This window comes from Streptomyces sp. A1277, from assembly GCF_004795015.1.
Lineage (GTDB): Bacteria > Actinomycetota > Actinomycetes > Streptomycetales > Streptomycetaceae > Streptomyces.
On the sequence record NZ_SSBI01000009.1, the window covers coordinates 1 to 114,767 of the forward strand.

The 114,767-nt window shown below is 71.1% G+C and carries 89 protein-coding genes and 8 pseudogenes (1 of these 97 running past the window's edge); 40 read left to right on the plus strand and 57 right to left on the minus strand.

The features are described from left to right. The first annotated feature begins 171 nt into the window (after positions 1–171). Complete coding sequence (locus E6R18_RS08320) at positions 172–1,158, plus strand: hypothetical protein (RefSeq protein WP_136316210.1); 987 nt, start codon at positions 172–174, stop codon at positions 1,156–1,158. Positions 1,159–1,280: 122 nt separating this feature from the next. On the opposite strand, the gene E6R18_RS08325 is transcribed toward E6R18_RS08320, so the two are convergent. Beyond that, complete coding sequence (locus tag E6R18_RS08325) at positions 1,281–2,504, minus strand: transposase (protein ID WP_240799643.1); 1,224 nt, start codon at positions 2,502–2,504, stop codon at positions 1,281–1,283. A gap of 696 nt (positions 2,505–3,200) precedes the next feature. Here E6R18_RS08325 and E6R18_RS08330 point away from each other — a divergent pair. Further along, positions 3,201–3,797 (plus strand): TetR/AcrR family transcriptional regulator, encoded by a 597-nt coding sequence (locus tag E6R18_RS08330; protein WP_136316211.1) that lies wholly within the window; start codon positions 3,201–3,203, stop codon positions 3,795–3,797. A gap of 194 nt (positions 3,798–3,991) precedes the next feature. On the opposite strand, the gene E6R18_RS08335 is transcribed toward E6R18_RS08330, so the two are convergent. Beyond that, positions 3,992–5,401, minus strand: coding sequence for an FAD-dependent monooxygenase (locus E6R18_RS08335; RefSeq protein ID WP_240799644.1), 1,410 nt, complete (start codon positions 5,399–5,401; stop codon positions 3,992–3,994). A 347-nt stretch (positions 5,402–5,748) separates the two neighbouring features. Here E6R18_RS08335 and E6R18_RS08340 point away from each other — a divergent pair, with 347 nt between their 5' ends. Both E6R18_RS08340 and E6R18_RS08345 read left to right on the plus strand, forming a co-directional pair. Next, complete coding sequence (locus E6R18_RS08340) at positions 5,749–6,930, plus strand: acyl-CoA dehydrogenase family protein (protein WP_136316213.1); 1,182 nt, start codon at positions 5,749–5,751, stop codon at positions 6,928–6,930. Positions 6,931–6,943: 13 nt separating this feature from the next. Next, positions 6,944–7,399 (plus strand): SgcJ/EcaC family oxidoreductase, encoded by a 456-nt coding sequence (locus E6R18_RS08345; protein WP_136316214.1) that lies wholly within the window; start codon positions 6,944–6,946, stop codon positions 7,397–7,399. A gap of 175 nt (positions 7,400–7,574) precedes the next feature. On the opposite strand, the gene E6R18_RS08350 is transcribed toward E6R18_RS08345, so the two are convergent. The 6 genes from E6R18_RS08350 to E6R18_RS08375 all read right to left on the minus strand — a co-directional run bounded on the left by E6R18_RS08350 (position 7,575) and on the right by E6R18_RS08375 (position 14,451). Further along, positions 7,575–8,429: an alpha/beta hydrolase gene (locus E6R18_RS08350; protein ID WP_136316215.1), complete on the minus strand. Its 855-nt coding sequence runs from the start codon at positions 8,427–8,429 to the stop codon at positions 7,575–7,577. 119 nt (positions 8,430–8,548) lie between these two features. Further along, positions 8,549–9,994, minus strand: coding sequence for an MFS transporter (locus E6R18_RS08355; RefSeq protein WP_206308239.1), 1,446 nt, complete (start codon positions 9,992–9,994; stop codon positions 8,549–8,551). A gap of 120 nt (positions 9,995–10,114) precedes the next feature. Continuing rightward, the gene (locus E6R18_RS08360) at positions 10,115–10,939 is read right to left on the minus strand and encodes a hypothetical protein (RefSeq protein ID WP_136316216.1); all 825 of its coding nucleotides are present in this window, start codon (positions 10,937–10,939) and stop codon (positions 10,115–10,117) included. An 18-nt stretch (positions 10,940–10,957) separates the two neighbouring features. After that, on the minus strand, positions 10,958–12,358 hold the full coding sequence (locus E6R18_RS08365) for a condensation domain-containing protein (protein WP_206308240.1): 1,401 nt from the start codon (positions 12,356–12,358) through the stop codon (positions 10,958–10,960). A 115-nt stretch (positions 12,359–12,473) separates the two neighbouring features. Further along, on the minus strand, positions 12,474–13,829 hold the full coding sequence (locus tag E6R18_RS08370; protein WP_136316303.1) for a condensation domain-containing protein: 1,356 nt from the start codon (positions 13,827–13,829) through the stop codon (positions 12,474–12,476). 82 nt (positions 13,830–13,911) lie between these two features. Continuing rightward, the gene (locus tag E6R18_RS08375; protein ID WP_168712298.1) at positions 13,912–14,451 is read right to left on the minus strand and encodes a phosphopantetheine-binding protein; all 540 of its coding nucleotides are present in this window, start codon (positions 14,449–14,451) and stop codon (positions 13,912–13,914) included. Positions 14,452–14,639: 188 nt separating this feature from the next. On the opposite strand from E6R18_RS08375, the gene E6R18_RS08380 reads away from it, so the two are divergent. Beyond that, the gene (locus E6R18_RS08380; protein ID WP_136316218.1) at positions 14,640–15,299 is read left to right on the plus strand and encodes a DUF899 domain-containing protein; all 660 of its coding nucleotides are present in this window, start codon (positions 14,640–14,642) and stop codon (positions 15,297–15,299) included. Positions 15,300–15,402: 103 nt separating this feature from the next. Here the strand turns inward: E6R18_RS08380 and E6R18_RS08385 are convergent, their stop codons facing one another. Beyond that, the gene (locus E6R18_RS08385) at positions 15,403–16,443 is read right to left on the minus strand and encodes an alpha/beta fold hydrolase (RefSeq protein WP_136316219.1); all 1,041 of its coding nucleotides are present in this window, start codon (positions 16,441–16,443) and stop codon (positions 15,403–15,405) included. Between the two features lie 204 nt (positions 16,444–16,647). Between E6R18_RS08385 and E6R18_RS08390 the strand changes: the two genes are divergently transcribed. Both E6R18_RS08390 and E6R18_RS08395 read left to right on the plus strand, forming a co-directional pair. Next, complete coding sequence (locus tag E6R18_RS08390) at positions 16,648–18,252, plus strand: NAD(P)/FAD-dependent oxidoreductase (protein WP_136316220.1); 1,605 nt, start codon at positions 16,648–16,650, stop codon at positions 18,250–18,252. 130 nt (positions 18,253–18,382) lie between these two features. Then, complete coding sequence (locus tag E6R18_RS08395; protein ID WP_136316221.1) at positions 18,383–19,624, plus strand: cytochrome P450; 1,242 nt, start codon at positions 18,383–18,385, stop codon at positions 19,622–19,624. A 229-nt stretch (positions 19,625–19,853) separates the two neighbouring features. On the opposite strand, the gene E6R18_RS08400 is transcribed toward E6R18_RS08395, so the two are convergent. The 9 genes from E6R18_RS08400 to E6R18_RS08440 all read right to left on the minus strand — a co-directional run bounded on the left by E6R18_RS08400 (position 19,854) and on the right by E6R18_RS08440 (position 34,689). Beyond that, positions 19,854–21,287, minus strand: coding sequence for a tryptophan 7-halogenase (locus E6R18_RS08400; RefSeq protein WP_136316222.1), 1,434 nt, complete (start codon positions 21,285–21,287; stop codon positions 19,854–19,856). An 84-nt stretch (positions 21,288–21,371) separates the two neighbouring features. Then, positions 21,372–22,394, minus strand: a complete 1,023-nt coding sequence (locus E6R18_RS08405; RefSeq protein WP_136316223.1) for an LLM class flavin-dependent oxidoreductase — start codon at positions 22,392–22,394, stop codon at positions 21,372–21,374. Between the two features lie 36 nt (positions 22,395–22,430). Continuing rightward, positions 22,431–27,347, minus strand: a complete 4,917-nt coding sequence (locus tag E6R18_RS08410) for a non-ribosomal peptide synthetase (RefSeq protein ID WP_168712299.1) — start codon at positions 27,345–27,347, stop codon at positions 22,431–22,433. Positions 27,348–27,412: 65 nt separating this feature from the next. Continuing rightward, complete coding sequence (locus E6R18_RS08415; protein WP_136316225.1) at positions 27,413–27,622, minus strand: MbtH family protein; 210 nt, start codon at positions 27,620–27,622, stop codon at positions 27,413–27,415. Positions 27,623–27,675: 53 nt separating this feature from the next. After that, on the minus strand, positions 27,676–28,719 hold the full coding sequence (hppD, locus tag E6R18_RS08420) for a 4-hydroxyphenylpyruvate dioxygenase (RefSeq protein ID WP_136316226.1): 1,044 nt from the start codon (positions 28,717–28,719) through the stop codon (positions 27,676–27,678). Between the two features lie 148 nt (positions 28,720–28,867). Beyond that, a complete protein-coding gene (locus tag E6R18_RS08425; protein WP_136316227.1) occupies positions 28,868–30,157 on the minus strand; it encodes a PLP-dependent aminotransferase family protein in 1,290 nt (429 codons plus the stop codon). After that, positions 30,150–30,824 (minus strand): aspartate/glutamate racemase family protein, encoded by a 675-nt coding sequence (locus E6R18_RS08430; RefSeq protein ID WP_136316228.1) that lies wholly within the window; start codon positions 30,822–30,824, stop codon positions 30,150–30,152. Before E6R18_RS08430 ends, E6R18_RS08425 begins: the two co-directional genes overlap by 8 nt. After that, entirely contained in the window at positions 30,821–32,305 is a 1,485-nt protein-coding gene (locus E6R18_RS08435) for an FAD-linked oxidase C-terminal domain-containing protein (RefSeq protein ID WP_136316229.1), read from the minus strand. Before E6R18_RS08435 ends, E6R18_RS08430 begins: the two co-directional genes overlap by 4 nt. A gap of 197 nt (positions 32,306–32,502) precedes the next feature. Continuing rightward, positions 32,503–34,689 (minus strand): molybdopterin-dependent oxidoreductase, encoded by a 2,187-nt coding sequence (locus tag E6R18_RS08440; RefSeq protein ID WP_136316230.1) that lies wholly within the window; start codon positions 34,687–34,689, stop codon positions 32,503–32,505. A 274-nt stretch (positions 34,690–34,963) separates the two neighbouring features. On the opposite strand from E6R18_RS08440, the gene E6R18_RS08445 reads away from it, so the two are divergent. Genes E6R18_RS08445 through E6R18_RS08455 form a run of 3 tightly spaced genes read left to right on the plus strand, consistent with a single transcriptional unit; the run spans position 34,964 to position 37,440 of the window. Beyond that, positions 34,964–35,509, plus strand: coding sequence for a phosphopantetheine-binding protein (locus E6R18_RS08445; protein ID WP_168712300.1), 546 nt, complete (start codon positions 34,964–34,966; stop codon positions 35,507–35,509). Beyond that, a complete protein-coding gene (locus E6R18_RS08450) occupies positions 35,506–36,657 on the plus strand; it encodes a pyridoxal phosphate-dependent aminotransferase (protein WP_136316232.1) in 1,152 nt (383 codons plus the stop codon). The genes E6R18_RS08445 and E6R18_RS08450 overlap by 4 nt, the downstream gene beginning before the upstream one ends. Before the next feature lie 3 nt (positions 36,658–36,660). Further along, positions 36,661–37,440 (plus strand): SDR family oxidoreductase, encoded by a 780-nt coding sequence (locus E6R18_RS08455; RefSeq protein WP_136316233.1) that lies wholly within the window; start codon positions 36,661–36,663, stop codon positions 37,438–37,440. Here the strand turns inward: E6R18_RS08455 and E6R18_RS08460 are convergent. From E6R18_RS08460 to E6R18_RS08480, 5 genes are read right to left on the minus strand one after another with little or no spacing between them, the layout of a single operon-like run. After that, positions 37,425–37,721, minus strand: a complete 297-nt coding sequence (locus E6R18_RS08460) for an acyl carrier protein (protein ID WP_136316234.1) — start codon at positions 37,719–37,721, stop codon at positions 37,425–37,427. The two genes, E6R18_RS08455 and E6R18_RS08460, sit on opposite strands and share 16 nt — an antisense overlap. Before the next feature lie 34 nt (positions 37,722–37,755). Then, positions 37,756–38,784, minus strand: a complete 1,029-nt coding sequence (locus E6R18_RS08465) for a beta-ketoacyl-ACP synthase III (protein WP_136316235.1) — start codon at positions 38,782–38,784, stop codon at positions 37,756–37,758. Further along, a complete protein-coding gene (gene dmpG, locus E6R18_RS08470; RefSeq protein WP_136316236.1) occupies positions 38,781–39,827 on the minus strand; it encodes a 4-hydroxy-2-oxovalerate aldolase in 1,047 nt (348 codons plus the stop codon). The genes E6R18_RS08465 and dmpG overlap by 4 nt, the downstream gene beginning before the upstream one ends. After that, positions 39,824–40,735 (minus strand): acetaldehyde dehydrogenase (acetylating), encoded by a 912-nt coding sequence (locus E6R18_RS08475; RefSeq protein ID WP_136316237.1) that lies wholly within the window; start codon positions 40,733–40,735, stop codon positions 39,824–39,826. Before E6R18_RS08475 ends, dmpG begins: the two co-directional genes overlap by 4 nt. A 27-nt stretch (positions 40,736–40,762) precedes the next feature. Beyond that, positions 40,763–41,434, minus strand: coding sequence for a class I SAM-dependent methyltransferase (locus E6R18_RS08480; protein WP_136316238.1), 672 nt, complete (start codon positions 41,432–41,434; stop codon positions 40,763–40,765). A gap of 243 nt (positions 41,435–41,677) precedes the next feature. Between E6R18_RS08480 and E6R18_RS08485 the strand changes: the two genes are divergently transcribed. Together E6R18_RS08485 and E6R18_RS08490 are read left to right on the plus strand one after the other, a co-directional pair. Further along, positions 41,678–43,453 (plus strand): non-ribosomal peptide synthetase, encoded by a 1,776-nt coding sequence (locus E6R18_RS08485; RefSeq protein ID WP_136316239.1) that lies wholly within the window; start codon positions 41,678–41,680, stop codon positions 43,451–43,453. Continuing rightward, the gene (locus E6R18_RS08490) at positions 43,453–44,961 is read left to right on the plus strand and encodes a 4-hydroxyphenylacetate 3-hydroxylase N-terminal domain-containing protein (protein WP_136316240.1); all 1,509 of its coding nucleotides are present in this window, start codon (positions 43,453–43,455) and stop codon (positions 44,959–44,961) included. The genes E6R18_RS08485 and E6R18_RS08490 overlap by 1 nt, the downstream gene beginning before the upstream one ends. A gap of 139 nt (positions 44,962–45,100) precedes the next feature. On the opposite strand, the gene E6R18_RS08495 is transcribed toward E6R18_RS08490, so the two are convergent. The 11 genes from E6R18_RS08495 to E6R18_RS08545 form a co-directional block, all read right to left on the minus strand. Further along, positions 45,101–45,949 carry a DUF6008 family protein gene (locus E6R18_RS08495; protein WP_240799647.1) on the minus strand — a complete coding sequence of 283 codons (849 nt, stop codon included), beginning with the start codon at positions 45,947–45,949 and terminating at the stop codon, positions 45,101–45,103. 247 nt (positions 45,950–46,196) lie between these two features. Then, complete coding sequence (locus tag E6R18_RS08500) at positions 46,197–47,471, minus strand: cation:proton antiporter (RefSeq protein WP_136316241.1); 1,275 nt, start codon at positions 47,469–47,471, stop codon at positions 46,197–46,199. A gap of 269 nt (positions 47,472–47,740) precedes the next feature. Then, positions 47,741–49,114, minus strand: coding sequence for a cytochrome P450 (locus E6R18_RS08505; protein ID WP_136316242.1), 1,374 nt, complete (start codon positions 49,112–49,114; stop codon positions 47,741–47,743). Next, the gene (locus tag E6R18_RS08510; RefSeq protein WP_136316243.1) at positions 49,111–50,094 is read right to left on the minus strand and encodes a DUF1702 family protein; all 984 of its coding nucleotides are present in this window, start codon (positions 50,092–50,094) and stop codon (positions 49,111–49,113) included. The genes E6R18_RS08505 and E6R18_RS08510 overlap by 4 nt, the downstream gene beginning before the upstream one ends. Positions 50,095–50,096: 2 nt before the next feature. Then, on the minus strand, positions 50,097–51,095 hold the full coding sequence (locus tag E6R18_RS08515; protein ID WP_136316244.1) for a DUF1702 family protein: 999 nt from the start codon (positions 51,093–51,095) through the stop codon (positions 50,097–50,099). Positions 51,096–51,302: 207 nt separating this feature from the next. Then, positions 51,303–51,854 (minus strand): flavin reductase family protein, encoded by a 552-nt coding sequence (locus E6R18_RS08520; protein ID WP_136316245.1) that lies wholly within the window; start codon positions 51,852–51,854, stop codon positions 51,303–51,305. Further along, positions 51,851–52,324, minus strand: coding sequence for an acyl-CoA thioesterase (locus tag E6R18_RS08525; RefSeq protein WP_136316304.1), 474 nt, complete (start codon positions 52,322–52,324; stop codon positions 51,851–51,853). The genes E6R18_RS08520 and E6R18_RS08525 overlap by 4 nt, the downstream gene beginning before the upstream one ends. Before the next feature lie 2 nt (positions 52,325–52,326). Then, positions 52,327–58,218, minus strand: coding sequence for a type I polyketide synthase (locus tag E6R18_RS08530; RefSeq protein ID WP_136316246.1), 5,892 nt, complete (start codon positions 58,216–58,218; stop codon positions 52,327–52,329). Beyond that, positions 58,215–59,213, minus strand: coding sequence for an enediyne biosynthesis protein (locus E6R18_RS08535; RefSeq protein WP_136316247.1), 999 nt, complete (start codon positions 59,211–59,213; stop codon positions 58,215–58,217). The genes E6R18_RS08530 and E6R18_RS08535 overlap by 4 nt, the downstream gene beginning before the upstream one ends. After that, on the minus strand, positions 59,210–60,967 hold the full coding sequence (locus tag E6R18_RS08540; protein WP_240799648.1) for a CRTAC1 family protein: 1,758 nt from the start codon (positions 60,965–60,967) through the stop codon (positions 59,210–59,212). The genes E6R18_RS08535 and E6R18_RS08540 overlap by 4 nt, the downstream gene beginning before the upstream one ends. 441 nt (positions 60,968–61,408) lie before the next feature. Beyond that, positions 61,409–62,053: a TetR/AcrR family transcriptional regulator gene (locus E6R18_RS08545; RefSeq protein WP_168712301.1), complete on the minus strand. Its 645-nt coding sequence runs from the start codon at positions 62,051–62,053 to the stop codon at positions 61,409–61,411. Positions 62,054–62,130: 77 nt separating this feature from the next. Between E6R18_RS08545 and E6R18_RS08550 the strand changes: the two genes are divergently transcribed. After that, entirely contained in the window at positions 62,131–63,489 is a 1,359-nt protein-coding gene (locus E6R18_RS08550; RefSeq protein ID WP_136316249.1) for a carotenoid oxygenase family protein, read from the plus strand. A 163-nt stretch (positions 63,490–63,652) separates the two neighbouring features. Here E6R18_RS08550 and E6R18_RS08555 read toward each other — a convergent pair whose 3' ends face one another. The 6 genes from E6R18_RS08555 to E6R18_RS08580 all read right to left on the minus strand — a co-directional run bounded on the left by E6R18_RS08555 (position 63,653) and on the right by E6R18_RS08580 (position 70,587). Further along, positions 63,653–64,402, minus strand: coding sequence for an AraC family transcriptional regulator (locus E6R18_RS08555; protein WP_206308243.1), 750 nt, complete (start codon positions 64,400–64,402; stop codon positions 63,653–63,655). Positions 64,403–64,677: 275 nt separating this feature from the next. Then, entirely contained in the window at positions 64,678–65,523 is an 846-nt protein-coding gene (locus tag E6R18_RS08560; RefSeq protein WP_136316250.1) for an AraC family transcriptional regulator, read from the minus strand. 20 nt (positions 65,524–65,543) lie between these two features. Then, entirely contained in the window at positions 65,544–66,371 is an 828-nt protein-coding gene (locus E6R18_RS08565; RefSeq protein WP_240799649.1) for a hypothetical protein, read from the minus strand. Between the two features lie 906 nt (positions 66,372–67,277). After that, entirely contained in the window at positions 67,278–68,372 is a 1,095-nt protein-coding gene (locus tag E6R18_RS08570; RefSeq protein ID WP_240799650.1) for a carboxymuconolactone decarboxylase family protein, read from the minus strand. Positions 68,373–68,377: 5 nt separating this feature from the next. Then, positions 68,378–70,030 carry a GMC family oxidoreductase gene (locus tag E6R18_RS08575; protein WP_136316252.1) on the minus strand — a complete coding sequence of 551 codons (1,653 nt, stop codon included), beginning with the start codon at positions 70,028–70,030 and terminating at the stop codon, positions 68,378–68,380. Then, positions 70,027–70,587: a DUF5987 family protein gene (locus E6R18_RS08580; protein ID WP_240799651.1), complete on the minus strand. Its 561-nt coding sequence runs from the start codon at positions 70,585–70,587 to the stop codon at positions 70,027–70,029. Before E6R18_RS08580 ends, E6R18_RS08575 begins: the two co-directional genes overlap by 4 nt. A gap of 253 nt (positions 70,588–70,840) precedes the next feature. On the opposite strand from E6R18_RS08580, the gene E6R18_RS08585 reads away from it, so the two are divergent. Both E6R18_RS08585 and E6R18_RS08590 read left to right on the plus strand, forming a co-directional pair. Beyond that, a complete protein-coding gene (locus E6R18_RS08585) occupies positions 70,841–71,638 on the plus strand; it encodes a TIGR03084 family metal-binding protein (RefSeq protein WP_168712302.1) in 798 nt (265 codons plus the stop codon). A 153-nt stretch (positions 71,639–71,791) separates the two neighbouring features. Next, a complete protein-coding gene (locus E6R18_RS08590; protein WP_136316253.1) occupies positions 71,792–72,451 on the plus strand; it encodes a MerR family transcriptional regulator in 660 nt (219 codons plus the stop codon). 52 nt (positions 72,452–72,503) lie between these two features. Here E6R18_RS08590 and E6R18_RS08595 read toward each other — a convergent pair whose 3' ends face one another. After that, positions 72,504–72,953: a hypothetical protein gene (locus E6R18_RS08595; RefSeq protein WP_240799652.1), complete on the minus strand. Its 450-nt coding sequence runs from the start codon at positions 72,951–72,953 to the stop codon at positions 72,504–72,506. Positions 72,954–73,601: 648 nt separating this feature from the next. On the opposite strand from E6R18_RS08595, the gene E6R18_RS08605 reads away from it, so the two are divergent. Further along, a complete protein-coding gene (locus E6R18_RS08605) occupies positions 73,602–74,999 on the plus strand; it encodes an MFS transporter (protein WP_136316310.1) in 1,398 nt (465 codons plus the stop codon). Then, positions 74,996–76,219 (plus strand): FAD-dependent monooxygenase, encoded by a 1,224-nt coding sequence (locus E6R18_RS08610; protein WP_136316255.1) that lies wholly within the window; start codon positions 74,996–74,998, stop codon positions 76,217–76,219. Before E6R18_RS08605 ends, E6R18_RS08610 begins: the two co-directional genes overlap by 4 nt. Positions 76,220–76,266: 47 nt before the next feature. Here the strand turns inward: E6R18_RS08610 and E6R18_RS08615 are convergent, their stop codons facing one another. After that, complete coding sequence (locus E6R18_RS08615; RefSeq protein ID WP_136316256.1) at positions 76,267–76,959, minus strand: response regulator transcription factor; 693 nt, start codon at positions 76,957–76,959, stop codon at positions 76,267–76,269. Continuing rightward, positions 76,956–78,299, minus strand: coding sequence for a histidine kinase (locus E6R18_RS08620; protein WP_136316311.1), 1,344 nt, complete (start codon positions 78,297–78,299; stop codon positions 76,956–76,958). Before E6R18_RS08620 ends, E6R18_RS08615 begins: the two co-directional genes overlap by 4 nt. 331 nt (positions 78,300–78,630) lie before the next feature. Between E6R18_RS08620 and E6R18_RS34745 the strand changes: the two are divergent. Both E6R18_RS34745 and E6R18_RS08630 read left to right on the plus strand, forming a co-directional pair. Next, positions 78,631–78,805 (plus strand): annotated as a pseudogene (locus tag E6R18_RS34745) (LLM class F420-dependent oxidoreductase); the annotation flags it as partial. 251 nt (positions 78,806–79,056) lie between these two features. After that, on the plus strand, positions 79,057–80,205 hold the full coding sequence (locus tag E6R18_RS08630) for a serine/threonine-protein kinase (RefSeq protein ID WP_240799662.1): 1,149 nt from the start codon (positions 79,057–79,059) through the stop codon (positions 80,203–80,205). Positions 80,206–80,415: 210 nt separating this feature from the next. Here E6R18_RS08630 and E6R18_RS08635 read toward each other — a convergent pair whose 3' ends face one another. Together E6R18_RS08635 and E6R18_RS08640 are read right to left on the minus strand one after the other, a co-directional pair. Beyond that, positions 80,416–81,018, minus strand: coding sequence for a dihydrofolate reductase family protein (locus E6R18_RS08635; protein ID WP_136316258.1), 603 nt, complete (start codon positions 81,016–81,018; stop codon positions 80,416–80,418). Then, positions 81,015–81,953 carry a metalloregulator ArsR/SmtB family transcription factor gene (locus E6R18_RS08640; RefSeq protein WP_136316259.1) on the minus strand — a complete coding sequence of 313 codons (939 nt, stop codon included), beginning with the start codon at positions 81,951–81,953 and terminating at the stop codon, positions 81,015–81,017. The genes E6R18_RS08635 and E6R18_RS08640 overlap by 4 nt, the downstream gene beginning before the upstream one ends. Positions 81,954–82,078: 125 nt before the next feature. Between E6R18_RS08640 and E6R18_RS34750 the strand changes: the two are divergent. Next, a pseudogene (locus E6R18_RS34750) lies at positions 82,079–82,372 on the plus strand (FAD-dependent oxidoreductase); the annotation flags it as partial. On the opposite strand, the gene E6R18_RS34755 reads toward E6R18_RS34750, so the two are convergent. Further along, positions 82,358–82,498 carry a hypothetical protein gene (locus tag E6R18_RS34755; protein WP_240799653.1) on the minus strand — a complete coding sequence of 47 codons (141 nt, stop codon included), beginning with the start codon at positions 82,496–82,498 and terminating at the stop codon, positions 82,358–82,360. The pseudogene E6R18_RS34750 and the gene E6R18_RS34755 overlap by 15 nt on opposite strands. 703 nt (positions 82,499–83,201) lie before the next feature. On the opposite strand from E6R18_RS34755, the pseudogene E6R18_RS08655 reads away from it, so the two are divergent. The 7 genes and pseudogenes from E6R18_RS08655 to E6R18_RS08685 all read left to right on the plus strand — a co-directional run. Then, positions 83,202–83,672 (plus strand): annotated as a pseudogene (locus tag E6R18_RS08655) (DUF305 domain-containing protein); the annotation flags it as partial. A 376-nt stretch (positions 83,673–84,048) separates the two neighbouring features. Continuing rightward, positions 84,049–88,545, plus strand: a complete 4,497-nt coding sequence (locus E6R18_RS08660; protein ID WP_168712303.1) for an AMP-binding protein — start codon at positions 84,049–84,051, stop codon at positions 88,543–88,545. A gap of 71 nt (positions 88,546–88,616) precedes the next feature. Next, complete coding sequence (locus E6R18_RS08665) at positions 88,617–88,847, plus strand: hypothetical protein (protein WP_136316262.1); 231 nt, start codon at positions 88,617–88,619, stop codon at positions 88,845–88,847. Positions 88,848–88,869: 22 nt separating this feature from the next. Beyond that, a complete protein-coding gene (locus tag E6R18_RS08670; protein ID WP_136316263.1) occupies positions 88,870–89,538 on the plus strand; it encodes an RNA polymerase sigma factor in 669 nt (222 codons plus the stop codon). Further along, complete coding sequence (locus tag E6R18_RS08675) at positions 89,535–90,641, plus strand: CU044_5270 family protein (protein WP_136316264.1); 1,107 nt, start codon at positions 89,535–89,537, stop codon at positions 90,639–90,641. Before E6R18_RS08670 ends, E6R18_RS08675 begins: the two co-directional genes overlap by 4 nt. A gap of 100 nt (positions 90,642–90,741) precedes the next feature. Beyond that, the gene (locus tag E6R18_RS08680) at positions 90,742–91,611 is read left to right on the plus strand and encodes an MBL fold metallo-hydrolase (RefSeq protein WP_136316265.1); all 870 of its coding nucleotides are present in this window, start codon (positions 90,742–90,744) and stop codon (positions 91,609–91,611) included. A gap of 125 nt (positions 91,612–91,736) precedes the next feature. Further along, a complete protein-coding gene (locus tag E6R18_RS08685) occupies positions 91,737–92,204 on the plus strand; it encodes a DUF2871 domain-containing protein (protein ID WP_136316266.1) in 468 nt (155 codons plus the stop codon). A 32-nt stretch (positions 92,205–92,236) separates the two neighbouring features. Here E6R18_RS08685 and E6R18_RS08690 read toward each other — a convergent pair. Then, positions 92,237–92,370, minus strand: a pseudogene (locus tag E6R18_RS08690) (pyridine nucleotide-disulfide oxidoreductase); the annotation flags it as partial. A gap of 35 nt (positions 92,371–92,405) precedes the next feature. Here E6R18_RS08690 and E6R18_RS34760 point away from each other — a divergent pair. Continuing rightward, positions 92,406–92,513, plus strand: a pseudogene (locus E6R18_RS34760) (tRNA (adenosine(37)-N6)-threonylcarbamoyltransferase complex transferase subunit TsaD); the annotation flags it as partial. 238 nt (positions 92,514–92,751) lie between these two features. Here E6R18_RS34760 and E6R18_RS08700 read toward each other — a convergent pair. After that, entirely contained in the window at positions 92,752–93,204 is a 453-nt protein-coding gene (locus E6R18_RS08700) for a MarR family transcriptional regulator (RefSeq protein WP_136316268.1), read from the minus strand. Positions 93,205–93,286: 82 nt separating this feature from the next. Here E6R18_RS08700 and E6R18_RS08705 point away from each other — a divergent pair, with 82 nt between their 5' ends. Together E6R18_RS08705 and E6R18_RS08710 are read left to right on the plus strand one after the other, a co-directional pair. Further along, entirely contained in the window at positions 93,287–94,216 is a 930-nt protein-coding gene (locus tag E6R18_RS08705; protein ID WP_136316269.1) for a zinc-binding alcohol dehydrogenase family protein, read from the plus strand. Between the two features lie 39 nt (positions 94,217–94,255). Next, complete coding sequence (locus E6R18_RS08710; protein WP_136316270.1) at positions 94,256–95,467, plus strand: FAD-dependent monooxygenase; 1,212 nt, start codon at positions 94,256–94,258, stop codon at positions 95,465–95,467. Positions 95,468–95,497: 30 nt separating this feature from the next. On the opposite strand, the gene E6R18_RS08715 is transcribed toward E6R18_RS08710, so the two are convergent. Continuing rightward, positions 95,498–96,433, minus strand: coding sequence for a LysR family transcriptional regulator (locus tag E6R18_RS08715; RefSeq protein ID WP_136316271.1), 936 nt, complete (start codon positions 96,431–96,433; stop codon positions 95,498–95,500). Positions 96,434–96,570: 137 nt separating this feature from the next. Between E6R18_RS08715 and E6R18_RS08720 the strand changes: the two genes are divergently transcribed. Continuing rightward, positions 96,571–97,815 (plus strand): MFS transporter, encoded by a 1,245-nt coding sequence (locus E6R18_RS08720; RefSeq protein WP_136316272.1) that lies wholly within the window; start codon positions 96,571–96,573, stop codon positions 97,813–97,815. A gap of 27 nt (positions 97,816–97,842) precedes the next feature. On the opposite strand, the gene E6R18_RS08725 is transcribed toward E6R18_RS08720, so the two are convergent. After that, positions 97,843–98,409: a TetR/AcrR family transcriptional regulator gene (locus E6R18_RS08725; protein ID WP_136316273.1), complete on the minus strand. Its 567-nt coding sequence runs from the start codon at positions 98,407–98,409 to the stop codon at positions 97,843–97,845. 131 nt (positions 98,410–98,540) lie between these two features. On the opposite strand from E6R18_RS08725, the gene E6R18_RS08730 reads away from it, so the two are divergent. Beyond that, positions 98,541–100,013, plus strand: coding sequence for an MFS transporter (locus tag E6R18_RS08730; RefSeq protein WP_136316274.1), 1,473 nt, complete (start codon positions 98,541–98,543; stop codon positions 100,011–100,013). Positions 100,014–100,298: 285 nt separating this feature from the next. Here the strand turns inward: E6R18_RS08730 and E6R18_RS08740 are convergent, their stop codons facing one another. Beyond that, on the minus strand, positions 100,299–100,952 hold the full coding sequence (locus E6R18_RS08740) for a helix-turn-helix domain-containing protein (protein WP_136316275.1): 654 nt from the start codon (positions 100,950–100,952) through the stop codon (positions 100,299–100,301). A gap of 178 nt (positions 100,953–101,130) precedes the next feature. On the opposite strand from E6R18_RS08740, the gene E6R18_RS08745 reads away from it, so the two are divergent. Next, positions 101,131–102,099, plus strand: a complete 969-nt coding sequence (locus E6R18_RS08745; RefSeq protein WP_136316276.1) for an alpha/beta hydrolase — start codon at positions 101,131–101,133, stop codon at positions 102,097–102,099. Positions 102,100–102,220: 121 nt separating this feature from the next. Further along, positions 102,221–102,631: a hypothetical protein gene (locus E6R18_RS34395; RefSeq protein ID WP_206308244.1), complete on the plus strand. Its 411-nt coding sequence runs from the start codon at positions 102,221–102,223 to the stop codon at positions 102,629–102,631. A gap of 88 nt (positions 102,632–102,719) precedes the next feature. Here the strand turns inward: E6R18_RS34395 and E6R18_RS34765 are convergent. The 3 genes and pseudogenes from E6R18_RS34765 to E6R18_RS08765 form a co-directional block, all read right to left on the minus strand. Next, a pseudogene (locus tag E6R18_RS34765) lies at positions 102,720–102,872 on the minus strand (response regulator); the annotation flags it as partial. A 91-nt stretch (positions 102,873–102,963) separates the two neighbouring features. Beyond that, on the minus strand, positions 102,964–104,022 hold the full coding sequence (locus E6R18_RS08760; protein WP_136316277.1) for a phosphotransferase: 1,059 nt from the start codon (positions 104,020–104,022) through the stop codon (positions 102,964–102,966). Between the two features lie 94 nt (positions 104,023–104,116). Further along, complete coding sequence (locus E6R18_RS08765) at positions 104,117–104,734, minus strand: CGNR zinc finger domain-containing protein (RefSeq protein ID WP_136316278.1); 618 nt, start codon at positions 104,732–104,734, stop codon at positions 104,117–104,119. Between the two features lie 171 nt (positions 104,735–104,905). Here E6R18_RS08765 and E6R18_RS08770 point away from each other — a divergent pair, with 171 nt between their 5' ends. From E6R18_RS08770 to trpS, 4 genes and pseudogenes are all read left to right on the plus strand, one after another. Beyond that, complete coding sequence (locus E6R18_RS08770) at positions 104,906–105,649, plus strand: metallophosphoesterase (RefSeq protein ID WP_136316279.1); 744 nt, start codon at positions 104,906–104,908, stop codon at positions 105,647–105,649. A 30-nt stretch (positions 105,650–105,679) separates the two neighbouring features. Then, positions 105,680–106,309 carry a LysE family translocator gene (locus tag E6R18_RS08775; protein ID WP_136316280.1) on the plus strand — a complete coding sequence of 210 codons (630 nt, stop codon included), beginning with the start codon at positions 105,680–105,682 and terminating at the stop codon, positions 106,307–106,309. 55 nt (positions 106,310–106,364) lie between these two features. Next, a pseudogene (locus E6R18_RS34770) lies at positions 106,365–106,706 on the plus strand (hypothetical protein); the annotation flags it as partial. Between the two features lie 16 nt (positions 106,707–106,722). Then, positions 106,723–107,718, plus strand: a pseudogene (trpS, locus tag E6R18_RS08785) (tryptophan--tRNA ligase); the annotation flags it as partial. 28 nt (positions 107,719–107,746) lie between these two features. On the opposite strand, the gene E6R18_RS08790 reads toward trpS, so the two are convergent. From E6R18_RS08790 to E6R18_RS08800, 3 genes are all read right to left on the minus strand, one after another. Beyond that, on the minus strand, positions 107,747–109,315 hold the full coding sequence (locus E6R18_RS08790; RefSeq protein ID WP_136316281.1) for a bifunctional 3-(3-hydroxy-phenyl)propionate/3-hydroxycinnamic acid hydroxylase: 1,569 nt from the start codon (positions 109,313–109,315) through the stop codon (positions 107,747–107,749). 123 nt (positions 109,316–109,438) lie between these two features. Continuing rightward, complete coding sequence (locus E6R18_RS08795; RefSeq protein WP_136316282.1) at positions 109,439–110,380, minus strand: hypothetical protein; 942 nt, start codon at positions 110,378–110,380, stop codon at positions 109,439–109,441. Between the two features lie 69 nt (positions 110,381–110,449). Next, a complete protein-coding gene (locus tag E6R18_RS08800) occupies positions 110,450–112,003 on the minus strand; it encodes an FAD-dependent monooxygenase (RefSeq protein WP_240799654.1) in 1,554 nt (517 codons plus the stop codon). Between the two features lie 148 nt (positions 112,004–112,151). Here E6R18_RS08800 and E6R18_RS08805 point away from each other — a divergent pair, with 148 nt between their 5' ends. Further along, positions 112,152–113,225, plus strand: coding sequence for an arylcarboxylate reductase (locus E6R18_RS08805; RefSeq protein ID WP_136316284.1), 1,074 nt, complete (start codon positions 112,152–112,154; stop codon positions 113,223–113,225). 17 nt (positions 113,226–113,242) lie between these two features. Continuing rightward, a protein-coding gene (locus E6R18_RS08810; RefSeq protein WP_240799655.1) for a type I polyketide synthase crosses the window boundary here: on the plus strand, positions 113,243–114,767 show its beginning. 6,503 nt of this gene lie beyond the right edge of the window; 1,525 of the gene's 8,028 nt are visible here — the first part of the coding sequence; the start codon lies at positions 113,243–113,245; its stop codon lies off the right edge, out of view.

Consider the following 114,767-nt stretch of genomic DNA (forward strand, 5'->3'; position numbering starts at 1 on the left):
CCCGGAGCAGTGGAACCCGGCGCCTCCCCGAGACGACACTCGGGCCCTCAACCTGCCCACTCTCAGCCCACGGCAGGAAAACGGTCCACCGACTCCGTCGGCGGACCGTCATGAAACTTCGAGGTTAGCGTATCGCCGCGTATCCCCACCTCTCAGGGAAGGCGGCACGTCATGGCGCAGATACCCGCCACAGCCGATTCCGAACGGAATAGGTCCGCGTCCACCGAACGCCCCGCCCCGTCCTTCTTCTTCAACGGACACGCGCCCCGCCGACGGGTGCTGGTTATCGCGGCCAGCGCCGTTCTCGGTTTCGCCCTGACAGTGGTGTGGTCGGCGAAGTTCGTCGACCAGACCATCGGCGACACGATCGCGGACACACTGCTGGGCCACACCGCCAAGGGCACCCCGATCGCGGGCGCCCTGGCCGGTGTCTTCTTCGCTCTGGTCACGGGCGTCGCCGGAACATTCACCGCGTGCAACATCGCCGTGTTCAGCGCGCTGGCGCCGCTGACCGGCGGACGGGCCGGCTCCCGTCGCAGCAGGATGGCCGCCGGACTTCGCCCGCTGGGACATCTCGCCGCCGGAGCGGTCGTGGTGTCGGCCTTGTACGGCGTGGTGGTCGCGATCACCGGAACGGACATGTCCCAGTTCGACGAGAGCCAGAGCAGCGGGCTCTCGGGCCGGCTGATTCAGGCCATGGTGGTCTTCGGCATCATCGGTCTGGTGATGACGTACCTCGGCCTGGCGACGCTGGGCTTCGTACGCGACCCCCTGGCAAAGGTGTCGCAGAAGTACCCCAGCGCACCGATGCTGTTCATGGGCGGACTGATCGGGGCCTTTCTCGTCGGACGGCCCTTTCCGCTCTTCCGCCAGTTGTTCCGGGACACCGCCGAGAACCACAACGTGCTCTACGGTGCGGTGGCCTTCGGTTTTCAGAGTCTGGGCAACATCCTGGTCATGGCGGTGCTGTTCCTCCTTGTGACCGGATTCCTCGGGGACCGGCTGCACCGGTGGATGACGGATGCGCCGAGCCGTACCGCCGCGCTCATGGCGGCAGGGTTCATCGTGGCGGGCGTCTTCCTGCTGCTGTACTGGGACGTTCGGATCTTGGCCGGCCGCGACCTGATCTGGTACCCGATCGCGCCCTGGGCAGCCTGAGCGGCCCTCGGACGTGTCTGTGGCCTGGTCGGGGAGTTCCCCGGCCAGGCCACAGAGCCGATGCGGGCAGCCGGCGCGCCTTCGCCGGCGCGCAGAACCACTCCCCGCGTGCGCTCACGGAATCACGGACCGACTGCCGCGTGCGCGAAGGGCTTTCGCTCACGCGGCAGCGGGTGAACGCCCGTCCGACGGGGGGCGGAGCTGAGCAGGCGGTGTGCGTAGGCCGCGGACACCAGGGTCATGTGGTGGTGCCACCCCGGGTAGGACCGCCCTTCGAAGTCGAGCAGGCCGACATGCTCCTCCATGTCCCGTACCGCCCTCGCCGTGCGGGAGAGCGTTCCGGCCAGAGCGAGTACCTCATCGGTGGAGGTTTCCAGCATGTTGGTGAGCCACAGCTGAGCCGAGCGGCCCTTCCCTCCGTTGCGCACCGCGAGCAGCCGGTAGGTGCGCAGGGCTGCTCCGGGCCCCGGTTCGGGCACGTGCACCAAGCAGGACGTCACGGTCTCGGCGCCGAGGTGGCCGGCCTCGGCCACTTCCTCGGTGCGGATCGGAAAGCCGGGGTCGCGCTCATGGAGGCTGTATGCCGGCAGGAGCGGTCCGCGGAAGGAGGCGTTGACATGGCAGTGGGCCAGTCGGCCGCCGCCGGGAACGATCCTGAGCTTTCCCGGAACGGAGACGACGAACTCGCGCTCGTTCACGTCGAGTCGGCCGATCACCGCGCTCGCACCGGATGACCCTTCCAGGTCGGCCACCACGGGCAGCGGCCTCGACCGGGCACCCATGGTGTCCTGGCAGGCCAGCTCCAGCACATGCGTCGCGAAAGGCCAGGCCCGCGCCGTGTCCGGGATGCGGGCGCGCGCTTGCCGCAGCGGATCCTCGGTCCACGCCCGGGGAAGCAGCAGGCTCCAGTTCACCGGAAGAGCGGCGTCGTCGGACGCCAGGAAGGCTCCGACCCCCACCTGACAGGTCACCGAGCGCCCTGTGGAAGCCAGGTAGCGGCGGTGCACTCCGCAGGAGTGCTGCCCCCGCTTGCGCAGGATGACCTGGTCGATCACCATCGCCCGCAGGGGCAGTCGCCGCTCGACCCAACGGGCCAGTTTCTCCCGGACGGGCATCCAGTCCCACGGGCTCGCGTTGACGAACTGCTGGAGCGACTGGGAGGCCGTGGGAGATCCGGAGACCGCTGCGGCAATGCGCCGCACCGACTTCTTTCCCGGCGTATTGAGCAGGCCCTCCAGATAGATGTGCGCCCAGCGGCGTTGGTCGGCCCTCGGCAGGTGCTCGAACAGCCTCCTGGCGAACGCGGGCAGTGAGGCTTGCGCGAGAGTCGTGGCAGGCGTCTCCATGGCATCTCCCCCATCCTTGCAAGAGCAAGCATTACTAGTGCCGGGTCAGATCGGCTGCGGTGGTCATGTCCTGCAGGTGCGGTGCCACGTGGGATGTGCGTGGCACCGGGTCCGTACGAGTCCGTGCCCGGAGTGCGTCGGGGGCCTCGCGGGCGGACGCCGGCTACGGCGATGCGGCGGCCTTCCGGTCCGCGAGCCCGGGGGAAGGTTCCGCCGTACGCCCGAAGGGGGCGCCCGCGGCGTCCGGTGCTTCCCCACGTTCTCGGCTCCCTTCGGACAGAGGAGACCCCACTTCTCGACGTGCCGGCCGATATTCCTCGTACTGGGCGTACTGGGGATTTCGGCCGGTGCGCTCCTACTACTCGCGGACCGGGCCGGAATCAGTCCCATCCGTTACCACGACACACCGAACGTCATGCCACCCTGATCGAGCCCTGCTACCGAGATGTAAAAATAAGAAGGGCACCCGCATTTTTTCCACAGGGACAACTGTTCCCACTTCACCACCCCGGTACACACCAAGCACTGCACAGAAGTACGCGACTCGCAAAAGCGTGCGAGCCGGAAAAGATCCGGTAATGGCGTCGCGACTTCTGCGAACCGATGCGAAATCGGGCAACTACGCCTGCTCGCAGACCTGTTGACGTGGACCTGGATCTCTCCGCGTCCACCGACGAGTACCCACCTGGAGAAACTATGGTGAAACAGGACAGAGCTATACGGACGCGCACCGCCATCATCCGGGCCGCGGCCGTCGAGTTCGGCCAGGGCGGCTATGAAGGTACATCGCTCTCTCGAATCAGCAAGACCGCAGGCGTATCCATGGGCTCATTGGGCTTTCATTTCGTGACAAAGGCAGAGATGGCGGATGCCGTACAGGAGGAGGGCGGCAACCTCATCAAGGCGGTCGTACAGCAGGTGATCGTGCAGACGGCGCCACCGCTCACCCGGGTCGCCGACCTCACGCTCGATCTCGTCCGGCTCCTGGAAGCAGAGCCCTCGGTCCGTGCCACCGCCCGTCTCGCCCGGGAACGGACCGCCCCGTCGTCATGGCCGAGCAGTTGGCTCCCGGCTGTGCAGAACCTCCTCGCCGAGGCCCACACAGCCGACCAGCTCCGCAGCAGTGCTCCGCCCGAGGACGTCACCTCCCTGGTGGAGTACCTGATCAATGGCGCCGAGGCGCACCTGCGCACGGCACCGAGGACCGAGCACGGGTGCGAAGGGACCGTGAAGCAGCTCGAACGTCTGTGGAACCTGGCCCTGACGGGCGTGTCGGCGGAGCAATCGGCCTGAGACGCCACCGCCGTCCGGCAGCCTCCGACCGGTAACCGTCGTACGTGCGGGCGGCCTTCGGCTGAGCATGTGATCCGGCCGAGGAACACACAGCGATCAGCGCGAAGGCCGCGGGCGCGCGTCTGTACGCGGAGGGGGCCGGTCCCGGCCGCCCACCTCCCCGCCGGCTGAGCTTGCGCGACGCTCGCCGTGGGCTATGCCGCCGTCTTCTGCGCGGACCAGGTCTCCACCGGGCGGATCGGCACCAGCGGGGGCGGCGTCGGGCTCGGGGCCGGTCCGCGCAGCGCGTTCCACAGTACGCGCGCCATGAACGCGGGTTTCTGCAGCGACTCGGGCCGGTCGATCAGGCCGGCCGTACGCATGTACGCGGCGGCGACCTTCTTGTCGCGGGTCGCGGCGATCTGAACGAGCCTCAGGAACTTCTGCGCCGCCTTGACCTGCAGCGTGCGCTTGCCCTCGACCCCGGGGAAGCTCAGGTCCATGATGTTGGTCATCTCCCAGGCCGGGGCGACGACGTTCTTCGCCAGGTCCTCGAAGTACAGCAGTGGCTGCGGGGCCGCCCCGGTGTGCAGGTGTCCGCGCATAGTCAGGGCCGACAGCGCAGCCACCGTCATGCCCTGCGCGTAGACCGGGTTGAAGCAGGTCACCGCGTCTCCGACGACGACCAGGCCGTTGGGGAAGCGGGTCAGCTTCTCGTAGCGGCGGCGCAGTGTGGTGGGGAAGCGGAAGGCGACCGGCTCGTCCAGCGGCTCGGCGTGCTGCAGTGTCTCCCAGATCTCCGGCGCGGCGAGTGTCTTGACGAAGTCGTAGAAGCCTTGCTGGTCGGTCGGCGGGTGGTCGCCGAGGATGCCGTAGGCGGTCAGCTCGACGCGGCCGCCATCGGTCTTGGTGAAGATCGCGCCGCGCGGCAGCTTGGCGTTGGCGACCGGGTTGATCGACAGATCGGGGCCGTACGGGTTGACCTTGAGCTTGTAGTGCTGGGTGACGTAGCCGAGGCCGACCTTCTTGCTCTCCTCCTCGACCGTTCCGTAGCCCAGCTCCTGCAGCCACACCGGGGTGCGCGACCCGCGGCCGGTGGCGTCGACGACCAGGTCGGCCTCGATGGTGTGCTCGTTCTCGTGACCGTGTGCCAGTACGCGTGCCCCGACGACGGTGCCCCGGTCCGGGGTGGTCGCCAGGCCGAGGATGTCGTGCTCCTCCACGAACACCACGTTCGGCAGCGCCGCGGTGCGCCGGCGGATGTGCTTCTCCAGCATCGGGCGGCTGGCCGCCACGCAGGTCAGGCCCGCCACCTCCTGCTCGATGCGCACGCCGTTGAAGTACCAGCGCACATTGCCGCACAGGTCGCCGGTGGGCACCCCGTCGGCGAAGATCTCCTGCGTGACCCCGGGGTAGAACTCCTCCATGACCAGCTGGCCCCGGGCCAGCAGGCCGTTGATGTGCTTGCCCTGCGGGCAGCTGCGCCGCGCCTCCTCGGCGTCGAGCAGCCTGTCGCGGTCGACGATCTGCACCTCGTCGTAGGCGTCGGCGAGCACCCTGGCCGCGAACAGGCCCGCGATGCTGCCACCCAGTACCACCGCGCGGGATTTTGTAGCGTCACTCACGGATTCTCCAAGTGGGTATGTCAGGTTGCCAGCCGTCGCGAACATCGTTGCGCCGTGCCGGGTGCGCCTGCATCTCCGGGATTGCCAGGAGGCAACGGGGGGACCGGACGCATGCGCCGCATCGCGCGCCTGCTCGATACGGGCCGTCTCCGGGAACTGAGGCGGCCAGGCGTGCCCCGGCCGGCACCGGCAATCTCGGAGACGACACCGCGGGCACGGGGCTCTTAGCATCGGGGACGATTCCGGCCCGTCGTGAGGGGCGTGTGGCTCATCGTGCGGGGCCTGGACACCGTGCCGGTGGCGGCTGCTCCCAGACGGCAGATCCCCCCTTCTCCAGGAGGTGTTCCGTGTCCGACATAGAAGTACCGACCCGGCAGGAAATGGTTCGCCGGGTGGCTGAGCTGGCGCCGCTGCTGCGCGGGCACGCCGCCTGGAACGAGGAAAACCGGCGCGTCCACGACGAGTCGATCGAGGCGCTGACCGACGCCGGCGTCTTCAAGCTGCGCGTCCCGGCCCGCTACGGCGGTTTCGAGGCGGACAGCGCGACCATGGTCGACGTCGCCACGGAACTGGGCCGCGCGGACGGTTCCACGGCGTGGGTGGCCTCGGTCTACTGGATTCCCGGCTGGATGGCCTGCCTGTTCCCCGACGAGGTCCAGGACGAGGTCTTCGCTCGCCCGGACGCCCGGGTGTGCGGAACCCTGAGCCCGTCGGCGACCGCCACCCCCGCCAAGGGCGGTGTCGTCGTGAACGGGAAGTGGGGCTTCCAGAGCGGTTCGCAGCACGCGCACTGGCAGGAGATCATCGCGATCCTGGTGCCGCCGGAGGGCCAGCCCTATCCGATCGTCGCGCTGGTGCCGATGAGCGACCTGCTGATCGTGGACGACTGGCACACCTCCGGGCTGAAGGGCACCGGCAGCGTCAGCACGGTGGCGCAGGACGTGTTCATCCCGGCCGAGCGCGTACTGCCGCTGCCGGCGATCCTGGAGGCCCAGTCCGCCTCCAAGCTGAACGCCGACTCGCCGATCTACCGCGCACCGCTGCTCCCGGTGGCCTCGGCCTCCGCCGTGGGACCGCTGGTCGGCATGGCCCGCGGCGCGATGGATGCCTTCGTCAAGCGGCTGCCCGACCGCAAGATCACCTACACCGCCTACGAGAAGCAGTCCGAGGCGCCGCTCACCCACCTGCAGATCGCCGAGGCCGCGATGAAGATCGACGAGGCGGCGTTCCACGCGCACCGGCTGTCGGCCACCCTCGACGCGAAATGCGCCGACGGCTCGGCATGGGACATCAACGAGCGCGCGCTGGCCCGTGCCGACCTGGGCGCGACCGGCCGGCTGGCCAAGGAGGCGGCGGACATCCTCGGCACCGCCAGCGGTGGTTCCTCGATCTACACGAGTGTGCCGATCCAGCGCTATGTGAGGGACCTGAACGCGGTCACGCTCCACGCGCTGATGCACCCGAACACGAATGCGGAGCTCTATGGACGCGTGCTGTGCGGCCTTGACCCGAACACCGCCTACATCTGACAGGAGTGAGCACATGAGCACGGACACCAACACCGAGCCGAGCACCACCGCGCCCGAGGCGGACATGGCGGCGATCGCCGCACTGACCCAGAAGGTGATCGCGGCCTGGGCCTACAACGACGCCGATGCTTTCGCGGGCCTCTTCGTCGAGGAGGGCACGATGATCCTGCCCGGCATGTACGCCAAGGGCCGTGCCGCGATCCACGCCTTCCTGGCCGAGTCCTTCGCCGGGCAGTACAAGGGCACCCAGGTCACCGGGCGCCCGCTGGACCTGCGCCTGCTCGGGGCGGACTGCGGCATCCTCCTCACCGAGGGCGGGGTGCTGCCGGCCGGCCACACCGAGGTGCCGGACGAGCAGTCGATCCGGGCGTCCTGGGTGGTCGTCAAGCGGGACGGGGAATGGCGGCTGGCCGCCTACCAGAACAGCCACGCGCGGCTGCAGCTGCCCGCCCCGGGCGGAGCCGCCTAGAGTCTGTTCGCACATCGGGCGGGCGGTGGAGATCGCCCCTTCGGTTCGGCACGGGCCGCTGACCAGCGGCCCGTGCCGCTCGTGCTTCGCCGGCCGGCGGCAGTCCGTTGCCGCAGCGGTCTGGGGCGGGAGCCGGGCGACCCGGCTCCCGCCCCAGATGTCGGAGCGGCTGAGGTCAGAGCTTGAGCATCTCCCCGGCGACCTCGTCGGCGGACGCGGCGGGGATCGCGGTCGCGGCCTCCTCCAGCACGAGCAGCCGCGCGCCGGGGATGTCGCGCGCGAGCGCCTCGCCGCAGCCGACCGGGAAGAACCGGTTGCGACGGCCGTGCACCACGAGCGCCGGCACCGTGAGTTCGCTCAGGCGCTCGCGCCAGCGGGGCCGGCAGTCCAGGTGGGCGAAGACGGTGCCGAGCTGGTTGGCCATCTGGACGGGGCGCGATGTGTCCGGTGTGCGGTCGAAGATCCTTCCGGCGGTGGTCCGTGCCTCGTCGGGGTCGTCACCGAAGACCTCGGCCGCGGCGGTCGCCCACTCCACCACCGAGGCGCGGTCGGACCAGTCGGGCTTCGGGAGCTTGAAGCGCTCCTTCATCGCGGTCTGGTCGTGGTCGGGCAGGTCGTCGTCGACCGGACCGGGTGCGACGGCCCGCGTCCCGGCGAGCGTCAGCGCGGAGAACGCCTCCGGGTGGTCGAGGGCGGCCACCTGCGCGACCATCCCGCCGACGCCGATGCCCGCCAGGTGCGCGGGACGGTCGTCGAGCCCGCGGGCGAGCGCGGCCGCGTCGGCGGCGAGGTCCCGGAGCGTGTACGCGGGTGCGTCGGGGGCGGCCGTGGTGGACGCGCCCGCGTCGCGCAGGTCGTAGCGCACGACGTGGCGTCCGCCGCGCGCGAGCGCCTCGCAGAGGGCGTCGGGCCAGGACAACATGGTCGTACCGCCCGCGAGCAGTACCAAGGGGTCCGCCTCGTCACCGAAGTGCTCGACCCCGAGTGTGACGCCTTGGGGCGTGCGGAACGTGTCAACTGTCGAATGCATCGTCAACCTCCAAGACAGCCGGTGCCGACGGCATCAGCGGTCCCAATGTAATGGTTTCAACCACAGAAGAACGGTTTGCCGGCGAGGTGGAGGACACCGGCCGGCAGACCGTCGACGGACTATGCGGCTGCGGGCTCCGGGGCCGGTCCGCCTTCCGGTCCGCCTTCCGGGGGCCCTGCCGGCGCCTGGCGGGGCATCAGGGTGACGAACGGGATGCTGAGGGCCGTGGCGGCCAGGACGACGACGAGCGTGACCTGCATCGCGTGGCCGTACCCGGAGGCCGCGTATCCGTAGAAGACCGACGAGACCGCTGCCGAGCCGATCGCCGTGGAGAGCTGCTGCATCGAGGTGAGCGAACCACTGGCGCTGCCCGCCTCTTCGGGCTTCGCGTCGCCGAGGGCGATGGTCGGGATCGTGGTGTAGCACAGGCCGGTACCGATGCCGATGACCAGGAACGCCGGGGCCAGTGCCCACAGACTGACGTCCGTACCGGAGTGGTTGACGAGGGCCAGTAGCCAGCCGCTGCCGACGATGCTGATGCCCAGGCCGACGAAGACGAGTGTGCGGCCGAGCTTGGTCACCAGGCCGCCCATGGCGGCGAACGTGGCGATGATGAGCCCCGCGGTGAGCGGAACCATGTTGAACGATGCCGTCCGCGGGCTGGCGTGCAGCCCTTCCTGCATGAACAGCGACAGCACGAAGAAGAGGCCGGTGCCCGCGATGAACGAGACGAGTCCTACGACCATGCCGGAGGTGAACCCCCGGCTCTTCAGGAGCGAGGGCACGATGAGCGGGCTGGCCGCGGTGCGCTGACGGTAGGCGAAGGCGGCGAAGAGCAGGACGCCGACGGCGACCGAGGTCACGGCGGCGGCCTTCCAGCCATTGGTCGAGCCCTCGATCAGGCCGTACATCATCCCGAGCATGGCCAGCCCGAGGAGGCCGGAGGCCCACCCGTCGATGACGGTGGCCCGGTCGCCGTCGTCGCGTGGCAGGAGCTTGACGGCCGCCAGCAGCCCGGCGAGGCCGAGGACGATCGTGAGGAGGAAGATCGGGCGCCAGCTCAGACCGAACATGTCCGCGTCGATGATGAGGCCGGCGAGGACCGGGCCGACCACGGCGGAGACGCCGAGAACCGGGCCGAACAGGCCGAATGCCTTGGCGAGCATGTCGGGGCTGAACACCTTCGTCATGATCGCCATGCCCTGCGGGATGAGCAGGGCCCCGAACGCGCCCTGGGCGACTCGGGCGATGATGATCAGGACCGGGTCGGGGGCGAAGCCGGCCAGTGCCGAGGCCAGGGTGAACCCGCCGATGCCGATCAGGAAGAGCCTGCGCTGGCCGAACTTGTCGCCCAGCCGCCCGCCGACCAGGAGCAGGATGCCCATGGCGAGCATGTACGCAGGCCCCAGCCACTTGATCAGGCTCACTCCGCCGTCGAGGTCGGCGGCGATGGTGGGGGCCGCGATGTTCGTGACCGTTCCATCGATCACGTCGAGAGCGTCGACGACGATCACCAGCCCCAGGATCGCCCACATCCGACGGCGGGAGACGGGTGCGGTGTCCATGTCAGGCTTATCTAAACTAGTCAAGACAACGTCCTTCTCGGTTGCTTCGGGGGCGCCCGTCCTGGGCGCACTCAGCCTTCACGAACGCTACCGGCGCGCTCGACACCGCCTGATGAAGTTTTACAACTCGTGCTGTTTCGATGGCTGGTTGCCGACTTCCCCGAGCACGCACGCGGCCAGCTCCGGGGTCACGGCGTCGGGCCGGTCCGCGGGCGGCGGCAGTACGGTGCGGCACCGTTGCGGAACGCTCCCGGGCAGCACGAAGCCGGGCTCGTCGGTCAGCACCGTGATCCCGACCGCGCCGGAGGGCACCTCTACGGGCCGGTCGTTGCGGCAGGCCAGCAGGAACGCGAGCCAGGTCCGGTAGGACACCAGGAGTTCGGAGAAGGCCAGAGGTGCCTTGCCGAGGCCGAGCCGCGTCGCCATCGCCGCCAGGTCCTCGCCCATGAGCTGCTCCATCCCCGCGACGCAGGACAGCGGATCGCCGTCCAGGTCGGGAGGGGGCCGCCCCGCCGCGCCCAGCTTTCCCTGGAACTCGGCGAAGATCTCGGTGACGTGGGCCGTGTCGGGCCAGGTCGGCTGCACCAGGAGGGCGGTGACATCCCGCTCCCCGGCCAGCCGGTCGGCGATCCGCAGGGACAGGGCGGCGGAGCTGCAATGGGCCACGACGAACACCGGCCGGCCGGGCGCGGCGGAGGCTTCGCCGGCGCGGAAGGCGGCAGCGGCTTCGTCGGCCAGGTCCGGCAGGGTGGCATAGAGCCGGTCGCCCGACAGCGCACCGCGCGGGTCCACCTGATGGACCGAGTGGCCGACCGCCGCGTCAGCGATCAGGCTGCTGAGCCGCGGCGCCGCGGTGAGCGGCTGGAAGTCGGAGACCAGGATGGCCGCTCCGTCCCCGGAACTGAGCCGACTGCACAGGGGTTTGGTACCGACGACGGCACGCATCGCTGTTCCCTTCCCGGTTCACGCGCTGGATTCCTGTTTCGGCAGGGCCGAGTCGGGGGACTTCAGCGACGCGAGCAGCAGCTCTCGGTACTCGTCGACCATCGCGACGATGGTCGGCAGGTCGAAGTCGAGGCTGTTGTACTTCACGACGCCCACCACGTCCCCGTCCGGGTGCAGGTCCAGTTCCCACAGGTTGCCGTCCGGGATCTCCGACACGTCGACCAGCGATGTCAGGCGGCGGCGGAGCGCGGAGAGGCGGAGGCCGCCGATGTCGTCGGCGCCTTCCGAGGGGAACTGGGAGATCTGGAAGGCGGAGACGACGCTGCTCACGTTCATGATCGGGCCGGACATCAGTTCCGGTTCGGACTTGGCGATGATCTCGCCGAACGGGAGTTCGTAGGAGTATGCCTCAAGCAACGAGGCCCGGGTCCGGCGGACCAGGTCGGCGAAGCTCGCGCAGCCGGACACATCGGTCCGGATCGGCAGGAAGTTGAACAGCGTCCCCACCGTGTCCTCGAAGCCGGGCTCGGTACGGCCGGACGTGATGACGGGCGAGACGATGTCGGTCCTGCCTGTCCTGCGGTGCAGGAACAGATTGAAACAGGCGAACAGGACCATGAACGGCGAGCTGTGCAGTGACTTGGCCAGTGACGTGGTGGCGCCGGCAAGCTCCTGGTCGAGCACGAACCGGTAGACCGAGTAGACGGGTGGGACGTCCAAGCGCCTCGGCCGGTCAGTGGGGAGGATGAGCATTTCCCCGCCCGACAGGGTGTCCTTCCAGTACTCGCGCGCGATGGTGGCGGACTCGCTGTCGCGGGCTTCCTGCTGCCAGAGGGCGTACTCGCCGAGCTGGCGGGTCTCCGGCAGGTCGGGAGCGGGCAGCCCCCGGCGGGTCGCGTAGCAGATGGTGAAGTCACGCATGAGCACCTGCATGGACCAGCCGTCACTGGCCAGATGGTTGGTGACGATGACGAAGACCGCGTCGCCGTCGTCAAACCGTGCCAGGGTCGCCCGTAGCAACGGCAGCTCCGTGGCGCCGAGCCTGCCGTCCCGGTCGACCCCGTCGAGGAACTCGTGCGCCAGGCGCTCGCGGTCGGCCTCACTCGCCGCCGGCGGAAGGTCCACGACGGTGAGGGCCGCCGGGCACGGCGGGGAGACGCGGGCGTAGGGGGCGTCCTTGTCCCTGATGATGGTCGTGCGGAGCGCCTCGTGGCGCGCGACGACATCGTCCAGCGCGAGCTGCACGGTCGCCACGTCCAGCGGCCCGCGTATGCGCCAGCCGGCCAGGACGATCCCTCGCGGGCCGAACACACCGAGGTCGTCACCCCGGTCGAAGGCGCACATGAATTCCTCATTGGCCGACAGCGGGCGCCGCGCGGACGCGTCGTCGGCCGTCCGGTCCTCGTACGGATCAGACACGGCAACCTCGTTCCCATTCGCTCGATCCAGCCGGTCATCGCCACCGCGGCCGCCCGGCGTCACGGCGGCCGGTTCGCGTGGTGGGTCCTCTTCGCGTCGATGGTTCCGTCGCGGTCTACTGCTGATCCCGTGCGGCGAGTACAGCCGCCCTTTCGGACCGGCCGCGGGTCCATGCCCGCTCCGGCCGGTCGGTCATCGCCTGGACCAGCTCTGTGAAGTCGGAGCCCCAGCTGTCCACCGTGGCGGCGTCCACCGAGCCGGGTTCGTACTCGATGACACAGCGGAAGTCGCCCCCCGGGACGACGAGGAAGGTCCAGATGATCACGCCTCGGCGGAACGAGGCGGCCTCCTCCTCGGGCAGGCTCACCGGTTCGACGCTGGTGGTGAAATCGGTGTCCTGGTTGTCCGCCGGCGCACTGACGTAGTTGAAGCCGGACGGCAGCACCATCGGATCGCCGGGCGGGTTCATCAGGGTGGGGTACATGCCGAGGAGCGACTCGGTGGGCAGTTGGTGCTGCTGGGCCTCGACGCTCGCCCGGCGCGCACGGAGCATGAGGTCGAGGAAGGTCTCGCAGTCGTCGTACTCCAGCCGGACGGGGACGAGGTTGGCGAAGAACCCGATGGTGTTGAAGTACTCCTCGGCGGGCCGGCCGCTGTTCACGGTCATCAGCGTGATGTCGGTCCGGCCGGAGATCTTCTCCATCAGCACCATGTACGCCGCCAGGCAGACGTGCCAGATGCTGCACCGGTTCCGGGCCGCGCCCGCGGTGACCTTCGCGAGGGTGTCGGGATCGAGCGAGAAGTTCCGCACGGCGGTGCGCGCCGACTGGTTCTCGGGGTCGTAGGGCCGGTCCGTCGGCATCGTGGACATCGTGGCGCCGGCCAGCTTGTCCTTCCAGTAGCGGCGTGCCTCCGCCGCCTTCTCGCTCCGCAGGAACTCCTGCTCCCAGGTGGCGAATCCGCTGAACGGGACCGGGGCCGGCAGCGTGTGCGGCACCCCGGTCACCCTGGCCCGGTAGCAGGCCGCGATTTCGCTGCGCAGGACGCCGACCGACCAGCCGTCGCTGTAGAGGTGGTGGCTCAGGAGGGTGAGCACGGCGTCCTGGGCGTCGAACCGGTGCAGGACGGCGCGCAACGACGGCGCGTCCAGGAAGTCCATCGACTCTTCGTTCACCGCGTGCAGCAGCTCGGCGGCGATCTCGTCGCGGGAGCGGCCGGGGGTCTCGGGAACGTCGCGCACGGCGAGCGGGACCGGCATCGGCGGCAGCACCTCCAGAGACCCGCCCATGCCGCTCTCGTCGTAGTGGACCCGGCTGCGCAGGGACTCCTGCCGTGCCACCACGTCGTCGAGCGCGCCCTTGAGCGCGTCGACGTCCAGTTCTCCCTTGATGCGAAGCACGTGGGCGCAGACGTGCTTCGGTGAGCGCTGCAGGCCCATCGGGTCCCTCTGCCGGGAACTCAGCGGATACATGTCCACGGTGGCACTCCAGAATCTGTCGGGGTGGGATCGAGTGACGGCCGGCCGTCAGGTCGTGCTTCGCAGCGGTCCGTCGTCAGACGTCGGTGGTCAGCGTGTCCAGGAGCCGGTCGAGCTCCGCGACGGTGGGCGCGTCGAAGATTTCGTTGATCGATATCTCCACACCGGCCGCCGGGCCGACGCGGCTGGCGATCAGCATGGCGTCGATGGACTCGCCACCCATCACGAAGAAGTCGTCGTCCAGCCCCCACCGGGGCCTGGCGAGCACCTCCGCGAAGACCGTGCACAGCGCTTCCTGACGGGCCGATCCCGGCGACCGGTAAGGCACCAGCCCCCGCAGATCCGGCACCGGCAGCGCCTGCGGCCGCGGTGCCCCGCCGGCGTCCACCGGAATCGCATCGACAACCACCACAGCCGCCGGCACCGCCGTACCGGGCAACGCCCCCCTCAGGAGCCGATGCAGCACGGCCAGATCGAAACCGGGACCACCCGGCACCACATAGGCCACATGCACCTGGCCCACGGAATCCCGCACATGCGCCAGGACCGCGGCATCCGCGAGATCGGGGCAGGCGGCCAGCACGTCTCGCACATCCTGGAGCGCGGCAACAGCCATCAGTCGCTCACCTTCCACGCAGGCTCCGAGCATTCCCCCACAGCCTTCGCAAGCCCGGCCCCGCCGACAAGCTCCCAGATTGCTCTGCTCGGGCCGCGCTGAGGCAACTGAAGAGATGCGTCTTGAGCGGCCCGCGGAAAGAGTGGTGACCACCTCTGTGGACGAGTCCGGAACTGGGAGATGTCGCGATGGCTTTGCCCGAAGTTGTGTCACGAGACGAATGGTTCGCGGCGCGTCTGCCCCTTCTCGCCAAGGAGAAGGAGCACAGTCGTGCCCGGGACGCGCTGCACGCCGAACGGCAGAGTCTGCCGATGTTCCCCGTCGACCAGGATTACGGTTTCGACACGCCCGACGGCAAGCGAAGCCTGCTCGAACTGTTCGACGGCCGGCGGCAGCTGATCATCTACCACTTCATGCTGCCGTCCGTCACCGGCGGCAGCTTCTGCCTGGGCTGCTCGTTCTGGGTCGACAACATGCCCGCCCATCTTGAGCACCTGCACGCCCGCGACACGTCGCTGGCGGTGGACTGCCCGGTGCCCCTGGCCGACTTCGTCGAGCACAAGGAGCGAATGGGCTGGACGGTCCCCGTGGTCTCCTCGTTCGGCAACAGCTTCTACGACGACTTCAACTTCGAGCTCGTCCCGGGGGCGACGAAGATACCGGGGATCAGCGTCTTCCTGCGCGGCGACGACGACCAGGTCTACTGCACCTACTCGACCGCCTTCCGCGGAACGGATCTGGTCAACAACACCTACAACTACCTCGACCTGACGTTCCTCGGGCGGCAGGAAGACGACCTGCCGTTCAAGTGGGCCTGGCTGCGGTATCACGACGAGTACGAGAACTGAGCCGGTCCCGGAGGCCGCCGGTTCGCCTGGCACAGGTCCCTCATCGCGGCCGATACCCCCCTCGGGGTATCGGCCGCGATGTCGTGCACGGGCCTCGGCGCGATCAGGACTTCAGCACCTCGGCCAGTGCCTCGTCGATGGCTGCCGCGTCCTCGGGGGTCAGGCCGTACATGGTGAAGTGCCCCAGCGGGCCGTCGATCACCCGCAGCCGGGCATCGCGGATCATGGCCGCGTCGCGCTCGTGGTCCTCGGCCGGGAACAGGAGGTCGTCACCGAACGCGAAGACGAAGAACTCGGCGGTGATCCGGCCGAGCGCCGCCTCCATGTCTCCGCCGGTGCACAGGCTGACGTCCGCGGCGCGCCACTTCGCCGCCTGGCGGAGCAGGTTGTTCGGGTCCATGGGCCGGAAATGGCTGCGGGTGAATCCCAGGGTGAACTCCTCGGCGCCGGCGAATCCGATCCGGCGCCACACCTCGTCGCGGAAGAACCGGTAGCTGGTGCTGGTCGCGGCCCAGGCCATCGCATGCCTGCTGAGGCCGAGATCCACGTCGTCGGAGTCCGTGTAGAAACCGTCCGCGAACGCGGGATCCGAGCGCAGGAGCTCGCACTGCACATCGAGTTGCAGCTGGTTTTGGACCGGCGTCCTCGCGGTGGCCGCGAACACGCCCGCGCGCAGCACCATCTCCGGGTGGCGTACCGCCCATTCGTAGGTCTGCTGACCGCCCATCGACCAGCCGAGCACCGCGTGCAGGGCCGTGATCCCGAACCGCTCGGTCACCAGCCGGTGCTGGGCCCGTACGTCGTCGGCAATGGTCACCGCGGGGAAGTGACCGCGGTCGAACGGCGCCGGCGTATTGCTCGGTGACGAGGACAGGCCACTGCCGAACTGGTCGGGCAGGATGAGGAAGTACCGAGAGGGGTCGAGCGCCCGGCCCTCACCGATGAGCATCTGCATCGAGGCCGACGTGCCCGAGTACATGTGCGGCACGAGCACGGCGTTGTCCTTGGCCGCGTTCAGGCGGCCAAGCGTGCGGTACGCCAGCCGTGCGGCGGGCAGTGTGTCCCCGCTGTCCAGTGTGTACGGACCGAGTTCGAAGTACTCGTGCGGACCCTGCACCGCGGCGGAATAGTATTCGGCGCCCATGGCGACCTCCCGAGGAATGGTTTCGCACACGACTGTTCCGCCGAAGGCGGTAGCCGTCTTCTTCACCCGTGCGCGCCTTCCCCGGCACCGCAATTGAGGAGAACCCGAACCGGCCGGCCTCGCCAATAATCGAAAATCGCCGTTGTCGTCAGCGGTCGAGGCGTATGGGGTGCCACCATCCACGGTTGCGGAGGATTGATACACATGGCCAGCGCGGCAGAGGAAATCGACGCGGTTGTCGTGGGGGCCGGATTCTCCGGTCTCTACATGCTTCACAAGCTCCGGCAGAAGGGCCTGTCGGTAAAGGTTTTCGAAGCGGGCGCCGATATCGGCGGCACGTGGTATTGGAACAAGTACCCCGGCGCCCGGTGCGACGTGGAAAGCATGGACTATTCGTACTCGTTCGATCCCGAGCTGGAGCAGGAATGGGAGTGGACGGAGAAGTACCCGAGCCAGCCCGAGATCCTTTCCTATCTCCAGCACGTCGCCGACCGGCACGACTGGCGGAAGGACGTGGTCCTGGGGACCCGGGTCACACACGCGGCGTACGACGAGAGCACGTCCCGGTGGACCGTCCGGACCGATCAGGGCCAGGAGGTGTCCGCGCAGTACTGCGTCATGGCGACCGGCTGCCTGTCCACGCCCAAGTTCCCGGAGGTGCCCGGCCTGGACACGTTCTCCGGCTCGTGGTACCACACGGGGCTGTGGCCGGACAGCGACGTCGACTTCAGCGGCCGGCGCGTCGGCGTGATCGGCACCGGCTCTTCGGGCGTCCAGGTCATCCCGTTCGTCGCCGACCAAGCCTCTGACCTGACGGTCTTCCAGCGCACGCCCAACTACGTTCTGTCGTCGTTCAACGGACCCATCGACCAGGACCGGGTCTCCGCCACCAAGGCGAACTACCAGCAGGCCCGCGAGGCGGCGCGCCAGTCCATCTTCGGCATCTCGGTGGACATGCCGACGAAGTCGGCGCTGGAGGTGAGCGACGAGGAGCGCCGGGAGGTCTACCAGAAGGGCTGGGAGCGCGGACACCTGAACGCGATCCTCCAGGCATACACCGACCTGATCTTCAACGAGGAGTCCAACGAGACCGCCGCGGAGTTCATCCGGGAGCAGGTCCGCGCCAAGGTCGCCGACCCGGCGACGGCGGCGAAGCTCGAACCGCGCGGCTACCCGTACGGCACGAAGCGGCCCTGCCTCGACACCCGGTACTACGAGACGTTCAACCGCGACAACGTCCACCTCGTCGATCTGCGGGAAGAGGCCCTCGTCGAGATCACGGAGACGGGCGTCCGGACCACTGCGGGCGATTACGCGTTCGACACCTTGGTGATCGCCACGGGTTTCGACGCCATGACGGGCGCGCTCCTGAACATCGACATCACCGGCAAGGGCGGTGTGTCGGTGCGCGACAAGTGGCAGGACGGCCCGGACACCTACCTCGGTCTGGCGCTCTCGGGTTTCCCGAACCTGTTCGTGATCACCGGTCCCGGCAGTCCGTCCGTGCTCAGCAACATGCTCGTCTCGATCGAGCAGCACGTCGAGTGGATCAGTGACCTGATCGACTACATGGCCGCCAACGGCCACTCCGTGATCGAGGCGGCGGCCACCGCGGAGAAGGAGTGGACCGAACACGTCCGCGCGGTCGGCGACATGACGCTGTTCCCCAAGGCGGATTCGTACTACATCGGTGCCAACGTCCCCGGCAAGGCCCGCGTCCTCATGCCGTACGTCGGCGGCGTCGCCGGCTACCGGCAGAAGTGCGACGAGGTCGCGAGCGCCGGCTACGCCGGGTTCGAGCTGCGCTGAGGCGAGCCCGCGCCGCCGCTCCGGCGGCGCGGGCTCGTCACCCGGCAAACGTGAAGAACATGACCGGCCTGATCGGGCCACAGCCAGGTCGTACCCCCCTTGTGGAACGGCTACGAAGGAGCGGATCCTGATGGAAGAGCGTTGTCCCGTGATGGATACGACGGGCCGGGACATCCACGCCGAGGCAGCCACGCTGCGGGCGCTCGGGCCGGCCGCGCAGGTCGAACTGCCCGGCGGCATCGTGGTCTGGTCGGTGACCTCGCACAGCGTCATCAAGGACTTGCTGTCCAACCCGAAGGTCACCAAGAGCGCCCGCAACCACTGGCCGGCCTTCTACAACGGCGAGCTGGCGCCGGACTGGGAGATGATCAGCTGGGTGGCCATGGACAACGTGTCCACGTCCTACGGCAAGGATCACGTGCGGCTGCGCAAGCTCATCGGCAAGGCGTTCACCCCGCGCCGCACCGAGGCCATCCGCCCCCTGATCACCGGCCTGACCACGATGCTGCTCGACGCGCTCGAGGCGACGCCCGCCGCAGAGGTCGTCGACCTCAAGGAGCGATTCTGCTACCCGCTGCCGGGCATGCTGGTCGCCGAGCTGATCGGCATGGGCGAGGAGCAGCGTGCCGCCACCGCCAAGGTCATCGACATGATGATCGACACCACGGTGTCCCCGGAGACCGCGCAGGGCATCCTTCAGGGCTGGCGCGGCGCAATGGCGGACCTGATCGCCGAGAAGCGCGCCCATCCGGGCGAGGACATCACCAGCGACCTGATCGCCGCCCGCGACGAGGACGGCTCACGGCTGACCGAGCAGGAGCTGGCCGACACCATCTTCGCCATTCTCGGCGCCGGCTCGGAGACCACGATCAACTTCTTCGACAACGCCGTCACCGAGCTGCTGACCCACCCCGGGCAGCTCGCGAAGGTCCTGTCGGGCGAGAACAGCTGGGACGACGTCATCGACGAGATTCTGCGCATGCAGTCCCCGCTGGCGAGCCTGCCGCTGCGCTACGCGGCCGAGGACATCGAGCTGGACGGCGTGACCATACCCAAGGGCGATCCCATACTGATCAACTACGCCGCGGTGGGCCGTGACCCCGGCCTGCACCCGGACAACCCGGAGTGCTTCGACATCGCCCGTGGCAACAAGGACCACCTGTCCTTCGGCTACGGCCCGCACTACTGCCTGGGCGCCGGCATCGCCCGCCTGGCCGCCACGATCGGCCTGTCGGCCCTGTTCGAGCGCTTCCCTGACCTGTCCCTGGCCGCGGCGCGCGACGAGTTGGTGCCGATGCCGACGTTCATCATGAACGGCCATCGCTCCTTGCCCGTGCGGCTGCGTGCGGAAGCGAGCAGCGCGGCCGCCTGACCGCGTCACCGCAGCGCCGTACCCGTTCGCTACGGCGCTGCGCGCACGGCCCGGCTCCCGGCGGCACCGCCCGTCGTGGCGCCGGGCCGTCCGCGCTCGGGCACGGTGGCGCGCTTCGTTCCCCGGCTCGTGGGCCCCGAGGCACCGGTCACCGGCTGTCGGCGTACGCGTGACGGACCGCCCCCCGCACAGAGGTCAGCCCCACCCGAGGGTGGGGCTGACCCCTGTCTCACGCTGCCGCGGTCGCGGGCAGGGCCCAGTGCAGCCCGTCGGCCGACGGCACCAGCCCGTCGGCGCGGACCGGTACCTGCTCGTCCACGGTGCTTCCGGTGGCGGCCTGGACCTGGATGTTGGCTCCGGCCTGCGCGACCGACCAGATCGCCTCCTCGACGTCCCGCCGTTTGCCGTAGGAGCCGGCGTCGACCAGTGCGCGCTCGTCCGAGGAGCCGCCGCCGACAAGGGACACGAAGGACTGCAGCTCCGAGGCCGTGCCGCCGGAGACCCTCTTGGCCTTCCAGAAGTAGGACTCCTCGTCGGAGTGCATGTCGTAGAAGGAGACGAGGAACTCGTGGAAGCGCATGTACTCCTGCCGGTAGCGGACTTCGTACTCCTCGAACAGCGTCTTCTCGTCGATCCCGGCCTCGGTCGTCGCGCGCAGGGCGGTGTTGAGCGAGCGCGCGACGAGCAGTCCGCCGTAGGTCGCCAGGTGCACGCCGGAGGAGAACACGGGGTCGATGAAGCCCGCCGCGTCGCCCACGAGCACCATTCCCGGCCGCGAGAACCTCTCCTGGATGTAGGAGTAGTCCTTGCGGACCCGGATCTCGCCGTACGGGCCGCTGGTGACCCGCTGGGCGTCGGACAGGAAGTCGGCGATCATCGGGCACTCCGCGATCAGCGCGTTCAGTGCCTGCTCGCGGTCCCCCTGGACGCGGTCCAGCGCGTCGCGGTGCACCACCGCGCCCACGCTGGTGAGTTCGTCGGACAGCGGTATGTACCAGAACCAGCCGGCGCTGAAGGCGACGGCCAGGATGTTGCCGCTGGTCGGGGCGGGCATCCGCTTGCCGCCGGTGAAGTAGCCGAACAGGGCGAGGTTGCGGAAGAACTCCGAGTACTGCCGCTTGCCGCCCACGCGGGAGTGGATGCGGCTCAGGTTGCCCGAGGCGTCCACCACGTACCGGCCGCGGAACTCTCGCCGCACGCCCGCGGCGTCGGTGCAGCTGACCCCGCAGACCCGGCCGTTCTCCTCGACGACGTCGGTGACGGTGTGCTCCTCGTGCACGTCGACGCCGTTCCTTCTGGCGTTGTCGAGCAGGATCTGGTCGAACTTCATCCGCTCCACCTGGTAGGCGGGTGCCGCCGCGTCGGCGAACTCGGGCGCGATGCCGAAGTCGAACGTCCACGGCTCGGGGTTGGCGCCCCAGCGGAAGGTGCCGCCCCGCTTGACCGGGAACCCGGCCTGCTCCAGTTCCTCGGACACCCCGAGCAGCCGGCAGATGCCCTGGACGGTGGACGGCAGCAGCGACTCGCCGATCTGGTAGCGGGGGAACCGCTCCTTCTCCAGGAGCACGACCCGGTGGCCTTGCCGGGCCACCAACGTCGCCACCGTCGAACCGCCGGGGCCGCCGCCGACGACGATTACGTCGGTCTCAGTAATGTCTGCCATTGCTTTCCTTCGCTCCGTGCAGGCGGACGCCTGCGACCTTCGACCGCGCCGACGGACCCGGCGCGGGACGGCTGATGGCTGCTGCTATCTGTCCATGGCCGCGGCGGCTCGCTCGATCGCGATCCGCGCGTGCCACAGGTCGTCGGGCTCGCGAGGGATGTCGAGCACGAACGTGCGGATGCCTCCGTTCAGGTACGTGGTCACTGCCCGTGCCACCTCGTCGTGGCTGCCCACCAGGTAGGGGCAGAAGGTGTGGTGGTAGCGGAAGGGAACCAGCCAGTACGGCTGCCCCCGCGCCTCGTCGGGGATGGGAACGGAAGCCAGCTGCGGCTGCCAGGACGAGCCGCCGGCGGACAGGAGCAGCTTCATTCGCTCGGCTCCCTCCGGGTCGGCCGGGAACCGCTTGTGGGCGATCCGCCACGCCTCGGCCGAGTCGTCCCGCGCGATGATGCCGATGCTGATGCCTGAGCCGAACCTGTTCTTGCGTATGCCGGGGCTCGCGAAGTCCTCGGGCAGCACCGGGAACGAGAGCTGGCCGAGGCCCAGCGACTCGCCGGCTTGCAGGCTGGCCGCCGACGAGCCGGACACGTACGCCGTGGGCAGCAGATCGTCGGGCACCGCCGTGGTGAGCCGGGCCCGCCGGACCGTGTAGTACTCGCCCGCGAAATTGGCCATGCCGCCACCGAGCAGCGTCTTGACGATCCCCACGTACTCGGTGAGCCGGTCGTAGCGGGCGTCGTGCGACAGGGTGTCCCCCTGGACGGCGAGATCGCGGATGAATCCGCCGCTGACGAAGTTGATGTCGACTCGCCTGCCGTACAGGTGCGCAAGCGACGACACCGCCCTGGCCACCGCGAACGGAGTCTTGTCCAGTGGCTGTACCGCGACGAGCGGTACGAAGGAGGCGGTGTTCGCGATGGCCGCCTGAGCCGCCAGCCACACGTCCATCGACGTGTTGTCGCTGTAGACCAGGGCGCCGCGGTAGCCCGCGTCGTCCACCCACCCGGCAAGCTCCAGGAGCGTGCGCAGGTGGGAAGTCCGGCCGTGTCCGATGCTGGACCGGACTGTTGAGTAGAGGGTGACACCGCTGGCGGCCAGGTCGTTCATTTCGTCCCTCCCGCCCTACGGGCGTGGCTTCGAGGATCAGGGCTGTTCGGTCGCGGACGCCGGGACCCGGCCGGCGACGCCCCGGACGGACGGGTCGGCCAGGAACTCTCGCAGGCTGATCACGAGTCCGAACTGCTCCTCCAGCCGGGCGACGAGCACGGCGGAGAGCAGCGAGTGCCCGCCCAGGTCGAAGAAGCTGTCATCGACCCCGACCCGCTCCACCCCCAGGACCTGCGCGAACAGCTCGCACAAGATCCCTTCGACGGGGGTGGACGGTTCCCGGCCGGCCCCGCCGGCGAGGGCCGGTGCGGGCAGGGCCTTGCGGTCCAGCTTCCCGTTCACCGTCAACGGCAGCGCGTCCAGGACGATCACGGCGGAGGGCACCATGTGGCTGGGCAGGACCTGTCCGGCCGCGGCCCGCAACTGCGCCGGGTCCAGCACGGTTCCGGCAGCCGCTTGCACGTAGCCCACCAGCCGCTGGTCCCCCGGCCGGTCCTCCCGGACCACGACGACGGCTTGGTCCACTCCGGGCTGCCGGGCGAGCACCGCCTCCGCCTCGCCCGGTTCGACCCGGAATCCGCGGACCTTGACCTGCTCGTCGGCCCGGCCCAGGTACTCCAGCTCACCGTCCTGCCGCCGGCGCACCAGGTCGCCCGTGCGGTACATACGCTCCCCGGACGCGAAGGGGCACGCCACGAACCGCTGCGCGGTCAGCCCCGGCTGGTTCAGGTATCCCCGGGCCAGACACGGTCCGGCCAGATAGAGCTCTCCCGCCACGCCCGTAGGCACCGGCTCCAGCCGGCCGTCCAGCACATACGCCCGCACGTTCCAGGCCGGTTTCCCGATCGGCGCGTCCCCGCCCGACAGCGGCGCGCTGATCGTCGTGCACACGGTGGTCTCGGTCGGGCCGTAGGCGTTGAACATCCGCCGGCCCGCCGACCACTCGACGGTCAGCTCGCTGGGGAGGGCTTCACCACCGACGACCAGGCATTCCAATCCCCGCACGCCTTCGGCTGCCGCCCCGGCCAGAGCAGCCGGTGCCACCACCGCGTGGGTGGCCCGCAGTTCGCGCAGCGTCCGGACCAGCTCTTGCCCGGCCAGCGGACCCGGCTCGGGGATGACGAGTGCCGCACCGGCGGGCAGGGACGAAAGCAGTTCCAGCAGCGACATGTCGAAGCTCAGCGAAAGGAGCTGGGCCACCCGTGACGCGGGGCCGGTGCCCAGTGTGCTGATCATGAAAGCGGACAGGTTCGCCAGGCCCAGATGGCTCACCACCACGCCCTTGGGACGCCCGGTGGACCCCGACGTGTAGATCACGTACGCGGGGTGCGCGGGCAGCAGCGGCGCCGGCCGGTCTTCATCGGTGACGGTGCCGCCGGACTGCCCCGCCACCGCCGCGGCGACCTCGGGATCGTCCAGGACGACCAGCGGGCTCCGGGTGGCCAGGTCCCCGACGGCCTGCCGGCTCGTGACCACCGCGACGGGCGCGGCGTCGGTGAGCATGTAGTCGATCCGGTCCGCCGGATACCCCGGGTCGACCGGCAGATACGCCGCACCCGTCTTGGACACCGCCAACACCGCCGCCACCAGCTCCAGCGACCGCGGCAACGCCACCGCCACCACCCGCTCCGGCCCAGCACCCAACCCCAGCAGATACCGCGCCAGCCGACTCGACCACGCGTCCAACTCCGCGTACGACCACGACACACCCGCACACTCCAGCGCCACCGCATCCGGCGCCCGCACCACCTGCCCCGCGAACAACTCCGGCAACACCCGCACAGGCACATCCCGCGCCGCGCCGTTCCACCCCGAGACGACCGACTCGCGCTCAGCCGCGGTCAGCAGCCGCACGCCGCTGACGCGCAGCGCCGGGTCGGCCGCGACCTGGCCCAGCAGCCGCACCAGCCGTTCGGCCAGCGCCCGCACCGTGCCCTCGTCGAACAGGTCCGCCGCGTACTCCAGCACGCCGCTGATCCCGTCCGGGGTGCCGTCCGGTCCGTGCCGCGGCCGGAACGTCAGCGTCAGGTCGAACTTGGCCGAGCCCGCGTCCAGGTGCATGTCCTCGGCCCGCAGACCGCGGATCCTCCACTGCCTGGACGTGTCGTCGTCTGCGGCCAGCATCACCTGGAACAGGGGGTGGTGAGCGCTCGAACGTATCGGGTTCAGCACCTCCACCAACCGCTCGAACGGGACGTCCTGGTGCGCGTAGGCGGCCAGGTCCCGGTCGCGGACCCGGCCCAGCAGCTCCGCGAAGCTCGGGTCGCCGGACAAGTCCGTCCGCAGCACCAGTGTGTTGACCAGGAATCCGACGAGCTGGTGCAGCTTTTCGTCGCCTCCGCGACCGGCCACCGGGACACCGATGGGGATGTCGGTGCCGGCCCCGGACCGGGACAGCACCACCGCCAGTCCGGCCTGGAGCACCATGAACAACGTCACCTGATGGGTCCGCGCCAGTTCCACCAGTGCGAGGTGCAGCTCTGCGTCCAGATCCGTCGTGATCTGCGCACCGCGATAGGAGGGATGCGCCGGACGGGGCCGGTCGAAGGGCAGCTCCAGGTGCTCGGGCAGGTCGGCGAGTGCCGACTGCCAGTACGCCACCTGCCGAGCCAGTACGCTGTCGGGCTCTTGGTCCCCGCCGAGCAGTTCGCGTTGCCACAGCGTGTAGTCCGCATACTGCACGGGCAGGTCCGGCCACTGCGGTGCGTGGCCCGCCAGCCGTGCCTGATACGCCTCTTCCAGGTCCCGCAGCAGGACGCCGAGCGACCAGCCGTCACTGGCGATGTGATGCATCAGCAGCACCAGCACGCACTCGTCGGGGCCGAGCCTGAACAGCCATGCCCGCACGGGCGGTTCGGCAGCCAGGTCGAACACGTACCGTGCCGCCCGGTCGGTCAGCGCGGGAAGCTCGGACTCCTCGGCCCGCACCACCGTGACCTCGGGCACCACCAGTGCGGCCGGCGTCACGTGCTGGTACGGCTGCCCGTCCACCACCGGGAACGTCGTCCGCAGCACCTCGTGGCGCCCGACCACGTCACGGAACGCCGCGGTCAGCGCGTCCGCGTCCACCCGGCCCCGCAGCCGCCACGCGACCGGCACGTTGTAGGTCGCGCTCGGGCCCTCCGACTGCGCCAGGAACCACAGCCGCTGCTGCGAGAACGACAACGGCAGGCGCTCCGGGCGGTCCGCCCGCACCAGCGCGGGCCACGCTTCCCCGGTCTCGTCGAGCGACCGCGCCAACGACTGGGCCGTCGGGTGGTCGAAGACCGTCCGGATCTCCAGCTCGACGCCGAGCGCCGACCGCACCCTGCTGATCAGCCGGGCCACCAGCAGCGAGTGTCCGCCGAGATCGAAGAAGCTGTCATCGGCCCCGACCCGCTCCACCCCCAGGACCTGCGCGAACAGCTCGCACAAGATCCCTTCAGCTGGGGTGGTCGGCTCCCGGCCGGCCCCGCCGGCGAAGACCGGTGCGGGCAGGGCCTTGCGGTCCAGCTTCCCGTTCACCGTCAACGGCAGCGTGTCCAGGGCCACCACCGCGACCGGCACCATGTGGACGGGCAGCGCCTGTGCCGCGGCGGCCCGTATCGCGCCCGGGTCCACCCGGCTCCCCGCCGCGGGCACGACATAGCCCACCAGCCGCCGGTCCCCCGGCCGGTCCTCGCGGACCACCACCACGGCCCGGGCCACTCCGGGCTGCCGGGCGAGCACCGCCTCGATCTCGCCCGGCTCGATCCGGAACCCGTGGACCTGGACCTGCTCGTCGGCCCGGCCCAGGTACTCCAGCTCGCCGTCCTCCCGCCGGCGCACCAGGTCGCCCGTGCGGTACATCCGCTCCCCGGACGCGAAGGGGCACGCCACGAACCGCTGCGCGGTCAGCCCCGGCTGGTTCAGGTATCCCCGGGCCAGAGACGGCCCGGCCAGATAGAGTTCCCCCGCCACACCCGCGGGCACCTGCTCCAGCCGGCCGTCCAGCACATACGCCCGCACGTTCCAGACCGGTTTCCCGATCGGCGGCGCGTCCCCTCCCGACAGCGGCCCGCTCATCGTCGTGCAGACCGTCGCCTCGGTCGGGCCGTACGCGTTGAACATCCGCCGGCCCGCCGACCACTCGGCGGCGACCTCGCCCGGGCATGCCTCACCGCCGACCAACAGGGCTTCCAGGTCGGGCAGTTGTTCCGGATTCGCTCCGGACAGGGCAGCAGGTCCGACCAGGGCGTGGGTGACCCGCAGCCCTCGCAGCGCGTCAGCCAGTACCTCCCCGGCCAGCTGCCGCTGCTCCGGCAGGACCAGCGCCGCACCGGCGGGCAGCGACATGACCAGCTCCATGACGGCCGCGTCGAAACTCAGCGAGGCCACCTGACCGACCCGCGACTGCGGCCCGATTCCCAAGGTGCTGATCAGGAACGCGGACAGGCTCGCCAGGCCCAGATGGCTCACCACCACGCCCTTGGGACGCCCGGTGGACCCCGACGTGTAGATCACGTACGCGGGGTGCGCGGGCAGCAGCGGCGCCGGCCGGTCCTGATCGGTGACGGTGCCGCCGGACTGCCCCGCCACCGCCGCGGCGACCTCGGGGGCGTCCACATGGATCGCGGTCGTGTCCGCCAGGTCCGGCAGGCGCGCGGAGGTTGCCCGGTCAGTGACCACCGCGACCGGTGCGGCGTCGGTGAGCATGTAGTCGATCCGGTCCGCCGGATACCCCGGATCGACCGGCAGATACGCCGCACCCGTCTTGGACACCGCCAACACCGCCGCCACCAACTCCAGCGACCGCGGCAACGCCACCGCCACCACCCGCTCCGGCCCAGCACCCAACCCCAGCAGATACCGCGCCAGCCGACTCGACCACGCATCCAACTCCGCGTACGACCACGACACACCCGCACACTCCAGCGCCACCGCATCCGGCGCCCGCACCACCTGCCCCGCGAACAACTCCGGCAACACCCTCACAGGCGCATCCCGCGCCGCGCCGTTCCACCCCGGGACGACCGACTCCGGCTGGAGGTCCATCCCGGTCATGCCCGTCCGGCTCGGACAAGGCTGTTGGGGCGCATGTCAGTCCACTGCTCTTCGACGTATTCGAGGCAATTCGAGCGGGAATCCACGTCGTGTGCCGTTTCCCAGCCGGCCGGAACAGCGGCGTCGGCGGGCCACAGGCTGTACTGGCCTTCGGAATTCACCAGGACCAGGTACAGGGCGTCAGGGTCCTCGAATGGATTAGACATGGAAACCTCATTCCTCATTCCCATTGACGAGCGGATTCCTTGAGGGCTGTCCCTCAGGACTTGGGACCGGCTTCTTGCTGCGCCTTGACGCTGTCGTAAAGGTGCCTGATGTTGGAGCTGCCGAACGAGGTCGCACCGACCCGCTCGATGATCTCCAGGAAGACGGTGTTCCTCGGGTGCACGGACTTGGCGAAGATCTGGTAGAGCTGGCCGTCGTGGTCCTCGTCCACGAGTATGTCCAGATCCCGCAGCTCATCGACGGGGTGCCGGTGCTGCTGGACCCGGTCGGCGAGCACGGAGTAGTACGCGGACGGCGTGGTCAGCAGCGCGACGCCGCGATCGGCGAGGCCCCGCACGGTGGTGAGGATGTCCCCGGTGCTGAAGGCCAGGTGCTGCACGCCTGGGCCGTCGTGGTCCTTGAGGAACTTGTCGATCTGGCCGACTGCCATGTGGGTGTCCGCCTCGATGAGGGTGAACGTGACAGCACGGGACTTGCTCTGCACCACCTTGATGACCATTCCCTGGTCGCCGGTGACGATCCGCTCGGTGAGGGTGAGGTCGAAATCCAGCGTCCGCAGGTAGTAGTCGACGGTCTCGTCGAGCCGGCCCGGCTCGACGCAGGCCGCGAAGTGGTCCACCTCGAGCAGCCCGGTCCCCGGGGCGGGGTCGCGGCCCGGCACTGCGACGAGGCCACGCCCGTCGGCTGCCGTCGAGCCGTCCGGCCGCTGGATGAACGTGTGTGTCACGTCGCCGAATCCGGCGACCGTCGCAGTGGTCGCCGCGCCCCGGGTGACCGGCGCCGTGACCGGCCGTACGCCGCGCCGCACGGCCTCGGCGAACGCCCCGGCCGCGTCCGGCACCCGGATGCCGATGTCGCCGATACCGTCCCCGTGCTGCTCCGTGTAGGCGCGAGCGGGGTGGTCCTCGCTCGACTCGGTGAGCAGCAGATCGATGCCCCCCTGCCCTACGTTGACCGACCGCGTCGCACCGTCCCCCGGAGCCGAGTTCGCGCGCACGGCGAATCCGTAGCCTTCGACGAGCCAGGCGAGGCTTCGACCGATATCTTCCACATAGAACTCGACATAGTCGATCTTCATATCCTGTAAAGCGTTCGTCACGGTCTCTACCTCCACCGGCGAATATCTGGCCTCTGGCGTGCCGCCCCAGCGAGCTACTTCGAGAATCACAGTGCCGGACCGGCGCTGTCGTCTCTCACGTTGCCTGCGTCGGTAAAAGGACGGCGCGTCATGCGTTCTCCGCGACAAGGCGGGAAAGCCTTCGCACGCCTTCCGTGATCTGCTCCGGCATCAGATAGCTGCAGGACAGCCGGGCCGAGCGGTCGCCGCCGTCGGTGTAGAAGAACCTCATCGGCGTCCACAGAACGCCGTACTGCTCAGCGGAGAGTTCGAGAAGTGTCTCGTCGGCGCGCAACGGCAGGTCGACCACCGCGAAGAAGCCGCCGCTCGGCACGTTCCACCGCACCGCGCGTGCGCCGCGCCCGGATCGCGGGAAATGCTGCTCCAGCGCGGCGAGCATGGTGCGCAGGTTGCTCCGGTAGAACGCGATCTTGTCCCGGTTGGCGGCGCGCAGGGCACAGCCCGACTCGACGAGGACGCCGCCGATGACGGCCTGCGAGACCGCCGAGGTGTTGAGGGTCAGCATGCTCTTGACCGCCGACATCTCGTCGGCGAGCAGGGTGCGCCCGCCCTGCTCGCCGACCACGGTCTGGTCGGCGACGAGGAAACCCACGCGGGCGCCGGGGAAGCAGGATTTCGAGAACGACCCCAGGTAGATCACGCGTCCGTCGGTGTCCAACGCCTTCAGGGTCGGACGCGGCTCGTCGTCGAGTCCGAACAGGCCGTACGGGTCGTCCTCCAGCAGCAGCAGATCCTGCTCGCCGGCGAGGTCGAGCAGCCGGCGGCGGGTCGCCACGGGCAGTGAGACGCCCGAGGGGTTGGAGAAGTTCGGCACGAGGTAGAGCGCGCGGGGGCGCTTTCCGGCGGCGCGGACCGCACGGACCACCTCGGCCACGGTCTCCGGTGCGAGCCCCGCCGCGGACTCCGGTACGGGCACCACCTCGACGCCGAGGATCCGGGCCGCGCCGCTCAGCCCGACGTAACAGGGCTCGACTGCCAGGACGACGTCCTCGGGGCGCGTACACAGCGCCCGCAGGGCGATGACCATGGCCTCCTGGCAGCCCGATGTGACCATCACCGCTTCCGGCGGCACCACGATGCCCTCGTCGGTCTCGAGCATTCTGGCGATCAGGGTGTGGAGCTGGCCGTTGGTTCGCCCGTACTGGAGCAGCAGGCCGCGCACCTGTGCCTCGGAGAGTCCGTCGGCGCGGAGGTGGTTGAGATAGACATCGAGGTAACGCTGCACGTCTTCGGCCGAGTAGAACCCGTCGTAGGGACGGCCCGCGGCCAGCGAGATCGCGTTGGGGAACCGGCTCGCGACCTCGTTGAGGAAGTTCATCGAGGTCGCGGCCGGGTCGGAAACCGAGACGTGCAGGTCGGCACGGGACAGCTCAACCATGGTCCACCGATCCGGTCGCAGCCAGCGTCGTGAGCTCCACGAGCCGCGTGCCGACGTCGATGACCGGAAGGTCGCAGACGGCGGTGATCAGCGGCAGGAGCGCGGTGAAGTGCGTGCAGGCCAGGACGACGGCGTCGAGGCCGAGGTGCTGAGCCAGGCGCAGCGTGGTCGGCAGGTGCGAGGCGGTGAAGGCGGCCTCCACGTCACCGGCCTCGATCCCGCGCACCAGGGCGGGGTCCGACACCCCGAGCATCCGGTGCCGGGGGGCGATCCGCAGGGCGGTGCGCTCGAAGCCGAGGAGGGCCTGGGCGTTCCCGGTGACCACCAGGGACGACCCGAGTTCCGGCAGCAGTTCGCCGTAGACCGTGACCGGTGAGACGACCGGCAGCACCGCGTCGTCGTGGTCCACCACCGCGGCCATGGAGTTGCAGAACAGCATGACGTGTTCGGTCCCGTCCGCCCGTAATCCGGCGAGGCGCCGGTGGAACGAGGCCGCCAGCGCGCCGGGGTCGTGGTACTGCAGCCAGTCCTGCTCGTCGGGCGAGGCCGCCATGGCGTACGGGTGCGCGGGCAGGCCCTCGGCGCGCAGCAGTTCGACGCCGAGCCCCGTGTCGTACGGGGTGCCGGCGATGACCGCCACCGCGGGCCGTGCGCCGCTCGTCGTCATGGGTTCACCGTCCTCGTGGCGTCCGTTCTCTTCGATGCCCGCGGTCGGGACGGCGGCCGTCGTCTTCCGGGTTGCGGCCGGTCCGGCGCGATCACCTTGCCGGGGTTGAGGATCCCGGCCGGGTCGAGCGCGGCCTTCAGTGCCCGGGTGACCCGCATTGCGACGGGGCCGAGTTCGCGGGCGAGCCAGTCCCGCTTGAGCATGCCGATGCCGTGCTCGCCGGTGCAGGTTCCGCCCAGTGCGAGGCCCAGTTGCATGATGGCGTCGAACACCCGCCGCCCGCGGTCCATGCTGGACGGGTCCGCCCGGTCCACCACGATGACCGGATGCAGGTTTCCGTCTCCGGCGTGCCCGACCACCGCGACCAGGAGGCCGTGTCGTGCGGAGATCTCCTCGACCCCCTCGATGAACTCGGCGATCCGCGTTCGCGGCACTGCGACGTCGTCGACCACGAGGCCGCCTCGCCCGCCGGGGAACGCCTGCGCCGCGAGGCGTTCCATCGCCGGGTGGGCCAGTCGGCGGGCGGCGGTCAGCGCCTGGGCCTGCACCCCGTCCTCGGACACGTACAGGCTCTTTGCCCCGGCGGCTCGGCAGCGGTCCGCGATGGCGGCCAACTCGGCCCCGGCGCGGTCGCCCGTGTCGGTGGCTATCAGCAGCATCGCCCCGGCCGTCGCGGGGAGGCCCATCGGCCGGTACGCCTCGATGGCCTCCAGATGCGTGCGGTCGAGCAGTTCCAGCATGCTCGGGACGTGGCCGGCGGCGGTCACCGCCGCTACGGCGCCGCAGGCGGCCGCCACCGTGGGGTACAGCGCGACCAGGGTCCGGATTTCCCCGGCGGCGGGCCGGAGCCGGACAACGATCTCGGTGATGATGCCGAGCGTGCCTTCCGCGCCGACGAACAGCCGCGTCAGGTCGTACCCCGCGACGCCCTTCACCGTCCGGCGACCGCAGCGCAGGATCTCGCCGTCGGCGAGCACGACCTCCAGGCCGAGCACGTACTCGCCGGTGACGCCGTACTTCACACAACACATCCCGCCCGCGTCGGTGGAGACGTTGCCGCCCATGGTCGAGGACTCCCAGGAGCCCGGGTCGGGCGGGTAGGCGAGGCCGTGCGCGGCGGCGGCGCGGTGCAGGTCGGCGTTGACGACACCCGGCTGCACGACCGCGATGCGCTCCGCCGGGTCGATCTCGATGATCCGGTCCAGCCCGGTCAGCGACACCACCAGGGCACCGTCGACCGCGTTGGCCGCACCGGTCAGCCCTGTGCGCGCCCCCTGCGGGACGACGGGAACACCGTGTGCGGCGGCCACCCGGACGGTTGCGGCGACTTCGGCGGTGTCCCGCGGGCGCACCACGGCCAGCGGGGTGCCCGCGGTGCACAGGTCGGCCGCGTCGCGGCGGTGAAAGGCCAGCAGATCGGGGTCGGTGAGCACGCGGTCGGCGGGCAGCACCGCGAGCAGCTCTTCGACTGTGGCATCCATTCCCGCACCGTAACGAGGCGCACGGGCGGGACTCCATCCGGCGACGCGAACTCCGCACTCCGAGAGATGGGGCCGGTGCGCCGGCCGCCGCCGGGGGGCCGCACCTGGGATTACGGGGCAGCCCTCAGCTCGCGCGGGCCGGCTCGGGCCGGTCCGGCGGGTCTTCGCCGGTCCGGCCGGCCCCGGGCCGCGCGGCCCTACGTTCCCTGCCCCTGGGGCGCGGCCCGCACCGTCACCGGCACGCCGTTGAACACCGCGGTCCCCGAGACCCCGTCCAGCACCGCATCGTCGGTCAGGGTGTTCGCGTTCACCCCGGGGTCCCGGCGCGCCACCGTCTGCGGGAGGCCCTGGTGGCCCCAGCCGTGCGGCAGGCTCACCACGCCGGGCATGATCGTGTCGGTGATCTCGATCGGCACCGTCAGCTCGCCTACCGTCGAGCCGATGAGCACCGGCGTCGTGGCGTCCAGGCCGAGCCGGGTGGCGTCGCCCGGGTGAATCTGGAGCGTGCAGAGGTTGGTGCCGCCGCGCAGCTCCTTCACGTTGTGCAGCCAGCTGTTGTTCGACCGGAGTTGGCGGCGGCCGATGAGCACGAACTCCGGCGGCTCGGCGTCCAGGCAGGTGCGGAGCCGTTCGGCCTCCGCGACGAGTTGCGGCGGCGCCAGGTCCACGCGGCTGTCGGGGGTGCGGAGCAGGGCCGGCAGGCGTGGTCGCAGGGCGCCCAGGTCCAGGCCGTGCGGCGCGTCGAGCAGTGCCTTGAGCGACAGGCCGTAGCCGCCGGCGCGCAGCAGTGCGTCCAGGATCTTCTCGGTGCCGTCCTCCCCGTCGAGTGCGCCGGCCGCCTCCCCGGTGATGCCGAGCTGGTCGAGGAACATCTCCTCGGCGCGGGCGGGCTCGGCGCCGGCGCCGAGCCCGGCGGTGATCAGCGTCAGCCGGGCCAGGATCTCGGCCTCGGAACGCTGGTCGTCGTCCAGCGGCAGGATCGCACGGGAGTAGCGCGCGTAGTTGCGCACCATGATGATCTGCACCAGAAAGTCGAAGTGCGGGCTCTGGAGCGTCCGCGGCGGCGGCAGGATCACGTCGGCCAGGCGCGTCGTCTCGTTCAGGTACGGGTCGACGCAGACCACGAATTCCAGGCCCTCGACGGCCCGGGCCAGCCGGGGTGCGTTGGGGGCCGAGGACGCCGGGTTCCCGGCGACCACCACCAGCGCCCGGACCTGCCCCTCGCCCGGTGTCTCGATCTCGTCGGCCAGTGTCGCGACCGGGAGCTCTCCGAGCACCTCCGGCAGTCCCCGGACCCGGCTGTGCCACTTTCCGGTCGAGAACGCCGGGCCCGTCCGGAAGATCTCCAGCGCCGCCGTCTCGGCGAACATCACACCGCCCCTGCGGTCCAGGTTGCCCGTCAGGGTGTTGAGTACGTCGACCAGCCATTGCGCCACCGTGCCGAACCGTGTCGTGCACGTCCCGATCCGTGCGTAGACCGCGGCCGTGGGTGCCGCGGCCAGCTCGCGGGCCGTCCGCACGATGGTCTCCGGCGCGATCCCGCACACCGGCCCCACGGACTCCGGCGGGAAGCCGCGGGCCAGCTCGCGCAGTTGCTCCAGCCCGGAGACTTCCAGGCCCGTCCGCTCCAGGCCCTCGTCCAGCACGGTGTGCACCATGGCCATCAGCAGCAGCGGGTCGGTGCCGGGCCGGACGGACAGGTGCTCGTCGGCCAGCGCGGCGGTGCGGGTGCGCCGGGGGTCGACGACCACCAGCTTCCCACCCCTCCTCCGCAGGGCCTTGAGACGCCCGGCGAAGTCCGGGGCCGCGCACAGCGAGCCGTTGGACTCCACCGGGTTCGCGCCCAGTATCAGCAGGTGGTCGGTGTGGTCCAGGTCCGGCACCCCGATCGCCATCGCGTCGCCGAACATCAGGCCGCCGGCGACCTGCTTGGGCATCTGGTCCGCGGTACTGGCCGAGTACACGTTCCTCGAACCCAGGGCCTGGGTGATCGCCTGCCGGTAGAGGTATGCGCCGATGGTGTGGAACGTCGGGTTGCCGAAGTACAGCGCGACCGCGTCCCGGCCGTGCCTGCTGATCACCTCGGACAGGCCCGCGTCCACCGCGGCGAACGCCTCCTCCCAGCTGACCTCCCGTAACTCGCCGTCCCGGCGCAGCAAGGGTCTGCGCAGCCGGTCGGGGTCCTCGTCCAGCTTTCCCAGCACCGCGCCCTTGGGACAGATGTATCCCTTGGAGAAGGGGTCGCGCTCGTCCCCGGTGACCCGCAGGACGCGGCCGGCGTCGTCCAGGTCGAGCCGCAGGGCACAGCCTGCCTCACACAGCGGGCAGGTCCGGTGCGCGGTCCTGGTCCCGCTTTCCTGGCCCGTTACATCCTCGGTGGTCATCACTACTCCCTTGGGACGGCGCCTGTTTCCCGACGCCAGGGTATTTGCGAACCCGCCCGTGGGAAGCCCTGCTCCTTTGCGGCCGCATTCTGGGAGATGCGGCCGCATACCGAACCCGTCCTCAGCGATTCAGCATTCTGAAAGGTGCCCGGGAAGCGGCCACCGATCCGGTGCGAACGCTTTGTCGTTGAGCAATCTGGGAGCTTGTCGGCGGGGCCGGGCTTGCGAAGGCTGTGGGGGAATGCTCGGAGCCTGCGTGGAAGGTGAGCGACTGATGGCTGTTGCCGCGCTCCAGGATGTGCGAGACGTGCTGGCCGCCTGCCCCGATCTCGCGGATGCCGCGGTCCTGGCGCATGTGCGGGATTCCGTGGGCCAGGTGCATGTGGCCTATGTGGTGCCGGGTGGTCCCGGTTTCGATCTGGCCGTGCTGCATCGGCTCCTGAGGGGGGCGTTGCCCGGTACGGCGGTGCCGGCGGCTGTGGTGGTTGTCGATGCGATTCCGGTGGACGCCGGCGGGGCACCGCGGCCGCAGGCGCTGCCGGTGCCGGATCTGCGGGGGCTGGTGCCTTACCGGTCGCCGGGATCGGCCCGTCAGGAAGCGCTGTGCACGGTCTTCGCGGAGGTGCTCGCCAGGCCCCGGTGGGGACTGGACGACGACTTCTTCGTGATGGGCGGCGAGTCCATCGACGCCATGCTGATCGCCAGCCGCGTCGGCCCGGCGGCCGGCGTGGAGATATCGATCAACGAAATCTTCGACGCGCCCACCGTCGCGGAGCTCGACCGGCTCCTGGACACGCTGACCACCGAGGCCCGGCGATGATCGAGATCGCCGACCGGATGCGGAACCTGCAGGAGTCCTCGATCACCGCTATGACGGTGCGCTGTCAGGAGCTCGGTGCCATCAACATCGCACAGGGACTCTGCCGGGTTCCACCGCCTCCTTCGCTGCTGGCGGAAGGCGCGCGGGATTTCCGTGACATCGGCCATTCCTACAGCGCGCCCGAGGGAACCGCCGCCTTTCGCGAGGCTGTCGCCGGCAAACTGAAGAAGTACAGCGGGCTCAGCGTCGATCCGGTGACTCAGATCGTGGCCACGGTCGGCGCGACCGGCGCCCTCATGGCCACGCTCACGGCGCTGCTCAACCCGGGAGACGGCGTACTCCTGTTCGAACCCTTCTACGGCAACTATCCGACCGCTCTCGGGGTGCTCGGTCTGCGAGCGGAGCCGGTCCGGCTCTTCGGCCCGGGATTCGAGGTCACCGACGAGGCGCTGCGATCGGCCGTCACCGACCGCACCCGAGCGATGATCGTCTGCACGCCGAACAACCCGAGCGGGCGACGGCTCACCACGGCCGAACTCATGACGATATCGGCCGTCGCGCAGGAGCACGATCTGCTCGTCATCACCGACGAGGTCTACGAGGACATCTACTTCGGCTCGACCCCGCACATCGCCCCGGCGACCGTCGGCGATCTCGGCAGGCGCACGGTGACGGTGTCGTCGCTGGGGAAGTCGTTCAGCGTTCCCGGATGGCGGCTCGGTTACGCCTGCGGCCCGGAACGGCTGATGAACGCGGTCAGGGTCGCGGCCGAGTCGCTCGTCGTCTGCCCGCCGGCTCCGCTCCAGGAACTCGGCGCGCGGGCACTGAGGCTGGGCGACGACTACTATCGCGGGCTGCGCGAGATGTACGACCGCAAGCGCCGCGTCCTGACGGAAGGCTTCGCCGCCGCCGGGTTGTCGCCCAACGAACCGGACGGCTCCTACTTCCTGTTCGTGGACTGCTCCCGACTGGGAGTGGCTACGGGGACGGAGGCGACCGAGGTCCTGCTCCGGCGAAGCCTCGTGGGAACCGTGCCCGGAGAAGCGTTCTACCTGAACCCACCGGACCGTCCGTACATCCGCGTGTGCTTCTCCCTTCCCGACGATGTCATAGCCGATGCCGCCGACAGGCTGGCGAGAGGGGTCTGACTCATGGCCGAGAACGTGAGTGAGTCGAACGGAGGGCGCGCGGTTCTCGTGACCGGGGCGGCCCGGGGAATCGGGTGGGCCATCGCGCGTCGGTTCGCGAAGGCCGGTGACCGGGTGGCGATCCTGGACCGGGTGCCGGTTGAGGCCGCCGAGAAGCTGGTGGCCGGACTCGACGGCAACGGGCACGTCGCCGTCCAGGCCGACCTGACCGACGGCGACGCCGTACTCGCGGCAGTGGATTCGGCCGTCACCCGGCTGGGCGGCCTGGACGTCCTGGTGAACAACGCCGGCGTCTTCACCGCACACCCGATCACCGAGGTCGATTACGCGACCTGGCAGGAGCAGTGGCGCGCGACGCTGGCGGTCAACCTGGTCGGCGCGGCCAACGTGACCTGGTGCGCGGTCAGGCACATGAAGGAGCGGGACGGCGGTGGGCGGATCGTCAACGTCTCGTCGCGGGGCGCGTTCCGAGGCGAGCCGGACGTGCCCGCGTACGGGGCCGGCAAGGCGGGTCTGAACTCCTTGACCCAGTCGCTCGCGCTCGCGCTCGCGCCGTACCGGATCGCGGTCTCCGCGGTGGCGCCCGGGTTCGTGGCCACCGATATGACCACGGAGTGGCTCAAGCCGCCGGGCGGCGACGAGATCAGGGCGCAGAGCCCGTTCGGCCGTGTCGGGGAGCCGGACGAGATCGCCGCTGCCGTGTTCTACCTGGCGTCCGCTCAGGCCGAGTGGGCCAGCGGCGCCGTCCTCGACCTGAACGGCGCCTCCTACCTGCGGACCTGAGCCTGTGGCGGGGCGGCTGCCACCGCCCCGCCGCGGCCGTCGGCGGGAGACGCCGGAGGCGGGGTCCGCTGCTCCATGAGCGCGGCGATGTCCGCCACCGTGTCGAGCTCGATCAGCTCGTCGTCGGAGATCTCGATGCCGTGGTGCTGGCTGAGCACCAGAGACAGCTCGACAACGGTGAGTGAGTCCACGCCCGCCTGTTCGAGTGTGGCGTCCGGTCGTACTCTGCCGGATTCCAGCAGCAGGACATCGACCATGATTGCCTTCAGCCGCTCGTACATTGCGTCCTCCGGTGTCCGGTGGCTCTCCGATGCCCTACGCATCGTGGAGTTCGAGGTGTGGCCAGGTCAGCGTGGTGGCGCCCCAGGTGAGGCCGCCGCCGAAGGCGACGAGCAGCAGCCGGTGGCCCGGTTCGATGCTTCCGTCCGCCGTCGCCTGGGCGAGCAGGACCGGGATCGAGGCGGCGGCGGTGTTGCCGACGTCGCGGATGTTCTGTGCCATCAGGTCCCGGCGCAGGCCGAGCCGCTGGGCCAGCGCGGCGCTGACGCGCGCGTTCGCCTGGTGGGTGACGACGCGGTCGACGTCGCCCAGCTGCCAGCCGGCCAGGTCCAGCGCCTCGGTGCCGGCCGCGCTCATCCGCTCGACCGACTGCCGGAACACCTCGCGGCCCCGCATCCGGAAGTACTGCGAACCGTCGTCGGGGGCCGGCCCGGTCAACGGCCGACGCGCGCCGCCGGCCTCGACCGTGATCAGCTCGCCGCGCTCGCCGTCGCTGCCCAGGACCAGCGGGCCGACCGCTCCCGGCTCGTCGGCCCGGCCGCGCCGCAGCACCACCGCGCCGGCCCCGTCGCCGAAGATGGGCAGGGTCGTCCGGTCGTCCGGGTCGAGCAGGGTGGAGAACGCTTCCGCTGCGATCACCAGGACGCGTTCGGCCAGCCCCGCCGCGATGAAACCCGCCCCGGTCGCCAGGCCGTAGAGGAATCCGGTGCACACGGCGGAGACGTCGAAGGCCGCGACACCGCCGAGGCCGAGGCGCGCGGCAACCTCCGGCGCGGTCGCCGGGCAGCGCCGGTCCGGGGTGGTGGTGGCCAGCACGAGCGCGTCGATCTGCCCGCCGCCGGCCGATTCGAGGGCCGCCCGGCCCGCCCGGACCGCGAGGTCGGATGTCGTCTCGCCCGGTTCGACCCAGCGGCGCCGGGAGATCCCGGTCCGGTCCACGATCCATTCGTCCGGCGTGTTCAGACGCGCGCCCAGCTCGGCGTTGGTGACGATCCGGTCCGGCAGCCGGTATCCGATCCCGCAGATGACCGCCCGGTCCGCGGCGCCGTCCGGGCCACCGGTCACGGCTCGTCCCCGAGCCCCGCGCCCCGCAGGGCCAGCGCGACATCCACGATGAGGTCCTCCTGACCTGCGACCGCCTGGCGCCTGCCCAGTTCGAAGAAGACATCGCGCGGATCGACTCCTTCGCGCGCGGCGACGTCGAGTACGCGGGTCTTGAACCCGGAGAACACTCCGGCCAGGCCGCTGACGACGGAGAGGGAGTCGATCGTGGGCGGCGCGGGCATCAGTTCCCGTTCGGCGATGTCCGCCGCGTCCAGGAGCCCGTACAGGTCGATGCCGGTCCGGTACCCGAGCCGTTCCAGCACCGGCACCAGCACCTCCAGCTGGGTGTTGCCCGCGCCGGCCCCGAAACCCCTCGCGCACGCGTCCAGGATGTCCGCTCCCGCGTCGGCGGCCGCGACGGAGTTCGCCACGGCCATGCCCAGGTTGTTGTGGCCGTGGAATATCACCGGTACGTCGACGGCGGCGCGGATGGCCCGGATGCGCTCGGTGACGTCGGGCGGGAGGTAGTGGCCGGCGGAGTCGAGGATGCCCACACCGGTGGCACCGTACTCGACCAGCCGCGCGCACTCCTCGGCGAGCTGGTCCGGGGTCGCCATGTGGCTCATCAGGAGGACGCCGTGCGCCTGGACACCCTCGTCGCGCAGGAAGCCGAGGTGCCGTTCGGCCAGGGACGACTCGGTGCAGTGCGTGCCGATGCGGACCAGGTCGACCTCGTGCGCGATGGCGTTCTCGATGTCCTGGACCGTGCCCCAGCCCGGCAGCAGGAAGACGCCGAGCCGGCTGTTGGTCAGGGCTTGCCTGGTGATCGACAGCATCTCGTCGTCGTCGAGCCTGGCGAGGCCGACCTGAAGCGAGGACGCGCCCAGCCCATTGCCGTGGCCGACCTCGACCACCGGAACGCGCGCGGCGTCCGCCGCCCGGGCGTACGCGCGCAGCTGGTCCGCGCCGAGGCGGTGCCGGACGGCGTGGTGGCCGTCCCGCAGACTCGGGTCGTGGATCTGGATCGGCTTGCCCGGGGTCTCCGGTTCCGTCGCCTCGGTCATGAATCCCCCACGCCTGCCATCGAGAGCCGTTCCGCCGCGTAGTTCTCCGCGACGAGGATCGCGGCGGAGTTGATGATGTCGAGATTCCCGGCGTACCGCGGGATGCGGTCCCCGGACGACGCGACCTCGACGGAGATGAACGCTTTGCCGTCGTTCACGGTGCACGCCTTCACCGTGAAGCCTCCGGCGTAGGAGCGGACTTCGTCCGCGGCTCCCGCCACCAGCGAGGACACCGATTCGGTGGTGAGATCCGGGCCCAGCAGGGACATCGCGACCCGGAAGGTCGCCGGCGGCCGCGCGGGGCTGATGTTGAGCATCACTTTGACGTCCCCGACACCGGTGAAGCTGCGGATCGCCTCCTGCGTGGTCTCGACGTACTCGTCGAGGTTCATGCGTGTCCCGCGACCGATGCTCAGGGTGGCACAGGTCGTCACCACCTCGATGTAGTCGACCCGGTGCGCCCGCGTGATCGCGTGCAGGATCGGCACCGACGCCTGACCGCCGCAGCTCACCATGCTCAGGTCGCGGTGGGCGTGGATGTCCGCCCGGTTGACGGTCGGGATGATCATCTGCCCGTTCCGGCTCGGCGTCAGGTCGATCAGCGTCGTGCCCAGCGGCAGGAGTTTCTCCACGTGCTGAGCGTGGGAGGCCGCGCTGGTGGCGTCGAAGACCAGGTCGAAGGGGCGCTCGGCGTCCACCAGGGCCTCCACCCCCCGGGCCGAGACCGGCACGCCCAGCGCGGCCGTCCGCCGCAGTCCCGGCGCGGCTTCGTCGCGGCCCACGACCAGCCCCAGATCGAGACGGCCGGACCGGATGATCTTGGCCACCAGGTCGATGCCGATGAGGCCGGTGCCGAGCACCGCCACGGACAGCCTGCCGGCCGCTGCCCGGGAGCCGTTGTAGGTCATTCGTCGCTCCTGACGCGAGAGGACATCTCAGTCGCGGGCGCGCTTGTACGCCAGCGTGACGCCGTCGAAGATGGGAAGCATGCTCAGCTCGACTCGCTCGTCCTCGAGCAGCATGGAGTTCAGCGCACGCATGGAGTCGGCCTCCGGGTCGCTGAAGTCCGGTCGCGCGACGTCGCCGGCCAGAAGGACGTTGTCGATCACCATCAGGCCGCCCGGCCGCAGCAGTTCGAGGCAGCGCTCGTAGTAGAGCGGGTAGCCCTCCTTGTCGGCGTCGATGAAGGCGAAGTCCACGGTGCCGGCCGCGCCGTCGGCCAGCAGCATGTCCAGGGTCCGGACCGCCGGGCGCAGTTCGAGCTGGATACGGTCGGCGACGCCGGCCCGCTCCCAGAACGGGCGCCCGATGTCGGCCCACTCCTCGTTGAAGTCGAGCGCGATGAGGCGGCCGCCCGGAGGAAGCGCGCGGGCCATGCACAGCGTGCTGTAGCCGGTGAACACCCCGACCTCGACGACGGTCCTGGCCGACGTCAGCCCGACGAGGAAGCCGAGAAGCTGCCCCTGCTCCGGCGAGGCCGACATGTTGTGTTCGAACACCTGCGAGGTGGTCGCCGCCCGCAACTCGCGCGCGATGTCGTCCTCGCGGAGCGACACGTCCTGGACGTACCGCTGGATCTCGTCGTCGAGCACCAAATGAACGAGCACCGGTTCCTCCTCGTGGCACCGATGGGGGACGGCCGGCATTCATCGTGCCAGGAAAGAACACCGCCAACGTCTCCGAAGTTGCGCATCGGATCAAGCGGAATCTGTGTATAGCAAGCGCGGAGGCGATCCGGCCCCGCGCCTTGGGCATGGTGATGAAGAAATGCGAGGGACCGGTCTCATGAATACGACGCATGTTCCTTCATGACGACAGTCGAATACACAGAGCTATGCGGAGAGTGGCATATGACAGCCTTTTCTATTCCCGCCCGGTTCGCCGAGCAGGTTGCCAGGACTCCACATGCGACAGCCGTTTTTGAGGCTGTGACGGGGTCCGCTCTGAGTTATCAGGAACTGGACCGGCGAGCCGGCCGGCTCGCGCACCGGCTGATCGCGCTCGGTGTCGGCCGCGAGGACCGCGTCGGGGTTCTGATGACGCGGTCGGCCGATCTGGTGGTCGCGCTCCTTGCGATCCTCAAGGCCGGCGGGGTCTACGTACCGGTCCACGAAGCCGACCCCGCCGACCGGCGGCAGTGGATCGTGGACCGCGCCCGCCTCGAACTGCTGCTCGTGGACGACGCGATGCGCCTGGCCGGCGTTCCCGACCGGGTTCCGGTTCTCGCGGTGCGCGATCCGGAGATCGCCGGGGAGCCCTCCGACGGTCCGCGGGTGCCGATCCATCCCGATCAGCTGGCCTACGTGATCCACACGTCGGGCTCCACCGGCCGGCCCAAGGGCGTCGCGGTGACCCAGCGGGACGTGGTGCGGCTCCTGGTGGATCCGCAGTGGGACGTCGAACGGCATGCGCGGGTGCTGCAGTTGGCGCCGTACGCCTTCGACGTGTCCGCGTACGAGATCTGGATGCCGCTGCTGCACGGCGGCCAGGTGGTCGTCGCGCCCCCGGGCCGGCTGGAGCCCTCGGTCGTGCGTGAGCTGATCGTGAAGTACGAGATCACCGGGCTCCATATGACCGCCGGTCTGTTCCGGGTGTTCGCCGAAGAGGCCCCGGCGACGCTGGCCGGTGTGCGCGAGGTGCTCACCGGCGGCGACGTGATCTCGCCGGTGGCCGTCCGCCGGGTACTCGACGCCTGCCCCGACATCGTGATCCGCGCGATGTACGGCGCGACGGAGGGAAGCGTGTTCTCGGCGCACTGTGCGATGACCCGCGACACGGAGCTCGGCAAGGCCGTTCCGGTCGGCGATGTCTTCACCGGAGTCGGCATCCACGTCCTGGACGAGGGCCTCATGCCCGCGCCGGCCGGCGCCATCGGCGAGATCTACCTCGCGGGCGAGGGCGTCGCCCGCGGCTACCAGGGTCAGGCCGGCCTGACCGCCGAGCGGTTCGTGGCCGACCCGTTCGGCCCGCCGGGATCCCGGATGTACCGGACCGGCGACATGGCCCGCCGGACCGCCGACGACACGGTCGAGTTCGTCGGCCGGGAGGACAGCCAGGTGAAGATCCTCGGCTTCCTGGTCGATCCGGCCGAGGTGGAGGCGGCGCTGGCCGACCATCCGGGGCTGACGCAGGTCGTGGTCCTGCCACGCGCGAGTGAGGACGGGAACAAGCAGCTGGTCTGCTACGTCGTGGCTGGGTCGGGCACGCTCGACCTCGCGGCGCTGCGCGCACACGCCAGGACGAAGCTGCCCGGCTACATGACACCGAAGGCGTTCGTCCGGCTCGACGCACTGCCGCTGACCGCCAACGGCAAGCTGGACCGCGAGGCGATGCCGGAACCGGACTTCGACCAGGTCGTCGCCTCCCGGGCGCCGAGGACGCCGCTCCAGCAGGAGCTGTGCGCGATGTTCAGCTCCCTGCTGGAGGTGCCCGAGGTGGGGATCGACGACAGCTTCTTCGACCTCGGCGGCCAGTCGCTGCAGGCGATCCGGCTGTGCAACCGGATCGGTGCCGCGGTCGGCGTCGGGGTCTCGGTGAACAAGCTGTTCGATAACCCGACCGTGGCCGAACTGGCGGCGTTCATCGACGGCAAGCGGTCCGCGCACTCGGCACCGGCGGCCCCCTGATGACGGGGCCGACCCGGCCGCTGACCGGTGCCGAGTACCTGGAGAGCCTCCGTGACGACCGAGAGGTCTACATCTACGGCGAACGGGTGGCCGACGTCACCGCGCATCCGGCGTTCCGCAATCCGGCGCGGATGATCGCCCGGCTCTACAACGCGCTGCACGATCCGGAACACCGTGACGTGCTCACCACCGCCACCGACGCCGGCGGCCCCGGCGGCTACACCCACCGGTTCTTCACCACACCGCACAGTGCGGCCGACCTGGTCGCCGACCAGCAGGCCATCGCGGCGTGGTCCAGGCTGACCTACGGCTGGATGGGGCGCAGCCCGGACTACAAGGCATCGCTGCTCGGCACGCTCGGCGCGAACGCGGACTTCTACAACCCCTTCGCCGACAACGCGCGGCGCTGGTACCGGGAGTCCCAGGAGAAGGTCCTGTACTGGAACCACGCCATCGTGAACCCGCCGGTGGACCGGCACCGGGGACCGGACGAGGTCGGCGACGTGTTCGTGCACGTCGAGCGGGAGACCGACGGCGGCGTGATCGTGAGCGGTGCGAAGGTCGTCGCGACGAACTCCGCGCTCACGCACTACAACTTCGTCGCCCACACCGGCCTGCCGGTCAAGGACCGCAAGTTCGCCATCGCGGCCACGGTGCCGATGGACGCGCCCGGGCTGAAGCTGATCTGCCGCCAGTCGTACTCCGCCGCGGCGGAGTCGACCGGCAGCCCGTTCGACTACCCGCTGTCCTCGCGGCTGGACGAGAACGACTCCATCCTGGTCCTGGACAAGGTACTGATCCCGTGGGAGAACGTGTTCATCTACGGGGACGTCAACAAGGTCGGCATGTTCAGCGGGCACTCCGGGTTCGTCGAGCGGGCCATGTTCCACGGCAGCACACGGCTCGCGGTGAAGCTGGAGTTCATGGCCGGCCTGCTGGCCAAGGCCCTGGACATCACCGGGGCCGCGGACTTCCACGGCGTGCAGACGAGGCTGGGCGAAGTGCTCGCCTGGCGGAATCTGTTCTGGGGGCTGTCCGACGCGGCGGCGCGCAACCCGGTGGAGTGGCGGGACGGCGCGGTGCTGCCGAACCCCGACTACGTCATGGCGTACCGGTGGTTCTCCCAGGTCGGCTACAACAGGGTCCGGGAGATCGTGTTGCAGGACGTCGCGAGCGGACTGATCTATCTGCCCTCCAGCGCGCAGGACTTCCGCAACGAGGAGATCCGGCCGTACCTGGACACCTACCTGCGCGGTTCGCACGGCGTCGACGCCGTCGAGCGGGTCAAGGTGATGAAGCTGCTCTGGGACACGATCGGCACGGAGTTCGGCGGCCGGCACGACCTCTACGAGCGCAACTACTCCGGCAACCACGAGAACACCAGGATCGAGTTGCTGCGCGGCCAGATCGGCGACGGGCAGATGGACGGGTACCGCGCGTTCGTCGATCGCTGCCTGGCCGAGTACGACCTCGACGGCTGGCGGGCACCCGACCTCGCGCGGGAGTAGGCCCGCCACCCGGGGCCGGGCAGCCGCCGCGGGCGGCCACGGCGGTGGGGCGGGAGGCAGCGGTCCGGGCCGCGTCCGGGCCCGGACCGCTGCCTCCCGTGCCGGCCGGCCGGCACGGGAGGCCCGAACGGACCGGCTTTCAGAGACGGCCCACAGGTTCGCGTGCGCTCGTGGAGCTGCCGTCGGGACCGGCTTCGGAGCCGACCGCGGGGCCGGCCTCGGAGCCGATTTCGGAGCCGACCGCGGAGCCGGCCTCGGAGCCGGCCACCGGGGTCGTCGAGGCTTCCGCGTGTTCCAGGACACCGTATTTCTCCTGGACCGCACGCCTCTCCTTCCAGAGGTGGTAGACGGCGATCCCGAGGATGACCGTGCCCACGGCGTTGGCCACGAAGTGCCACCAGACCCGGTACGTCACCAGTGCCGGGCCGGGCTCGATGGCGCCGAACCAGGTGGACAGACCGATGGCCCGGCTCGCGCCCATCGCCACGGAAGCGGTCAGCACGATGTGCTCGATGCCGTGGGCAGTCTGCATCCAGACACCCATCCTGGCCCACTTGCGCGCCTTCAGCTGTCCGGCCACCCGGTGCGTGACCTGCGCGACGCCGACCAGTCCGGCGAGGAAGATGAAGTTCCCGGTCAGGTGCAGGATCTCCATGCCGAGGGCGGGCTTGCCGGGGTCGACCTGGCCCATCCCTCGGGCGAAACTGTCAGCCCACGGAGTCATCCACGCGGGAGCGTACGGGTTGGCGATCCAGTAGCCGGCCTGTGTGACGTGTTCCTGGAAGTGGCCCACCTGGCCCACCACGCCGACTCCTATGAGCCCTACGGCGACCTTGTACATCCACGGCTTGACCGCTTTCCGGTTTCCCACCGCGAGCACGGCGACGGCGGCCCACATCGCGACGGCCCAGCCGATGAAGAGAACAGCGCCCAGGGTGTCCACCGTCGAAGCGGTGGACTCCATCCCAGGCATACCGGAGTGATCCATAGGGGGTTCCTTCCTGGTTGTCTCTCAACTGAGGAGATCTCAGGGGTGGCAGAAGCGGTTGCCGGAGTTCGGCGGTGCACATCGTGCGGCCATCAGGGGGCGGCCGCCCTGGTCACCGAGATTCGGGGCCGCCGGGAACTTCCGGTCCGCCGCGAGGTCCAACGGCGCCGGCCTCCACACTTCCAGCACAACACACTGCTCCACGCCTGCTCGGTTCGCTTCTTCCGGCTTGCTGACATGACCGTGGTCACCGGGTCGCCTCCGGGCCCCCGGGCGGCACGGTTTCACCGGCCGGAGCCGGGGCGGTGAGGCCGGGGGCGTTGCGGATGAGCCGGTCGAGCAGGGGCGCGGTGGCGGCGGTGGACACGACGGCCATCAGGACCATGATCGTGAAGAGGTTCGTGGAGATGACGCCGAGTTGGAGGCCGATGCCGAGGACGACGATCTCGGTGATTCCGCGGCAGTTCATCAAGGTTCCCATCAGCGCCGACCACCGCCAGTCGCAGCCGGCGAGCCGGGCGGCTCCGGCGGCGCCGAGCCACTTGCCTGTCACGGCGACGGCCAGGATGAGCGCCGCCCAGCCCCACTGGCCGCCCGGCAGAGCGGCGAGGTCCGTGCGCAGGCCGATGTCGACGAAGAACAGCGGCAGCAGCAGCGGCACAACAACGGCCTGAAGACGGGCCGCGCCGCGTTCGACGGCCGGCACCCCGCGCGGCACGGTCGCACCGACCAGGAACGCGCCGATCGCGGGGTGCACCCCGATCCGGTCGGTGGCCCACGCGGCCAGCAGCAGGCCGGCGACCAGCAGCACCGTCACCAGCTCGTCGGAGGTGCGGGCGGCGCGCTCCAGGCCCCGCTTCACGAGGCGGCGCGCGGCCACGAGTGCGGCGGTGAGTGTGGCGGTCAGGGCGAGGGCGACGAGGGCGTCCAGAGGGGAACCGGCGGTGGCCAGGGAGGTGACCGCGATGAGCAGGCACCAGGCGAGCGCGTCGTCGGCGGCGGCGCAGGCGAGCGCGAAGGTGCCCAGGCGGGTGGTGGCCAGGCCCTTGTCGGTGAGGATCCGCGCGAGAACGGGGAAGGCCGTGATGGACATCGCGGTGGCGATGAACAGGACGAAGGGGAGGCGCTGCGCTCCGGGCGGGGCGAGGACCGGGTACATCACCAGTGCGAGGACGGTGCCGAGCGCGAGGGGCAGCACCATGCTGCCGGTCGCGACGGAGGCGACGGCGCGGCGGCCGGCGCGCAAGGAGGGCAGGTCGAGTTCGAGGCCGATGAGGAAGAGGAAGACGAGCAGGGCGAGGTTGCCGAGTACGGAGGTGTAGGGCAGGACCTCGGGCGGCAGCAGGAGGTGCTGGACGCCGGGGGCGAGCCAGCCGAGGAGGGAGGGGCCGAGGAGGATGCCGACGGCCATCTCCCCGATGACGGGTGGCTGGCCGAGACGGCGGGCGGCCCAGCCGCCGGCCTGGCAGGCCAGCACCACGGCGGGAACGGCGATGAGAACGAGTGGAAGAGGGTTGGACATGGCAGAGATCCTCCGGAGGCAGCCCTGAGGTCCGTCCGGAGGATCTTCGTGAAGCAGCCCGCGGCGTCTGGTGCTTCCCCACGTTCCGGACACGGCATCAGGGCACGCAGGCGTGGGCGAGCGGCTCGGTGGCCCGGAGCGCGCGACCCGGGCGCGGGTCGCCTCGGTGCGCGTGGGCGGGGGTCGGGTACGCATCAGGGCCCGGTGGTGCGGCGCGGGGAGCGGGGAACCCGGGCGGCCCCGCCCCGGGCACCTGGTCCGCTGAGGCGTCAGGCGCGCTGCACGGACATCCGCAGGCCGCCGCGCACTCGAAGCGAGAGCATCGGCTCGGGCACCACGGGCACGCCCTTCGGCAGCACCAGGCGCAGTTCGCGCATGACCATCGCGACCACGAAGACCGCCTCCATCATTCCGAGGTGGCTCCCCACGCAGACGCGCGGCCCGGCGCCGAACGGAATGTACGCGTAGCGGGGGCGCTGCGCGCGCCGCTGCCGGTCGAAGCGTTCCGGCTCGAAGCGTTCGGGCTGCTCCCAGAACGCGGGATGGCGGTGCAGCGTGTAGGGACACACCACCACGTCGGCACCGGCCGGAATGTCGTAACCGGCGATGACGTCAGGGCCCTGGGCTATCCGGGAGAGCATCCACACCGGCGGGTAGAGCCGCATGGTCTCCTCCACCACCATCGTCGTGTACGTCAGCCGCTGCAGGTCTGCGAACTCCGGCAGCCGGTCGCCGAGCACGCTCTGGGCCTCGTCGCGCAGCCGTTCGGCCACCTCGGGATTCTGATCGATGAGGTGGAAGGCCCAGCTGAGAGTGCTGGCCGTGGTCTCGTGGCCGGCCAGCAGCAGGGTGACCAGCTCGTCGCGCAGTCTGCGCCGCCCCACCCGCGGGTCCTGTTCGGCGTGCACGGATTCGAGCAGCCGGGAGAGCACGTCGTCCGCGTCTCCACCGGTGCGCGAGGCGCGGTGCGCCGCCAGCTGTTCGGTCACCTTCTGCAGCCGGGCCCGGGCGGCGCGGAAGCGGAGTTGCTGGGGCAGTGGCAGGAACTGCGGTACCGCCCCGAGGGTGACGACCTCGAACATCGCCTGGTCCTGTACGGCCTCGAAGTCGTGGCCGATCGAGGCGTGACCGCTGAGGTCCTCGTCGAGCAGGGTGCGCCCGAGCACTCCGAGGGTCAGCTCGGTCATCTCAGCGGTGACGTCCACCGGCCCGGCCCCGGTTCTGGCGCGCAGCCGGCCGACCATCCGCGCCGCCTCGTCGGCCACGACGGTGGCCTGGGCGGCGATCCGCTTGGCCTGGAAGGCGGGCTGGATCACCCTTCGCTGTTCCCGCCACAGCTCGCCCTCGCTGGTCAGCAGTCCGTCGCCGAGCGCCCGGCGGGCCTGGTGCAGGCCGATGCCCTTGTGGTAGTTCCCCGGGTTGTCGGCGAGCACGTACTTGGCGTAGTCGGGGTGGTTGAAGAAGTAGAGCGTCTTGGGGCCGATCGCGACCCGCACCGCGTCGCCGTAGCCGTCCGCGGCCGTGCGCATGAGCGCGAGCCGGTCGCGCAGCAGCATGTTGAGCAGCTTGAAGGTGGCGAGTCGGGAGGGTCCGGGCGGCAGTCGCCGCCGTGTGCCGGCCGCTCGGGCCTGGGTGGCGGTCACTCTGCTCGGTCCTCCGCACCGGCGGCGACCCGCTCGGCTATCCGGCAGCGCCAGACCTCGTAGGCCGGCGTGCCCCCGTCCACGCGGGGATCGGGCTGCGACTCCTGGCAGACGGCCATGGCCTGCTCGGGGGTGATGCCGCACAGCACCTCGGTGGCCAGGGCGGTGTGTTCGTTGCCCAGCCCCGCGTGGAGGCGCGCGGTGGCGGCGAACGCGGAACCCTGGGCGACCCATTGCCGGTGCTTGCCGGCCCGCTCCTGGAAGAGCTGCAGTTCCGCCTTGCCGACGCCCCCGGCGTACGTGGCGGCCAGTGCGGCGCCCGCGTACAGGTCCGCGTGCCGTTCCTCGGAGAACCCGTCGAGCATCGCGGTGATCCGCTCGACGTCCGTCCCGCCGACGAACCATATGGCGCGGCCGATCCCTTGGTCGATGACCCGGTTGGCGTACCGGGACCGCTTGGCGCCGGGCCAGACGAAGTCGGGGTCCTGGTACTGCCCGCGCACGTAGGTGTCGGTGCGGAAGTACGCTTGGTGGAAGCCGTAGCCGTCGAGCACGAGCCAGCGCAGCAACGGGTCGGCGATGTACATCCGGGACCAGCGCAACCGCGGCATCCGGGCCATGGCCCAGCCCACTCCCACGTAGGCCATGTACACGTGCTTCGATGCCTCGCCGCGCAGGAAGCGCTCCACGTGCCGGCTGCCGCCGATCGGCAGCCCGTCGCGCACCGCCATCCCCATGGCGGCGCCCTCGTACGCGAACCCCCGGAACTCCGGCGGTACGGTCTCGAGCCGGACCTCGGCATCCGCGGTCGAGGAGGCCGCGGCGGCGTAGGAGTAGCCGGTCAGGAAGGACTCACCGACCGTTTCGAGCCGTTCGCGCGCCTCGGGACTCTTCACGTGGAATCCGCGGGTGGACAGCTTCGTCTCGTTCATGCTCGGGGTCAGCAGGCGGCTGCGGAGCCGGCCGAACTGATTCGCCATTTCTACTCCTCCTGGGAAGGGGCGACGACCGCGCTCTGCAAGCCCTCGCGGATGTTCCGGCGCCACAGCTCGTACTGCGGCACCGTTCCGGTGCCGGTGCGCTCGACCTCGGTGCGGTCAGCCAGGTCCACGGCCTCGTCGATGCCCCGTCCGGTCAGCTCGAACGCTGCCGTGACCGTGTGATCGGGCACGAATTGCGCGTAGTGCCTGGCCTTGATCGCGAACACCGCGCCGACCGCGAGGTCCGCTGCGCAGCCCGCTCGGGCGGCCGTGTCGCGCAGCCCGCCGAGCTCCGTGGCCGTCGCGCCGCCCGCGAAGGTCGCGGCGAGACCGACGCCGCTCCACAGGTCGGCCCGCCGGTCCTCGGTGAAACGCTCCACGGCCGCGGCCACCGCCGGGGCGCGGCCGCCGTGGATGAACCACAGCGCGCGTCCGATCCCCTGGTCCACGGCCCGCGGGAAGTATCCGGGATGCCCGCCCCAGGGGTACGGCGCCGGCCGGTACTGCCTGTCGACCCACCGCGCCGTGTCGAAGTACGCGCGGTCGAAGCCGTACCCGTCGACGGCCAGCCAGCTCATCGTGGGGTGGAAGGGTATTTCGCTGAGATCGGGCAGCACCTTGCGCCACAGCGGACGGGGCAGCCGCGCCATGGCGAAGCCGATACCGATGTAGGCCAGGAAGAAGTGCGGACGGCCGGATCCGAGAATCAGCTCCCTGGTCCGGTGCCCGCGCACCGCGTCGCGCACGGTGAAGGCCATGGCGGCCCCCTCGTACGCGAATCCCCGCATCTCGGGTTCGACCATCGCCAGTCGCTGTTCGACCTCCGCTGTCCCGCGGGCCTCGATGCCCCACTCGAAGCCGACGACCACCGACTGGGGAATCACCTCCAGCCGCGCCGTGGCCGAGGTCGGCGTGACGGGGAATTTCCGGCCGGCGAAGCTGACCGAGTGCAGCGAAGGGGCGAGCACAAGCCTACGCAGCGAACCGAGTGGTGTAGCCATCTGGCAGCTCTCCCTTGGCTGTCGGTCTCGACGTGCCGGTCCGGGCCGGCCGATTCCGCCTCGGACACCCTTGTCAGGCATCATCGCCACCGTCCGGGCGGGCCGGCCACTCCCGGAGTGCGGCGTCGCCCCGTGCCCGCCGTGAAGGCCGGCGCCGCACTCGGCAGCGTCTCCCGACCGTGTCCCAGCGGCCGAAAGCAGTGGGCGTCAGGCGGAGAGCCGGTGGAAGCCGCCGCCGAAGTACAGCAGCGGGTCGTCGGTCTCCTCGCGCCCGATGTCGAGCACCGAGCCCAGGAAAATCGAGTGATCGCCGCCGTCGTGGACCGCCGCCAGCCCGCACTCCAGCCATGCCTGCGCACCGGTCAGGACGGGGGCTCCGGTGTGCTGTCCGGGTGTGGTGTCGACCGTCTCGAACTCCCGGGCACCTCGTGGCCTGCTGCGGTCCGCGAAGTACTTGGCCACGTCCTGCTGATCGCCCGAGAGGACCGAGACCGCGAACGCCTTTTCCGTCAGGATGGCGTCGTGGAGGGCTGCCGTGCGCTTCACGCACACCAGGATCAGCGGTGGTTCGAGCGAGACGGAGGTGAAGGAGTTCGCGGTCATGCCCTGGGGGGTGTCCCGGCCCGTGGTGAGGACGGTGACTCCGGTGGCGAAGCGTCCGAGGACTCCGCGCAGTTCGCCGCGGACGCGATCCGCCCCCGGCGGGTGGGCCGCGGGCAGGGGGCCATGACGCGCGGTCAGCCCGTCCACAGTGGTCATGTCGTGGCCCCGCTCGTCGTATCGATGAGTTGTCCGTGTTGCCGCGCCGCGTAGGGTGCCAGCGCGTTGCGCAGCGCCTCCGGCACCCGGGCCGGACGGGTCTGCGTGTTCGGGCCGCGCATGCACGCGATCCGTTGCCGCCCCCGGGCCACGAGGTCTTCGGTTCCGTCCTGCCGCACGCGGACGTAGTCGAAACTGAAGGCCACCTGGGTCTGGGTCAGGTCGTCGAGGCGCATACGGATCGACAGCTCGTCGAACGCTGTGATCTCCGCGAAGAACTCGCAGTCGACCTTGAGGGTGAACAGCTTCAGGTCGTCCTGGAGGTCCGCGAGCAACTCGGACGCGTGGTCCCGCAGGAACATCTCGCGGCACCGGCCCTGCCATCGGAGGTAGTTGGCGTAGTAGACGTTGCCGACCAGGTTGGTGTCCTCGAAACCGACCAGGTGGCGGTACTCGTAGTACGGCGACATCGTCACTCGTTCCTCTCCACGGTCTGCGCCATGAGCGCGAAGACGACGGGCTCGCCGGCCCCTTCCAGGAACGTCGGGAAGGTCGCGATCCGGGCCGTGCCCGAGCGCAGCACCACCCAGTGCTTCTCCGCCCCGGGCGTGCTGTCGACCGTGAGCGCGGCGAGTGCGCGGCCGTTCTTGCGCAGGCACTCGACCGCGCTCCACACCCTGGTGGCCGCCACCGACAGCTCTTCGCCGTGCTCGGTCGCGATCAGCCGGGCGAGGGAGGTTCCCTCCGGTCCCAGCATCCCCTCCCATTCCTCGGGGGAGCGGGGTTCGGCCGGCTGTACGTCGCAGGCCACCGGTGCGTCGCCCGCCACCACGAAGGTCACCCCCGCGCCGTGCGAGGCGGAGATTCGCGGCCCGCCCGCGACCTCGGGTCTCCCGTCCGGACGATAGGCCACCACCGCCCGGCGGCCCAGGGCCCAGCCGACGGCCTCCGCCGTGGACCGACGGCGTGCGGCCAGTCCTGCCGCGGGTGCCTCGTCGTCGGGCCGCACGACGCAGCGTACGGCCTCGGGCAGAAGCCGCTCGGCGCGCCGCTCCAGGTACGGGCCGAGCAGAGCGGGCTTCCAGGGCCCGGTTCCGTCCTGCTTGCGGACCGCCTGGAGGACCAGCCCCTCCCAGCGTTCGACCAGTGTGCCGAGCTGGTCGCGGACGTCGAGGTCGTAGACGTAGGTGTCCCCGGTGCGCGAGCGTTCCCGCGCGTGCAGCGTCAGCCGCTTCTCGCCGCGCGCGGCGGCGGGATCCATCAGGTGAAGGCGCTCGACGCTCACCGGGAGCAGCGTGGCGTCCGGCACACAGCACTGGATCGAGTGCATCATGGCGTCCCGCGCGCCCGGGTCGGCGAGTACGAGATCGGCGGGCAGATGCCGCGCGAACCAAGGGAGCGTGGCCACGTCCGAGATCTCCGCGACACACTCACGTGCGGCCAACTGCCGGTAGCCGGCGAGGCGTTGGAAGCGCTCGCCCTGGAAGAGGACCGGTCCGTAGAGGTCCCGTCCGGGGTCCAGCGGGATCCGCGGTGCGTCGTCGGGTACGGGTGCGGGTCCGGTGTCCTCCGGCTCCGGGCAGTCGTAGCGGAGCGTGGCGCGGAAGTGGTCGGCCTGGAATCCGGTCTCGCTGCTGCGGATGACGGCTCTCACGGCTCCGACGCTCTCGGCCAGCACCGCGACCCTGGTGGTGGTCTGCCCGTTCGGTGGTATGACGATCGGACGAAGGAACTCCACGTCCTCAAGCGTCGGTGCGCCGTCGAATCCGGTGAGAGCCGCGGCCGCCTGGGCCATGGCCTCCATGCCGAGGACCGCGGGGAACAGCAGGTCGCCGTCGAGCTCGTGATCGGCCAGATAGGGGTCGCCCGCGGCACTCAGGTCGGCGTCGACGACCAGTTCGATGCCCGGGTAGTGGGCTTGCGGGCGCTCGGCGAAGCGCAGGAGCGGGAGGTCGCCGGTCTCAAGGGTCAGCGTGGGCAGGCCGCCGGCCCGTCCCATCACGACCAAGGCGGACGGCGTCCGCGGCTCGGCGAGCAACTGCTTGAGCACAGCCACGCCGTCCTCGGTGGGGATCGGTTCGATCCCCTCGCGGACCAGCGACTCCAGCACGCCGAGCCGCTCGCCCATCCCGGCCCCGGACCACACGGACCACTCCAGCGCCAGGCAGCGGCAGTCGGGGTAGTCCTCCTGAACGCGCCGGGTCAGCTCGGTGAGCCAGTCGTTGGCGGTGGCGTAGTCCCCCTCGCCGCGCAGGCCGGCCCGGCCGATGATGCTGCCGAACGTCAGGAGGAGACGGAGGGCTGCCGGATCGACCGCGGTGAGTACGTTCTCCAGTCCGGTGATCTTCGTGGCGAGGGTGCGGCGGAACGACGCCTCGTCCAGATCGGCGAGCGCGTGCGGTTCGTTGCGGCCCGCACCGTGGAGCACGGCGGTGACCGGTCCGAGTGCGGCGCGGATCTCCTCGACCGCTGCCTTGACCTGGTCGCCGGACGTGACGTCGGCGCTCACGTAGCGGAAGTTGACACCCGCCGCGGTCATGCGGCCGAGGTTGGCCCGCAGTTCCGGATCGGTGGCCGGGTCCGACCGGCCGAGCAGCCCGACCCCGGCCCCGGTGCCCGCGGCGAGGGCGAGGGCGCATTCGGCGGTGATGCCCTTGCCCCCGCCCGTCACCAGCAGGACGTCCCCGGTGCCGAGCGCCTGCTCCGGCTCGAAGGCCGCGCCACGCTCGTCAGCCGGGGAGGCGAGTGGCAGCGCCCGGAGCACGGGCACGGTGCGGCGGTCGTTCGCCCCGTAGTGGACCTCGCTGAACGCACTGGTCGCCGAGACGTCGGTGACGACGCGGGCGCTCAGTCCTCGTGCGCGCTCCGCCGGCATCGCGTCCGGCAGTGGCAGGGTGACGACCGTGGTCGCGATGCCCGGTGCCTCCAGGTGCAGCGTCTTGGCCAGGCCCGCCGCACCCCGCCGGTCACCGACCGCGACGAAGCGGGAGGCGCCGGTCCGGGACAGCGCTGCGCGCACAGCGGCGATCATGAGGGCCGTGTGGTTCTCGTCGCAGTCCCTGGGCAGGCACAGCAGCACGCCGCCGCCGAGCCCCGCGCCGTTCAGCGCCTCGTGGAGCGCGGGCGCGAGCGGGTGCCGTTCGGGTGCGAACAGCTCCCAGTCCCCGTCACCGGCGGACTCGGGTGCGGTCACGGGGCCCGGCTCCGCCTCCACCTGGTCGATGGCGAAGGCCCGTACCCAGGGGGCCACGCCCTGGGGCGCCTGGGGCTGCGCCGTACCGTCCTTGCCCGCCTCGTCCAGCCCGTCCAGCAGTTGTGCAAGCTCGGCCAGCGTGGAGGTGGCGAACGCGGTGGTCACCATGGGTGCGGTGATGCCGAGTTCCTGGGCGGCGCGGTTCATGATCTGCGTCACGGTGATGGAGCTCAGATGCAGCTCGTCCAGTGGGTTGCTGTGCGGGTTGACCGCCTCCAGGGGCAGTTCGGCCCGCTCCGCGGCGAGGCGCAGCACCACCGAGAGGCTGTCGCCGTCCCCGGCCGCGGCGCCTGCCGTGGTCTCGTCCGCCGGAGCGGGGTCGGGGGATGCGCCCGAGCGTACGTCGGCGAAGGGCAGATCGACCTCGGGAGTCGACTCGCACGGGCTGGCGAAGAAGCGGAACTCCTTGTCCAGGGGCAGCGGTCGGGTGAAACGGTCCTGGAACAGCGCGGCGTGCCGCAGGCGTGCGCCGAGGGCGTACGCGGCACCGGCCGCGGTCAGCAGTCCGGACAGGGACGTGCTGTCCGCGTCGAGCGAGACGACGGGCACGCCGGGGGCGATGTCCGCGACCAGGCCCCGCAGGATCTTCCCCGGGCCGACCTCGAGCAGGAGGTCCACCTCGGTGGACAGGGTCTGAACCGCCTCGGCGAAACGCACCGGTTCCAGCACCTGCCGGGTCAGCAGCTCAGGCACATCGGTGCCGGCCGTGACCTCGGCGGCCGTCACCGTGGAGATCATGCGGCGGACCGGCGGGGCGAACTCCCGCGTCCCCAGGTAGGCCCCGAAGGCTTCGGCCGCGGGGGCGACGGCCTCGGAGTGGAAGGCGTGCGAGACGTTGATCGCCGCAGTGCCCAGTCCCTGGGCGGAGGCGGCGGCGCAGACGCGCCGGACGGCTTCCACCGGCCCGGAGATCACCGTCTGTCCGGGGCCGTTGTAGCCGGCGACCACGACGGGTTCCCCGGCCAACAGCGGCTCGACGTCCTCGGCGGGAGCGGCGATGCCCGCCATACCCCCGCCGCCCGCGCTCGCCTCCGCCATGAGCCGGCCGCGCTCCGCGGCGATCCGCAGCACCGAGGCTTCGTCCGTGGCTCCCGCCCAGTGCAGGGCGGTGACCTCACCGAGGCTGTGCCCGGCGGCGGCCACCGCCTCGATGCCCAGGGCGGAAAGCACCCGCATGGCGGCGAGGGAGGAGGTGACGATCCGCGGCTGCGCCACCGCGGTGTCGACCAGGTCGCCGCCGGTGGGCAGCGGGTGCGCACCGTACAGCTCGTCGACGGAGGCGAAGCGCCGGCGTAGCGCACCGCCGTCGCCCCGCCGGCCGGCGCCCTGGCCGGGGAAGAGGAACCCGATGCGGGCGTGCGGCGACGCGCTGCCCAGGAACACTCCTCCCCCGGTGTCGAGCGCCGACCGCGCCCCGCCGTCCAGCAGCGTGAGCAGCTTGGTGAAGCGCTGCTCCGCCTGTTCCGGAGTGGCCGCGACGACGGCGGCCCGGATCGGCCGGCCGTCGAGGTCGCTCTGCAGTGTGGCGGCGAGGTCGCCGAGTTCCGCGAAGGACAGTCTCGGCGCGAAGGCGGCCAGGCGGGTCACCTTGCCGCGCAGTTCGGCCATCGTCTGGGCGTCGAGCAGCAGCAGCTCCACGTCCTGCCGGGACCGTATGAGCTGTCGGGTGACTCGGCCGACGGCTTCCTTGCGTACTCCGTCGGCGTGTTCGACCACGACGTGCGCGTTGATGCCGCCGAACCCCATGGAGGAGACGCCCGCGCGGATGGGGGCGTCCTCGGGCCACAGCTCCGCGTCGCCGGGCACTCGCAGGGCCGGCCGGTCGCCGGTGAGTTCGGGGTGCGGGTCCACATGGCTGGTCGCGGGCGGGATGACCTGGTGGCGTACGGCGAGGACGGCCTTGATGAGGCCCGCGACCCCTGCCGCCGCCTTGGTGTGCCCGAAGTTGCCCTTCACCGTGCTGATGGCGGCGGCCGCCGCGTCCGGGTCGGCGGCCCGGCGTGATTCCGAGAAGGCGCGCAGCTCGGTGGCGTCGCCCACGGCGGTGCCGGTGCCGTGGCCTTCGAAATAGCCGACCGTTTCGATGCCGAACCCGGCGGCGGCGTAGGCGCGCTGCAGGGCGAGGCGGTGTCCGCCGGCCTCGGGCCGGGTGATCCCGCCGCGTCCGTCGGAGGAGTAGCCCCAGCCGGCGACGCTCGCATACCGGAACTTGCCCTGTGCGACGGCGTCCTGGTCGCGCATGAGCACGAGCATGCCGCAGCCCTCACCGGGCCAGAAGCCGTTGGAGCCGCGGTCGTAGACGCGCATCTCACCGGTGGCGAGAGCACCCGTCTTGGCGAAGCCGATCACTTCGAAGGGGTCGATGCTGAGGTCCACCCCGCCGACGACGGCGACGTCGAGCCGTCCGGCGGCCAGGGCGTCGCACGCGGTGGCGACGGAGAGCAGGGACGAGGAGCAGGCCCCGTCCACGGTGAACCCGCCGCCCTTGAGGTCGAAGTGGTTGCAGATCCGTCCGGCGATGGTGTTGGCGAGACCGCCGGCCAGGGAGTCCTCGCCGATCGGCGGGAAGGGGCTCTTGTAGCGTGTTTCCAGCTCCTCCAGGAACTTGGCCAGGGCGGTGTCGTCCCAGCCCTGCTCGCGCAGTGCCGCTCCGACGGTGCGGCGCACGTAGGGCCAGCGCAGCCGCATCAGGTTGGCCCTGCTGAACTCGCCGGTGAGGGTGTTGCCGATGATGACGCCGGTGCTGAGGTCGCCGAGGCCCTCGCCGAAGGGGAATCCCGCGTCCTCCAGGGCCCGCGCGGCGGTGTCGAGCGCGAGCCAGTGCGTCATGTCGGTGGCGCGGAAGGTACTGCCCGCGACCCGGTACTTGACCCGGTCGAACTCGAAGCCGTCGAGGACCGCGGCCTTGCTGGAGTAGAAGCGGTCCGGAGCGGCGGGGTCGGGCGAGTAGTAGTCCTCGGCGCGCATGCGCTCGTCCGGCAGCCGGCGGAAGGCCCGTCGGCCGGCCAGGACGTTCTGCCACAGTTGTTCGTGGGTGTCCGCGTCGGGGTACCGGCAGGCGATGCCCACAACGGCGATCCTGGCGGGGTTGGGAGGGGAGGGGGACGTCATGCGGCCACCGCCTCGATCGTGGTCTTGTTGCCGAGTTCCGGGCTCTGACCCCCGGCGTGATCGCCCCCGGACGTTCCCGAGGTCTTCCGGCGCTGGACGAAGTGGGCGGCCCACCAGCCGATGCCACGCAGTGCGCAGACCACGGTGGTGGCGAAGAACAGGGTGTAGACGACGTTGAAGAGCATCATGACGCCGTAGACCGTGGCGACCGAGGCACCGAAGACGAACTGGTTACGCCCCTTGGCGGGGGTGGTGCCCGGGTCGGTGATCATGTAGTTGGTGAACAGGATGAAGGCCACACCGCTCATCGGCCCGAGCGCGGAGGCCAGGGCCACGTCCCAGAACCAGTGCCGGATCAGGGCCTGGATCACGAAGCCGCCGAGCCAGCCGACGATCAGCGCGGTCCGCTTCGTGAGCGCCGTGTTGATGATCGTTCCGGCGGTGGCGATGATCAGCGGGATCGCCACCCGGAAGAACGTGTCGGCGTTCTCGGTGAACTCGTAGGGCGGAGCGATGCTCACCCATGATCCGAAGCAGAGCAGCGCGAGGGTGATCCCGAAGTTGGACGGGTTCATGTAGTGCCGCATGCGGCCCGCGACGGGGGCCTGCAGCGCGTGCTTGCCCGCGACACCCACGAACACCCCGAAGAGCACCGGCAGGATCTGGTTGTTCGCGTACAGCAGCATGTTCACGGCGAGTGCGGTGATGTGGGAGGGCAGGAGGAACTCGTAGACGCCACGCGATCCCCTGCCCAGGAAGCGCGGCGGGCGCCGCTGGGCCCAGGCACTCAGCAGTTCGAGGAGGATCTCGGTCGCGTAGCCGGTGAGGGCGGCCATGATGGGCCACAGCCACGGCTGCTCGAAGCCGAGCACGCTGTACCCGAGAATGTTGAACACGGTCATCGAGATGGCGAAGTTGCGCAGCGCGAGGTAGCGCGGATCGCGCTTGGCCGACGGTGGTGGGGAACCGGCTGGTGAAGAGGCGATGTCGGTCATCGGTTGGCAACCTCCTGCGCGGTGTCGGTCAGCATGAACGTGTGGGTGCCGGGGGTGAGCTTCTGGGTGGCGCGGTGCCTTCCGCCGTCCGCGTCCCGCCAGGACAGTTCCACGGTTGCCGGCCCCTGGTGCGAGCCGAGTCCGAAGTGCACGTCGAAGCTGCGGAAACCGCTGTGGCCGCCGCCGCCGTCGAGCTGGGAGACCTGGGTGCCGGCGGGCGTGGTGACCTTGACGGTGGCGCCGTAGGCGGGCGCGCCGATGTTCGCGATGTCCTTGCCGGCGTCCTTGCCGGCGTCCTTGCCGGAGCCGGTGGCGGGCCGGTACAGGCGCAGGCCGAGGTACTGGCCCTTCTCGGGTGCCTGGTTGGCGTAGAAGGCCGGCGGGCCCCACTGTCGCGCGACGGCGAAGTCGAGGGTTCCGCTCCCGGTGGTGTCCCCGGTGGCGAGCGCCCTGGTGGGGATCTCCACGTCCAGGCCCAGCTGCTTGGACACGTTGGCGTACTTTCCGCTCTCGGTCTTCGCGTAGAAGCCGAGAATGTCGTCGCCGGCGATGTCGTCACCGGGCTGGACGTTGGGCCACATGGCCGGGTTGGACAGCAGGTTGTCGTTGGTCATGGCCATCTCCTGCAGCCAGGGCCAGCGGTCGATCTTGCCCTTCACGAAGCCGGTGGCCTGCAGGATCGACAGCTCACCGTTGTTGAGGAAGTCGGCCATCTTGGTGTCCCAGCCCCAGCCGGTCCAGGCGACACCGTGCTGTTGTGCCTCCTGGGCGAAGGGCGCCTCTCCGGCGGCCAGCTTGCCGGCCATGTCGGCCTCGTCCCTGGCGTTGTTCATCCAGAGGAAGTTGCTCTCCTCCAGGCCCCAGGCGGCGGTGATGTTGCTGACCATCATGTCGAAGCGGCCGTTGTGGTCGACGTCGGCGAAGTCGACGCCCATGCCCTTGAACGAGCCCTTGCCGAGCACGAAGGACTTGGGCGTGGTCGGCGTGCGCTTCCCGGTGGCCTCGGTGTACTTGATGTGTCCGGGGGTCGACCGGTTGTAGAGCAGGTGGTCGTGGCCGAAGTCGTCGGCGATGTACATCTCGGGGAGGTCGTCGCCCGTGAGGTCGGCCCCGGCGATCGCGAGCGTCCAGCCGGTGGAAGCGTGGTAGGGGATGGCGCCCTTCTCCTCCACGAAGGAGACGGTGGGGTCGTCGCCCGTGCGCGCGTCCGTCCAGCGCATGACGTGGTCGCCGCCGGCGTTCTTCGAATTGGACAGCGAGTCGTTCATTCCCACGTTGTCGAGACCGTGCGGGTCGAGCACGTCGGAGTCGCGGAAGTAGTTCCCCACGACGACGGACGGGTGCCCGCTGCCGTCAAGGTCGCCGACGTAGAGCGCGTCGGTGTTCCAGCGAGGACCGTGGTAGGCGCCGTCGGAGCTCTGCGACGGGACCACCTCGCGCGGCACGTAGGCGTCCGGCGACAGAGTGGCCGCGCCCTCCTTGGCCATGAAGACGATGGGGGTGCGGCCCCAGTAGGAGACCAGCAGGTCCATCCTGCCGTCACCGTTGAAGTCACCCGGAGCGCAGCCGGTGGGTGCCATGGCGTCGTCCATCGGAAGCGGGGTCCCGTCGAGGACGAACGGAGTGAACCGGTCCTCCTTCACGGCGGTCGGCGTGTACGTCACGACGACCTGGTCGGTACGGGTGTCGACGATGCACATTCCGTCGGCCTTCCCGTGGCCGATCAGGTCGTTCACCGCGATGCCGGCGCCCACCGAAGAGATCCAGGAGCGTATCTTCTGATAGGCCGGATTTACCTTGCGAACTGTATTCATAGGTTGCGAGTTGTAACCAGGCGGCAGCGCGATGGGCATTTCCTGGAACTTGTACTCGGCGGCGGCCTGGTCACCACCTGCCACGGCGACGGAACTCCGGACCGCAAAGAACAGGGACGCGGCCACCAGCACTGTCACCACACCTGGCGTTATTCTGCGAAAGCGCTCGCGTTGATTCATCGCACTCCCCCTCACTTACCACAAAGAGCTGGACGGCTGTCCGGCGTGGGTTCGCGTTCCGAGAATGAGTGACGACAGCGCGCGCTGCCTCTCCGATATTGCTTGAAGCGGGCGGCACCTCAGCGGACTACTCGATGTGGACGGAAGACAGCACTCTCGAAGGAGGCTCCGTCGATTGCCGGGCCGGCCGCAAAGGGCCGCTCAGCCGTCCGTACCGCCGCAGCGCCCCCTCAGCGCGGCGGTCACCGCGTCCCGGTCCGCGCCGACGCTCACGAGAAGACCGGTCATCTGGGCTTCGAAACAGACGTCCGCGTCGTACGGCTCGACCAGGTAGTCCCCGAGTTCGAGGGTCACCAGACCGTGCAGAGCGACCCACATCTGATGGGCCACAAGGTACTTGTCACCGGCGTCCAGCCTGCCCGTCTCCATGCCGCGCTCCACTGCCCGCACCAGGACGTTCAGCGTGTAGCGGCCGTGCTGGCGGTCCTCCGTGGTCAGCGAGAAGCCGCTGAGGCTCGCACCGCCGAACATCACACCGTAGAGGTGGCGGTGCTCCAGCGCGTTGCACCGGTAGGCCGCCCCGAGGGCGCAGATGTCGGCGACCGGGTCCGACGATTCCGCCACCTCTCGCAGACTTCGGTCAAGCAGTCGGAAACCCTCCTGCACCATGGCTCTGACCAGGTCGTTCTTTCCGCCGAAGTGCGTGTACACCGCCGTCGTGGAAGTACCCACCGCCGCGGCCAGACGACGTGTCGACAGGGCGGCGGGTCCCTCCTCGGCCAGCAACTTGGCCGCGGCTTCGAGGAGTTGTACGCCAAGGGCGGGGTTCGCTGTCCGTGGGCTCACCGTTGACATCCTGTCATGCCGATGCGATCCTGACGTAACGATGTTACGTAACAGTGATTTCGTGAGGATGGACAGCAATGCCCACTCATCACCAGAACAGCACGTCACATCTGCTGAGCGCCGGCTACCAGCCGGTTACCGAAGAGGTGACCCTGCCCTTCCCAGCAGTGCGCGGGCAACTGCCCACCGAGCTCGACGGCACCTTCCTGCGGATCGGCCCCAACGCGCTGGGCGGCCACGACCCGGCCCGCGACCATTCCTTCGCCGGCGACGCGATGGTGCACGGCCTGCGCCTGCGCGACGGACGGGCCGAGTGGTACCGCAATCGCTGGGTGCGCACGGACCGGGTGGCACGCGCCCTCGGTGAACTCCCCGCGCCCGGACCGCGCCGCGGGCTGTCGGACAACACCAACTGCGCCCTCGTCCGGCACGCCGGGCACACGTTCGCGCTGGGGGACGGCGGAGCGCTGCCGACCCGGCTCGGCGACCGGCTCGAAACGCTCGACCGGTTCGACTTCGACGGCACCCTGCCCGGCGGTTTCAGCGCCCACCCCGTCGTGGATCCGCTCACCCAGGAGATGCACGCGGTGGCGTACGAGCCGGGCCGCCCCGGCGTCGACCTCCTGACTCTGGACGCGTCCGGCCGGGTACGACGGTGCGAGAACATCACGGTGAAGGGCACCTCGATGATGCACGCCTTCTCGCTGACGGACCGTGAAGCGATCATCTACGACCTGCCGGTCACCTACAGCGCCCGGGCTGCGGCCTCCGGCTCACGCGTCCCCTACACCTGGGACGACAGCCATGGCGCCCGCCTCGGCGTGCTGCCCCGGGAGGGCACGGACGCCGACGTGCGGTGGATGGACATCGCACCCTGCTTCGTCTTCCATCCGGTCAACGCGTACGGCCGGGGCCGCCACATCATCATCGACGTCATCCGCCACGAGCGCGCCTTCGATCTCGACCCCCTGCATCCCAGCGAGTCCACGCCCACCCTGTGGCGCTGGACCGTGGACCGGTCAAGCGCCACCGTGACCGAAGCCCAACTGTCCAGCCGAGCCGAGGAGTTCCCCCGTATCGACGACCGGTACACGGGCTCCCCCTACCGCTACGCCTTCACGGTGGGTCTGCGCCCCGGCCAGGGCGCCGCACTCGCCGGGCCCGCCCTGCTGCGCCATGACCTCGTGACCGGCCGTGTCGACAGCCACGACTTCGGAGCGGGGCGCGAAGGCGGCGAAGCGGTCTTCGTGCCCCGCTCCGCCGACGCCCCCGAAGCGGACGGCTATCTGCTCAGTGCCGTCCACGACACCGCCACCGACCGCAGCGACCTCGTCGTCATCGACACCGCGGACTTCACCGGGCCGCCGGTCGCGTCCGTCGGCCTGCCGGTACGCATCCCGCACGGCCTCCACGCACAGTGGGCGGCCGGTGGCTGACGACGCGCCCCACCGCCGCCAAGAGCACCCCGGCGAGCCCGGTGAGTTCCAGCAGAAGCCGCAGCCGTGCCCCCGCGCCCCGGAGAACGAAATCCCGGCCGGCGCGCCGGGCGGTCAGCCTCGGCCTGGCCAGGTGGTCAAGGCCCCCGCCTCCTGCGTACGGTCAGCAGGCGTCGGCCATGAGGGTCCGGTCGCGGCAGTCGAGCTCCGGCAGCGCGAAGAGCACCGGCAGGTCGAAGACGCTGCTCTGGCGCAGCGTGGTGTCGAGTTCGACGACCTCACCGGACCGGACGGTGATCGAAGGGCAGGTCCCTATGAGCATGCGGCGCTGCGCGTGGTACTCCGGGTCCGAGCCGTCCAGACCGGCCACCCGGATGTACCACGTTCCCTCCGGGAGGCCATGCAGCTGAAACCTCGGCCGCTCGGGTCCGAGGACGTCCCAGGAGACCGGCCTGCCTTCCGGGACCGGCGTGCCGAACACCCCGACGTACACGTTGCGCAGCGGAACGACCCCGGATCTGTGCAGTGTCCCGACAACGGTGCCCCGGCGCGGATCGTGCGCCGGCGCCTGCGGCAGCGGGCCGTAGTTCCTCAGCCTCGCGTGGTCGCGGTAGCGCGTCGGCGCCAGCCCGACGCTGCGGGTGAATCTGGACGTGAAGCTGCCCGGGCTGTTGTAACCCACCTGGTACGAGATGTCCGTGACGCCCAGCTCGCTGTCCCGCAGCATCCGCTTGGCCTGGTGCAGCCGGATCGCGGAGAGGAACCGGCCCGGGGAGGTGCCGGTCACCTGGCGAAACACGCGGGAGAAGTAGAACCGGCTGAGGAGCGCCGCGTCGGCGAGGTCGGACAACGACACCGGCTCGGTGTAGTGGTTCCACATCGTCTCGATCGCACGGTGCACAGCGTCTTGCACGAGGCCCTCCAGTGGGGGTCAACCTGAGCGGATTCAGGATGGTGACGTACTACGACGAGGCGCCGGGGCGGCACGGCCACGGAGTGTGTGCCGTGGCGGCGCACCAAGCGGTCCGGGACGCTGCGCGACCATGCGGCGCAGCACCCGCACGGGTTCTTCGGGTCCTGGCGGACACCGGCTATGGGGCGGTCAGGCTGCGCTCAGCGGCGCGCCGACCGGCGGCGGGCGCCCGCAGGGCGCTCGTGCACCCCCGGGCCGGCCGGAGGGTGAGCGGGTCACAGACCGGCTGCCGACGGCTGTGGCATGCGCGCCCCGATCGCGGCCGGCACATGCCTGCGGCTCGCTGTCCCGGCCACGATGTCCGCGCTGCTGCCGGGCACGGCGATCAGTACCGGCGGATCCAGCAGGCTCGCCGGGCGAAGGACGATGTCGGCAGGCATGAGCAGCACCCCGGGCCGGACCGTGATGGGTCCGTATCGTCCGACGGAAAGGTTCTCCGGGGCCCCCCGTCCGCGTCCGGCCAGGGCGGACGGGCTTCCGTAGGGAACGGAGGCCGCCATCAGATGCCATGTGCCCGGCCTGACGTCGTGCAGTTCGAAGGGGCCGGGCCCGTCCATGATGGTGCACTGACCGGGGCTGCCCTGCGGGATGGGGCTCGCGAAGAGCCCGACGAACACCTGGCCCAGGGGGCGGTCCGCGGGCAGCACGACACGGCCTTGCACGGAGAGGGAGGAAGCCGCACCGGAGCCGCTCGCGGATGACGGCTGTGTGCTCAGGCTCGTGAAGTCCCCGTCCAGTTCCCGGAATCGGCTCGGCGACAGACCGACACATTCTTTGAATCGTGAACTGAATGTCCCCACACTGCTGTACCCGACCTGGGCGCTGATATCTGCCACACTGCGGTCGGTGCCGACCAGAAGGCACTTCGCCTCCTGGATCCGGAGCGCGGACAGAAATCGGCCCGGGGAAGTACCGGTCACCTCCCTGAACATCCGGGAGAAATGGAATTTGCTGAATCTCGCAGTCCTCGCCAGGTCATCGGTGGTCAGGTCCTGGTCAAGGCGGTCATGCATGTATTCGATGACCTGGAGGATTGCCATCTCCATGGAAGCAGTGGTCATGAGTCACCCCTTCGAAGATTTCAGCCGCGGGAACGGCCCGCGGGCACCGACTGAACTCTCGCCCTGTCCGACAGCTCCTCGGCAAAGCGCCGCCAAGCGTCCGAGCACTTCATTGCGATTTCCGCGACGGTCTCCGTACAGTGCGGAGGGACGGTCTCAACGAGTTCTTTCCATGCCTCGTCGGCGACGAAATGTCCGTGGAGCCAGCGGAGGAATTCCCGCCCGGCTTGCGAATTCCTGAGGGACGGGTTGCTGCTCAGAATCCGCAAGCGGTCCCGGGAGGTGCGCGCCATCGTGGGCCGGGCGGTGCACACCTGGGCGTCCCGGGCGGCGGGCGTCCGCGACGGAACCATGCGCGGCTGAGCGCGGAGGGTCCGCTCCTCGTCCCTGCGCAGGCCCTCCCCCGCGCTTCGAGCGGTGCCCGGTGACGACGGCCCCGCCTCCCGGGCAACCGGCTTCAGCGCACTCTCGGGGGTGCCGGGCGCGGGATCAGCGGCCTGTCCGCACTCGGCAGCGGGCTTCGGCGCAGGTGACCCGCAGCCGCCGACGGGGAGGCCCAGCCCCGGTGGACCGGCAGCCGCACGCCGGCGGACCTCGGTGACGACTCCGACGTCGAGGCCGGTGTAGACGGCGATGCTCGGGTCGGACATGGCGGGGAAGCTGGTGAGGATGCGGCGGACAGCCGCGCTGCGGTCGGCCAGCGACAGGAGCAGACCGTCAGCGATGTTCCGGGTGACCGACTGGATGAACGCCTCGGCCTCGGAGCCGTTGAAGAACTGGGAATCGACCGTATCCAGTCCGAGTATGACCGCCGCCCTGACGCGATGCATTCCGTCGATTACCCGCATGGAGGGTCGGTGCACCAGTATCGGCGGCAGCGACGGATACACCTCGGCAAGGTGCCGCGCGTGAGCTTCGTTGACCCCATTCAGCCGCGGAGAGTCCGCAGCTAAGAGGTCTTTCACGTATACGGGCTGGGTGAAGTAAGGCGGTTGGTCCCTCATTCTTACAGCGATTGCCTTCACGGGTCCCTCCAGAAAGAGCTGCCGGTCTGTCACCATACGGGGCGTGCCTGATCGAATCGACGCAGCGAGTAATTCCCGATACGAACGCCTCATTACCCAGTTTTTTGTAATTGCTCGATGATCCGGAACGGAAACTCCGGCCCGCCGTTTCCGAATGAACCGACAGGCCGGCCGGCCCGGACCGGTTGTACGTCCGGCGCATCGACCGCTATCCACGTCCTGGAGCTCATAACGATCTTTCTCCCCGTGACACCGGTCTCCACGACACCGTTCCGATCGGGCGAAGCTAGAAGAACCGGATCACGTCTGGCAACGAATCGCGCTACTTCGGCTACTTGCCGTTGTGGCGGCATCCTGCGGTACGGCACGCCACAAGATGCGCATCCCGTGCGGCAGACGCAGCCTTAGCCAAAGGCATGTGCCCGGATGCGAATTGCCCGAGGCCGTGAAGAAGGGGACACCACTCTTGACCCGGCGCCCGGGGCCCGCGTATTCATGGGCGAAGCGCCCTCGAAACCGGACCCGGCCCAGGACTCCGGGCCACCGGCCGTGTCGGCGTCCGTGGTCGGCCGGGGCCTCAACCGGGTTGCCTTGAAGGTTCCCTCGGGGGCAGCGGCCGCGGCGGCCCGGCACGAGACCCGCTGCACGCAGCGGGGCGGACCGGCGACGGAACTCTGCCGCCGGTCCGCCCCGCTCCCCTGCGAACCGGGCGGCGGCCCGGATCCGGGATCAGGCGCCGTGCTCACCGTTCCCGGCGGATCGCACCGGGAGCCAGCTGCCCGTCCTACGGGCCGCGGAAAGCGCCGCCCAGGAAGCCAGCACCACCAGGTCGGCGTCGTCCGGCCGGTCCTTCCGGTAGGCATCCACGACCGTGGCGTCGATCTGGTACGAGGCGAAGGCGACGAGCAGAGCGAGCCGGCCCGCCGGGCGGTCGGCCGGCGGCAGTTGAGCGAGCGGGGATTCCACCCAGCTGCGGCTGAGTCCGCGCGGCAGGCCGTCCCAAGCCTTGAGCTCCCTTTCCAGCAAGTCCACGACACTGGGGGCCACCACCTGCCGCGCCGCCCGGTCCACCGCGCCGGCGGCTCGGGCGAATGCCTGCGCGATCCTCCCGTTCGACCGGGCCCAGGCGAGATCGGCCGGCACGGGCTCCGGCGGTAGCAGATCCAGTGAGGCGCCGGCCTCGCCGATCCTCCGGCTCGACGCGCGAATCACATGGCTGAGCACACGCTCCACCATGCCGAGCCCGGCCCGCGGCGCGCTCGCCGGCATAGGCGCGTCCTCCAGGAAGGTGTTCACCATCCTGTTGAGGTAGTGGAAGAGCACCGCCACACCTGCGTACTCGGGTGCCTCCTGCGAAGTGAACGGCACGGGCGGGCCCTCGCCCGCCCGCGGCCGCAGGGCGGCCTCCGTGGCCCAGCGCGCTGCCTCGCGCAGCCGTGTACGGGCCCCCTCCGCCACCCGCCCGGCGGCGATGGTCCGCGCGGCCTGGCCGCCGGCCAGGCCGCGCAGCGTGGCGCTGTGCACGGACACGCAGTACGGGCACGTATTCACCGCCGAGACGGCCGCGGCCACCGCCTCCCGCACCGCGCGGTCGACCACGCCCGGGGCGATCAGCGTCTCCCGGAGCATCAGCCACGCGGCGGTCATCACCTCGGGGGCGGGAGAGTGCAGCACCACCGGCGGCGCCAGGACGCCGAACTCCCGCTCCATCTGCCGGTACACCCGGGCGGTGAGCCCGTCCGCCTCGCCCGGCCGGACCGGGGTGACATGGTGGATCTGGGCGAGCGCGAGTCCGCGCATGGCGCGCGCGGAGACCGGGGTCACGCCGGTCACCCCAGGACCGAGCGAGCGGCCGCCGCCGTACCGCGCCGGGCCGCTCCCCCGCCGTCCGGCGCGGGCGCGCCGTAGCGGACGTCGACTCCGCGTTCGCGCAGCGCGTGCACGATCCCGGGCACCGCCCGTTCGGCGAGTGCCGCGATGGTGAACGCCGGGTTCACCGTCAGCGCCCCGGGTACGGCCGAGCCGTCGGTGACGAAGATGCCCGGGTGCCCGCGCAGCTCGTGCCGGTCGTCGAGCGCCGAGGTCGCCGGGTCGTCGCCGATCCGGCACGAGGAGAGCGGGTGCACGGTGTACGACCCGATCACGTCGTTGGTCCATGGCATCACCCGGGCCAGCCCGTTGTGCTCGAGGATCTGCCGGACCGCCGCGTCCGATACCTCCCAGCCCCGCAGCGTGTTCGCGGTGGGCCGGTAGCGCAGGGAGCCGAAGCCCAGCAACTGCTGCGAAAGCCGCTCCGAGTTGCCGGTCGGCGGCGGCGGACCGAAGACCCCCTCGTTGTCGTCCTCCGACATGGTGAAGACCGTCAGCCAGGAGCGCCACTTGCGCAGCATCTCCTTCTTCTCCGGCCCGTACCAGGTCGGGCCCTTCGCGTCCGGGACCTGCGCCAGTATGGTGCCGAAGCCCGGGGGGAAGTACAGCTGCTCCAGGGAGAATCGCTCGTACTCGGGCAGCTTCCCGTCGAGGTGGTCCCAGGACGCCACGACCGGTCCACGGCCGATCTGATAGGCGCCGTACGCGTTCGCCTCGTCGCGGGAGAGTCCGAGCAGCTCCCTGACCTTGTCCTCCTCGAGCACCGCGGTGTTGAGCCGTTCGCCGTTGCCGGAGAAGTAGCGGCCGACCGCGTGCGGCATCGGGCCGAGTTCGGCCTCGGAGCGCTGCAGGATCACAGGAGTGGCCGCGGTGCCGGCCGCGAGGATCACGACCTTCGCGTCGATGGTGCCGGAGCCGGTCTGCTGCCGGTAGTCGACCTCGTGGATCGTGTTGTAGTGCACCCGGTAGCCGCCGCCGTCCAGCGCGGTGATCTTCTGCACCTCGTGCAGAGGCCTGATCTCGGCACCGTGCGAAAGGGCGGCGGGCAGGTAGTTGAGGAGCAGGGACCGCTTGGCGTCGAACCGGCAGCCGGACATCATCCAGTTGCAGTTGGTGCAGAGACTGGTGTCCACTGCGGACGGCGACGGGTTCGCGGTGTGCCCGGCGGCCTTGCACGCGGCGGCGAAGACCCCGCCGATGTACGGCACCTCGTCCCACGAGGTAGGGGTGACCGGCAGGGCCTCGGCCACCCGGTCGTACCAGGGTTCGAGGGCGTCGCGGTCGATCACCTCCGGCCACATCCGCCGGCCGATGGATCCGTGCCGCTCGAAGACGAAGCGCGGGGCACGCGGCATGGTGGCGAAGTAGACGACGCTGCCGCCGCCCACGCAGTTGCCGCCGAGCACGCTCATCCCGTCGCCGACCACGAAGTCGAACACGCGGGTCGCCGATGAGCCGAACTTGAAGTCGTGGTCGAAGTCCTCCGCGTTCAGCCAGGGCCCGCGCTCCAGCACCGTCACCTTCGCCCCGCCCGCGGCGAGGTGGTAGGCGGTGATCGAGCCGCCGAAGCCGCTGCCGACGATCAGGACGTCCGTGGATTCGGTGGCGTTCACACGGGGCTCCCAGTGGGGTCGGTGTCGGGGTGTATGTCGGCCAGTTGCCGACCGTAGGAGTAGGCCGGGAAGCGCCACAGCCCGTCCTTGCCGGGCGGGGCGAAACCGAGGGTGGCCAGACCCGGGTGCCCGGCCGCGATGGCGTCCGCGGTGTGCATGTGGGCGCCCGTGTCGAAGGCCATGAAGCTGAACATCGCCAGACCGGCCCACATCGCGTGCTCCGGGTGTTCGGGCACGAGCAGCTCGCCGACGAGCGCCAGCCTTTCGTCGTAGCGGAGCCCGACGAAGGGCTCACGGTCGTCGGGGGGCAACCCGTGCTCGGTGCGGTACCGGACAGCGTGTTCGTTCAGCATTCGGGCCAGGTCGTCGAGTGCCGGGGCCATCCCGCCCTCGGGTGTTTCGAGGACCTCGATCGCGCCCGACGCCACGGCACCCCCGCCCGGGCTCACCCCGGCCACCGCACGGTCGTCCGGATGGCGTTTCTCGCCGGGGATGATCGTGTCGGCGAATGCCTCCAGGACTGCGTTTCTCGACTCCGGGCGTTCCGGGTCTGGCATGGCGGGCTCCCTCGGACGCGGCAAATGCCGTCTGGCGGTCTGTGTCCGTGCGTTTGGGTTCGTGTGGCGTGGATGATTTTGGGTGGGTGCGGTGGTTCGCGCATCTTCGTGACTGCCGGTCGGTTCCGTACCGACGTGGAGATGATCCGCACCGGGCAACGGACGAGAAGACAGGCCGCAGGGTCCGGCAACAGACTCGTTTCGCCGCATTGACCGGCGTGCGCAGGAGCCCGTTTCCCGGGAAGGACCGCTTATGACGAAATCACCTGACATATACGCAGATCTGGTGGCCGAGGGTGAGGAGATCGACGCACTGCTCGACGGTCTGGACGAACAGCAGTGGCAGTCGCCCACGCCCGCCCCGGGGTGGACCGTGGCTCACCAGGTCGCCCACCTCGCTTTCGTCTGCCATCTCGCCGCCACCTCCGCACGCGACCCGCAGCGCTTCGCGGAGTACGCGACGCAGGCCAAGAACGGCTTCCAGGCGGCGGTGGACGCGGCGCTGGCCCAGTTCCTCGCCGCGGGTCCCCAGGCGGCGAGGGCACGCTGGCGTGAGGAACTGGCCGCCTCCGTGGCCGGGCTGGCCGCGGTCGACCAGAAGGACACGGTGCCTTGGCTGGTCAACCCCCTGCCGCCGACGGTGCTGGCCGCCGCCGGCATGATGGAGGTCTTCGCACACGGTCAGGACATCGCGGATGCGCTCGGCGTGCGCCGGGTGTACACCGACCGGGTGGGACACCTGGCCTGGTTCGGTGTGCACACAAGGGACTTCGGCTACCAGGCGCACGGACTGGTCCCGCCGAGCGAGGAGTTCCGCTTCGAGTTGACCGCCCCCTCGGGCGCGACCACGTGGACCTTCGGGCCGCAGGACGCCGTCGACCGGATCACAGGGCCGGCCGCCGACTTCGCGCTGCTGGTTTCCCGTCGCCGCCACCACGCCGACCTCGCGGTGCGGGCCGAAGGAGCCAGGGCCGAACAGTGGCTGGGCATCGCCCAGGCATACCGGGGGCCGGGCGGAGCCGGGCGGAAGCCGGGTCAGTTCGCGCGGTAGGGGGCTTTCGGCAGCCCAACGCGCGATCCCCCGCACCACGGCCCCACGCGACCCAGCCGCCCTGATCGTGGACGACTTCGCCCTGCTCGGTCAGGCCGTGGGCGCGGTGAGACCCAGTGCTCCGGCGTAGCCGCCGCAGAGAGGTGGAGCTCCATGACGTTGTCGGAACTGAGCAGCCGCAGCGGGGTGTCCACCGCGACGATCAAGTACTACCTCCGGGAAGGACTGCTGCCCCGAGGACAGCGCGCCGCCGCCACCCGCGCGGAGTACGGCGAGGAGCACCTGCACCGGCTCCGGTTGCTCCGGACGCTCATCGGTGTGCGTCAGCTGTCGGTCGGCGCGGTCAAGGGGGTTCTCGGCGCCATGGCGAGGCAGCACGATCCGCACCGGATCTTCGGAATGCTGACCGACGGCGGGTCGGCTTCGCCGGACGGGGATCACGAGCGGGGGAAGGGGGTGGCGCAGGAGGGGGAGGAGAAGGGTGCGGGCGTCGCCGATGCGCGCAGACTGATCACCGAAATGGGCTGGGACGTCGACCCCGGTACCGCCGCCGTCCAGAGCCTCGGCAGTGTTCTGCATGCGCTGTCGGAGCTGAATACGGAGATCGACTGGCAGACGCTGCTGCCCTATGCCCGACTCGCCGACCACATCTCGGAACTGGACATCGAGCAGATAAACGGCGCGTCGCGACCGCAGGAGGCCACCGAACGCGCCGTGCTGGTGTGCCTCCTGCTGGAACCGGCGCTGCTCGCCCTGCGTCGCCTCGCCGCGGAGGACAAATCACTCCGTCTGTCCAGCAGGAGCCCGCAGTAGGGCACATTGCCTCAGGAGTCCGGGACGACGCGGAGCCTCGGACGACGCAGCGTCAGTCAGCGACCGCACCCGTTCCCTTGGCCTGGTCGCGCTTGCCGGCTCCCAGTCGGGCAAGGGCCTCCCGGAAAACGGACACGTTCTCACGCGTCATCTCGTAGGCGATGTTCTTGTGCCAGCTGGGGTTGTCCGGGTCCCAGACCGGAGTGATGGGTGCGCTGGTCCCTTCCGGCCACCAGCCCTCCCGTACTCCGCGCGGGACCGCCCGGGAGAGCGCGACGGTCGGGCCGTTGAGCTTGCCGAGCACGCCGCGCAGGTGGTCGGCGTCGAGATAGCCGTCGCCGTCGAGTACGACCATCGTGGCGAACCGGCGGGCGCCGGCGGTCAGCGAACGGAGGTAGCGCTCGGCGCGTTCGACGGTCCACTCGGTGTCTGCGGTGATGGCCAACTCGTGGCGGTGCTCAGCGAGAAGTGAGAGCAGCTTGTGTTCGAACTCCTCACTCATGCCTTCGATTGTGAATTTCACGGGAGCCTTCCGTCAGATTCTCACCGGTTTCTCCGGGGTCTCCCTGAAGGTTACAGGCCCGGGGTTTCCGCCCGGCGCGCGTGCAACTCGGAGCGGACGAGTTCGAGGAGGCGCCCGGCCCAGTCGCGCCCTGCGCCCGCGCGTTGTCGCCCCAGAACCCCGACGACGCGATGTCGTCGTAGATCACGGTGGCGCCCTCCGTCGGTTGGACGTGGCCACGGCGGGGTTGTTGTACACCACCGCGACGGGCTCGGGCACGGACCCGGCCCGGGTGGACCTGTAGTGCGTAGGCACCAGGTCTGGTGAGTGGCTGGTCCGGGTGCACCAGGCCGAGACGGCTGCGGGGGACGATGCCCGCCAGGACGCCGGGAGGAAGTCTGGGAGGCGTGCGAATCCCGCGTATTCCTCTTGTTCTAGCGGTGTCTGGAGTGATCAGCAGGTGGTGACTGTTCTTGACCGGATCGGGCGGCGGGCCTTCCCGCGGCGCCGGGTCGTGGGTGGTGGTCTGTCCGGGTGCCATGGTTCTGGCCGTGGCCGCCGCCGGGGAGGGAGAGAACCTCTCCACGCCCGGCACCGAGTCGCGGTAGGCGTCCGACCTGTCGGAGGGGGACGGTGAAAACGACGTCTCTGTCCGAAGCCGTGGCCTCCCCGGCCCGCATCGGGTGGCTGCCGATCGGCGTACTCGGCCTCCTGGCGCTCGCCCTGGGCACCCTGCAGTCGGTGGTGGAACCGGCGCTCCCGCTGTTGCAGCGTGAGCTGGGGGTCAGTCCTGCCGAAGGGGCTTTGATCGGCAACGCGTTACTCGTCACCGGCGCGGTCGTCACTCCCGTCGCAGGCAAACTCGGCGACCGCTATGGCGGAAAGCGGGTGCTGGTCCGGCTGATGGCCGTGGTCTCGGCCGGCGGTCTGATGGCCGGCCTGGCACCGAACCTGCCGGTGTTGTTGCTGGGTCAGGTACTGCAGGGCGCCATGGTGGGTGCGCTGCCTCTCTCTTTCATCCTGGTGCGCAAGCACCTCACGAAGGGCGAGTCGCAGGCAGCGATCGGGCTGGTCGTCGCGCTGTTCACAGGCGGCGGCATGGTGGGCATGCTGTTTGCCGGTCCGATCGCGGAAGGACTGTCCTGGCAATGGATGTTCGCGCTGCCGACGATCGCGATCATCGCGACGACGGTGGGCGTGGCCCGGCTGATGCCGCATGATCCGCCGGTCCGATCGGACGACGGGATCGACTGGCTTGGCACGGTCTTGCTGAGTGGCACGTTGCTCGCGTTCATGCTCGGGCTCGTGACGGTCACGGGGGACGGCGGCATGCCGCCACTCGCGATCGGTGCCATCGGCGTGGTCGTGGCCGCGCTCGCGACCGGGTGGGTCGTCGTCGAGCGCCGGGCAGCCTCGCCGATGGTCGATCTGCGCATGCTGGCGAAGCCCGCGATGTGGCACGCGTGTGTGCTCACCTTCGTCGTGACCACCAGTTCCGGAATGGTGCTCTTCCTCCTCCCGCAGTTCTTCGCGGTATCGGCCGACGGGTACGGCTTCGGAGCCGGCACCACCGACATCGGACTGTTCCTGCTGCCCGGCGCCATCGCCGGAGCGGTGAGCGATTCGGTCGGCGGGGTCGCGGCGCGGCGTTTCGGTCCGCGCGCCGTGGTCCTTGCCGGCACCGTCGTCACGGCGTCCACGATGATCGCCCTGGCGTCGCTGCACACCGCGGAATGGCAACTCGTCCTCGCGAAGGTGCTGACCGCGTTCGCCGCGGGCGTCGGTACCACGGCGTTGCTCGCCGGCACCGCCACCGCCATCGAGACCAAGGACGTCGGCATCGCCACCAGCCTGCTCGTGGTCACTCGTGTGATCGGCGTCGCCCTGGGCGCCCAGGTGGCCGGCGCGATCCTCGATGCCGGGGCCGAGCCGATGACGGGCCTGCCGACCGAGTCGGCCTTCGCCACGGGGTTCGCCGTCGCCGGCCTCGTCGCCGCGTCGTCACTGCTCGTCGTCCGTATGACGAAAAAAGGAGTCCAGGCATGACACCGAAGGGTCGGTCGATGAACGTGAACACCGCCGCGGAACGCGAAGTGCTGATCTGCGGAGCCAGTATCGCCGGACCCGCGCTGGCGTACTGGCTGCACCGGTCCGGATGGGCGGTCACCGTGGTGGAGAAGGCAGGCGCGCTGCGTGCCGGCGGTTACCCGATCGACATCCGCGGTACCGCGACAGAGGTGGTCCGGCGGATGGGGATACTGCCGCGGCTGCGGGACGCGCACATCGACTCGCGTCGCTGCGCCTTCCGCAACGCCGACGGGAGTGAAGTGGCCTCACTCACCCCGCGTGCCGTCGCAGGCGGTGTCGAGGGGCAGGAGCTCGAGGTGCGTCGGGGGGATCTGGCCGCGATCCTCTACGCGCTGGTCCGCGACGACGTGGAATTCCTGTTCGGCGATTCCATCGACACCCTCGTCGAGTCCGGACAAGGGGTCGACGTCACTTTCCACAGCGGGCAACGGCGCACGTTCGACCTGGTGATCGGCGCCGACGGTATGCACTCACGTACCCGGGAGTCCCTGTTCGGCCCCGAGGAACAGTTCCACCGCTACCTCGGCTACTGCTTCGCCATATTCACCATGCCGAACACCTTCGGCCTCTCCCACGAGGTCGTGGTGTGGAACACGCCGGGGAAAGCCGCGGCCCTGTACGCCGTCGGGGACGACGACGAACTGCACGCCTTCCTGAACTTTCACCAGCCGGAACCACCGTTCGATGCCCTGCGGAACCCCGACGCCCAGCGGGACCTGGTCGCCGCGACCTTCGCAGGCGCGGGATGGGAGGTCCCCGGCATGGTCAACGCCATGCGCGACGCGGACGACCTTTTCTTCGACACGGCCGGTCAGATCCGCATGCCCCACTGGTCCAGCGGCCGCGTCGCGCTCGTCGGCGACGCCGCGTACGCACCCTCGTTCCTTACCGGGCAAGGTTCGAGCCTCGCACTGGCCGGTGCCTACATGCTCGCCAACGCCTTGGCCACGAACCGGGACCACACCGCGGCCTTCGCCGCCTACGAACACGGCATGCGCGAGTTCGTAGCCATGAATCAGGCCCTGGTCGACACCGGTGCGGCCACGCTCTTCCCCACCACGGCACGGGCCCTGGAGCAACGCAACACCAGGCTGCGTTCCCTCGTCACCATGCCCTCCGCAACCGCACGGCCGGCCCACTCAGCCCTTGCGCTGCCCGAATTCGCCCCCATGCCGTGACTTGGGGGCCGGCCCGCCATCCAGCCGGAATCGCCCGTTGCCGCTGGTCAGCTGCTTGAGTGAGGGGAGCGTGTCGGGGCGGCGTGGGCCAGGCCCGTCCGGTAAGCGATGACGACGAGTTGCGCTCGGTCGCGGGCCTCCAGCTTCGTCATGGCGCGCTGTACGTGGGCGCGGACGGTGAAGGGGCTGAGGAACATCCGCTCGGCGATCTCCTGGTTGGACAGGCCGGTCGCGACCAGAGCCACCATCTCGCGTTCACGCGGAGTGAGCGCGGCGAGCTGTTCGGCGTGGTGCGGTGGGTCCGCCTCCGGTGTGGCCAGAAAACGGGCGACCAGGGAGCGGGTGGCGGCGGGGGACAGAAGGGTGTCGCCGTCGGCGACCGTACGCACGGCGTCGGCCAGGTCCTCGGCCCCGATGCCTTTGCCGATGAAGCCGCCCGCCCCCGCACGCAGCGCTTGAGCGACGTACTCGTCGGTCTCGTAGGTGGTGAGGATCAGGATGCGGGCGGAGCGCAGTTCCGGGTCCGCGCAGATCTCCGCCGTGGCGGCGAGACCGTCCACCTCGGGCATGCGGATGTCCATGACCACCACGTCCGGACACAGCTCCCTGGTGAGTCTGACCGCCTCCCTGCCGTCGCCGGCCTCGCCGACCACGGTGATGTCGTCGGCGCTGTCGAGAAGCATGCGGAAGGCACCGCGTAACAGGGCCTGATCGTCGGCGAGGAGCACTCTGAGCGTCATGGCGTGCCCCCGGCCTCTCCGTCGCCTGTCCGTCTGTCGCCTGGCGCCGCGGCGTCTGTCGTCCCGTCAGCCATGCTTCTCTCCCCGGTGGTTGGCGCTTCGTCGGCGCTCCGTGCCCTGTCCTTGAAGGGCGACAGGGGCAACTGGGTGGAGACGAGGAAGCCGCCCTCCGGGCGCTTGCCCGCGGAAAGGTGTCCCCCGACCGCGGTGGCACGTTCACGCATCCCGATCAGACCGTAACCCGGCGGGCGGTCCGGCACTGTGGACGCCCTCGGTCCCGGGGACGCGGCCCACGCCGTACGAGAGCCCTTCCCGTCGTCGGCGACGGTGATGGTCACACGATCGCGGCTCCAGGCCAGGCGCACCCGCGCGTTACCAATGCCGGCGTGTTTGGTCACGTTGGTCAGGGCCTCCTGGACGATGCGGTAGGCGGTGAGGTCCACTCCCGGCGGCAGCGGCCTCGCCGTGCCCTCCTGGTGCACCGACACCTCCAGACCAGCGCGGCGGAAGGAGTCGAGGAGCGCAGGAAGCCGGGACAGCCCGGGTGCCGGTTCGGCGGGCGCGGCCGTGTCCCCGGCCTGGCGCAGCAGACCGACTGTGGCCCGCAGGTCGTCGAGCGCGTCGGCGGTGGTCTCGACGAGTTCCTTGAGGCTCTTGCGGGTCTGCTCCGGGCGGGTGTCGAAGAGGTGGGCGGCGACCGTGGCCTGCGCGTTGGCCAGAGTGATCTGGTGGGCCACCAGGTCGTGCAGTTCCCGGGCGACGCGCACCCGTTCCTCGGCCACTCTCCGGCGCGCCTCGCTGTCCCGGCTCTCCTCGGCCCGCCGGGCCCGCTCCTCCACGGCCGCCAGGTAGGCCCGCCGGTTGCGGACCGAGTGACCGAGCACGCCGGCCACGAGCGGGAACGCCGCCACCACGCCCATCCTGCTCGCGTCCTTCCACGACACGTCCCCGAACAAGGGGATGGAGGCGACCACCGCCGCGGAGCTGAGCAACACCGTGCCGGCCGCGCGTCGTTCGGTGCGCGCGGCGAGCGCGTAGGAGTAGGCGGTGATCACGGCGGGGGCCACGATGAGCGGGGTGAGGAGGAGACCCAGGGGCGGCACCAGCACGCCGAACGCGGTCGTGGCCGCCAAGGCGGCCAGGGGTGCCCGGTGCCGCACGGGCAACACGGCACAGGACACCACGGCGATGACGTAGGCGGCGGCTGTCGGCGCCGACAGCGTGTCGTCGGCCTGCATCACCCCGCCGAGCAGGCAGAACGCGAACGCCGTCGCCGTGATCGCCGCCTCCCGCGACCACGCGCCGCGTGGTCGCGGGCCACCACCGCCCTTGTTCGTCATGGCCGGCTCAGCCCCGGCCGCCGGGGAGAGCCGCCGCACCGCTGCGCCGGGCCCGGTCGCGGATGCGGAGACACGCCTGCTCGGTGCCTCACCCTCGATATCGGTATTCGGCAGCACACGATTCAGGATACGAGGCAGCCACCGGGAGCGGGTGCTCGCTTCCCGGCCGGGAAGCCTCGCGGCCGGGAAGCCTCGCGGCCGGGAAGCCTCGCGGCCGGCTCGGGACAGTACCCGTACGCCGTCCTGGCGGGCGTGCTGCGGCGCAGTGACGCAGGGGCGGCTGTGCGGACCACAGTGCGGCCCACAGTCGCGGGCCCGGATCTCTGTACTTCGGGCACGGCGCCCGGCGCCCGTCGCGTTTCTCGGGGCCGAGCAGGCCGTCGCGCTCGACCATGTCCCCGACCGGGCCCGGGAGGTGGCCACTGCGCATGTCGCCGGATACCTGGCCATGGCACCGCACCCAGGAGGCGAACGTACGCCGGCTCGGCTTCGGAGACGAAGAGATGTTCGTGTGGGGCGGCCGGTACCAGCCCGTCCGGGCATATTTCCATGAGTGGTGGCCGCGGGGATGAGCCGGCCGGTGTTCTGTGGGGGCTGTGGGCCGCCCTGCGGTATTGCCGGCGGAGCGCCCGGTCATACTGATGCGCGGTAACACAAGGCGGGGCCGCAGGCGGCGCGTGACGTACGGGGTGGACGGGTGGGTGTGCCGGAGCGCATTGGTGCGTATGGCGTGGAGCGGGAGTTGGGGGCCGGCGGTATGGGCACCGTCTATCTGGCGCGCTCGCGCGGTGGGCGTTCGGTGGCCGTGAAGGTGGCGCGGCCGGAGTTGGCGGCCGATCCGCACTTCCGTCAGCGTTTCCGTGCCGAGGTCGCCGCCGCCCGGCGGGTGGGCGGTTTCCATACGGCGCCGGTGGTGGACGCCGATCCGGAGGCGGAGGCTCCGTGGCTGGCCACGGCCTACATTCCCGGGCCCACTCTGTCCGCCCTCCTCGCCTCCGAGGGGCCGATGGGTGAGGAGCGGCTGCGGCAGTTGGGAGCGGCGCTCGCCGAGGCGCTCGCGGCGATCCACAGGTGCGGTCTGGTGCACCGCGATCTGAAGCCGGGGAACATCATCATGGCCGCCGACGGCCCGAGGGTGCTGGACTTCGGGATCGCGCGGGCCATGGAGTCGACCCGTCTGACCTCTACCGGTGTGGCCTTCGGAACTCCGGGGTTCCTGGCGCCCGAACAGGCCATGGGTGAGGAGGTGAGCGGGGCAGCCGATGTGTTCGCGCTCGGGGCCGTGCTGGTGGCCGCGGCCGGGGGGAGCGCCTTCGGCGGGGGTACGCCGATGGGGCTGATGTATCGCGCGGTGCACGAGCCGGCCGATCTGTCCTCCGTGCCGCCCAGCCTGTGGCCGGCGCTCCTGGCGTGTCTGGCCAAGGATCCTGCTCAACGGCCCGCCCCGGAAGGGCTGCTGGATCTGTTCGCGCCGATTCCGGGTGCGTACACGCCGACTGCGGCCGTGCTGCCGCCCATGGACGCGGTTCCCCTGCACCGGGCGCCGACCGCGCTCGCGCCGCCGACCCCTCCGGCGTACCCGCCGGCGTATCCCCCTGCGGTTCCCCCGGTGCTTCCGGCACCCGGGCCGGCGGACGACGACATCGTGTTCACGGCCGCGGACGCCACCGGTGCGGTTCTGGTCGATGCCGAGGGTGTCGTTCTCGAGTCGGACGCGCGGTATTTCCAGTTCGGCTGGGACCGGATCAGCTCGGTCGAGTACGCGGCAGCGCCTCAGAAGTACTTGTGGGTGACGGTCAGGCTCCATGACGGTTCCGTCCATCAGCAGGCGGTCAAGGCCCGCAGGGCGTCCCTGCTCCGCACGTGGCTGCAGGACCTTCCGCTCGTCATCGAGTGCTTCCGGTAGGCGCCCGGGCGCGTGACGTCGGCCGTGCGGGCCGGCTGGTGCGGTCAGCCGACGCCGTCCTGCCGGTAGGTGGGTGGGCGGATGGGTGGGCGGATGGGTGGGCGGGTACGGCCCGGCAGGTAGGCAGGTAGGCAGGTAGGCAGGTAGGTAGATAGGCAGGTAGGTGGATAGGCAGGTAGGTAGGTAGGGGGCGGAGGTGGGTGGGTGGGATCAGCGGGTGCGGTCGTAGACGAGGGACAGCGTGCCGTGCTCGCCCGCGGCCTGGCTGGCCAGTGACCACTTTCCTGCGGGCAGGCCGTCCTCGAAGAGGCGCGGCCCGCCGCCGAGGAAGAGCGGAAAGACCGTGAGAGCCAGCCGGTCGACCTGGTCGGCGGCCAGCAGTGCCTTGATGACGCTCGCGCTGGACAGGACGAGGATGTCGCCGCCCTCGGTGGCTTTGAGGTCCGTGACCACCTCGGCGGTCGGCTTGCCGACCACCGTCGTCCGCTCCCACGGGGCCTCGCCGAGAGTGGACGACAGCACCACCTTGTCGGCGCCGACAAGCCACTTCGCGAACCCCTCGTCACGCGGGTCGACGCCCTCCGCGCCGATGACGGTCGGCCAGAAGCCGAGGAATCCCTCGGCGTTGACCCGGCCGAGCAGCGCCGTCGTCGCCGGCTCCCAGAGGCTGGTCAGGTGGTCGCGGGCCACGTCGGTCACGGCGTACGGCATCACCCAGCTCATATCCAGCGGGTTGTCCGGGGCCGCGTAGTGGCCGTCGAGGGAGAGGGCCGTGTTCGTGACCACTCGTCGGCCTTCGGTCTGCTCTGTCATGTCGCGCTCCCCGTGTCGGTCGCGGTGCCTGTGGCGGTGCCTGTGGCGGTGCCTGTGGCGGTGCCGGTGGTGTCGGTGACGGTGCCTGTGGCGGCGGCAGTGTCGGTGTTCGGGCTGGTGTCGGTGAGAGCCGCCGCCAGCTTGTCGAGGCTCTGGCCGAAGCCGATCTCGATGCCCGCTATGAAGTCCGCCGAGTCGACGGTGCTGTCGGTGATGCGCCAGTGGACGTCGAGGTCCGTGCCCGTGTCCGTGGGCCGCAGGCCCATGTCGACGTGGGCGGTGAAGGCGAGACTGCCGTCGGGGAGCAGCGGGGACAGCCGGTAGGCGAGGTGCTCGCCCGGGCGTACGTCCTCGACCACGCCCTCGGCGCGTCCGGCGACCAGGTCGGAGTCGTCGGCGTCCTCGGCATCGCGGTACTCGTGGACGATCCGCCCTCCGGGCCGCGCCTCGAAGACGAGCTCGGAGACGCGGAGGTCGTCGGGCGTCCACCAGAGGGCGAGCAGGGGCGTCTCGGCGAGGTGGCGCCAGACCAGCTCGGGGCGCCCGGTCAGCGGCCGGTGGAACCGGAACGAGCGGCCGTCGGCCCATCCCCACTCCCTCGCGGCGAGCCGTTCCGCGTCCAGGCTGAGCCCGTAGCGGTCGTACGTCGTGTGCGGGCCGCCGGACTGGTCCGCGGTGTCGGCGAGCCGGCCGAGCGCAGCCGCCAGATCCCGCAGGGGGCCGGGCTTGAGGGCGTAGATGCGGCGCTGGCCGGTGCGCCGGGACGTCACCACACCGGCGCGCTCCAGAGTCTGCAGGTGCTTGGTGGTCTGCGGCTGACGCGCCTGGGCCAGCTGGGCGAGCACGCCGACCGAGCGGGGCTGTTCGGCCAGCAGACCGACCAGGCGCCAGCGCGCCGGATCGGCCAGTGCGGTCAGGTGTGCGAGTGCGTCCATGACTACGAGTATTCTTCATCAGGAATATTCGTGTCAAGGAATACTCGAACCTTCTTTCCTGTCCCTTCGGGGCCGGGAGTGGCGGGGCGCAGGTCGCTTTCGCGCGATGTCACGTCTGGGGCCCGGAGGGCACGGGCGCGCGGTTCGCGCACGGCTGGGTGACAGCGGTGGACGCACAGGCCCGGACGGTGCGGGTCGACGACGACCGCGTTTTGCCGTACGACACGCTGGTGTACGCGCTGGGCGGGGTCGCCGACACGTCGGCGGTGCCGGGGGCCGAGAACCAGGCGTACACCCTGAGCAGCGTCCGGGACGCGGAGTTGCTCCGTACGACGTGGGCGCGCGGTAGCACCGTGCCGGGGCCTGCGGGCCCTGCGCGAACCGGCAGGGGCGACGGCTGTACGTCAGGCGGAGGCTGAGGCGGGCGGCAACGCGCCGAGAACGGCCGCGAGGCCGTGCGGGTCGCGGCGGGCGATGTTGTGACCCACGGGGATCTCGTGAACCCGCCAAGCCGAGTCGTCGCGCAGCCGCTCGGTCAGGGTCACGAACGGGCTGCCCGGCCACGCGCCTCCGCTGATGAACGTGCGGCGGGGTCCGCGGCCTGGGTTGCCACCCAACCTGATGGTCTGGACGAAGCTGGCCAGCGGGTGCGGTCGCGCGCGGGGATCGAGTCCTTCGGGGACCGCGACCCCATCGGCCGTCGGCGCGGGCGCCGGCTATGAACAGTTCCCGGAAGGTGTCACTGGTCAAGGACCAACAGGAATCCCCGTCGTCCGGGACATACGCGTCCATGAAGACGAGCTGATCGAGGCGGTCGCCGAGCTGGTCCGCGACACCGGCGATCACCATCCCGGCGTAGCTGTGCCCGCACAGCGCGAGGGGCGTTCCGTCGCCACGGTCGATGATCTCGGCCACCTGGGCGATATGAGTGTCGAGGTTCGGCGCACGGTCCGCATCGACCGGGCCGTCCGGCTCCAGCCCCTCCAGGGTCACCGCCTCGACGTGGTGCCCGTCCCGGCGCAGCTCGGCAGCCACCGAGTCGAACGCCCACCCGCCTTGCCAACCCCCGGGCACCATCACGAACTTCATCGCGTCATCCTAGGCCGAGCCGAATCCGACGTGTCCCGCCGACGTGTGCCGCCGACGTGTGCCGCCGACGTGTGCCGCCGACGTGTGCCGCTGGTGATCGGCGGCTCGTACGATGGAGGTGTTCGGCCTCGTACGATGAGGCGGTGACCGTGCGCACCCCAGGGCATGATCCCCCGCCACCGCCAGGCCGTTCGGATGGCCGGCCTCGCACCGGACCGCACCCGGTCGGCCGAGGTGAGGAAGCTCGCGGCGGACATCAAGAAGGCCCAGGCCCCCGAGATCGAGACACTGTCGGGGTGGCTGACCTCCTGGGGCGAGACCGTGCCCTCCGAGAGCGCCACGGACCACTCCACGCACGGCACGCACGGCACGCACGGCATGGACGGCATGGACGGCATGGACGGCATGATGACCGGCGACGACGTGGACACGCTGGAGAAGGCGACGGGCACGGCGTTCGACACCGCCTTCCTCCAGATGATGATCAAGCACCACGAAGGCGCGGTGGACATGGCCAGGACCGAGCAGGCCCACGGCGCCTACGCCCCGGTCAAGAAGATGGCCGGCCGGATCATCACCTCGCGGAGCGCGGAGACCGAGCAGATGAACCGGCTCCTCGGCAAGAGCTGACACCCTCTCGCTGCGGGAGGGCGCAGCAACAGCCCGCCCGGGCAGGACCGGGCGGGCTGTGGAGAGGGCTCCCGGTCGTCATGACCCGTGTGTCGCACTCCCGAGGATGCCGCACGCGGGCATGAGCATGGACACAGAACCGCTGGAGTGCGGGTGGAGCGGCGGTGCGAGGGCCGCTCCCGCCTCCGCCGCCATCTGGCGTCCTGGCAACGCTCTGGGCTTCGTACGCCCCTGCAAGGCCGCGCCTACCTGCGGCTACAGCAGGACTCCAGCCGGTCCGGAGATTCCTTCGAGCGCCTTCTGCCAGCGTCTTGGCAATGTCTTGCCAAGACGGGAACCGGCAGGACGGAAGTCGCAGTCGAAGGAGCGCGCCACGATGTCCATCCCCGGTCTCATCGAGCAGCAGGTCGCCGCACGCCCCGACGCGATCGCCGTCCACACGCCCGGACACCCCGGCGACGACGTCTCCCTGACCTACCGTGAGCTCAGCCGCGCGGCCAACCGGCTCGCCCGGCACCTCGTGGCGCGGGGCATCGGCCGGGGCGACCGGGTGGCGGCGAGCCTGCGCCCCGGCCCCCTGCTCGTGACGGCGCTGCTGGCCGTCCTGCGGACCGGGGCCGCGTACGTGGCGCTCGACCCGGCCGATCCGCTCGCGCACCGCCGGTTCGTCGTACGCGACAGCGCGGCCCGTACCGTCCTGGCCGAAGCCGCGGACGCCTCCGACTACGCGGGCCTGCCGGCCGTCCTCCTCACCCCGCACGCGGCGGCGTTGGAAAGCGGTGAGCAGTTGCACCTGGTCTCCCCGTGCTCCGGCGACGACCCCGCGTACGTCTGCTACACCTCCGGCTCAGGCTCCGGCTCGGGTGGGGGCCCGGCGGTCGGTGTCGTCGTGCCGCGCCGGGCGCTGGACGAACTGCTGCGGCCCGGGGCCGCCTTCCGGCCCGGCCGGGACGATGTCGTCGCGCAGACCGCGAGCCCCGCGTCCGCCGCGAGCGTGTTCGAGATCTGGGCGACGCTGGGCGCAGGTGCCCGGCTGACCGTCCTGTCCTCGGACGTCGTCGCCGGCCCCGAGCGTCTGCGGCGCGCCCTCGTGGACCACGGGGTCACGGCCGCCCTGCTGACGGCCGCGCGGTTCCGCCGGGTCGTCCGGGACCGCCCCGACGCGTTCGGCTCGCTGCGCACCCTGCTCGTCGGTGGCGGGGTCTGCGATCCGCACCAGGTGCGGCGGGTCCTGCGGGCCGGACCGCCCCGGCGGCTGCTCCAGGTGTACGGGGTGGCGGAGACGGCCGCGTTCGCCCTCTGCCACGCGGTCACCGGCGCGGCGGCGGACCTGGACGGCGCCATCCCCCTCGGCCGGCCCGTGGGGGCCACCGCCGCCGTGGTCGTCGGCGCCCACGGCCTGCCCGCCGAACCGGGCACCGTCGGCGAGCTGCTGCTCGGCGGGCCCGCCCTCGCGGACGGGCCCCTCGGCCGGCCGGAGCCGGGCGCGCGGCGCTTCGTCGAGGACCGGTTCACCGGTGTCGGCGGGCGGCTGCTGCGGACCGGCGACAAGGTGCTGCTGCGCACGGACGGTGCGCTGGAGTACGCGGGCCGGGTGGACGACCACGTCACCCTGCACGGCCTGCGCGCCGACCTCCGCGAGGTCGAGTCCCTGCTCACCGCCCACCCCGGCGTCTGCGAAGCGGTGGTGACCGTACACACCGACGCGGACGGCGAACGGCGCCTGGTGGGGCATGTGGTGCCGGTCCTGGCCGGTCGCGGCGAGGAGGACGACGAGCGTGTGCCGACCGGGGTGCACGCGGGCGCGGGCGGTGCGGATGCGGACGGGACGGCTCCGAGCGGGACGGCTCCGGGCGGGACGGCTTCGGGCGGGACGGCTCCGGGCGGGACGGCTCCGGGCGGAGCGGTTTCAGCCGGCGTGACTACGGCCGGCGTGACTACGGCCGGCGTCGCTTCTGCCGGAGCGGGGTCTGCCGGGACAGTTTCAGCCGGGGCGCTCCCGGCCGCGCGGCCGGTGGCTGCCGGGCCCGTCGTGTCGGACCGTACCGTGCCCCTCGACACCGCCCTGCGCGGCTACCTCCACCAGCGGCTGCCCGACGGGCTGGTGCCGTCGGCGCTGGTGCTCCACCGCGAACTGCCGCTGAACACCGAGGGTCTGGTCGACCGCGCCGCCCTGCCCGCGCCCGGTCCGGCGCCGGCCATGACGCCCGGGACGCCGCCGGGCACGCCGCTCCAGGAGATCGTGCGGGATCTGTTCGCCGAGGTGCTGGGGCTGCCGCGCCGGCTGATCGACGCCGACTGCGACTTCTTCGCCGTGGGCGGGCACGCGTCGGCGGCGGCGCGGCTGCTGGAGCGTGTACGCGAGACGCTGGGCGCCGGTCCGGCGGACCCGGCCGCGCTCCGCGCCGCGCCGACCCCGGCCGCGTTGGCCGCCCTGGTGGGCGAGATCCCCGCCGCCGTGATCGGGCCGGGCACGCCCCAGTCGGCGTCGTGCACTTCCGGTACGGACAGTGTCGTGCTGGCGTTCCGGCTGCGCGGGCCGCTCGACGTGCGGGTGCTGGACGAGGCGCTGACCGTGCTGGGGCGCCGGCACGGGGTGCTGCGCAACTCCCGTACCGGGAACGCCGGAACCCGGCTGCGGTCCCTGGCCCCGGACGACCACCTGCTGGAGCTGGCGCTGCCCGCCGCCGATGTGGACCTGTGGTCGCAGCTGCCGCTCGCCGCCGATCTGGCCAGCGTCCACCGGGAGCTGGCCGCCGGGGGCGCCCCTTCACCGGACCGGGAACTCGTGCGGTACGCGCCTCGTTCCCCGTACGGCGACCGGGCACCGACCGGGCTGCCCGGCAGCGGTCCCCGGCGCTTCGACACGGCCCCCGGCCGGCTCGACCTGGACCTGGACGAGGCCCTGCACGCGCGGCTCACCCGGTTCGCGGCCGCGCACGGGGCCACGGTCTTCATGGTGGTGCACGCCGCGCTCACCGCCGTCCTGCACCAGCTGGGCAAGGCCGGCGAGATCACCGTCGCCGCCCCGGTCCCGGCCCGCGACAACGCCACCCTGCGGGGCGCTGTCGGCGCGTACGGGCGAGTGCTCGCGCTGACCGTGGACGCCTCGGACGACCCGGCCTTCGGCGAGCTGGTGCGCCGGGCGCGGGAGCGGGACCTGACGGCGTACCGCAGCGCGCAGGCCCCTCTCGCGGGCGCGGGGGGCGTCGCCCTCACGGTCCTCCAGGACGCGACGGCCGGCCAGTTCGCTTCGGGTCCGCTCACCGTGCAGCCGGAGGGTGCCGGTCTTGCCCTGCCCGCCACCGATGTCGGCTTCACTCTGACGGAGCGGCAGAGCCGGGCGGGTGCACCGGCGGGCATCTCGTTGACGACCACCTACCGGCGCGAGACGGTCGGCGAGACCGTGGCCGCCACGCTGACCGACCGGCTCGTCGCCCTGCTCGCGGCGGCCCTGGACCGTCCGGACGCGGTGCTGAGCGCGCTGGTACCGGCCGGGCGGCCGGCGGTCCGGGAGGGGGTGTGGGAGGCCGGCCGCCACGAACTGCCCGCGACGACCGTGGCCGAGCTGTTCGCGGAACGGGTGCGGAGCGCGCCCAGAGCCGTGGCGCTGTCCGGTGCGATGGGGGTCGGCGGTGCAGATGGTGCGGCTGGTGAGGACGGTGTCTCTCGTGAGGGCGGCGCTCCGGCCGTCTCCGTCATGGATTACGCCGAGCTCGACTTCCGTTCCGATCTGCTGGCGCACGCCCTGGTCGCGCACGGCGCGGGTGCCGGCGCCACGGTCCTGACCGCGCTGTCCTCGCCCACCGGGTTCGCGGTGGCCGCGCTCGCCATCGCGAAGACCGGGGCGGCGTGCGTACCGGTCGATCCCGCGCAGAAGCTGCCCGCTTCGGTGCGGCCGGTGGCGGTGCTGCTCGACGAGACCGCCGACCTGCTGCTGGAGCAGACGCCGGGCGCCGCCCGCCTGGTACGCGACGAGGCCGCCGATCTGCTGCCCGCCGACGGGAAGTGGCCGCTGGAGGAAGGCGACCGTACGCGTCCGCTGAGCGCCGGCGACCCGGTGCTGTGGGCACTGGGCGCGGCGGGGGCGGCGGGCTGGGGTGGTGCGACCGTGGTGGGCAGCGGGCCCGTCGTCGCGGCGACGCTGGCCGAGCCGGTCGACGCCGCCTGGCTGGTACGCGGCTACCCGGACGCCGACGCCACCATCGGCCTGCTGGGCGCGCTGGTGCGCGGCGTCCAGGTGCACATCCCGGACCGCTCCCTGCGGCACGCCGTACCGCAGGAGCTACTGCGGTGGCTGCGCGAGCGCGACGCCCGGATGCTGCTCGGCGGCAGCGACGAGGTGCTCGTCGCGCTGGTCGCGCTCGCCGGCGAGGAGCGGTTGCCGCTGCTCACCAGCGGCGGCTGGGCCGAAGGCCACCTGGTCGTCGAGCACCTGGCCACGGGGGCGGCCCGGCCCGCCCCGGGCTACCGGGCGTACGTCCTGGACGCCCGGCTGCGGCCGGTGGCCCCGGGTACGGTCGGTGCGCTGTACGTGGCCGGGGCGGGCGTGGCCCTCGGTTACGCCGGCGCCCCCGCCGCCACCGGTGAGCGCTTCCTGCCCGATCCCTTCGCCGGTGCGGGGGCCACCGCCCGCATGTGGCGCACGGGCCGGGCGGCCCGGCTGGACGCGGACGGCACCCTCACGGTCCTCGAAGGCCCGGCCCCGGACGACCCGTTCGCCGGCGCACCGGCGACCTTCGTGGTGGTCGGCGACGACTCGGGGCGCCGCGCCCTGTGGCCGGCGTCGGCGCCGGTCCCGGCCGGCTGGTCGCAGGTCCGTGCGGAGAGCCGGTACGAGTGGTGCCCGGACCACTTGGACGAGTTGCCGTGAGGGGGCGGGCATCCCTTGACCTCAAGCGCGCTTGAGGGAAAAGCCGCCTTCCGCTCCTGGATACCGAAGCGATGCAGCGGCAGGTGCAGTACCTGACCGACCATGCCGAGATCACCGGCCTGATGGACCGCTACCTGCGTTCGCTGGACGCCGGAGCCTTCGACGAGGAGCGGGCGCGCGCGTTCCGCACCGATGACGTCGCCGCGGATTTGACGGGCGCCCCGTGCGCGCGGCCCCGGGGTGTGGCGGGGGTCACGGGAACTCCTCGGGCCGGCCGGAGAGGTAGGTGGTGTGAGATGTGATGAGCAGGAAGACCGGGAGCGCATGCGCACACGCATCAGGGCGGGCGACCGTGAGGCGTTCGCCGCGCTCTACGAGGCGTACGCCCGGTCGGTCTACAACCATGCCTACCGGCTGACGGGCGATTGGTCGACGGCCGAGGAGGCCATGTCCGAAACGTTCCTGGCCGCGTGGCGCACCCGTCACGCGGTCGCGCCGGAGGGTGACTCGCTGCTGCCGTGGCTGCTCGGGATCGCCACGAACAAGGCACGCAACGCGAACCGCGGTATCGGGCGGCGCCTGGCCTTCCTGGCCCGTCGCCCCGCCCCGGAACCGGTCGCGGACATCGCGGACGCCACGGCCGGACACGTCGACGACACCCGGCGGCTCGCCGCGGTCCGGCAGGCACTGGGCGGACTCCGCCGTCAGGACCGCGAGGTGCTGGCCCTCTGCGTCTGGTCCGGGCTGGACTACGCCGAGGCCGCCGAGGCGCTGGGCATCCCGGTGGGCACCGTGCGGTCGCGGCTGTCGCGTGCCCGCAACCGGCTGCGACGGCTCACCGACGAGCAGCTCGGCCGGGCATCGGGCGGGTCCGCGCGGACAGCTCGCCCCGGAGAAGAAGTCCGGTCCGGCAGGGAACCGCGCCCCCGCCGCGGAGAGGTAGAGAGCAGGGCCGCGTTCGTGGCCCTGCCCATCCAGGAGGAAGCCCGATGAACGACCGTACCTCCGGCCCCGAGCGGGCCGAACGCGAGGAACTGGCCCGGCTGCTGCCGGTCCCGGCCGAACGGGACCTGCCCCCGGGCCGTCATCTCCACCACAAGGAAACCCTGATGCAGCTGATCGACCAGGACGGCGACCGCGCCACCGCCCGCCCCCGGCCCCGCCTCCTGCGCCCCGCCGTCCTGCTGCCCGCCGCCGGGCTGGCCCTGGGCGGGGTACTGCTCACCACGCTCGCCGTGACCGGCCAGGACCACGCTCCAGTGCCGTCCGCCGCCGGCACCGGCTCCGGGGCCGCGGCCCCCCGCGGCGCGGCCGTGCTGCTCGACCGGATCGCCACGGTCGCCTCGAAGAGCGACGAACTCGCGGTCGCCGACGACCAGTTCGTGTACGTCAGGACGCTGCAGGCCGAGGGCGAGGGCGAGTTCGGCGGCCCGATCAAGCTGACCGAGCCCCGGGAGCGTGAGGTCTGGATGACCCAGAAGTCGGGGCCGGTGATCGATGAGGGCCTGATCCACCAGGACGGCAGGTACTACCCGATCACGGTCGGGGTCCCGGACGGCGAGAGGCCCGTCGGCTACCCGGCGGGCCTCAACCGGCCGACGTACACCTGGCTGGCCTCCCTGCCCACCGGCCCCGACGCGCTGCTCCGGCGGCTCACCGCCGAGATCGCCGCGGACCAGGACGCCCGTGACACCCCGGCCGAGGACCGGGACCCGGACCAGGACGCCTTCGACGCCATCGGCGAGCTGCTGCAGGAGACGCTGATGCCGCCGAAGACCGCGGCCGCCCTGTACAAGGCCGCGGCGAAGATCCCGGGCGTGAGCGTGGACTCCGACGCGGTGGACGCGGCCGGCCGGCACGGGATCGGTGTGGCCCGCGACAACACCCGGTACGGCTGGCGCACCGCCTGGATCTTCGACTCGGCCACCCTGGAGTACCTGGGCGAACGGACCTACCTCATCAGGGACACCACCCTGGGCAAGAAGGGCACCCTGACCGGCCAGACGGCGGTCCTGGAGCGCGCGGTGGTCGACGCCCTCCGCGAGAAGCCGTCGAGCGGGAAGCCGTCGGGCGAGAAGCCGTCAACGGCGGCCTGATCCTGGCAGGGGCGACGAGGAGTTGGGGCTCGTGGGCTGGACAGGGATGACGAGGAGTTGAGGCTCGTGGGCTGGATCGGGTGTTCTATAGACTCGCCCGATGGCCGCCGGCGATCTTCTTCAGCTCACCGTCCTCGGAAGCGCGACGCCCTACGCGAGCGTCGACAATCCGTGCTCCGGCTACCTGGTCTCCGGGGGTGGCGCGCGGGTCTGGGTGGACGCGGGGAGCGGGACGCTGGCGCCGTTGCAGCGGCATGTCCGGCTCGATGAGCTGGACGCGATCTGGATCTCGCATCTGCACGCCGATCACAGCGCGGACCTGCTCACCGCCTACTACGCGGCGCTCTACGCGGACATCCGGCTCGCGGCGCCCATCCCCCTGTACGGGCCGCCCGGCACCGCGGACCGGCTGGCGCACTTCCTGACCAACGGACCGGTGCGCAGCCCGGTCGAGTCGGCGTTCGCCCTCCAGGAGCTGAGCGACGGGCACGAGGCTCGGGTCGGGGCGCTGGCCCTGACCAGCCGGGCGGTGGCGCACGGCATGCCGGCGTTCGCCGTGCGCGTCGAGGCCGGGGGCCGGTCGTTGGTCTACTCCGGGGACACGGCGCCCTGCGCGAGCCTCACGGCGCTGGCCGAGGGGTGCGACGCGCTGTTGTGCGAGGCGGAGAGCGACCGCGCTCCGGACGAGGGCGAGCAGGTGCACCACACGCCGGAGGACGCCGGGGACACGGCGGGCGCGGCCCGGGCGGGGCGGTTGATCGTCACGCACGTCGGACGGTTCGTCACCCCGCAGGACGCGGTGGCCCGCGCCTCCGCCCGGTTCGGGGGGCCGGTCGACTACGCCGCGCCGGGCACGGTCTTCTCGATCGGTTGGGGGACGCGGGGCGAAGTGCCTCTCGGCCGCGCTTCCGTGAGGGGCGGCGGCGGAAGCGAGCAGTCCGCGTCCGTGTCCCGACTCCCGCCTGCGTAAAGGGAGTTCGTGGTGGGGCCAAAGCGTCTGTAGAGGTTCTGGCGAAGCAGGGCGACCGGCGGGGGACGGGTGCTTGAATGGCCTTGATCGGTACGGTAGTCGACCCAGGGGGGGCGGACTCCGCCATGCGGAAGTCGTATTACGCAGCGCACGTCTACATGATCGTGGGAGTGATCTCGGGACTCTTCTACCGGGAGTTCACCAAGATCAAGGACTTTCACGGCGATACGCAGTTGGCACTCATGCACACCCACCTGCTGGCGCTGGGCATGCTCGTGTTCCTGATCGTCCTCGCGCTGGACAAGGTCTTCGGGCTGTCCGGCTCGAAGCTGTTCACGGCGTTCTTCTGGTTCTACAACATCGGCATCGCCATCTCGACCGCGATGATGGGTGTGCACGGCATCCTGACCGTTCTCGGCCGCGACGAGGACCACATCGCCGAGGTCGTGCCGCTGACCGCCGGGCTCGGCCACATCCTGCTGACCGTCGGTCTCGTCCTGTTGTTCATCCTGCTCGGCAAGCGCGTAAACGAGCACGTCAAGCCGGCGGCCGCGACGGGTGAACCGGCCGCGCAGGCCCCGAGCACCGTCTGACGCCTCCGGCCCTCGGGGAGCCTTTCCGCCCCTCAGCCCGCGGTGAGCAGGTCTCTGGCCGCGTAGTAGGCGTGCAGCGCGGCCTTGCTGCCTGAGTCCAGGGCGGTCATGATCCGCTGGAAGCGGGCGGAGCGGGGTCGCCGGCCACGGTGACGCGGGGGTGCCGGCGTCGCGCGGCTGGAGAGGGCCGAGGCCGGTGGCGGCGAGGTCATCCCGCTGGCGGATGGGGCCGCCTCGCTCCAGGAGGCCGTCGCTGACGTCCTGACGCGCAAGGCACCGGCCGCCCGCCGCCGGTACGAGGTCCGCACCCCCGGGCCCGCGACGCGATCCGCTTCTACCGGCGCCTGGACTGGACCCAGGTCTCCCCCACCCCGCCGACGACGGCATCGTGGTCTTCCTCGGCCCCCGGCACCCGGCCGGCGCGGGCATCGCCCGCCCGGTGTGACCGAGCCGGTGCTTCGGGGCCGCGTTCCGGTGGCCGTCCGCGGCCCGTGACATCGGAGCGTGTGGCGTACGGCTCCGGCTCGCCGATGGTGAACCCGCCCGCTCAGTGAGCGAGGCGCCGGGGCGCGAGCGGCAGGGGCGGGGAGAGGACGGGCTCCAGGAGCTGCGCGAGCTGCCGGCGCTGGTGCGGTTCCAGCCGGTCGGTGGCCGGTGCCAGGGCGTCCCGCGCCTCCCCGTACAGCCGCTCGGTGAGTTCGCGTCCCGCGTCGGTGATCAGGACGATCACGGCGCGCTTGTCCTCGGGGCTGGCGCCGCGTGCCAGCAGGCCCCGGCGTTCGGCCCGTGCGATGAGGCCGGACAGGGTCGACTTGTCCAGGCCGAGGAAGGTCGCCAGGTCGCTCATGCGGGGCTGCCGGTCGCGCACGATGCCCAGCACGCGCAGCTGGGTGAGGGACAGGTCGTGCTCGGCGCCGATCCGGGTGAGCACGCCCATGATCTGGAAGGCGCTGCGGGCCAGGGCGTCCATCAGGACGTCTGTGGAGTCATCGGGAGCCATGCAGCCCACCCTACTTGACATTGTTGGCATTACAAACAACCCTGGTGTTGATTGGTAATACAAACCAACCAGGGAGTTCCTCATGCATGCAGCAGTCATCACGGCGCACGGCACCCCGCCCGTCTACCGTGCTCACCCCGAGCCCGTGGCCCGGGGTGAGCACGAGATGGTCGTGGACGTCCTCGCGGCGGGCCTGCACCACCTCACCCGGTCCAAGGCCAACGGCACCCACTACTCGGCCGGCGGCGTCTTCCCGATCGTGCCCGGCGTCGACGGAGTCGTACGCGACCCCTCCGGGCGCCTGCGCTATGCGGTCCTGGACGACACGGACCTGGGCACCTTCGCCGAGCGCACCGTGATCGACGTACGCCGAAGCGTCGTCCTGCCCGACGCCGTGGACCCCGTCCGGATCGCCGCCGCGATGAACCCGGGCATGTCCTCCTGGGTCGCGCTGCGCCGCCGCATCGACTTCCGCGAGGGGCAGCGCGTCCTCATCCTCGGCGCCACCGGCAGCGCCGGACGCATGGCCGTCCAGGTCGCCAAGCGGTTCGGCGCCGCGCAGGTCTTCGCCGCCGGCCGCGACACCACCCGGCTGGAGGCGCTGCCCGCCCTCGGCGCGGACCAGGTGCTCACCTTCGACGAGATCGCCGCCGCGGCCGACGTCGACGTCGTCCTGGACTTCGTGTGGGGCGAGCCCGCCGCAGGCGCCATGCTGCCCCTCCTCACCGCCCGCGCCGACCGCTCCGCGCCGCTGACCTGGGTGCAGATCGGCTCCATGGCGGGCGCGTCCGCTCCGGTCCCGTCCGCGGCGCTGCGCGCGGCCCGGCTGCAGATCGTGGGCAGCGGCATCGGATCGCTCTCCCCCCGCGACTTCATCGCCGAACTGCCGGAGCTTGCCGCGGCGGTGGCCGAGGGCGCCCTCGACGTGCGGGCCCGGGCCGTACCGCCGGCCGGGATCGCGCGGGCATGGGACGACCACCGGAGCGACGAGCGCCTCGTCTTCGTCCCGTAGGCCCGCCACCGGGCATCCGGCCCGAGCAAGGAATGAGTCATGCAGAAACGTGCGTTGATCGTGGGCCTCGGCATCGCGGGCATGTCCGCGGCCATCGGGCTGCGCCGGGCCGGATGGACCCCGGTGATCGTCGAGCGGGCGCCCGGGCGCCGTACCGGCGGCTACTTCATCAACCTGATGCCCGACGGCATGGAAGCGGCCGCCGGCCTCGGCCTCGACCGCCTGCGCACCCGCAGTCCCGAGGCCGGCTCGACCTGGTCGCTGAACCGCCGGGGCCACCGCCGGCCCGCCCCGGGCTGGCTCGACCTGCCGGGCCACCCCACGGCGATGGTCCGGGGCGACGTCGAGGCGGCGCTGTGGCACCGGATACGACCGGGCGGTGACGACGGCGTCGAGGTGCGCTTCGGCACCTCCCCGCTGGAGATCACCGAACGGGACAGCGCGGTGGAGGTACTGCTGAACGACGCCTCCACCGGCCGCCGCTCCCGCGAAACCTTCGACCTGGTCATCGGCGCGGACGGGCTGCGCTCCACCGTACGGCGGCTCGTCTTCGGCCCTCACGAGCGCTTCATGACCACCTGGAACGCGATGATCTGCGCCTTTCCGCTGCCCGGACAGGCGCCGTCCTTCGGGGCGCAGGACAGTCTCATCAGCGCACGAGCCGGGCGGGCGGTGTGGGTGTTCGGCCTGGCGGACCGGCCGCCCACCGCGCTGCTGACCTACTGCACCAAGGACATCGACGCGCAGTTCACCGGGGATCGGACCGAGCGTCTGCGCACGGTGTTCGGGGACATGGACCACCCCGCCGTGCGGCACGTCCTGGACGCCCTGCCCAGCACGCCCGACTACCTGTTCGACTCGGTGCACCAGGTCAAGATGGAACGGTGGAGCTCAGGACGGGTCATGCTCGCCGGTGACGCGGCATGGTGCCTGAACCTGTTCTCGGGCATGGGCACCACCGCCGCCCTGAGGGGCGGGGCGGAACTGGGCCGCGCTCTTGAGGAGCACCCCGACAGCCTCGGCGCGGCGCTGGCCGCGTGGGAGGCGCGGCTCCGGCCGTTCATCACCACCCATCAGCGCATGGCCAGGCTGAAGCACCAATGGTTCGTCCCGACGAACCGCCTCCTGGGCGGAGTCCGGACGCTGGCGATGCGCCTGGCCGTCAACGCCCGGCGCGCGGCCACCGAGGAGCGCCTTCTCCAGGCCGCCGCCCCGGGCCGCGGGCCCGCGGTCCGCGCCGTCGCCGAGTGACGCGGCGGGCCGGCCACGCGGGAGGGGCGTTCAGCGCGGGAGCGCCCACCCCGGCACCCATGTCCCGGCGGCGTCGTGGCCGGCTGTCGTGGCGGTGAGGTGGGTGCGGAGGGTGGTCAGCGCCGGGTGGGGGTTGTCGCGGTGCCAGAGGAGCGAGTGCGGGTAGACCGGCGTCGGGTCGGTAACCGGGATGCGGCGCAGGCCGTGGCCGGCGGGCCAGATGAGGCGGGAGTGCTCGCCCATGAAGGTGGCCAGGGCGGGGGTGTCCGCGATGGTGTCGAGCAGCGCGTCGGAGCCGAAGTTGGGGCCGGTCGCCTCGATGGTGAGGCCGAACTCGGCGACGAGGTCGTCGTAGTAGGCGCCCCACTCGGTGCCGGGAGCGATGCCCGGCATCCAGATCCGGTGCCCGACGAGCTGAGCGAGGGTCACCGACCGGGCGTTCGCCAGCACGTGGGCGGGGCCGACGAGGAGTTGAAGCGGCTCGTCGAGCACCCGGACGGACTCGATGTCCTCGGGAAGGAGCCGGCCGGGCGCGGCGACGGCGCGGAAGGACGCGTCGATCGCACCGGAGCGGATGGCGGTGACGGCCGTGTCGATGTCGAACAGCGTCATCACGTCGAGGTCGGTCTCGGGGTGCGCGCGGTGGAAGCCGCGCATCAGGCTCGACTGCGCGGTACGGGAGGCGATCACGTCGACGCGCAGCGGACGGCGGCCGGGGCGGACGGACGCGCGCGCACGTTCGGCGACGCGCAGCAGCTCGCGTGCGTGGGGCAGGAATGCCTGGCCGTCGATGGTGGGTTCGGCGCCGCGCGGGGCGCGGGTGAACAGCCGCACGCCGAGGGCCTGCTCCAGCGTGGCGATGCGTTTGGAGACGGCCTGCTGGGTGACCGACAGGTCGGCGGCGGCCTTCTGGAACTGGCCCGATTCCGCGACGGCGACGAAGGTGCGTACTGCTTGGAGGTCCACGCCGACCCACCCTAGTGAACAACGGATGGTTGTGGATGGACGGTGGGTTGGTTGTTTGACCTGCTTTTCTCCTGCCCGGTTAGCTCTCCTCGGTCAAGGGTGGTTTGTACGGTGGGATGTCGAGGAGCGCGCCGCGCATGGTGGGCAGGAGAGCGTTGGGCCGGCGGTTCGGCTGGCTGTGGGCGGCGTACGCGGCGAGCGCGTACGGGTCCGGGCTGGGGTTCGGGGCGTTGCCCCTGATCGCCGTGCTGGTGCTGCACGCCGGACCTGCCGAGGTGTCGGCGCTGTCCGCGGTGGGGCCCGCGGTGGGGACGTTGATCGCGGTGCCGCTCGCGCCGTGGGTGGAGTTCCGGCGCAAGCGCCCGGTCATGATCGGGATGGACCTGGTGCGGTTCGCGGCCATGGCGTCGATCCCGGTGGCGTACGCCTTCGGCCTGCTGGGGTTCGTGCAGCTGCTGGTGGTGTCGGCCGTGATCGCCGCGGCGAAGATCGCGTTCGGCGCGGCCAGTGGCGCGTATCTCAAGGCGCTCGTCCGGCCGGACGACCTGCTCGTCGCCAACGCGCGGTTCGAGTCCACGAACTGGAGTTCCATCGCGGTGGGGCCGCCGCTCGGCGGGGCGGCGATCGGCCTGTTCGGGCCGGTCACCACCGTCGTGGCCGACGCGCTCGGCTACCTGCTCTCCGCGCTGGGCATCACCGCGATCCGCGGCCGGGAGGAAGCGCCGCGACCGGCCGGCAGGAGCCCGGTCGGGGCGGGCGCGCTGCTCGGCGGCTGGCGGCACATCATGGGCCACCCCGTTCTGCGGCCGCTCTACCTCAACCAGATGCTCGTCGCCGGTCTGATCATGGCCACCGAGCCGCTGCTGGCCGTGCTGCTGCTGCGCCAACTCGGCTTCCCGCCCTGGCAGTACGGTCTCGCCTTCGCCGCCCCCTGCCTCGGCGGGCTCATCGGCTCACGGCTGGCCCGCCGGGTCGTCGCCCGCTTCGGCCGCGACCGGGTCTTCCGGACCGTGGGCACCCTGCGCGCCGTGTGGCTGATCGGCCTGGCCTTCGTCCGGCCCGGCGTCGTCGGCCTCGTCACCGTGATGGCCGTCGAGCTGGCGATCATCGTCAACATGAGCCTGTACGGACCGGTGCTCTCCACCTACCGGCTCGAACACACCCCCCAGCATCTCGTCGCCCGCACCCTGACGGCCTGGTCGATCGGGCAGCAGGCGTCCATCGCCGTCCTCACCGCACTCGCCGGGCTGCTCGCCGACGTCACCGGTCCGCGCACGGCCCTCGCGGTCGCGGGGCTGCTCATCCTGGCCACGCCGCTGCTGCTTCCCCGGCGGGACCCCGCACCGCGGCATGAGCCGGACGTGGCCCCCAGCCACCCATGAGGGCTGCTCGCGGGAACCGGGTCGAGGTCACAGCAGCCGGTCCACCAGCCCGTCGACGTACTCCGGGGTGAGCGGGCCCATGCCGAACAGGACGCGGATGTACATCGGGGCCAGGATGTGGTCCAGCACCTCGAACGCGTCGGGTACGTCCTCGCCGCGTTCGCGGGCGCGGTCGAGCACGGACTGCAGTTGCCGGGTGCGTTCGGCGCGGAGGTCTTCACGGGCCTGCGCGCCCTGTTGACCCTTGCCGGCCAGCGCGACGGCGAGGTGCAGCACCGCCGGACCGTCGGGTCCGGTGATCTCGCGGGCCACTTGGGCCGCGTACGTGCGCAGGTCGCCGGCCAGGCTCCCGGTGTCGGGCATCGGCGACCGCGCGTTGAGGCGGGTGAGCGCCACGTCGCTGAGCAGAGCCTCCAGGCCGCCCCACCGGCGGTAGATGCTGCTGTCGGCCACGCCCGCGCGGGCCGCTACCTCGCCGACGGTGAAGTTGCCGTAGCCGCGCTCGCTGATCAGTTCGGTGACGGCCTGGTGCACCTGCGCGCCGACGCGGGCGCTGCGCCCGCCGGGCCGCCGGGCCCGCTCCTTCTCGTTCATCCCACCACCTTAACGCAGTAACTACTTGCGTTTACGAGGCACCCCGTCTTAGAGTCACCTAACGCAGTCGAGGGCTGCGTTAGGGTGCCCGGGTGTCCGCCGGGCGCGACCATCGATCGAGAGGAATCCCCATGGCGGCTCCGCCTGCGGCCGTAGGCAGTCGTTCACCCCGGGCCGTGCTGCTCACGGTGACCTGCGCGGGCCAGTTCATGGTCCTGCTCGACAACACGATCGTCGGAGCGGCGCTGCCCGACATGCAGCACCGGCTGCACACCCAGCTGACCGGCCTGCAATGGATCGTCGACGCGTACGTACTGCTGGTCGCGATGCTGCTGCTGTCCGGCGGTGTCTTCGCCGACCGGTTCGGGCGCAAGCGCGTGTACCTGACCGGCGTGGCGGTGTTCACCGCCGCGTCCGTGCTGTGCAGCCTCGCGCCCTCGCTCGGCTGGCTGGTCACCGGCCGGGTGCTGCAGGGCATCGGGGCCGCGGCGCTGAGCCCTGCCTCGCTCGCCCTGCTCGCCGCCGCCCACCCCGTGCCGCAGGAACGCGTCAAGGCGATCGGGCTGTGGGCCGGACTCAGCGGAATCGGCCTGGCCGCAGGTCCCGTGGCCGGCGGCGCGCTGACGGACGCCTTCGGCTGGCCCGCCATCTTCCTGGTCAATCTGCCCATCGGCGTGGCCCTCCTGCTGGCCGGTCTGCGCAGCCTTGAGGAGACCCGCAATCCGGACGCCCCCGCGATCGACGTCCCGGGGACGGTACTTTCCGTTCTGGGGGTGGGGACGCTGACGTACGGGCTGATCGAGGGTGGTGCCCGCGGCTGGACGTCGCCGCTGATCCTGGGCGGCTTCGCCGCCGGGATGATCCTCCTCGCCGCCTTCGTCGCCGTCGAAGCGCGCCGCTCCGCTCCGATGCTGCCGCTGCGGCTGTTCGGGCAGCGCCTGTTCACCGTCTCCAACACCGCCATGGTCGTGGTCGGGTTCGCGCTCATGGGCTCGTCGTTCTTCTTCTCCCAGTTCTTCGTGTACGTCCAGGGCAGCTCGATCCTGCGCGCCGGCCTCCAGACCCTGCCGATGTCCCTCGCCATGGTGGTCGTCAGCCCGTACGCGGGCCGACTCGCCGCCCGGTACGGCTTCCGCATCGTCGTCACCACCGGCCTGGCCCTGGCCGGCCTGGGACTGCTGGCGCTCGGCCTGGTGCACGCCGACACCGGTTACGGGAACGTGTGGTGGCGGCTGGGAGTCGTCGGCACCGGCTTCGCCCTGACCATGTCCCCACTGACGGGAGCCGCCATCCAAGCAGTCAGCCCGCAGGAAGGCGGCCTCGCCTCAGGCATCAGCAGCACCACCCGGCAGATCGGCGCGGTACTCGGTGTGGCGGTGCTCGGAGCCGTCGTCCGCACCCGGCAATCCGGCGGCGCCTCCTTCGAGACCGGCCTCAACAGCGCCTTCGTCGCGGCCGGCGCCATCACCCTGGCCACCGCCGTGTTCACCGGCCTGTGGCTGGCGAGGTCCACGCCCGCGGACCTTTCCCCGGCCCCGCGACGTTCCACCGGTCCGGACGCGGTCACCACCCCGGACGAGGCGTCCGCGAACAGCCTGCCCTAGACCATGCCCCTCCCCCGACCGGCTTCCGGCGCCTGCCGGCCCAGCGCATGACGCCGCATCCGGTCCTGCTCCCAGCGAAGGGACGCACCTTGTCGCCTGATCCGGCCACCGTCCACCCGGCCCGGCCGATCCGGCAGCGCTTCGACGACGCCGGCGTCGAACGGCTGCTGCGCGCCGTGTGGTCGGACTGGCCCGCCGACCTGGTCACCGAGCACACCCGCACCGGGCCCCGGCGCCGGGCCGGCGGCAGCCGTGCGGTCCGCGGGGCACTCGTGAGCCGGCACCTCAGGGGATCTGGGCCTCGATGCGGGCCAGATGGGCGGCCAGGATTTCTTCGAACGCGGTGCGGCGGTCCGCTCCGAGCGGGCGGACGTCGCGGGCGAAGTGGGCCAGGGCGGGGAAGCGTTCGGGGTCGGCGCCGAGCACCGCGACGCGGAACTGCTCCATGCCCTCTTCGTACTCCTTGGGGGTGATGGTGCCGATACCGCCCTCGGAGGCGAGCAGGGCGGCGAGGAGGACCACGAGGCGGTGGTAGCGCACCGGGACCTCCTCGTCGGGCAGGCCGGATGAGCGCAGGGCCTGCAGCACCTCCTCCATGACCAACCGGGCCCCGGTGCCGCCGGACGCGTAGCGCCCCCATACGGCGGCGAGTTGGGGCTGATCGCCGAATGTTTCGCGCAGGCGCAGGGCCAGGGCCATGACGCGCTGCTTCCAGTCGCCCTCGGGGCGGTAACCGTCCATGGCGGCCAGCAGGATGCGGTCGGCAACCGCGCGCAGCAGTTCGGTCTTGTTGCGGAAGTGCCGGTAGAGGCTGGAGGAGTCGGTCCCGAGCGCTGCGGCGAGCTTGCGCACGCTGAACGCCTCGGCGTCGCTCGCGCGCAGCAGTTCCGCCGCCGATTCCAGGATCTCCTCCGTCGACCATCGCCTTCGGCCAGTCATCTCGTCCCTCTCATCCGGACTCACCCTAACCCATGCGCCTACCTGCGCACTTACCCATGCGCCTACCCATGCGCCCATCTATGCGCTTGATGATGCACGCACCGCGTGCATAATGAGGGCAATGGGCTGTCCGGTCACACGACACACCCGGTATGCGACCGGGAGGGGAGAGGGAGACATGAGCGAGGCCACTACCACGGCACGACCGCCGGAGCCGGATTTCTCGGCGGTCACGACCGAGGAACTGCTCGCCTACCGCGACGCGGAGAACCGCTTCCGGGCCTCCGGCGCGGCGCGGGCGGTCCTGGGAGAGCCGGACACCGGCGCCGCGATCGTCTGGCAGAAGGTCGCACTGCCCGGCCGCGACCTACCGGTCCGGGTCTACCGGCCGGCCCCGGCGGGAGACGACGGCACCGAGGAGGCCCGAACAGACCCGCTGCCGCTCGTGGTCCATGTCCACGGAGGCAGCTTCGTGGGCACGGCGGTGCAGTGCGACTGGACCAGCAGCCACCTCGCCGCGCGGCTGCCCGCCCTCGTCGTCTCCGTCGAGCACCGCCTGCTCGCTCCCGGCAACCCGCTGTCGGACGCCGCCGACGACGGCTGGGACGTGCTCCGGCACGTGGTGGGGCACGCCGAGCAATGGGGCGTCGACCCTGCGCGTACAGCCGTCTTCGGCGAGAGCTGCGGCGCGCTGATCAGCGCGCTGACCGCCATCCGGGCCCGGGAGGCCGGTCCGGAGCTCAGGGCGCAGGTGCTGGTCAACCCGGCTGTGGACGTGACCGGGACGATGTTCGACTACCCCTCGGTGGCCGAGTACGCGTACAACCCGACCCGGGCCCTGCCGCAGCTGGAGCTCTTCCAGCGGCTCGCCGTCCCGCCGGGTGCCGACGCCCGCGCGGTCTCGCCGCTGTACGCCGACGACCTGAGCGGGCTCGCCCCGGCGCTCGTGGTGGTGCCCACCCGGGACGCGGCAGCCGACCACGGCCGCCGCTACGCCGAGCGGCTGCGCGAGGCGGGGACCACGGTGCGGCTCTCCGAATACCCGGGAGCACCGCACGCGTTCCTCACCCTGCCCGGCATCGAACCGCAGGCCCATGCCGCTCGGGCGGAGATCCTCGCCTTCCTCCAAGCGGCCCTGGCGAAGTGACGGCGGAACCGATGCCCCCGTCCTCGGACCCGACGGCCCAGCGGTCTCCCGGCTCGGGAAATGACGAGAGAAGCACACCCTGATGAGGCAACCGCTCCCCACACGAGGGCCACTCGCAGCGATGTACGTGGGCCTTGCCCTCACCGTCCTCGCGACGATCGCCCCGTACGCCGACCGCTTCACCACCCATCTGCTGGCCGACCACGTCCGCGCCGGCTATCCCGACTACTCCCAGGCGCAGATCGACTCGGCCGTCACCACCTACCTGGTCGTGTCGTCCGTCATCGGGGCGCTCGGCGTCCTTGCCTGGCTCACGACGGCCTGGGCCGTCAAGACGGGCAGGCGGTGGGCCCCCTCCGCCGCCACCGCGATGTTCGTGCTCGGCGCCGGTGCCGGACTGACCGGGTTGCTGATCAAGGACACCTCCGGCGCGACCGGACTGCCGCCGGAGCTGGGCTGGGCCGGCATGGCTCCCTGTCTGGCGGGCGTTTCGGCGGTCGCCTTGCTGTGGAGGAGAAGGCGACCGGCGTGACGACGGCTCCGTTCGGGCCGAACGGAGCGAACGGCGTGTGCCCTGACCGCGTCCGGGCGGCCGCGCCGGCTGTACTCAGTCGCGGTTCGCCGGGCTCCGCGAGGAGTTGCCGGGTGGCCTCGATGCCGTTGAGGCGGGGCATCCGCACGTCCATCTGGACGACGTCCGGCCGCAGCTGCCGCGCCCGCCGGACCGCCTCGACACCGTCGCCCGCCTCCCCGGCCACCTCAGGCCGCCGAATGGATCGCCGGGCTGAAGAAGGCGGCCGAGGGGGAGGGGCCGGCTCCGTCCGGCACGACCGGCGGGGCCGAGGACCTGACCTGCGGCACGCCCTAATACCAGGGCCGGGCGTCGGGCGTGGGCAGCGGGCGCAGTCCCGTCCAGCGTGCGAGCAGGCGGTCGGCCAGGGCGGAGCTGAGGCGGCCCAGGGCGTGGAGGTGGTCGTGGTCGCGGGTCATGCCGGCGACCACGCCCAGGCGGTGGACGAGTCGCTCGCGGGCGGAGACGTAGCCCCACTCGAAGTCCTCGACGGGCACCCGGGCGAGCTGGTCGGCCGTTCCGCGGTGGGCCCGCTCGACCAGGGCGTCGCCCTGGATCAGCCAGCCCGCGCACGCGTCCGCGAGGTCACCCGGCACGTCCTTCCCGGTGAGGCCGCGCCAGGTGCTCCGGTAGACGTCCTCGACCTCGGCGAGCGGGGCCGCGGTGACCGACATGGCGCACCAGCAGGTGGGGAAACCTATGCGGAAGTAGGCGAGTTCGAGCAGTCCGTTGCCGAGCGAGGCCCGCTCGAAGTCGACGAAGCGGACGCCCTCGGCGGTGCGCAGATCGTTGCCGGGGCAGGGGTCGCCGTGCAGCAGCGCGTGGTGGCCGGTGGGGTCCAGCCGCTCCAGGAGACCGGCGAGTTCGTCCGGAACGATGGACGGTACGGGCACGTCGAGCGCCCGGGCCAGGGTGAGGAAGGACTCCGCGTCGGTGGCCGTGGGCCCCGACCAGGCCGGGAGCGCGCCGGCGTCGGCGGGTCCGGTCAGGGCGTGCAGGCGGGCGAGCGACTCGGCGTACCCCGGCATCCAGTCGGCCGTCCTGCCGAGGTCGTCCACGTACTCGAGGACCATCACCCGCGAGGACGGGTCCGTGGCGAGCACCGCGGGGGCCACGGCGGGCCCGGAGGTCCGGCCCGCCAGGCGCAGCCCGGCGAGCTCCCGCGCGAAGCGCGTGTCCGCGTCCGCGCCCGCGTCCCCGTCGTCGGTGATCTGCTTGACGATCACCGGCGGCCGGCCGGCCGGCCGCACCCGCCACACCCGTGACCGCGGACTGCTGTCGAGCAGTTCGGCCTGTTCGGGGGTGCCCACGACGGAGAGCAGGGCATCGTTCAACGGAACAAGGTTCAGCATGCCGATGAGCGTAGCCGCGGGCTTCGCCGGAGCCCCTGCCCTTTTCGGGCTCCCCGGGTTTCAGGCGCCCCTATCGATCAGGCCCCCCGAGCGATCAGGACAAGGTGGGCCCGCCGTCGGCTGCCGTTCGCCGGCGGTTGTAGTGGCGGGCCGCTCGGGCGCGGTTCCCGCAGGACGGCTTGCACCACTCCTGCCGGCCGTGGCTCTTGACGAAGTAGCGCACGCAGCGCGGCGCGGTACAGGATCGCAGCCGCGTGCTCTGCGGACCGCTGAGGAAGTCGATGGCCGCTCGGGCCAGGGCCGCGAGAAGTCGAACGTACGGATCCTTTTCGGCGGACAGCAGCCGGGCGGCAGGGGCTCCGCCGACCGGCCAGTCCAGCTGCGGGGCGACCGGTTCCCGCGCGGCAGCCGCGTTGAGGCGGTCCATCGCCTGGTCGGCGGTCATCAGGCGATGGGCGTCCGCCGGGCTGGGGGGAGCGGGACTGACCAACCGGGCGAACAGGGCTCGGACCGCCTGCCGGAGCTCGATGATCCCGAGCCGGAGGTCTTCGTCTGCCGCGAGTCCTCCGGCCGGAATGCGGCCGGCCAGCAGATGCCCCTGCTTCCGGATCCAGTCCGTCGTTCCCTGGACCGTGGCGAGGTCGTCGGCGACGCCACCCTCTCCGTCGTGGCGAACCGTGCTCGCCAGTTCCAATGGCAGCCATTGCTCCACCAGGCATCCCCTTCCCGCTCGGTGTCAGGTCGTCAGCCACTTGATCACATCCTGCGCACACCCTAAGGTCTCTAACGGCAAATCAAAAACTTCCGTTAGAAGCCGGTGTGGTGGAGACGCCCTGCCGGCGCAGGAGGGCGGCCGAGCCCGCCCATAGGAGGAGACCGCGGAATGACGCTGCTGCTGGCACACATCAGCGACCTGCACCTGGACGGCACCGAGCGGGCGACCCTGCGCGCCACCCGCGTCATGGACTACGTACGAGCCCTCCCCCACCCGGTCGACGCGCTCCTGGTCACCGGGGACATCGCCGATCACGGCGAGGAGGCCGAGTACGAGGAGGCGGCTCGGATCCTGAGCGCCGACTTCCCCGTGCTCACGTGTCCCGGGAACCATGACGCGCGACCGGCCTACCGCAAGGCCCTGCTCAAAGAGGCCGCCGACGCCGGCCCCGTCAACCGGGTCCACCACGTCGCCGGCACCACCATCCTGATGTGCGACTCCACCATCCCGGGCCGGGACGAAGGACGCCTCGACGCCCAGACGCTCGCCTGGATCGACACCATCCTCACCGCGCTGCCGCGGGACCGCGCGGCGCTGATCGCCTTCCACCAGCCGCCGGTCGCACTCCATCACCCCCTGCCCGACTCCTGCATGCTCGAAGAGCCCGGACCACTGGCCGACCTGCTCGACGCGCACCCGCAGGTCGCCGCCGTCCTCACGGGCCACGCCCACACCGCGGCCGCCTCGACCTTCGCCGCCCGTCCCCTGATCACCGGACCGGCCACCACCTGGACGCTGCGCATGCCCTGGGAGGGCGACGCGGCCGCAGACCGCGACCAGCCGCCCGGCCTCGCCTTCCACGTCCTGGACGACGACCGGCGCCTGACCACGCACTACCGCGTCGTGCTCTGATCTCTCCCGCTCGCACGAACCGGAGGCACCGTGGTCCACCCCTACGCCGTCGCCGGGTTCCTGGTGGCGGTCCTCCCCTTGATCGCCACCCCCGGAGCCAGCCTGGCCCTGCTGATCCAACACGTCACCGACAGCGGTCGGGGCCAGGCTCCACCCGTCATCCTCGGCACCGTCACCGGCCTGTACATCCACGCCGCTCTCGCCGCAGCCGGCCTTTCGGCCCTGGTCATGCACTCCAGCGTGGCCTTCACCGCCGTCAAGCTGATCGGCGCCGTCTACCTCATCGGCCTGGGCCTATGGACATGGCGCTCCGCCACACCGAACGCGGCGCCCGCCCCCGGCCCCGTCCGCCGGCGCCCGCCGAAGGGATCGGACTCCGTCTTCACCCAGGCGTTGCTCGCCAACGTCCTCAACCCGAAAGCGGCGGCCATCTACTTGACCCTGGTCCCCCAGTTCATCGCACCCCGTCAGCCCTTCGGCACCCAAATCCTCACGCTGGCCACCGCCCACGCCCTGCTGATCGCTCTCTGGCTCACCGTCTGGACGTTCCTCATCCTGCGTGCCTCACACGCACTGCGCCGCCCCCGCTTCAAGCGAACCGCCGCCAAGGTCACGTCAGCGGTCCTCATCGCCCTCGGCATCCGGGGCGCCGTGACGTAGGGGGCGGTCCGGCGGCTGGACGCCGCGGACGTGGCGGTGGCCCCTCTCCGGGGCAGAAGTTGTCGCTTCGACGGGGGCGAGGGCCGTCCCGGCGATGGTCCGCGACCTGGACGGAATCGCGAGCGTGTTCCTGACGGACCTCGCCCGGGACGCGGCCATGGTCGTCCGCGAGGGCGGGGTCAAACGTTTCGGTACAGTCACCCTGGTGACGCCGGGCGAACCGGCCCCACTCCCGCCCCTCAAGGATTCCCTGCCGGCCCCGTCCGCCCGCAAGGGGGGCGGACGGACCATCGGCAGGGATGACGTCCTGGCCGCCACCACGATTCAGTTGTTCGGCGGCGACCTCAGGCAGCGAGCCCTGACCGAAGCACGCGAGGCGACACAGAACGCTTCGGCCGGTATCCGGGGCCTGCAAGGACCCGGGGCAGTTCCGGGTGCTGACCGGAGACCGTCCGACCGGACGCCTGCATCTCGGCCACTACTTCGGCACGCTGCACAACCGGGTACGTCTCCAGAACCTCGGCGTGGAGTTGTACGTCATCATCGCGGACTACCAGGTACTGACCGACCGCGACGTCGCGGACGACCTGGCCGGGCATGTCGAGGAACTGGTCCTGGACTACCTGGCCATCGGCGTGGACCCGGCACGCAGCACGATCTTCACGCACAGCGCCGTGGCGGCTCTCGACCAACTGCTGCTGCCCTTCCTCAGCCTGGTCTCCGTCGCCGAGCTCGAACGCGATCCCACGGTGAAGGACGAGATCACCCACTCGCGGCAGTCCTCCGTGAGCGGCCTGATGTTCACCTATCCCGCTCACCAGGCCGCCGACATCCTCTTCTGCAAGGCCAACCTGGTACCGGTCGGCAAGGACCAGCTCCCCCACCTGGAACTCACCCGGACCATCGCCCGCCGTTCCAACGACCGCTACGGGGCCGGCTCCGTCGTCTTCCCCCGGCCCGATGCTCTGCTGTCGGACGCGCCCCTCCTGCTCGGCACGGACGGCGGCAAGATGGGCAAGAGCCGTGGCAACGCCCTCACCCTGGCCGCCGACGCCGACGAGACCGCCCGTCTGATCAAGGGGGCCACGACGGATTCCGAACGCCACATCTCCTATGACCCGGCCGGTCGCCCGGAGGTGTCCTCCCTCCTGCTCCTGGCGGCCCTGTGCCAGAACCGGACACCCGAGCAGGTCGCCGCCGACATCGGCTCCGCGGGAGCCGCCGCGCTGAAGAGGACGGTGACCGAGGCGGTCAACGAGTTCCTGGCTCCCATCCGGTCCCGCCGAAAGGCGTACGCGGCCGACCGCGCCCACCTCCGCGCGATTCTGCGCGAGGGCGATGAGCGGGCCAACGCCGTTGCCGACAGCACTCTCGGCGAGGTGCGGGCCGCGGTGAACAGCGACTACTGACCCGGCGGCAGCGCGCCGGGGGCCCGGCTCAGCGGCGCCCCGACACCCCGGTGAGCAGCGCGTTCAGCATGTCGGTCATCTCGGTGCGGGTGCGGGCGGCGCCGTAGACGTGGAAGTCGGGGCGGATCAGGGCGGAGGGTGCCCGGACCTCCTCGGTCAGCCAGGTGGTGTAGGTGCCGTCGATGTCGATCTCGGGGGTGAGGTGGATGATCGAGCCGCCCAGCGCGGTCAGCCGGTCCGCCAGGTCCGGGTCGACCAGGGTCCGCGGGTCTTCCGTGCTGAGCAGGACGAGGGCGTCGCCGCACAGTTCGCCGGCTTGCGGGCGGTTGGTGCGGGCCTGGGGGACGATCCGGCTGTCCGCTCCGGTGAAGAGGCCGTCCGCGCCGTCGTGGAACAGGCCGTTCCTCAGCGCGTCGTCCCCGGGGCGGGCGAACGCCTCCGGGTCGCGGGAGGGGGCGTCGTCCGAGCCGCGTACGGCCAGCAGGGCGCTGTCGCGGTAGTTGGCGACGGAGGGGTCGACGATGCCGATCAGCTGGGCGAGGTTCACCGACATGTCGATGGTCCGCTGGGCGTCGGGGCGGCGCTCGGCCTCGTAGGAGTCGAGCAGGTCCTCGCCGGCCGAGCCGGCGAGGACGAGGTGGAGCTTCCAGGCCAGGTTCGCCACGTCCCGGATGCCGGTGCACATGCCCTGGCCGGCGTGCGGGGGCATCACATGGGCGGCGTCGCCGGCTATGAAGACCCGGCCGGGGCCTTCGGAGCGCCACTGGTCGGCGTTGCGGGCCAGGCAGGTGTAGGCGACATAGCGTTGCAGCGTCGCGTTGTCCGGGTTGACGCCGAAGTGGGTCAGCAGGCGCCAGGCGTTCTCGACCGAGTCGAAGTCCTCGAAGGGCTGGTCGGGCAGCCGGATGAACTCCCAGCGGCTGTGGGAGGGTCCGGCCGAGAGGTCGACGCGCGGCTGGGCCGGGTCGGCGACCTGGATGTTCTGCGAGGGGAACTGCTCGGGGTCGTGCGGCATGACGTCGCAGGCCATCCAGTCGGCCGCGTAGTCGGAGGCCGAGACCGAGACGCCCAGGTGGTCGCGTACGAAGCTGTTGGCGCCGTCGCAGCCGACCAGCCAGCGGGCGGTGAGGACCTGCTCGCCGGCCGCCCCGCGGACGGTCAGGTGGACCGAGTCGTCCTTCTCGGTCAGGTCGACGGCCTCGTAACCGCGCAGCACGCGCAGGCCGGTCAGCTGGTCGCCGCGTCCGACCAGGGCGGACTCCAGGCCCGGCTGGTAGAAGGAGGTCGCCTCCGGCCAGCGGTAGCGGTCGTCCTGGTTCAGCTCGAAGTGCATGAGCGTCTGGCCCTCGCCGTTGACCACGACGTAGTCCTTGGTCGGCTCGCTGACCGGGAAGAGCGCGTCGGCGACGCCGATCGTGCCGAGTATGCGGCCGGCGTGCCGGTCGAAGGAGACCGCCCGGGGCAGGTTGTAGGGCTCCAGGTACTTCTCCACCACGGTGACCCGCCAGCCGTGCTGGGCCAGCAGGATCGACAGGACCTGCCCCACGGGGCCGTATCCGACTACAAGGACATCCGCGTCCGCTGCATCTTCAGTCACGGCCCGACCGTAGTTCAGCGCGGGGCGCGGCAGGTCCGGCTCCGCCGGGGACAGGGGCAAGCACCAGAATGCGCGGCTGCGGGTTGACGGAGACGGGTCCGGTACTCCGCGGGGCCGGGGCCGTCAGCCGCGCCGGTATCGGTCCGCCATCGCGTGGAAGACCTTCTTCGGCTCCCAGCGGACCTCGTCGAGCATGCGGACCACGCCGTAGGAGGTGATGTCGTGCGCGCCCGGCTTGTCGTAGCCGGCGAAGGAGAACCACAGCGCGGTGTCCACCCCCTCCTCCTCGAAGACCGTCAGCAGCTCGGTGAGGTAGCGCACCTGCTCGTCCTCGTCCGGCACGAGGCCGGCCGGCGGCGGGGCCCAGGCCATGCCGCCGAGGTCGCCCGCCCCCCGGTAGGCGCAGGTGCCGTACTCGGTGACGGCGACGGGCTTGCCGTGGCGGAAGGACTCGCGCAGGCGGGTGCGGAAGGTGTCCGCGTTGTCGGCGGCCCGGTAGGCGTCGGTGCCGACGAGGTCGAAGGGGGTCCAGTCGACCGCCTCCCAGGGGCCGGAGGCGTAGGTGACCGGCCCGCCGAAGTGCGCGCGCACGGTGGCGGCGGCTTCGGCGAGGAGGTCGTTGAGGCGTTCCGAGACCCGGTCGAGCGTGGACCACCACCGCGGGTCGGTGCCCATGGTGTGGATGCGGTGGCCGAAGGTGTCGCCGGGGAGGAAGCCGCCGCAGAAGACGCTGATCTCGCACCCGGTCACGAACACCACCTCGGCACCGGTGCGCCGTACCGCTTCGGCACGCCGGGCGCAGTCCGCGAAGTACGGCAGCAGCTGTCCGGCGGGCAGGTCCACGGGGAAGGGCGCGAACCAGACCTCCAGGCCGGCGTCGGCGGCGTACCGGGCCGCCGTGCTCAGACGTCCGGGTTCGCGGCCCGAGACGCGTACGACGTCGCAGTGCAGTTCGCCGGCGATCACCGCCATCTCGCGCCGGACCGCCTCCGCTTGGAAGGTCTTCCGGGTGAACTGCTGTCCGGGCAGGAACCCCGTGTCGTAGTTGATGCCGCGTGCGCGCACGTCACTGCCCCTCGTCGGTCCATGGTCCCGTCACCCGTACGCGTCCATGGTCCGGCAGGTCTCGCCGGCTCAGCCGAACCAGTCGGCCAGCGCGCGGCACAGGCCGTCCCGGGCCTCGTCGGACGGCTCGTCGGGGGCGGCCGCCCAGGCGACGTAGCCGTCGGGGCGGACGAGCAGCGCCGTCGCGGGCGGCTGGGGGCTCCTGGCGGCGACGACGTCGACCCGGTCCTTCCAGTCCGCCGCGGCCTGCGCCGGGTACGGCGCCCCGCCGAGGTCGAGCAGGACGGGCCGGCCGGTGCGCATGAGTTCGGCGAGGCGTGCGGGGCCCGCGCCGGTTTCCAGGGCGAGGTCCGGGGCGAACCGGCCGGCGAGCGGGTGCGCCGATGCCGTGGCGTAGCGGACGTCGTCGCCGGACAGCAGGTCGGCGATGCGGCGGATGTTGTCCGTGGAGTACAGGAGCTCGGCGAACAGGTCGCGCAGCGCGGTGACTTCCGGGCCCGGGGTCATGAGCGCCGTCTGGGCCTGGGTGTGCATGAAGACGCGGAGTCCGGCCGCGTGGCGTTCGGTGTGGTAGCTGTCGAGCAGGCCGGGCGGCGCCCAGCCGTGGATCTGCGCGGCCAGCTTCCAGCCGAGGTTGGCGGCGTCCTGGAGGCCCAGGTTGAGCCCGGGCCCGCCGACGGCGGAGTGGACGTGCGCGGCGTCGCCCGCGACGAACACCCGGCCGCTGCGGTAGCGCTCCGCCAGGCGGGTGTTGCGGCCGACGAGGCGGCGCAGCATGTGCGGGCCGTGCCCGGACGGGGCGGTGAGGGGCACATCGGTGCCGAGGACGCGGCGCACGCTGTCCCGCATGTCCTCGATGGTCAGCGGCCGGTCGTCGCCCTCCGGCGGGGCGCCCCATTCGAGGGTGAGCAGGCGGTGGTTGCCGTCCGGGAGGGCGGCGAAGGCGAAGATGCCGTGCGGGGTGCGGTTGAAGGTGAACACCGGGCTCAGCCGGCCGTGGCCGGGCACGTCCAGCGCGCCGGTGTCCGGGTCCAGCATCGACGCGGGCAGCGTGGCGTACGCGGCGCGGGAGACCAGGTCGTGGCCGATCTCTCCGACGAAGTCGATGCCGGCCCGCTTGCGGACGGTGCTCCTGCCGCCGTCGCAGCCGACGAGATGGCGGGCGTGCAGCTCGTACGTGCCGTCCGCGTGGCGGACCCGGGCGGTCACCCGCTCCTCGTCCTGTTGGAGGCCGGTCAGTTCGTGACCGCTACGGATCTCCACGCCGAGCTCGTGGGCGCGTTCGCGCAGGACCTGCTCGATGCGCTGCTGGGTCGCCGGCAGGACCGTCATCGGGTTGGTCCCCAGCGCGGCGAGGTTCAGCGGGATGGCGCCGAAGAGATAGCCCGGGACCGGCTGGGGCGCGCCGGCCACGCCGTCGAACCGCTCGTAGAGGCCGCGGTGGTCGAGGAACCGGACCACCTGGCCGATCAGGCCGTTGGCCTTGATCTCCGGGCTGGGCCCGGGCAGCCGCTCCAGGACGACCGGCCGCACCCCCGCCATGCCCAGCTCACATGCCAGCAGCAGCCCGACGGGGCCGCCGCCGACGATGACGACATCGGCGGTCTCTGTCTCGGCAGCCATCATTGATCTCCTCGAAGGGTGGGGCGCTCCAGGGGGCACACGCACACCTGCACAGTAGGCACGCCGCCGAAGGCCCGGTCACGCTGCGCGGCCGCACTAGGGGATCCCCTATCAGGTCCCCGCGGATACTGCCCTCATGTCGGTGACGATGAGTACGCAAGAGTCGCGGTCGCTGACCGATGGCTGGTTGGCCCAGGACCTGGACGAGTGGACGCGGCGCGTGCTGCGGCGCCATTTCGACCCCGAACACGGCTCCCCCTACTGGCTCAAACGCCGTACGGAGCTGGACTTCGACCCGCTCGCTCTCGGCGGCTACGACGACCTGGCCGCGTTCGGTCACTTCGACCTCACCGTCCTGCGGGACCTCGACCCCGCCGACCTCGTCCCCGGTGCCATTTCCCGGCCGCTCGCCGGCCGTGTCTGGGAGTCCGGCGGCACCACCGGCAGGCCCTCGCGAATCCTCTACACCGATGCCATGGAGGCGCACTGGGCCGCCTGGCGCCTCCACGGCTCGCGTACGGCGGGGTTCCGCACCGGCGCCACCTGGATCGACGCCTGCCCCTCCGGGCCGCACATCGTCGGTGAGGAGGCGGACTACCTCGCCGACATGTGCGCGGCCACCGTGTACTCCATCGACCTCGACACGCGGTGGATCAAGCACCTGATCCGCAACGGTCGGCTGATCGAGATGGAGGAGTACGTCGACCACGTCGTCGAGCAGATCACCGACATCCTCGAAAGCACGCACGTCGACTACCTGCGCAGCACCCCCGCCACGGTGCACGCCCTGATCAACCGCCGCCCCGATCTGATGGCGGGCCTGTCCGGGGTCTATCTCGGCGGCACCCAGTTCACCGCCGACGCGTACCACAGGTTCGCCGAGGCCATGCCCGGCGGGATCATCGCCACCACGTACGGCAACACCCTCGGCTGCGCCAACGGCATCGACTCGCCCGACGGGGGCGCCACGCTCCCCTACGTACCGAACTTTCCCCAGATCACCATGGCCGTGGTCGACAAGACCGACCCCGGCCGGGTCGTGGAGTACGGCGAGGTGGGCCGGGTGCGGCTGACCGTGCTGCACGAGGACCTGTTCCTGCCGAACATCCTCGAACGGGACCAGGCGATCCGCTTCCGTACCCCGGAGCAGTGGCCGTGCGACGGCGTGGCCAACGTGCAGCCGCTCCAGATCAGCTCGCAGACGCCCGAGGGCCTGTACTGAGCAGAGCCCGTCCGCCCATGGAACAGCGACCCCGAGAGGCTGACCAGCAGATGCTGCGCGCCGAGCTCATCAAGCCCCTTCACGAGCTGCTGCCGGCCCACGCGGAACGCCTCGGCGGCAAGATCGCGTTCCGTGACGCGCGGCGGGACGTCAGTTACGCCGAACTCGACGTGCGTACCCGCCGCCTCGCCGGCCACCTGGCCCGCCTGGGCCTGGGCCGCGGGCAGACCGCCGCGCTCCTGCTGGGCAACTGCCTGGAGATGGTGGAGGGTTACCTCGCCGTCGCGCGGGCCGCCGCCGTGGGCGCGCCGCTCAACCCGCACGCCTCCGACGACGAGCTCAGGCACCTGCTGGGCGACAGCGGCGCCGTGCTGCTGATCACCGACCCCATGCACCTGGAGCAGGTGCGGCGGCTGAGCGCCGAGCACCCGCGGCTGCGGGTCGTGGTGACCGGGGACGGGCCGGTGCCGCCGGGCGTCGAGCTGTTCGACGCCCTGGCCGGCAGCGAGCCGCCGGTGCCCGCCCGGGACGACGCCGGTCTGGACGACGTCGCCTGGATGCTGTACACCTCCGGCACCACCGGCAAGCCCAAGGGGGTGCTCTCCACCCACCGGATGGCCCTGTGGGGGGTGGCCGCCTGCTACGGGCCCGTGCTCGGCCTGGACGAGGCGGACCGGGTCCTGTGGCCGCTGCCGTTGGCGCACACGGTGGCGCACAACCTGTGCGTGCTCGGAGTCGTCGCCGTCGGCGCCACCGCGCACATCGTGGACGGTCTGGCGGCCGACGACATCGTCACGGCGCTGCGCGAGGACCGGACGACCTTCTTCTGCGCCGTCCCCACGGTCTACCAGCAGTTGCTCGGCGCGGCCCGGGATTCCGGCCTGGGCACTCCGGATCTGCGGGTCGGCATGGTCGCCGGCGCCGCCTGCCCGGCCGGGCTGCACGAGGAGTTCGAAGAGGCTTTCGGCATACGGCTCCTGGACAGCTACGGCAGCACCGAGACGGGCGGGCCGATCGCGTCCAACTCCCCCACCGGGCCCCGTGTCCCCGGTTCCTGCGGGCTGCCCGTCCCCGGCCTGACCCTCCATCTGCTCGACACGACGACCGGCCGGCCGGTGGCGCGCGGTGCCGAGGGTGAGGTGTGGGTCGAGAGCCCGGCCGTGATGCTCGGCTACCACGGCCATCCCGAAGCCACCGCCGAGGTGCTGCGCGACGGCCGGTACCGCACCGGCGACCTGGCCCGCATCGACGGGGCCGGCTTCCTGACCATCACCGGCCGGGTCAAGGAACTGATCATCCGCGGCGGGGAGAACATCCACCCCGGGGAGGTGGAGGCGGCCATCGCCCCGCTGCCCGGGGTCGCGGAGGTGGCCGTGGCGGGCAGGCCGCACCCGCTGCTGGGCGAGGTCCCGGCCGCGTACGTGGTTCCCGGCCCCGGGGGTTTCGACGCCGAGCGGCTCATCGACGCCTGCCGGGCGCAGCTGTCGTACTACAAGGTCCCGCACGAGGTGTGGGAGGTGGACCGGCTCCCGCGCACCGCGC

Excerpts from the sequence above, each read along its gene's own strand:
- E6R18_RS08385 (WP_136316219.1), bottom strand. The coding sequence starts at position 16,443 with ATGGGCGCCGAATACTATTCCGCCGCGGTGCAGGGTCCGCACGAGTAC.
- E6R18_RS08665 (WP_136316262.1), top strand. The coding sequence starts at position 88,617 with ATGCAGCGGCAGGTGCAGTACCTGACCGACCATGCCGAGATCACCGGC.
- E6R18_RS08390 (WP_136316220.1), top strand. The coding sequence starts at position 16,648 with ATGGCCAGCGCGGCAGAGGAAATCGACGCGGTTGTCGTGGGGGCCGGA.
- E6R18_RS08485 (WP_136316239.1), top strand. The coding sequence starts at position 41,678 with ATGACAGCCTTTTCTATTCCCGCCCGGTTCGCCGAGCAGGTTGCCAGG.
- E6R18_RS08565 (WP_240799649.1), bottom strand. The coding sequence starts at position 66,371 with ATGCGGGTAATCGACGGAATGCATCGCGTCAGGGCGGCGGTCATACTC.
- E6R18_RS08740 (WP_136316275.1), bottom strand. The coding sequence starts at position 100,952 with ATGACTGGCCGAAGGCGATGGTCGACGGAGGAGATCCTGGAATCGGCG.
- E6R18_RS08425 (WP_136316227.1), bottom strand. The coding sequence starts at position 30,157 with ATGGTTGAGCTGTCCCGTGCCGACCTGCACGTCTCGGTTTCCGACCCG.
- E6R18_RS08585 (WP_168712302.1), top strand. The coding sequence starts at position 70,841 with ATGACGAAATCACCTGACATATACGCAGATCTGGTGGCCGAGGGTGAG.
- E6R18_RS08520 (WP_136316245.1), bottom strand. The coding sequence starts at position 51,854 with ATGACCACTGTGGACGGGCTGACCGCGCGTCATGGCCCCCTGCCCGCG.
- E6R18_RS08325 (WP_240799643.1), bottom strand. The coding sequence starts at position 2,504 with ATGGAGACGCCTGCCACGACTCTCGCGCAAGCCTCACTGCCCGCGTTC.
- E6R18_RS08700 (WP_136316268.1), bottom strand. The coding sequence starts at position 93,204 with ATGGCTCCCGATGACTCCACAGACGTCCTGATGGACGCCCTGGCCCGC.
- E6R18_RS34395 (WP_206308244.1), top strand. The coding sequence starts at position 102,221 with ATGTACGTGGGCCTTGCCCTCACCGTCCTCGCGACGATCGCCCCGTAC.
- E6R18_RS08800 (WP_240799654.1), bottom strand. The coding sequence starts at position 112,003 with ATGGCTGCCGAGACAGAGACCGCCGATGTCGTCATCGTCGGCGGCGGC.
- E6R18_RS08355 (WP_206308239.1), bottom strand. The coding sequence starts at position 9,994 with ATGGACACCGCACCCGTCTCCCGCCGTCGGATGTGGGCGATCCTGGGG.
- E6R18_RS08435 (WP_136316229.1), bottom strand. The coding sequence starts at position 32,305 with ATGGATGCCACAGTCGAAGAGCTGCTCGCGGTGCTGCCCGCCGACCGC.
- E6R18_RS08450 (WP_136316232.1), top strand. The coding sequence starts at position 35,506 with ATGATCGAGATCGCCGACCGGATGCGGAACCTGCAGGAGTCCTCGATC.
- E6R18_RS08635 (WP_136316258.1), bottom strand. The coding sequence starts at position 81,018 with ATGACAGAGCAGACCGAAGGCCGACGAGTGGTCACGAACACGGCCCTC.
- E6R18_RS08395 (WP_136316221.1), top strand. The coding sequence starts at position 18,383 with ATGGAAGAGCGTTGTCCCGTGATGGATACGACGGGCCGGGACATCCAC.
- E6R18_RS08720 (WP_136316272.1), top strand. The coding sequence starts at position 96,571 with ATGGTGGGCAGGAGAGCGTTGGGCCGGCGGTTCGGCTGGCTGTGGGCG.
- E6R18_RS08530 (WP_136316246.1), bottom strand. The coding sequence starts at position 58,218 with ATGACGTCCCCCTCCCCTCCCAACCCCGCCAGGATCGCCGTTGTGGGC.
- E6R18_RS08730 (WP_136316274.1), top strand. The coding sequence starts at position 98,541 with ATGGCGGCTCCGCCTGCGGCCGTAGGCAGTCGTTCACCCCGGGCCGTG.
- dmpG (WP_136316236.1), bottom strand. The coding sequence starts at position 39,827 with ATGACCGAGGCGACGGAACCGGAGACCCCGGGCAAGCCGATCCAGATC.
- E6R18_RS08670 (WP_136316263.1), top strand. The coding sequence starts at position 88,870 with ATGCGCACACGCATCAGGGCGGGCGACCGTGAGGCGTTCGCCGCGCTC.
- E6R18_RS08660 (WP_168712303.1), top strand. The coding sequence starts at position 84,049 with ATGTCCATCCCCGGTCTCATCGAGCAGCAGGTCGCCGCACGCCCCGAC.
- E6R18_RS08745 (WP_136316276.1), top strand. The coding sequence starts at position 101,131 with ATGAGCGAGGCCACTACCACGGCACGACCGCCGGAGCCGGATTTCTCG.
- E6R18_RS08615 (WP_136316256.1), bottom strand. The coding sequence starts at position 76,959 with ATGACGCTCAGAGTGCTCCTCGCCGACGATCAGGCCCTGTTACGCGGT.
- E6R18_RS08320 (WP_136316210.1), top strand. The coding sequence starts at position 172 with ATGGCGCAGATACCCGCCACAGCCGATTCCGAACGGAATAGGTCCGCG.
- E6R18_RS08710 (WP_136316270.1), top strand. The coding sequence starts at position 94,256 with ATGCAGAAACGTGCGTTGATCGTGGGCCTCGGCATCGCGGGCATGTCC.
- E6R18_RS08345 (WP_136316214.1), top strand. The coding sequence starts at position 6,944 with ATGAGCACGGACACCAACACCGAGCCGAGCACCACCGCGCCCGAGGCG.
- E6R18_RS08490 (WP_136316240.1), top strand. The coding sequence starts at position 43,453 with ATGACGGGGCCGACCCGGCCGCTGACCGGTGCCGAGTACCTGGAGAGC.
- E6R18_RS08350 (WP_136316215.1), bottom strand. The coding sequence starts at position 8,429 with ATGCATTCGACAGTTGACACGTTCCGCACGCCCCAAGGCGTCACACTC.
- E6R18_RS08630 (WP_240799662.1), top strand. The coding sequence starts at position 79,057 with ATGGGCACCGTCTATCTGGCGCGCTCGCGCGGTGGGCGTTCGGTGGCC.
- E6R18_RS08405 (WP_136316223.1), bottom strand. The coding sequence starts at position 22,394 with ATGAACGACCTGGCCGCCAGCGGTGTCACCCTCTACTCAACAGTCCGG.
- E6R18_RS08360 (WP_136316216.1), bottom strand. The coding sequence starts at position 10,939 with ATGCGTGCCGTCGTCGGTACCAAACCCCTGTGCAGTCGGCTCAGTTCC.
- E6R18_RS08550 (WP_136316249.1), top strand. The coding sequence starts at position 62,131 with ATGCCCACTCATCACCAGAACAGCACGTCACATCTGCTGAGCGCCGGC.
- E6R18_RS08455 (WP_136316233.1), top strand. The coding sequence starts at position 36,661 with ATGGCCGAGAACGTGAGTGAGTCGAACGGAGGGCGCGCGGTTCTCGTG.
- E6R18_RS08560 (WP_136316250.1), bottom strand. The coding sequence starts at position 65,523 with ATGACCACTGCTTCCATGGAGATGGCAATCCTCCAGGTCATCGAATAC.
- E6R18_RS08705 (WP_136316269.1), top strand. The coding sequence starts at position 93,287 with ATGCATGCAGCAGTCATCACGGCGCACGGCACCCCGCCCGTCTACCGT.
- hppD (WP_136316226.1), bottom strand. The coding sequence starts at position 28,719 with ATGAAGATCGACTATGTCGAGTTCTATGTGGAAGATATCGGTCGAAGC.
- E6R18_RS08685 (WP_136316266.1), top strand. The coding sequence starts at position 91,737 with ATGCGGAAGTCGTATTACGCAGCGCACGTCTACATGATCGTGGGAGTG.
- E6R18_RS08640 (WP_136316259.1), bottom strand. The coding sequence starts at position 81,953 with ATGGACGCACTCGCACACCTGACCGCACTGGCCGATCCGGCGCGCTGG.
- E6R18_RS08725 (WP_136316273.1), bottom strand. The coding sequence starts at position 98,409 with ATGAACGAGAAGGAGCGGGCCCGGCGGCCCGGCGGGCGCAGCGCCCGC.
- E6R18_RS08460 (WP_136316234.1), bottom strand. The coding sequence starts at position 37,721 with ATGTACGAGCGGCTGAAGGCAATCATGGTCGATGTCCTGCTGCTGGAA.
- E6R18_RS08495 (WP_240799647.1), bottom strand. The coding sequence starts at position 45,949 with ATGGATCACTCCGGTATGCCTGGGATGGAGTCCACCGCTTCGACGGTG.
- E6R18_RS08515 (WP_136316244.1), bottom strand. The coding sequence starts at position 51,095 with ATGGCTACACCACTCGGTTCGCTGCGTAGGCTTGTGCTCGCCCCTTCG.
- E6R18_RS08805 (WP_136316284.1), top strand. The coding sequence starts at position 112,152 with ATGAGTACGCAAGAGTCGCGGTCGCTGACCGATGGCTGGTTGGCCCAG.
- E6R18_RS08590 (WP_136316253.1), top strand. The coding sequence starts at position 71,792 with ATGACGTTGTCGGAACTGAGCAGCCGCAGCGGGGTGTCCACCGCGACG.
- E6R18_RS08535 (WP_136316247.1), bottom strand. The coding sequence starts at position 59,213 with ATGACCGACATCGCCTCTTCACCAGCCGGTTCCCCACCACCGTCGGCC.
- E6R18_RS08415 (WP_136316225.1), bottom strand. The coding sequence starts at position 27,622 with ATGTCTAATCCATTCGAGGACCCTGACGCCCTGTACCTGGTCCTGGTG.
- E6R18_RS08375 (WP_168712298.1), bottom strand. The coding sequence starts at position 14,451 with ATGGCTGTTGCCGCGCTCCAGGATGTGCGAGACGTGCTGGCCGCCTGC.
- E6R18_RS08400 (WP_136316222.1), bottom strand. The coding sequence starts at position 21,287 with ATGGCAGACATTACTGAGACCGACGTAATCGTCGTCGGCGGCGGCCCC.
- E6R18_RS08380 (WP_136316218.1), top strand. The coding sequence starts at position 14,640 with ATGGCTTTGCCCGAAGTTGTGTCACGAGACGAATGGTTCGCGGCGCGT.
- E6R18_RS08620 (WP_136316311.1), bottom strand. The coding sequence starts at position 78,299 with ATGACGAACAAGGGCGGTGGTGGCCCGCGACCACGCGGCGCGTGGTCG.
- E6R18_RS08595 (WP_240799652.1), bottom strand. The coding sequence starts at position 72,953 with ATGAGTGAGGAGTTCGAACACAAGCTGCTCTCACTTCTCGCTGAGCAC.
- E6R18_RS08610 (WP_136316255.1), top strand. The coding sequence starts at position 74,996 with ATGACACCGAAGGGTCGGTCGATGAACGTGAACACCGCCGCGGAACGC.
- E6R18_RS08760 (WP_136316277.1), bottom strand. The coding sequence starts at position 104,022 with ATGCTGAACCTTGTTCCGTTGAACGATGCCCTGCTCTCCGTCGTGGGC.
- E6R18_RS08770 (WP_136316279.1), top strand. The coding sequence starts at position 104,906 with ATGACGCTGCTGCTGGCACACATCAGCGACCTGCACCTGGACGGCACC.
- E6R18_RS08370 (WP_136316303.1), bottom strand. The coding sequence starts at position 13,829 with ATGTATCCGCTGAGTTCCCGGCAGAGGGACCCGATGGGCCTGCAGCGC.
- E6R18_RS08430 (WP_136316228.1), bottom strand. The coding sequence starts at position 30,824 with ATGACGACGAGCGGCGCACGGCCCGCGGTGGCGGTCATCGCCGGCACC.
- E6R18_RS08445 (WP_168712300.1), top strand. The coding sequence starts at position 34,964 with ATGGCTGTTGCCGCGCTCCAGGATGTGCGAGACGTGCTGGCCGCCTGC.
- E6R18_RS08500 (WP_136316241.1), bottom strand. The coding sequence starts at position 47,471 with ATGTCCAACCCTCTTCCACTCGTTCTCATCGCCGTTCCCGCCGTGGTG.
- E6R18_RS08675 (WP_136316264.1), top strand. The coding sequence starts at position 89,535 with ATGAACGACCGTACCTCCGGCCCCGAGCGGGCCGAACGCGAGGAACTG.
- E6R18_RS08580 (WP_240799651.1), bottom strand. The coding sequence starts at position 70,587 with ATGCCAGACCCGGAACGCCCGGAGTCGAGAAACGCAGTCCTGGAGGCA.
- E6R18_RS08680 (WP_136316265.1), top strand. The coding sequence starts at position 90,742 with ATGGCCGCCGGCGATCTTCTTCAGCTCACCGTCCTCGGAAGCGCGACG.
- E6R18_RS08475 (WP_136316237.1), bottom strand. The coding sequence starts at position 40,735 with ATGACCTACAACGGCTCCCGGGCAGCGGCCGGCAGGCTGTCCGTGGCG.
- E6R18_RS08510 (WP_136316243.1), bottom strand. The coding sequence starts at position 50,094 with ATGGCGAATCAGTTCGGCCGGCTCCGCAGCCGCCTGCTGACCCCGAGC.
- E6R18_RS08330 (WP_136316211.1), top strand. The coding sequence starts at position 3,201 with ATGGTGAAACAGGACAGAGCTATACGGACGCGCACCGCCATCATCCGG.
- E6R18_RS08440 (WP_136316230.1), bottom strand. The coding sequence starts at position 34,689 with ATGACCACCGAGGATGTAACGGGCCAGGAAAGCGGGACCAGGACCGCG.
- E6R18_RS08525 (WP_136316304.1), bottom strand. The coding sequence starts at position 52,324 with ATGTCGCCGTACTACGAGTACCGCCACCTGGTCGGTTTCGAGGACACC.